This window comes from Kitasatospora albolonga, from assembly GCA_002082585.1.
GTDB classification, from domain to species: domain Bacteria; phylum Actinomycetota; class Actinomycetes; order Streptomycetales; family Streptomycetaceae; genus Streptomyces; species Streptomyces stephensoniae.
In genome coordinates, this window is record CP020563.1 from 3,043,454 (window position 1) to 3,158,796 (window position 115,343).

At 72.1% G+C, this 115,343-nt stretch carries 97 protein-coding genes, 2 tRNA genes and 2 pseudogenes (2 of these 101 running past the window's edge); 46 read left to right on the plus strand and 55 right to left on the minus strand.

The genetic code is table 11. The features are described from left to right. Positions 1-80, plus strand: partial view of a hypothetical protein gene (locus B7C62_13125; protein ID ARF73104.1) — the 3' end only. Its footprint begins 667 nt before the window's first position; 80 of the gene's 747 nt are visible here — the last part of the coding sequence; its start codon lies off the left edge, out of view; it ends in the stop codon at positions 78-80. 605 nt (positions 81-685) lie between these two features. Here B7C62_13125 and B7C62_13130 read toward each other — a convergent pair. The 7 genes from B7C62_13130 to B7C62_13160 form a co-directional block, all read right to left on the minus strand. Beyond that, positions 686-762, minus strand: a tRNA-Ala gene (locus tag B7C62_13130). A gap of 86 nt (positions 763-848) precedes the next feature. Next, positions 849-2,144, minus strand: coding sequence for a hypothetical protein (locus B7C62_13135; protein ARF73105.1), 1,296 nt, complete (start codon positions 2,142-2,144; stop codon positions 849-851). 166 nt (positions 2,145-2,310) lie between these two features. Beyond that, entirely contained in the window at positions 2,311-2,949 is a 639-nt protein-coding gene (locus B7C62_13140; GenBank protein ARF73106.1) for a GNAT family N-acetyltransferase, read from the minus strand. Between the two features lie 17 nt (positions 2,950-2,966). Further along, the gene (locus B7C62_13145) at positions 2,967-3,512 is read right to left on the minus strand and encodes a molybdenum cofactor biosynthesis protein (GenBank protein ARF77139.1); all 546 of its coding nucleotides are present in this window, start codon (positions 3,510-3,512) and stop codon (positions 2,967-2,969) included. Between the two features lie 98 nt (positions 3,513-3,610). Then, positions 3,611-4,135, minus strand: a complete 525-nt coding sequence (locus tag B7C62_13150) for a cyclic pyranopterin monophosphate synthase MoaC (GenBank protein ARF73107.1) — start codon at positions 4,133-4,135, stop codon at positions 3,611-3,613. 95 nt (positions 4,136-4,230) lie between these two features. Next, positions 4,231-5,544: a molybdopterin molybdenumtransferase MoeA gene (locus B7C62_13155; GenBank protein ARF73108.1), complete on the minus strand. Its 1,314-nt coding sequence runs from the start codon at positions 5,542-5,544 to the stop codon at positions 4,231-4,233. 4 nt (positions 5,545-5,548) lie between these two features. After that, positions 5,549-6,451: a UTP--glucose-1-phosphate uridylyltransferase gene (locus tag B7C62_13160; GenBank protein ID ARF73109.1), complete on the minus strand. Its 903-nt coding sequence runs from the start codon at positions 6,449-6,451 to the stop codon at positions 5,549-5,551. A gap of 123 nt (positions 6,452-6,574) precedes the next feature. Here B7C62_13160 and B7C62_13165 point away from each other — a divergent pair, with 123 nt between their 5' ends. Beyond that, complete coding sequence (locus B7C62_13165; GenBank protein ARF73110.1) at positions 6,575-7,162, plus strand: 5-formyltetrahydrofolate cyclo-ligase; 588 nt, start codon at positions 6,575-6,577, stop codon at positions 7,160-7,162. A gap of 51 nt (positions 7,163-7,213) precedes the next feature. Here the strand turns inward: B7C62_13165 and B7C62_13170 are convergent, their stop codons facing one another. Next, a complete protein-coding gene (locus B7C62_13170) occupies positions 7,214-9,970 on the minus strand; it encodes a penicillin acylase family protein (protein ID ARF73111.1) in 2,757 nt (918 codons plus the stop codon). Between the two features lie 237 nt (positions 9,971-10,207). Here B7C62_13170 and B7C62_13175 point away from each other — a divergent pair, with 237 nt between their 5' ends. The 6 genes from B7C62_13175 to B7C62_13200 all read left to right on the plus strand — a co-directional run bounded on the left by B7C62_13175 (position 10,208) and on the right by B7C62_13200 (position 16,866). Further along, a complete protein-coding gene (locus B7C62_13175; GenBank protein ARF73112.1) occupies positions 10,208-11,872 on the plus strand; it encodes a K+/H+ antiporter in 1,665 nt (554 codons plus the stop codon). 312 nt (positions 11,873-12,184) lie between these two features. Further along, complete coding sequence (locus tag B7C62_13180; protein ARF73113.1) at positions 12,185-13,465, plus strand: MFS transporter; 1,281 nt, start codon at positions 12,185-12,187, stop codon at positions 13,463-13,465. 66 nt (positions 13,466-13,531) lie between these two features. Then, positions 13,532-13,879 (plus strand): FmdB family transcriptional regulator, encoded by a 348-nt coding sequence (locus tag B7C62_13185; protein ID ARF73114.1) that lies wholly within the window; start codon positions 13,532-13,534, stop codon positions 13,877-13,879. Between the two features lie 114 nt (positions 13,880-13,993). After that, positions 13,994-14,884, plus strand: coding sequence for a methylthioadenosine phosphorylase (locus tag B7C62_13190; GenBank protein ARF73115.1), 891 nt, complete (start codon positions 13,994-13,996; stop codon positions 14,882-14,884). Positions 14,885-15,589: 705 nt separating this feature from the next. Continuing rightward, positions 15,590-16,201, plus strand: coding sequence for a hypothetical protein (locus B7C62_13195; GenBank protein ID ARF77140.1), 612 nt, complete (start codon positions 15,590-15,592; stop codon positions 16,199-16,201). A gap of 113 nt (positions 16,202-16,314) precedes the next feature. Then, positions 16,315-16,866, plus strand: a complete 552-nt coding sequence (locus B7C62_13200) for a mechanosensitive ion channel protein MscL (GenBank protein ID ARF73116.1) — start codon at positions 16,315-16,317, stop codon at positions 16,864-16,866. Between the two features lie 16 nt (positions 16,867-16,882). On the opposite strand, the gene B7C62_13205 is transcribed toward B7C62_13200, so the two are convergent. From B7C62_13205 to B7C62_13230, 6 genes are all read right to left on the minus strand, one after another. Further along, entirely contained in the window at positions 16,883-17,107 is a 225-nt protein-coding gene (locus tag B7C62_13205) for a hypothetical protein (protein ARF73117.1), read from the minus strand. A gap of 97 nt (positions 17,108-17,204) precedes the next feature. After that, on the minus strand, positions 17,205-17,600 hold the full coding sequence (locus B7C62_13210) for a hypothetical protein (protein ARF73118.1): 396 nt from the start codon (positions 17,598-17,600) through the stop codon (positions 17,205-17,207). Further along, complete coding sequence (locus B7C62_13215; protein ARF73119.1) at positions 17,597-18,481, minus strand: (2Fe-2S)-binding protein; 885 nt, start codon at positions 18,479-18,481, stop codon at positions 17,597-17,599. Before B7C62_13215 ends, B7C62_13210 begins: the two co-directional genes overlap by 4 nt. Further along, positions 18,478-19,080, minus strand: a complete 603-nt coding sequence (locus B7C62_13220) for a 4Fe-4S ferredoxin (protein ID ARF73120.1) — start codon at positions 19,078-19,080, stop codon at positions 18,478-18,480. Before B7C62_13220 ends, B7C62_13215 begins: the two co-directional genes overlap by 4 nt. A 6-nt stretch (positions 19,081-19,086) precedes the next feature. Continuing rightward, positions 19,087-21,414 carry a nitrite reductase gene (locus B7C62_13225; GenBank protein ID ARF73121.1) on the minus strand — a complete coding sequence of 776 codons (2,328 nt, stop codon included), beginning with the start codon at positions 21,412-21,414 and terminating at the stop codon, positions 19,087-19,089. Continuing rightward, a complete protein-coding gene (locus B7C62_13230; protein ARF73122.1) occupies positions 21,411-22,400 on the minus strand; it encodes an MFS transporter in 990 nt (329 codons plus the stop codon). Before B7C62_13230 ends, B7C62_13225 begins: the two co-directional genes overlap by 4 nt. A gap of 295 nt (positions 22,401-22,695) precedes the next feature. Here B7C62_13230 and B7C62_13235 point away from each other — a divergent pair. From B7C62_13235 to B7C62_13245, 3 genes and pseudogenes are all read left to right on the plus strand, one after another. Further along, positions 22,696-22,914 (plus strand): annotated as a pseudogene (locus B7C62_13235) (hypothetical protein). 265 nt (positions 22,915-23,179) lie between these two features. Beyond that, on the plus strand, positions 23,180-24,337 hold the full coding sequence (locus B7C62_13240) for a hydrolase (GenBank protein ARF77141.1): 1,158 nt from the start codon (positions 23,180-23,182) through the stop codon (positions 24,335-24,337). A gap of 241 nt (positions 24,338-24,578) precedes the next feature. After that, a complete protein-coding gene (locus B7C62_13245; protein ID ARF73123.1) occupies positions 24,579-25,325 on the plus strand; it encodes a hypothetical protein in 747 nt (248 codons plus the stop codon). A 101-nt stretch (positions 25,326-25,426) separates the two neighbouring features. Here B7C62_13245 and B7C62_13250 read toward each other — a convergent pair whose 3' ends face one another. After that, the gene (locus tag B7C62_13250) at positions 25,427-26,950 is read right to left on the minus strand and encodes an MFS transporter (protein ID ARF73124.1); all 1,524 of its coding nucleotides are present in this window, start codon (positions 26,948-26,950) and stop codon (positions 25,427-25,429) included. Between the two features lie 62 nt (positions 26,951-27,012). Here B7C62_13250 and B7C62_13255 point away from each other — a divergent pair, with 62 nt between their 5' ends. Continuing rightward, the gene (locus tag B7C62_13255) at positions 27,013-28,029 is read left to right on the plus strand and encodes a transcriptional regulator (protein ARF73125.1); all 1,017 of its coding nucleotides are present in this window, start codon (positions 27,013-27,015) and stop codon (positions 28,027-28,029) included. A 208-nt stretch (positions 28,030-28,237) separates the two neighbouring features. On the opposite strand, the gene B7C62_13260 is transcribed toward B7C62_13255, so the two are convergent. After that, positions 28,238-29,239 (minus strand): RNA polymerase subunit sigma, encoded by a 1,002-nt coding sequence (locus B7C62_13260; protein ARF73126.1) that lies wholly within the window; start codon positions 29,237-29,239, stop codon positions 28,238-28,240. Positions 29,240-29,674: 435 nt separating this feature from the next. Between B7C62_13260 and B7C62_13265 the strand changes: the two genes are divergently transcribed. Further along, positions 29,675-30,748, plus strand: coding sequence for a hypothetical protein (locus tag B7C62_13265; protein ARF73127.1), 1,074 nt, complete (start codon positions 29,675-29,677; stop codon positions 30,746-30,748). Between the two features lie 49 nt (positions 30,749-30,797). Here the strand turns inward: B7C62_13265 and B7C62_13270 are convergent, their stop codons facing one another. Then, a complete protein-coding gene (locus tag B7C62_13270; protein ID ARF73128.1) occupies positions 30,798-31,580 on the minus strand; it encodes a dioxygenase in 783 nt (260 codons plus the stop codon). Positions 31,581-31,785: 205 nt separating this feature from the next. On the opposite strand from B7C62_13270, the gene B7C62_13275 reads away from it, so the two are divergent. After that, entirely contained in the window at positions 31,786-32,289 is a 504-nt protein-coding gene (locus B7C62_13275) for a MarR family transcriptional regulator (GenBank protein ARF73129.1), read from the plus strand. Positions 32,290-32,336: 47 nt separating this feature from the next. Here the strand turns inward: B7C62_13275 and B7C62_13280 are convergent, their stop codons facing one another. Further along, positions 32,337-33,875 carry an MFS transporter gene (locus B7C62_13280; protein ID ARF77142.1) on the minus strand — a complete coding sequence of 513 codons (1,539 nt, stop codon included), beginning with the start codon at positions 33,873-33,875 and terminating at the stop codon, positions 32,337-32,339. A gap of 238 nt (positions 33,876-34,113) precedes the next feature. Then, a complete protein-coding gene (locus B7C62_13285; protein ARF73130.1) occupies positions 34,114-34,779 on the minus strand; it encodes a TetR family transcriptional regulator in 666 nt (221 codons plus the stop codon). Between the two features lie 329 nt (positions 34,780-35,108). On the opposite strand from B7C62_13285, the gene B7C62_13290 reads away from it, so the two are divergent. Then, positions 35,109-36,386 carry a M6 family metalloprotease domain-containing protein gene (locus B7C62_13290; protein ID ARF73131.1) on the plus strand — a complete coding sequence of 426 codons (1,278 nt, stop codon included), beginning with the start codon at positions 35,109-35,111 and terminating at the stop codon, positions 36,384-36,386. A 70-nt stretch (positions 36,387-36,456) separates the two neighbouring features. Here B7C62_13290 and B7C62_13295 read toward each other — a convergent pair whose 3' ends face one another. Then, entirely contained in the window at positions 36,457-38,211 is a 1,755-nt protein-coding gene (locus tag B7C62_13295; GenBank protein ID ARF73132.1) for an acyl-CoA synthetase, read from the minus strand. A 229-nt stretch (positions 38,212-38,440) separates the two neighbouring features. Between B7C62_13295 and B7C62_13300 the strand changes: the two genes are divergently transcribed. Further along, positions 38,441-39,346, plus strand: a complete 906-nt coding sequence (locus B7C62_13300) for a luciferase (protein ID ARF73133.1) — start codon at positions 38,441-38,443, stop codon at positions 39,344-39,346. Positions 39,347-39,367: 21 nt separating this feature from the next. Here B7C62_13300 and B7C62_13305 read toward each other — a convergent pair whose 3' ends face one another. Then, complete coding sequence (locus B7C62_13305) at positions 39,368-43,018, minus strand: oxidoreductase (GenBank protein ID ARF73134.1); 3,651 nt, start codon at positions 43,016-43,018, stop codon at positions 39,368-39,370. 59 nt (positions 43,019-43,077) lie between these two features. Beyond that, on the minus strand, positions 43,078-44,487 hold the full coding sequence (locus tag B7C62_13310; protein ID ARF73135.1) for a hypothetical protein: 1,410 nt from the start codon (positions 44,485-44,487) through the stop codon (positions 43,078-43,080). A gap of 343 nt (positions 44,488-44,830) precedes the next feature. Here B7C62_13310 and B7C62_13315 point away from each other — a divergent pair, with 343 nt between their 5' ends. From B7C62_13315 to B7C62_13370, 12 genes are all read left to right on the plus strand, one after another. After that, positions 44,831-46,456, plus strand: coding sequence for a 2-isopropylmalate synthase (locus B7C62_13315; GenBank protein ARF73136.1), 1,626 nt, complete (start codon positions 44,831-44,833; stop codon positions 46,454-46,456). Then, positions 46,453-46,956 carry a dehydratase gene (locus B7C62_13320; GenBank protein ID ARF73137.1) on the plus strand — a complete coding sequence of 168 codons (504 nt, stop codon included), beginning with the start codon at positions 46,453-46,455 and terminating at the stop codon, positions 46,954-46,956. Before B7C62_13315 ends, B7C62_13320 begins: the two co-directional genes overlap by 4 nt. Continuing rightward, positions 46,953-47,900, plus strand: coding sequence for an isopenicillin synthase (locus tag B7C62_13325; protein ARF73138.1), 948 nt, complete (start codon positions 46,953-46,955; stop codon positions 47,898-47,900). The genes B7C62_13320 and B7C62_13325 overlap by 4 nt, the downstream gene beginning before the upstream one ends. Beyond that, a complete protein-coding gene (locus tag B7C62_13330) occupies positions 47,897-48,808 on the plus strand; it encodes an aldolase (GenBank protein ID ARF73139.1) in 912 nt (303 codons plus the stop codon). Before B7C62_13325 ends, B7C62_13330 begins: the two co-directional genes overlap by 4 nt. Positions 48,809-48,822: 14 nt before the next feature. After that, positions 48,823-49,713 (plus strand): hypothetical protein, encoded by an 891-nt coding sequence (locus B7C62_13335; protein ARF73140.1) that lies wholly within the window; start codon positions 48,823-48,825, stop codon positions 49,711-49,713. Continuing rightward, positions 49,710-50,672 (plus strand): hypothetical protein, encoded by a 963-nt coding sequence (locus B7C62_13340; GenBank protein ID ARF73141.1) that lies wholly within the window; start codon positions 49,710-49,712, stop codon positions 50,670-50,672. Before B7C62_13335 ends, B7C62_13340 begins: the two co-directional genes overlap by 4 nt. Then, on the plus strand, positions 50,669-51,895 hold the full coding sequence (locus B7C62_13345; GenBank protein ARF73142.1) for a 2-amino-3-ketobutyrate CoA ligase: 1,227 nt from the start codon (positions 50,669-50,671) through the stop codon (positions 51,893-51,895). The genes B7C62_13340 and B7C62_13345 overlap by 4 nt, the downstream gene beginning before the upstream one ends. Continuing rightward, the gene (locus B7C62_13350) at positions 51,892-52,812 is read left to right on the plus strand and encodes an ornithine cyclodeaminase (protein ID ARF73143.1); all 921 of its coding nucleotides are present in this window, start codon (positions 51,892-51,894) and stop codon (positions 52,810-52,812) included. Before B7C62_13345 ends, B7C62_13350 begins: the two co-directional genes overlap by 4 nt. Positions 52,813-52,842: 30 nt before the next feature. Beyond that, a complete protein-coding gene (locus B7C62_13355) occupies positions 52,843-53,049 on the plus strand; it encodes a hypothetical protein (protein ID ARF73144.1) in 207 nt (68 codons plus the stop codon). Between the two features lie 7 nt (positions 53,050-53,056). After that, positions 53,057-54,481 carry a hypothetical protein gene (locus B7C62_13360; GenBank protein ID ARF73145.1) on the plus strand — a complete coding sequence of 475 codons (1,425 nt, stop codon included), beginning with the start codon at positions 53,057-53,059 and terminating at the stop codon, positions 54,479-54,481. 11 nt (positions 54,482-54,492) lie between these two features. Beyond that, the gene (locus B7C62_13365; GenBank protein ID ARF73146.1) at positions 54,493-55,785 is read left to right on the plus strand and encodes an MFS transporter; all 1,293 of its coding nucleotides are present in this window, start codon (positions 54,493-54,495) and stop codon (positions 55,783-55,785) included. Positions 55,786-56,029: 244 nt separating this feature from the next. Continuing rightward, positions 56,030-57,154 carry a hypothetical protein gene (locus tag B7C62_13370; GenBank protein ID ARF73147.1) on the plus strand — a complete coding sequence of 375 codons (1,125 nt, stop codon included), beginning with the start codon at positions 56,030-56,032 and terminating at the stop codon, positions 57,152-57,154. Positions 57,155-57,388: 234 nt separating this feature from the next. On the opposite strand, the gene B7C62_13375 is transcribed toward B7C62_13370, so the two are convergent. The 4 genes from B7C62_13375 to B7C62_13390 form a co-directional block, all read right to left on the minus strand. Next, positions 57,389-60,070 carry a hypothetical protein gene (locus B7C62_13375; protein ID ARF73148.1) on the minus strand — a complete coding sequence of 894 codons (2,682 nt, stop codon included), beginning with the start codon at positions 60,068-60,070 and terminating at the stop codon, positions 57,389-57,391. Beyond that, entirely contained in the window at positions 60,067-61,512 is a 1,446-nt protein-coding gene (locus B7C62_13380) for a Xaa-Pro aminopeptidase (protein ID ARF73149.1), read from the minus strand. The genes B7C62_13375 and B7C62_13380 overlap by 4 nt, the downstream gene beginning before the upstream one ends. Before the next feature lie 116 nt (positions 61,513-61,628). Beyond that, on the minus strand, positions 61,629-63,104 hold the full coding sequence (locus B7C62_13385; GenBank protein ARF73150.1) for a Xaa-Pro aminopeptidase: 1,476 nt from the start codon (positions 63,102-63,104) through the stop codon (positions 61,629-61,631). Between the two features lie 445 nt (positions 63,105-63,549). Further along, complete coding sequence (locus tag B7C62_13390; GenBank protein ID ARF73151.1) at positions 63,550-64,368, minus strand: CoA ester lyase; 819 nt, start codon at positions 64,366-64,368, stop codon at positions 63,550-63,552. Between the two features lie 146 nt (positions 64,369-64,514). Between B7C62_13390 and B7C62_13395 the strand changes: the two genes are divergently transcribed. Continuing rightward, positions 64,515-64,587, plus strand: a tRNA-Arg gene (locus B7C62_13395). Between the two features lie 62 nt (positions 64,588-64,649). Here B7C62_13395 and B7C62_13400 read toward each other — a convergent pair. The 4 genes from B7C62_13400 to B7C62_13415 form a co-directional block, all read right to left on the minus strand. After that, positions 64,650-65,834 (minus strand): acyltransferase, encoded by a 1,185-nt coding sequence (locus B7C62_13400; GenBank protein ID ARF73152.1) that lies wholly within the window; start codon positions 65,832-65,834, stop codon positions 64,650-64,652. Positions 65,835-65,997: 163 nt separating this feature from the next. Beyond that, a complete protein-coding gene (locus B7C62_13405; protein ID ARF73153.1) occupies positions 65,998-66,465 on the minus strand; it encodes a hypothetical protein in 468 nt (155 codons plus the stop codon). Further along, entirely contained in the window at positions 66,462-67,961 is a 1,500-nt protein-coding gene (locus B7C62_13410; GenBank protein ID ARF73154.1) for a hypothetical protein, read from the minus strand. The genes B7C62_13405 and B7C62_13410 overlap by 4 nt, the downstream gene beginning before the upstream one ends. A 59-nt stretch (positions 67,962-68,020) precedes the next feature. Then, positions 68,021-69,208, minus strand: a complete 1,188-nt coding sequence (locus B7C62_13415; GenBank protein ID ARF73155.1) for a hypothetical protein — start codon at positions 69,206-69,208, stop codon at positions 68,021-68,023. Between the two features lie 378 nt (positions 69,209-69,586). Here B7C62_13415 and B7C62_13420 point away from each other — a divergent pair, with 378 nt between their 5' ends. Continuing rightward, on the plus strand, positions 69,587-69,901 hold the full coding sequence (locus tag B7C62_13420; GenBank protein ID ARF73156.1) for a hypothetical protein: 315 nt from the start codon (positions 69,587-69,589) through the stop codon (positions 69,899-69,901). 60 nt (positions 69,902-69,961) lie between these two features. Here the strand turns inward: B7C62_13420 and B7C62_13425 are convergent, their stop codons facing one another. From B7C62_13425 to B7C62_13445, 5 genes are all read right to left on the minus strand, one after another. Next, complete coding sequence (locus tag B7C62_13425) at positions 69,962-70,276, minus strand: hypothetical protein (protein ID ARF73157.1); 315 nt, start codon at positions 70,274-70,276, stop codon at positions 69,962-69,964. Positions 70,277-70,323: 47 nt separating this feature from the next. Further along, positions 70,324-72,603, minus strand: coding sequence for a hypothetical protein (locus tag B7C62_13430; GenBank protein ID ARF73158.1), 2,280 nt, complete (start codon positions 72,601-72,603; stop codon positions 70,324-70,326). Further along, complete coding sequence (locus B7C62_13435) at positions 72,600-73,328, minus strand: hypothetical protein (protein ARF73159.1); 729 nt, start codon at positions 73,326-73,328, stop codon at positions 72,600-72,602. Before B7C62_13435 ends, B7C62_13430 begins: the two co-directional genes overlap by 4 nt. Positions 73,329-73,659: 331 nt before the next feature. Beyond that, positions 73,660-75,045, minus strand: a complete 1,386-nt coding sequence (locus B7C62_13440) for a hypothetical protein (GenBank protein ARF73160.1) — start codon at positions 75,043-75,045, stop codon at positions 73,660-73,662. A gap of 117 nt (positions 75,046-75,162) precedes the next feature. After that, complete coding sequence (locus tag B7C62_13445) at positions 75,163-75,501, minus strand: HIT family protein (GenBank protein ID ARF73161.1); 339 nt, start codon at positions 75,499-75,501, stop codon at positions 75,163-75,165. 352 nt (positions 75,502-75,853) lie between these two features. Here B7C62_13445 and B7C62_13450 point away from each other — a divergent pair, with 352 nt between their 5' ends. Both B7C62_13450 and B7C62_13455 read left to right on the plus strand, forming a co-directional pair. Continuing rightward, positions 75,854-77,845: a restriction endonuclease gene (locus tag B7C62_13450; GenBank protein ID ARF73162.1), complete on the plus strand. Its 1,992-nt coding sequence runs from the start codon at positions 75,854-75,856 to the stop codon at positions 77,843-77,845. A gap of 82 nt (positions 77,846-77,927) precedes the next feature. After that, positions 77,928-78,752: a hypothetical protein gene (locus B7C62_13455; GenBank protein ARF73163.1), complete on the plus strand. Its 825-nt coding sequence runs from the start codon at positions 77,928-77,930 to the stop codon at positions 78,750-78,752. Positions 78,753-78,870: 118 nt separating this feature from the next. Here B7C62_13455 and B7C62_13460 read toward each other — a convergent pair whose 3' ends face one another. The 3 genes from B7C62_13460 to B7C62_13470 form a co-directional block, all read right to left on the minus strand. Then, positions 78,871-79,728 (minus strand): adhesin, encoded by an 858-nt coding sequence (locus tag B7C62_13460; GenBank protein ARF73164.1) that lies wholly within the window; start codon positions 79,726-79,728, stop codon positions 78,871-78,873. A 149-nt stretch (positions 79,729-79,877) separates the two neighbouring features. After that, complete coding sequence (locus tag B7C62_13465; GenBank protein ARF73165.1) at positions 79,878-81,908, minus strand: hypothetical protein; 2,031 nt, start codon at positions 81,906-81,908, stop codon at positions 79,878-79,880. Between the two features lie 182 nt (positions 81,909-82,090). Next, positions 82,091-84,676 carry a D-alanyl-D-alanine carboxypeptidase gene (locus B7C62_13470; protein ARF73166.1) on the minus strand — a complete coding sequence of 862 codons (2,586 nt, stop codon included), beginning with the start codon at positions 84,674-84,676 and terminating at the stop codon, positions 82,091-82,093. A 193-nt stretch (positions 84,677-84,869) separates the two neighbouring features. Here B7C62_13470 and B7C62_13475 point away from each other — a divergent pair, with 193 nt between their 5' ends. The 3 genes from B7C62_13475 (at position 84,870) to B7C62_13485 (ending at position 87,326) form a co-directional block, all read left to right on the plus strand. Beyond that, positions 84,870-85,589, plus strand: coding sequence for a hypothetical protein (locus B7C62_13475; GenBank protein ARF73167.1), 720 nt, complete (start codon positions 84,870-84,872; stop codon positions 85,587-85,589). 330 nt (positions 85,590-85,919) lie between these two features. Then, positions 85,920-86,777, plus strand: coding sequence for a transcriptional regulator (locus B7C62_13480; GenBank protein ID ARF73168.1), 858 nt, complete (start codon positions 85,920-85,922; stop codon positions 86,775-86,777). 342 nt (positions 86,778-87,119) lie between these two features. Continuing rightward, complete coding sequence (locus B7C62_13485) at positions 87,120-87,326, plus strand: DUF397 domain-containing protein (GenBank protein ID ARF73169.1); 207 nt, start codon at positions 87,120-87,122, stop codon at positions 87,324-87,326. A gap of 194 nt (positions 87,327-87,520) precedes the next feature. Here B7C62_13485 and B7C62_13490 read toward each other — a convergent pair whose 3' ends face one another. Continuing rightward, entirely contained in the window at positions 87,521-88,369 is an 849-nt protein-coding gene (locus tag B7C62_13490; protein ARF73170.1) for a hypothetical protein, read from the minus strand. Positions 88,370-88,459: 90 nt separating this feature from the next. On the opposite strand from B7C62_13490, the gene B7C62_13495 reads away from it, so the two are divergent. Further along, positions 88,460-89,242, plus strand: a complete 783-nt coding sequence (locus tag B7C62_13495; protein ID ARF73171.1) for a short-chain dehydrogenase — start codon at positions 88,460-88,462, stop codon at positions 89,240-89,242. A 93-nt stretch (positions 89,243-89,335) separates the two neighbouring features. On the opposite strand, the gene B7C62_13500 is transcribed toward B7C62_13495, so the two are convergent. The 3 genes from B7C62_13500 to B7C62_13510 all read right to left on the minus strand — a co-directional run bounded on the left by B7C62_13500 (position 89,336) and on the right by B7C62_13510 (position 91,609). After that, on the minus strand, positions 89,336-90,454 hold the full coding sequence (locus tag B7C62_13500; protein ID ARF73172.1) for an ADP-ribosylglycohydrolase: 1,119 nt from the start codon (positions 90,452-90,454) through the stop codon (positions 89,336-89,338). Positions 90,455-90,610: 156 nt separating this feature from the next. Next, positions 90,611-91,288, minus strand: a complete 678-nt coding sequence (locus B7C62_13505; protein ARF77143.1) for a hypothetical protein — start codon at positions 91,286-91,288, stop codon at positions 90,611-90,613. Positions 91,289-91,312: 24 nt separating this feature from the next. Next, positions 91,313-91,609 (minus strand): sulfatase, encoded by a 297-nt coding sequence (locus B7C62_13510; protein ARF73173.1) that lies wholly within the window; start codon positions 91,607-91,609, stop codon positions 91,313-91,315. 141 nt (positions 91,610-91,750) lie between these two features. Here B7C62_13510 and B7C62_13515 point away from each other — a divergent pair, with 141 nt between their 5' ends. The 5 genes from B7C62_13515 (at position 91,751) to B7C62_13535 (ending at position 94,393) form a co-directional block, all read left to right on the plus strand. Next, positions 91,751-92,584 (plus strand): transcriptional regulator, encoded by an 834-nt coding sequence (locus B7C62_13515; GenBank protein ID ARF73174.1) that lies wholly within the window; start codon positions 91,751-91,753, stop codon positions 92,582-92,584. Then, positions 92,581-92,781, plus strand: a complete 201-nt coding sequence (locus tag B7C62_13520) for a DUF397 domain-containing protein (GenBank protein ID ARF73175.1) — start codon at positions 92,581-92,583, stop codon at positions 92,779-92,781. Before B7C62_13515 ends, B7C62_13520 begins: the two co-directional genes overlap by 4 nt. Before the next feature lie 5 nt (positions 92,782-92,786). Next, the gene (locus tag B7C62_13525) at positions 92,787-92,984 is read left to right on the plus strand and encodes a DUF397 domain-containing protein (protein ARF73176.1); all 198 of its coding nucleotides are present in this window, start codon (positions 92,787-92,789) and stop codon (positions 92,982-92,984) included. A gap of 126 nt (positions 92,985-93,110) precedes the next feature. After that, a complete protein-coding gene (locus B7C62_13530; GenBank protein ID ARF73177.1) occupies positions 93,111-93,701 on the plus strand; it encodes a hypothetical protein in 591 nt (196 codons plus the stop codon). Between the two features lie 98 nt (positions 93,702-93,799). After that, complete coding sequence (locus B7C62_13535; GenBank protein ID ARF77144.1) at positions 93,800-94,393, plus strand: hypothetical protein; 594 nt, start codon at positions 93,800-93,802, stop codon at positions 94,391-94,393. 21 nt (positions 94,394-94,414) lie between these two features. Here B7C62_13535 and B7C62_13540 read toward each other — a convergent pair whose 3' ends face one another. The 4 genes from B7C62_13540 to B7C62_13555 form a co-directional block, all read right to left on the minus strand. Beyond that, on the minus strand, positions 94,415-94,624 hold the full coding sequence (locus B7C62_13540; GenBank protein ID ARF73178.1) for a transcriptional regulator: 210 nt from the start codon (positions 94,622-94,624) through the stop codon (positions 94,415-94,417). After that, on the minus strand, positions 94,624-95,121 hold the full coding sequence (locus B7C62_13545) for a hypothetical protein (protein ID ARF73179.1): 498 nt from the start codon (positions 95,119-95,121) through the stop codon (positions 94,624-94,626). Before B7C62_13545 ends, B7C62_13540 begins: the two co-directional genes overlap by 1 nt. Positions 95,122-95,280: 159 nt before the next feature. After that, complete coding sequence (locus B7C62_13550; protein ID ARF73180.1) at positions 95,281-96,630, minus strand: MFS transporter; 1,350 nt, start codon at positions 96,628-96,630, stop codon at positions 95,281-95,283. A 49-nt stretch (positions 96,631-96,679) separates the two neighbouring features. After that, positions 96,680-98,056, minus strand: a complete 1,377-nt coding sequence (locus tag B7C62_13555) for an FAD-dependent oxygenase (GenBank protein ID ARF73181.1) — start codon at positions 98,054-98,056, stop codon at positions 96,680-96,682. A 256-nt stretch (positions 98,057-98,312) separates the two neighbouring features. Here B7C62_13555 and B7C62_13560 point away from each other — a divergent pair, with 256 nt between their 5' ends. Beyond that, the gene (locus B7C62_13560; GenBank protein ID ARF73182.1) at positions 98,313-99,473 is read left to right on the plus strand and encodes a helix-turn-helix transcriptional regulator; all 1,161 of its coding nucleotides are present in this window, start codon (positions 98,313-98,315) and stop codon (positions 99,471-99,473) included. 17 nt (positions 99,474-99,490) lie between these two features. Here the strand turns inward: B7C62_13560 and B7C62_13565 are convergent, their stop codons facing one another. The 3 genes from B7C62_13565 to fbiC form a co-directional block, all read right to left on the minus strand. Beyond that, on the minus strand, positions 99,491-100,327 hold the full coding sequence (locus B7C62_13565; protein ARF77145.1) for a hypothetical protein: 837 nt from the start codon (positions 100,325-100,327) through the stop codon (positions 99,491-99,493). Between the two features lie 310 nt (positions 100,328-100,637). After that, positions 100,638-101,246 carry a hypothetical protein gene (locus tag B7C62_13570; protein ARF73183.1) on the minus strand — a complete coding sequence of 203 codons (609 nt, stop codon included), beginning with the start codon at positions 101,244-101,246 and terminating at the stop codon, positions 100,638-100,640. A gap of 217 nt (positions 101,247-101,463) precedes the next feature. After that, positions 101,464-104,058 carry a 7,8-didemethyl-8-hydroxy-5-deazariboflavin synthase gene (fbiC, locus tag B7C62_13575; protein ARF73184.1) on the minus strand — a complete coding sequence of 865 codons (2,595 nt, stop codon included), beginning with the start codon at positions 104,056-104,058 and terminating at the stop codon, positions 101,464-101,466. A gap of 167 nt (positions 104,059-104,225) precedes the next feature. Here fbiC and B7C62_13580 point away from each other — a divergent pair, with 167 nt between their 5' ends. Beyond that, positions 104,226-104,933, plus strand: coding sequence for a hydrolase (locus B7C62_13580; protein ARF73185.1), 708 nt, complete (start codon positions 104,226-104,228; stop codon positions 104,931-104,933). 355 nt (positions 104,934-105,288) lie between these two features. Here B7C62_13580 and B7C62_13585 read toward each other — a convergent pair whose 3' ends face one another. After that, positions 105,289-106,440 carry a sugar dehydrogenase gene (locus B7C62_13585; GenBank protein ID ARF73186.1) on the minus strand — a complete coding sequence of 384 codons (1,152 nt, stop codon included), beginning with the start codon at positions 106,438-106,440 and terminating at the stop codon, positions 105,289-105,291. A gap of 325 nt (positions 106,441-106,765) precedes the next feature. Then, positions 106,766-108,250, minus strand: coding sequence for a penicillin-binding protein (locus B7C62_13590; GenBank protein ARF73187.1), 1,485 nt, complete (start codon positions 108,248-108,250; stop codon positions 106,766-106,768). Between the two features lie 222 nt (positions 108,251-108,472). Here B7C62_13590 and B7C62_13595 point away from each other — a divergent pair. After that, positions 108,473-109,620 (plus strand): annotated as a pseudogene (locus B7C62_13595) (IS630 family transposase). A gap of 25 nt (positions 109,621-109,645) precedes the next feature. Here B7C62_13595 and B7C62_13600 read toward each other — a convergent pair. After that, entirely contained in the window at positions 109,646-110,218 is a 573-nt protein-coding gene (locus B7C62_13600) for a transferase (protein ID ARF73188.1), read from the minus strand. 98 nt (positions 110,219-110,316) lie between these two features. Continuing rightward, positions 110,317-111,162 (minus strand): LLM class F420-dependent oxidoreductase, encoded by an 846-nt coding sequence (locus tag B7C62_13605; protein ID ARF77146.1) that lies wholly within the window; start codon positions 111,160-111,162, stop codon positions 110,317-110,319. 141 nt (positions 111,163-111,303) lie between these two features. Here B7C62_13605 and B7C62_13610 point away from each other — a divergent pair, with 141 nt between their 5' ends. Next, complete coding sequence (locus tag B7C62_13610) at positions 111,304-111,759, plus strand: hypothetical protein (GenBank protein ARF73189.1); 456 nt, start codon at positions 111,304-111,306, stop codon at positions 111,757-111,759. A 42-nt stretch (positions 111,760-111,801) separates the two neighbouring features. Here B7C62_13610 and B7C62_13615 read toward each other — a convergent pair whose 3' ends face one another. Beyond that, the gene (locus B7C62_13615; GenBank protein ARF73190.1) at positions 111,802-112,089 is read right to left on the minus strand and encodes a hypothetical protein; all 288 of its coding nucleotides are present in this window, start codon (positions 112,087-112,089) and stop codon (positions 111,802-111,804) included. 181 nt (positions 112,090-112,270) lie between these two features. Beyond that, the gene (locus B7C62_13620; protein ARF73191.1) at positions 112,271-115,147 is read right to left on the minus strand and encodes a penicillin amidase; all 2,877 of its coding nucleotides are present in this window, start codon (positions 115,145-115,147) and stop codon (positions 112,271-112,273) included. Positions 115,148-115,274: 127 nt separating this feature from the next. On the opposite strand from B7C62_13620, the gene B7C62_13625 reads away from it, so the two are divergent. After that, positions 115,275-115,343, plus strand: partial view of an NADPH-dependent ferric siderophore reductase gene (locus tag B7C62_13625; GenBank protein ID ARF73192.1) — the 5' portion only. It continues 660 nt past the right edge of the window; 69 of the gene's 729 nt are visible here — the first part of the coding sequence; it begins with the start codon at positions 115,275-115,277; the stop codon falls past the right edge of the window.

A 115,343-nucleotide genomic window follows, 5' to 3' on the forward strand; every position in this document is an offset into this window, starting at 1 on the left:
GCATCGAACCTCTCCAGGAGGAGCCATGGGACTGTGGGCCACACAGCGATGGCCGCGGCGATCTCGAACCTCCCTTCTGAGGTAGGCATGTTCCGGCCCTACGGCGTGGACGAGTGCTGTCGTCTGCTGGAGGGGTGCGGGCGCACGGCGATCACCTGCGGCCGGTTGGGAGCATCCGCGTTCGAGCGTCTGGATCAGGAGGAGGCGTTCGTTCGTGGCGAGTCGGCGGCACTGCGCGAGAAGACTGCGCTGGCCAAGGAGCGGCCGGCTTCACCTGACGATCACGCGGGAGACGTTGTTGTCGCCGGCCGTCGAGGAGTACGCCGACCAGGGCGACGGCGTCACGCAAGAGCCGCCACAGACCCCCGCGGACGAACCGGTGGCGCATGGCCCTGCCGACGCGGCCGGCCCGCCTCCGCCCAAGGGTCCGGAAATCCGCACGCCCACCTGAGACCTCAGCACCACAAGCGGGGATCACACGCGCCCGCCGACGGCCCCAGAACGCCAGACGCACCGGAATCACCCCGAAACCTCAGGCCGACGACCGCAGAACACCCGTCCCCAGCATCGACCTCGTTCGGACAGACCTCGAATCAGACCCCGGAAACGCCGAGATCCCGTCCGATCAATCAGATCGGACGGGATCTCGTGAACTCTTCCTGAGTGAAATCAAGAACAGTTGTTGTTGTGGACCTGTGGGGATTTGAACCCCAGACCCCCTCGATGCGAACGAGGTGCGCTACCAGACTGCGCCACAGGCCCTTGCAACGAGTGAAACTCTAGCACCCTCACCGGGCTCCTCGGAAATCCGCTCCTCCGCTGGTCAGCGGTGTCCCGGTTCCGGGGTCTCACTCGTTGGCCGCACGGGGCCGGTCTTCGTCGTCGTACTGGTCGAAGAGGGGGGTCCGGCCCCGGTCGCGGGTGCGGCGGGACTGGTTGGTGCGCTGGCGCGGCGCCGGGTCCACCGTGGGGGCCGTCGGGTGCGACGTGCCGGTCTGGGTGGGCTCGGCGGCGCTGGAACGGGCCGCGCTCCAGGTCTCCGGGTCGCCGACCTCGACGCCGCCGGTGGCCCGGGGGGCGACGGGGGCGGTGACATAGGTGGGGAGCGGTACGGGGACGGGCTCCCAGCTGTCGCCCTGGACCCGGCCGCGTTCGCGCTGCTGGTCCACCCACTCCGCGTGGTCCGTCTGCTCGACGAGGGCGCGGCGGCCGGCCTCCTGCGGGGAGACCGTGGGGGTGGGTTCGGGCTCCGGGTGGTGGGCCTCGGAGTCGTCGTCGGGCTCGGCGGGGGCGGAGGCGGCGGGCTGGTGCCTGCGGGGGCGGTTCTCGCGCAGCCGCTGCGCCGCGACCTCGGCCCGTCGGCGGTCCATGGTGAACGCGAACCGGCGGCGCTCCTGGGCGCGCAGATGCACGATGTACGTGCTCAGCAGCACGGCCGGAACGGCCGGTGCCCAGAGGAAGCCGAGTCCGCCGACCGCCGCCACGATCGCGCCGAGGGTGAAGGCCAGGAAGAGGACGACCGTGGTCCGCCTGCGCCGGGCCAGGACCTGCGAGCGCTGGGCGCGCCGGGCCCGCTCGGCATCGGCGGCGCCGGTACGGGAGCGGGGGCGGCGCTGGGCCGGGGGGCCATCGGCTGCCGCCGGGCGCTCGCCGGAGCGCCGGTCGTGCGTCTGACGGTCCGGGAGCTGATGCCCGGTCCGGTCCGGGGACTGATGCCCGATCCGATCCGGGGACTGGTGACCGGTCCGGTCCGGGGACTGGTGCCCCGGGCGGCGGTCGTGCGCCTGACGGTCGGAAACCTGGTGGCCCGGGGCTCCGCGCTCGGGAGCGTGCGCCGGGTCGTGCACCCTGGCTTCGGTATGCGCCGGAGGCGCGGCAAAGGCCCGGACGTCCACGGAATCCATACGGTCCGTCTCGGCGTCCGGGTCGACGTCGGGCCCCGCCTCCTCGGCGGTGCGCTCCCGCAGCTCCCTGGCGTACCGGCGCTCCATCGCCGCCCGTCCGGACAGCAGCCGGATGGCGGTGCTGAAGCGTTCCGTCGGACGTGCTTCGTTGAGCTCGTCCTGCCTGCGGAGCCACATCGGCACCAAGTAGGCGGCCCAGGCCCCGACGATGACTGCGTAGATGAGGCCGCTGCTGCTCACGCTCACACCGTAGAGGGGTTTACGCCAAGGCATCCGCCAATTGGCCCGGTGTGTCGCACGATCCGGCTGATATCACGGACTTTTTTTGTGACTGATCGGATCAACAGTCACCGATAGTGCGACCCATTGCAGCCATCCGTCGATCAAATTCGAACATTTATTTTATTCAGCCGGACAAGCCCGGCCCGCCGGGCTCTCCCGGGCCCTGTGGCGTCACCGGCCGCGTACGGCGCCAGCGCCGGAGCATCCCCTCGGGGACCTCCTCGGCCGTGAGCGCGAAGATCAGGTGGTCGCGCCAGGCCCCGTCGATGTGCAGATAGCGCGGGCGCACGCCCTCGGAGCGGAACCCGAGCTTCTCCACCACCCGGCGGCTCGGCGCGTTCTCCGGGCGGATGCAGACCTCGATGCGGTGCAGCCCGACCGAGCGGAAGCAGTGGTCGACCGCGAGCGCCACGGCCGTCGGCATCACCCCGCGCCCGGCGACGCCCTGGTCGACCCAGTAGCCGATGTGGCCCGAGCACATCGAGCCCCAGGTGATCCCCGCGACCGTGAGCTGGCCGACGAGCCGACCCTCGTACTCGATGGCGAACGGCAGCATCCGCCCGGCGTGCGCCTCGGCGCGCAGATGACGGACCATCTGCCGGTACGTGGGCCGCTGTGCGACCGGGCCGCCGGGCGCGGGCGGCGGGACGGTGGCCTCCCAGGGGCGCAGCCAGTCGCGGTTGCGCCGGTTGACCTCACGCCATACCCGCTGGTCGCGCATCTTTATCGGGCGCAGGACGATCTCGCCGTCGGTCAGCGTCACCGGCCAGGTCGCGATGTTCAGCTCGGGCTCCCCGGTCGGGGGTGGTCGCCGCCGCGGAGCTGGTCGACGGCGTGCACCAGGAGCCGCCCGAGGACCGCGAGGCCGTCGCGCACTCCGCCGGTGGAGCCGGGCAGGTTGACGATCAGGGTGCGGGAGGCGACGCCCGCGAGCCCCCGGGAGAGCGCGGCGGTGGGGACCTTGGCGAGCCCCTCGGCCCGGATCGCCTCGGGGATGCCGGGGATCTCGTGGTCCAGGACGCGGCGGGTCGCCTCGGGCGTGGCGTCGGTGGGTGAGATGCCCGTACCGCCGGTGGTGACGATGACGTCGTACCCGGCGGCCACCCCGGCCCGCAGGGCCGCCTCGACCGGGTCGCCGTCGGGGACGACCTGCGGCCCGTCGACCGTGAAGCCGAGGGCGGTGAGCGCTTCGGCGATGAGGGGGCCGCCCTTGTCCGCGTAGATCCCGGCGGAGGCCCGGTTGGAGGCGGTGACGACGAGGGCGCGGTACGGGGCGGAGGTCGGGGTTCCGGTGGGTTCGGGTGCGCGGTCGGCGGCGTGGCCCAGCGCGTGCTCCGGCGTGCGCCCCGGCTCTCCGTGGCCCGGCGCCTGCGCGGACTCCCCCGGCTGGTCATGGCCCGGCGACCCCGGCCCGTGCGGCGGCGTCATGCGGCAGGCCCCGCTGCCGGTCCTGTCGTCCGGCCCTCCGGCGCGGTGCGGCGGTAGTCGCCGGACTTGCCGCCCGACTTCGCCTCGACCCGTACGTCGGTGATGACCGCGCTCTTGTCGACCGCCTTCACCATGTCGATCACCGTCAGGGCCGCCACCGAGACCGCCGTCAGGGCCTCCATCTCGACGCCCGTGCGGTCCGTCGTCTTCACGGTGGCCGTGATCTCCACCGCGTCGTCGGCCACGCCCAGGTCGACCTTCACACCGGAGACGGCCAGCGGATGGCAGAGCGGGATCAGGTCCGGGGTGCGCTTGGCGCCCATGATCCCGGCGATCCTCGCGGTGGCGAGGGCATCGCCCTTGGGGACCCCCTCGCCCCGGAGCAGCTCGATGACGCGCGGCGAGACGAGGACCCGGCCGCTGGCGCGGGCGACGCGCGTGGTGACGTCCTTCTCCGACACGTCGACCATGCGGGCCGCGCCCGCTTCGTCGATGTGCGTCAGCCTGTTCTGCGTACTCAACTCACTCCGCCTAGCGGTAGGGGCGCCGATCGGCCCGGGCCGGAGAGGGTCCTCCGGAAGGCACGGCGGCAGATAGTACCGCCCCCGGGCTGCGGTCAGCGGAGCAGGATCACGTCCGTCTCCGTGCCGGGCTCGGCGGAGGTGGTCTCCTCGGGCAGCACGATCAGCGCGTCCGCCTGGGCGAGCGCGGCGATCAGGTGGGAGCCGGAGCCGCCGACGGGGGTGACCGTGCCCGCCTCCTCGTCGTATGTGCCGCGCAGGAACTGGCGGCGGCCGGCGGGCGAGGTCAGCGCCTTGCCGGTGTTCAGCCGGGCCCGGACCGTGGGGCGGTGGAGGTCGTCCGTCAGGCCCATCAGGGCGCGGATGGCGGGGCGGACGAAGAGCTCGAAGGAGACGTAGCTGGAGACCGGGTTGCCCGGCAGGGCCAGCAGCGGGGTGTGGTCGGGGCCGATGGAGCCGAAGCCCTGCGGTTTGCCCGGCTGCATGGCGAGCTTGCGGAAGTCGATGCCGCTGCCCGGCTCGTCCTCGTCGCCGACGGAGGAGAGCGCCTCCTTGACGACGTCGTACGCGCCGACGCTGACGCCGCCCGTGGTGACGATGATGTCCGCGCGGATCAGCTGGTCCTCGATCGTGGCGCGCAGGGTCTCGGCGTCGTCGGTGACCGCGCCGACCCGGTAGGCGATGGCTCCGGCGTCCCGGGCGGCGGCCGTGAGCGCGAAGCTGTTGGAGTCGTAGATCTGGCCCGCTGTCAGCTCCTCGCCGGGCTGGACCAGTTCGCTGCCGGTGGAGAGGACGACGACGCGCGGGCGGGGCCGTACGACGACGGTCGAGCAGCCGATCGCGGCGAGCAGGCCGATCTGCGGCGGGCCGACGATCGATCCCGCGCGCAGGGCCAGATCGCCGGGCCTGACGTCGCTCCCGCGCTCACGGACATGGGCGCCGGCCGCGACGGACCGGTGGACGCGGACCTCTCCGGTGGCGCCCTCCGGCGCGTCGGAGTGGGCGCGCATGGCGGCGGCCGGGCCCTCGCCCGTACCGCCGTCCGTCCACTCGACCGGGACGACGGCCTCCGCACCGGCGGGCAGCGGGGCGCCCGTCATGATGCGGGCGGCCTGTCCCGGCCCCACGACCTGGCCGTCGGCGAGCCCGGCGCTGCCCGCGGCGACGTCGCCGATGACCGTGAGGACGGCGGGGAACTCCTCGCTCGCCCCCTCGACATCGGCGACCCGTACCGCGTAGCCGTCCATCGAGCTGTTGTCGAAGGGCGGCAGGGCCACCTCCACGACGACGTCCTTCACCAGGACGCAGCCCTGCGCGTCGGGCAGTTGCAGCTCGATGGGTTCGAGCGGCCCCACCGTGGCGAGGATGTCGTCCAGGTGCTCGTCCACCGACCAGATCGTGCTGCTCAAGGGGTTACATCTCCTCGGTGACGTACTTGCGGAGCCAGGTCCGGAAGTCCGGTCCCAGGTCTTCACGTTCGCACGCCAGTCTGACAATGGCACGCAGATAGTCGCTCCGGTCACCGGTGTCATAGCGGCGGCCCTTGAAGACGACGCCGTGCACGGGGCCGCCGATCTTCTCGTCCTCGGCGAGCAGCTGGAGGGCGTCGGTGAGCTGGATCTCGCCGCCCCGGCCCGGCTCGGTGTGTCGCAGTATGTCGAAGACAGCGGGGTCCAGGACGTACCGGCCGATGACCGCGAGGTTGCTGGGCGCGTCGGCCGGGTCCGGCTTCTCCACCAGGCCGGTGACCCGGACGACGTCACTGTCCACGGTGGCGTCCGCGGCGGCGCAGCCGTACAGGTGCACCTGGGCCGGGTCGACCTCCATCAGCGCGACGACGCTGCCGCCCTCGCGCTCCTGGACCTCCACCATGCGGGCCAGCAGGGGGTCGCGCGGGTCGATCAGGTCGTCGCCGAGCAGCACCGCGAAGGGCTGGTCGCCCACGTGCGGGGCCGCGCACAGCACGGCGTGGCCGAGGCCGCGCGGGTCGCCCTGGCGGACGTAGTGCATGGTGGCCAGGTCGCTGGACTCCTGGACCCTGGCCAGGCGTTCGGCGTCTCCCTTGCGGGTGAGCGCGGACTCCAGCTCGTAGTTGCGGTCGAAGTGGTCCTCGAGGGGACGCTTGTTCCGACCGGTGATCATCAGAACATCGGAGAGGCCCGCGGCCACGGCCTCCTCGACGACGTACTGGATGGCCGGCTTGTCGACGACAGGCAGCATCTCTTTGGGAGTGGCCTTCGTGGCGGGCAGGAAACGGGTTCCGAGACCTGCTGCCGGGATGACGGCCTTGCTGATCCTGGAGGGCGACTGATTCATGCACAGAACCTTAACGGGCGCACACAGCCGGAAGGCGAGGTTCCGGTTAACTTTGCCCTTAAATATGTCCATACGAGAACATGTGAGGCTCTCTTGTACACCGACAAGTCCGGAAAGGGGCCTGTGAAGGTGCCCGCAAAAGCCTCTCTGCGGAGCGAACTGCTCGCCGCACGGGCGCTCCTGACCAAGGAGGACGTCGCGGAAGCCTCCGCGGTTCTCGTCACCAACGCCCTGCTTCTGCCCGAACTGGCCGACGCCCGGACGGTGGCCGCGTATGTCTCCGTGGGGCGTGAACCGGGGACCCGGGCGCTGCTGGACGCGCTGCGCGAGCGGGGTGTACGGGTGCTGCTGCCGGTGCTCCTGGCCGACAACGACCTGGACTGGGCGGTGTACGGGGGCGCGGAGCATCTGCTGCCCGCCGGGCGCGGGCTCCTCGAACCGGACGGCCCCCGGCTCGGCCCCGACGCCGTCGTGGCGGCCGACGCGGTCCTGCTGCCCGGACTGGCCGTGGACGGCGCGGGGATGCGGCTGGGGCGGGGCGGCGGCAGCTACGACCGGGTGCTGGCCCGGCTCTCGGCGGCCGGCGCGGACCCGGCGCTCATCGTGCTCCTGTACGAGAACGAGGTGGTCGCGCGGGTCCCTGTGGAACCGCACGACCACCCCGTGGACGCCGTGGTCACCCCGGCCGGAGCCCGGCGCTTCACCACCTGACCACCGCACCCCGCGCCGGGGCCGAGGGCTGCCGGGCTTTCGGGCAGGGCCTCAGGGCTGCCGGGGCTTCAGCGTCAGCGTGTCGACGGTGGACGCGCCGACCGCGTCCGTACCGAAGGACCAGTCGAGCAGCTCGCCCTTGGCCCACTTGTCGGTCTGGTCGGTGTAGTGCGCGTTGAACGCGTGCCCGGAGGCGCCGGAGAGGTTGATCCAGCGGGACTTGTCCCAGTCCCCCACGTTGACGACCATCCGCATCGACGGCACCCAGATCACCTCGTAGCCGCTCGCCGCGTTCCAGCCGGTGGCGTTGACCGCCGCCTCACCGCCGCCGAGGTTCCAGGGGCCCCGGTTGAGCGCCCGCTGGAGCAGATCGGGCCCTTCGGTACCGAGGGTCTGGTTCTTCAGCATCAGCCGGTGCAGCCGGCCCCAGCTCCAGGTGGAGATGTCCTTGCCGAGCTTGGAGGTCAGCTCCCAGCGCGCGTCCTCCATCGCCCGGGCGAAGAGCTCGTCCCGGTTCTCCAGGGCGTCCTCACGGCCCCTGGCGGGCGCCTTCCACCACTCGTTGTCCTGGTCCTTGACGATGTCGCGGACCACCTGGAACCAGCGGTCCCCGCCGTCCGGCTGCGCGGAGTCGCCGTCGCGCTGGCCGCACTCGCGCACGAGCTTGCGCTGCGCGTCGACCGGGCCGCTGTTCTTGGCCGGCGGCACGTTGATGCAGTCGCCCTTGACCCGCAGCTCCTTGGGGAGCTTGTTGCCGAAGGCGAGCTTGAGGATGTTGCGCCAGACGCCGTTGAAGTACGCGGCGGCGGCCGAGTCGGGCTCCTGGGTGTAGTCCCAGCCCTCCAGCAGCTTCTGGGCCTCGCGCACGCTCGGGTCGGAGACGTTGATCTTCAGCAGCTCGGGCACCAGGAGCGCGGCGATCTCGCTGGTGTTGTCCATCTGCATCTTCTGCATGTCATCGGTCGAGACCTTCTCGCCGCCCTTGATCTTCTGGGCGATGAGGTCGTTGATCCGCTGGCTGCGGGTGCCGTAGCCCCAGTCCTTGGTGAGGAGGTGGGGGTACTCGCTCTCGTCGATCACGGCCTGGTTGGCGGTGACGATGTACCCGCGCTTCGGGTTGTACTCGTAGGGCAGCTCGTCGAAGGGAACCGGCTCCTTCGCCCAGCCGTACGCCGGGTCCCAGCCGGGGCTGGGCAGCGTGCCGTCGCCCTTGAGGCGGACCGGGATCTTCCCCGGCGCCTGGTAGCCGATGTTGCCCTCGGTGTCGGCGTAGATGAGGTTCTGCGAGGGGACCTCGAAGTTCTTGGCGGCGGCCCGGAAGGTGGTGAAGTCCTTGGCCCGGTTGATCGCGAAGACCGCGTCCATGGACTTGCCCGGCTCCAGGGCGGTCCACTTCAGGGCGACCGCGTAGCCGTCGGCGCGGTCGGGGGCGGAGTTGCCGACGGGGGCCTTCTGGCCGACCTTGTCCAGTTCCTTGCTGCGGTCGGAGACGAGAGGCCCGTTGTCCGTCTCGCGGACGGTGATCTTCCGGTCCCTGCCGCCCGCGACCTTGATGGTCTCCTCACGGGTGGTGAACGGCTTCACCTTGTCGCCGTACAGGTAGCCGTCGTCGGAGACCTTCTCCAGGAAGAGGTCGGTGACGTCCGCGCCGAGGTTCGTCAGGCCCCAGGCGATGTCCTGGTTGTGACCGATGATCACACCGGGCATCCCGGAGAAGGTGTAGCCCGCGGTGTCGTACTGGCAGGTCTTGGAGAGCTTCCGGCAGTGCAGGCCCATCTGGTACCAGAGGGAGGGCAGCATCGGCGCCAGGTGCGGGTCGTTGGCGAGCAGCGCCTTGCCGGTCGTCGTGTGGTCGCCGTTGACGACCCAGGAGTTGGACCCGATGCCGTTGCCGTTCGGGCCGAGCAGGGCGGGGATCTCGTCGAGGGTGTCGGAGAGCGCGGAGAGCTGGGTGTTGAGGCCCTCGGCGGCGCCCTGCGGGATCTCGGCCCCGGTGCCGCCGGACGGGGTGGCGTCGAGTTCGAACTTCCCGGTGACCGGGGAGACCGCCCCCCGGTCGACGATCGGCTTGTGCGTCTTGTAGGGGTACTCCGGGTACAGGTCCTCGATCTGGCCCTTGTCGAGGCGGCTGGTCAGCAGCGAACGGTCGATCTCGTCCTGCATGTTGCCGCGCAGGTCCCAGGCCATCGCCTTGAGCCAGGCCACCGAGTCGACCGGGGTCCACTGGGTGGGCTTGTAGTTGTTGGTCAGCCCCAGCGCCGCGTACTCGACCGAGATGTCCCGGCCTTCCTTGTCCTTCAGGTACGCGTTGACGCCCTCCGCGTACGCCTGGAGGTTCCGCTTGGTGCTCTCGTCCAGGACCTTGTCGTACTCCTCCTGAGCGACCTTCCGCCAGCCGAGCGTGCGCAGGAAGGCGTCGGTCTCCACCTGGCCGGAGCCGAACATCTCGGAGAGCCGGCCCGCCGTCATGTGCCGCCGGACGTCCATCTCCCAGAAGCGGTCCTGGGCCTGGACGAAGCCCTGGGCGCGGAAGAGGTCGGCGTCGGAATTCGCGTAGATCTGCGGGATGCCGTAGGAGTCGCGCTTGACCTCGACCTCGCCGGAGAGGCCGTCGAGGGTGACCGTTCCGGTGGTCTGGGGGTACGAGGCCCGCACCGTGGACACGGACCAGTAGGCGCCGAACCCGACACCCGCGACGAGCGCCAGCACCAGGACGAGCAGAAGGAGGCGGACGCGGCGCCCCTTCTTCTTCTTGCCGGGCTTCTTCGCGTCGGAAGGGCCGGAAGCGTCGGTTGTATTGGCGGGCATCGCTGTCCTTCGAGGGGCAGGGTGGTCCTGGGAGTGCAGGAGCAACCATAGGCGCAGCCGGTAAGCCACTCGGACGCGGTATAGGGATGCATCCATTTGCGTATCCCTCGTACGAACGCGCGAAAGCCTTATGGAGAACGCGGAAGCCGTCAAGGAAGCGTTAAAGATTAGGTAAGGTAACGAAGTACTGGCCGCCGGAGGTCGATCCGGCAGGCGCACGCAGGGAAGGAACGGCTCCTGACTGTCCACGCGCTCAACGAACTCCTGCTCGTCTGCTCGCTCGTCCTTCTCGTCGCCGTGGCGGCGGTACGGATCTCCTCGCGCAGCGGGCTCCCCAGCCTCCTCCTGTATCTCGGCATCGGGATCGCTCTGGGGCAGGACGGCATCTTCGACGTCAAGTTCGACAACGCCGAGCTGACGCAGGTGATCGGTTACGCCGCCCTGGTCGTCATCCTGGCCGAGGGCGGACTCGGGGCGAAGTGGAAAGAGGTCCGTCCCGTCCTGCCCGCCGCCGCGGTGGTCTCGACCGTCGGCGTCGGCATCAGCGTGGGCATCACCGCGGCAGCCGCTCATTACCTCGTCGGGCTGGACTGGCGCCAGGCCCTCATCATCGGCGCGGTCGTCTCCTCCACCGACGCCGCCGCCGTCTTCTCCGTTCTGCGCAGAGTGCCGCTGCCGTCCCGGATCACCGGTGTGCTGGAGGCCGAGTCCGGCTTCAACGACGCCCCCGTGGTCATCCTCGTCGTCGCGTTCTCCGCCGTCGGCCCGGTCGAGCACTGGTACGTCCTGATCGGCGAGATCGCCCTGGAGCTGGCCATCGGCGCCGCCATCGGCATCACGGTGGGCTGGCTGGGCTCCCTGGGGCTGCGGCACGTCGCCCTGCCCGCCTCCGGCCTCTACCCGATCGCCGTCATGGCCATCGCCGTGATGGCGTACGCGGCGGGCGCCATGGCCCACGGCAGCGGGTTCCTCGCCGTCTACCTGGCCGCGATGATCCTCGGCAACTCCAAGCTGCCGCACTGGCCCGCCACCCGGGGCTTCGCGGACGGGCTGGGCTGGCTGGCCCAGATCGGCATGTTCGTGCTGCTCGGCCTGCTGGTCACCCCGCACGACCTGGTCCAGGACTTCTGGCCCGCCGTCGTGGTGGGCCTGGTGCTGACCATGGTGGCCCGGCCGCTGTCGGTCTTCCTGAGCCTGGCGCCGTTCCGGCTGCCCGCGCGCGAGAAGGCCCTGATGTCGTGGGCGGGGCTGCGCGGGGCGGTGCCCATCATCCTGGCGACCATCCCGATGGTCTCCGGGGTGGAGGGCAGCACCAGGATCTTCAACATCGTCTTCGTGCTCGTCATCGTCTACACGCTGATCCAGGGCCCGACCCTGCCCTGGGTCGCGGCCAGGCTGAAGATCGCCGAGGACCGGGCCGAGGCCGACGACCTGGGCGTCGAATCCGCTCCCCTGGAGCGGCTGCGCGGCCACCTGCTGTCGGTGGACATCCCGGAGAAGTCCCGGATGCACGGCGTCGAGGTCGGCGAGCTGCGGCTCCCGGCCGGGGCGGCGGTCACGCTGGTGGTCCGCGAGGAGGAGAGCTTCGTGCCCTCCCCCACCACGGTCCTGCGGCGCGGCGACGAGCTGCTGGTGGTGGCGACCGATCCGGTGCGCGACAAGGCGGAGGCCCGGCTCCGGGCGGTCGGCGAGGGCGGCAAACTGGCGGGCTGGCTGGGCACGGGCGGCGGGACGGGGCCGTCCGGCACACCGGGCAACCCGGGACCGCCGGCGCTCGCGAAGGCCCCGGCGACGGGCGGACGGACGGGACCGGTCGGTCCGGTCGGTCCGGCCAGGCCGGTCAAGAGGCTCGGGGCTGCCGACGGCGCCTCCGGTACGGACACGCGTCATCAGAGAGGTTGACAGGAAGTCGACAGGAATAGGACGCGGATCACAGGCCCACCAGGAGACCCTGTGCGCATTCACAGGCGCACAGGGTTTTCTGCCTGTACGATAAAGGCACACTGATCGACCAACTCTGTCTGATGCAGAGCTGGCGCGACCGTATGGCGGTCGTGGTGTCTCTTCGCCCGGCGTTTCTCCGCCGATGGCAGCGAGTCGCCCGGCATCTACCGCAGTTCCGCGCGAAGAGGACAGCTCTCGGCCGCTTCCGTCCGGCCCGCCCCACAAAGGCGCCGGGAAGCAGCGCCACCAGGCGGCAGAAAGGCAAGGACCGTGGCGACCACGGTCACCGACCGCCCGGGTTACGGGCAGTTGCTCCGCACCCCCGGTGCGTGGACCTTCCTCCTTCCGGGCTTCGCCGCACGGCAGCCCTTCGCGATGCTGACCATCGGCATCGTGCTGCTCGTCCAGCACACCACCGGCTCGTACGGCAGCGCGGGCGCCGTCGCGGCCGTCGCCGGTGTCTCCATGGCGCTGGTGGCCCCGCAGGGCGGCAAACTCGCCGACCGGTTCGGCCAGCGGGCCGTCCTGCTGCCCGGCGTGCTGCTGCACACCGCCTCCGTGAGCACCCTGACCGCGCTCGCGCTGGCGGGCGCGCCCCTGTGGGCGCTGTTCGCCGCCGCCGTGCCCACCGGCGCCTCCGTCCCGCAGATCGGCCCGATGGTGCGGGCCCGCTGGGCGGCGCTGCTGGGGGCCACCCCGGACCGGCCCGCCTCCCCGCTGATGTCCACGGCCGCCGCCTTCGAGTCGGTGACCGACGAGTTCACCTTCGTCCTCGGACCCGTCATCGCGACCGCGCTGTGCACCGGCGTGCACCCGGCGGCCGGGCTGATCGCCGAAGCGGCGCTCACCCTGGTCGGCGGTCTGCTCTTCGCCGCGCAGCGCGCCACCCAGCCCGCTCCCCGCCCCGCCGCAACGGCGGACCGGCCGCACGCCTCGGCGCTCTCCGTACCGGGTGTCCGCGTGCTCATCGTCGCCTTCCTGGGCATCGGCGCGGTCTTCGGCGGGATGCAGGTCTCCCTGACGGCGTTCACCCAGGAGATCGGCCACCCCGGCATGAACGGTCTGCTGTACGGGATCTTCGCCGCGGGCAACATGCTGGCGGGCATCGTCTGCGGCGCCATCGCCTGGAAGATCAGCCCGCAGCGCCGGCTCGTCGTCGGCTATGTGGCCCTGACCCTCATGGCCTCCGGCCTCTGGGCCGTGCACTCCGTACCGCTGCTGGCCGGACTCGGCCTGCTCGTCGGCCTCTGCATCGCCCCGGCGCTGATCAGCGGCTACACGCTGGTCGAGTCGCTGGTCCCGGCCACCGCCCGCACCGAGGCGTTCACCTGGCTGACGGGCGCCGTGGCACTGGGCCAGGCCGCCGCCGTGACCGTGGCGGGGCAACTCGCCGACGCCCATGGCGCGAGCACCGGATTCCTGGTCCCGCTGGCCGGTACCGTACTGGCGCTGGCGACCCTGCTGGCCCTGCGCTCGCGGCTGGCACCGAAGTCCGCGGGCCGGACCGTCGCACGTGGGATCGGTCACCGCGAGCCGGTCACGGTGGACTGATCCCGCGGAATACGTCAGTATGGAGCGTCGTTAGCACTCATTGAGTGAGAGTGCCAGGAGGAGCAAGTGCCGACCTATCAGTACCAGTGCACCGAGTGCGGCGAGGGCCTCGAGGCGGTGCAGAAGTTCACCGATGATGCCCTGACCGTGTGCCCGAGCTGCGACGGACGCCTGAAGAAGGTGTTCTCTGCGGTCGGCATCGTCTTCAAGGGTTCCGGTTTCTACCGGAACGACAGCCGGGGTTCCTCGTCGAGCAGCACGCCTGCCTCGGCGACCTCGAAGTCGTCCGACTCCGGTTCGTCCTCGTCGACGTCGACGGGCTCGGACACGAAGTCCAGCGCCTCGTCCTCGTCCTCCGCCTCGTCGTCGGCCCCCGCGCCGGCTTCGTCGTCGAGCGGTACGTCGGCCGCCTGAGCCGCGTACGCCCCACAACGTCTCACCGCTTCACCGGACCCCGCCGAGCCACTCGGCGGGGTCCGTGCGTTCACCCCGGGCAGCGCCACGTGTTCCCCCGGATACGGTGACCGCATGGCGAACGCACATACGGACACGAGCTCCGGCACAGACAGCGCGGGTACGGCGGCGGGGGCAGGGGCGGAGATCGGGGTCATCGGCGGCTCGGGCTTCTACTCCTTCCTGGAGGACGTCACCGAGGTCTCCGTGGACACCCCTTACGGGAAGCCCAGCGACTCGGTCTTCCTCGGCGAGATCGGCGGCCGCCGGGTGGCCTTCCTGCCCCGCCACGGCCGGGGCCACCATCTGCCGCCCCACCGCATCAACTACCGGGCCAACCTCTGGGCCCTGCGCTCCGTCGGGGTCCGCCAGGTGCTGGGCCCGTGCGCCGTCGGCGGGCTGCGCCCGGAGTTCGGGCCGGGCACCCTGCTCGTCCCGGACCAGCTGGTGGACCGCACCAAGACGCGCGTGCAGACCTATTACGACGGTGAGACGCGGGCCGACGGGACCGTACCCAACGTCGTCCATCTGGGCTTCGCCGATCCGTACTGCCCCGAGGGCCGCCGGGCGGCGCTCGCCGCGGCGCGCGGGCGCGGCTGGGAGCCGGTGGACGGCGGCACCCTGGTGGTGGTCGAGGGGCCGCGCTTCTCCACCCGCGCGGAATCCCGCTGGCACGCGGCCATGGGCTGGTCCGTGGTCGGGATGACCGGCCACCCGGAAGCCGTGCTGGCCCGGGAACTGGGGCTCTGCTACACGACGCTGACCCTCGTGACCGACCTGGACGCGGGCGCCGAGGCCGGTGAGGGCGTCTCGCACGAGGAGGTCCTCCAGGTGTTCGCGGCCAACGTGGACCGGCTCCGGTCGGTGCTGTTCGACGCGGTGGGCGGGCTGCCCGCGACGGAGACCCGCAACTGCGCCTGCGCCCACGCGCTGGACGGGATCGACACGGGGATCGCGCTGCCGTAGGGGCGGGGGGCGGGGGCCTCTCGGCGGCTGCCGCGGGGCGCTTCCCGGCGGGGGGCGGGAGGCGCGGGCTGGGCGCCGGGAAGGTACGGGCTGGGCGCCGGGAGGTGCGGGCTGGGGACGCGGGGCGGGGGCGCGGGGCCGGGGCGCCGGGAGGTGCGAGCCGGGGACGCGGGGCGGGAGCGCGGGGGGCGCCTCCCGGCGGCGAGGTACCGGGTCCGGGGCGGCGGTCCACCACCGGATCGGGTGACGGAGTTGTCCACAATCCCGGGGTTGTCCACAGGCCCCGGCGGGATCTGCGCGGACGGTGGATCGTGAGGGGAGTTCGGCCGGGACCTCCGGCCGGGCTCCCCTCGTCCGACGTCAGGTGGCGCCATGTCCCCGTCCCCCTTCTCCGACCTCTCCCCGTCCCGGTCTTCCGGCTCCGACTCCTCTCCGTCCCGGCTCCCCGGCCCCGGCTCCTCCGTGTCCCGGTCCGCCGGTTTCTCCCCGCCCCGGGCCTCCGACTCCGACTCCTCCGCGTCCCGGTCAGCCGATTTCTCCGCGCCCCGGCCCTCCGGCTTCTCCTCTTCCCGGGCCTCCGACTTCTCCCCGCCCCGGGCCGTCGGCTCCTCTCCGTCCCGAGCCTCCGGCCGTTCCGCGCCCCCGCCCGTTCGCCGCGACCCCGCGTGTCACACGCCTGCCGCTCCCCCGCGCGCCGCCGACCGTGTGAAGCCGCCGCCCAGGCCCCCGGCGCCGCCGCCCGCTCCGTACGGGGTGGGGCCGTTCGCGCCGCTGCGGGTGCGGGGCGGCGGGGCGTACCGGCTGCGGCGGATGCTGCGCAGGCAACGGCGTGCCCTGGCGGCGGCGCTCGCCCTGGCGGGTGCGGCCCTGGCCACCACGGGCCTGGGCGCTACGGGCCCGGGCACCACGGCTCTGGGCGCGGCGGGCCCGGGCAGCGCCGAGGGCGGGGCCGCCGCCTCGGACACGGCGGAGCCCGGCCGGCCGTCGGCGCGGCTCGTCTCCGCGCCCGTACGGATCGCGGACGCGGCGACGGTACGGCTGCTGCGCCCGGGAGACCGCGTCGATGTGATCGCGGTCGGCGGCCCGGGTGAGGACGCCCGCCTGGTGGCGCGCGGGGTGCGCGTGGCCCAGGTGCCGGTCCAGGGCCCGGTCTCCGGCGACGGTGGCCACCTGAGCGGCGGTGCGGCGGCGATCGGCGCGGGCGGGGCGCCGGAGGGTGCTCTGGTGATGCTGTCCGTGGAGCGGGCCACCGCCACGGCACTGCTGGGCGCGGGCGCTTCGGGGCGGCTGGCGGTGGCGGTGTCCGATGCGAACTGACGCTCTCTCAAGTCACCCGTGTGCATTACCGGATTGGACAGTGCCGCCTTCTCCCGCCTTGAGTGGCGGAGCAGTTTGCTCCCCTCACCGCACATGCGAAAGAAGGCTCACCTGTGAGCGAGAAGAAGGTCAGTCTCCTGGAGGGCTTCAAAGCCTTCCTGACGCGCGGCAATGTGATCGATCTGGCGGTGGCCGTCGTCATCGGCGCCGCGTTCACGAACATCGTGAACGCGTTCGTCAAGGGCATCATCAATCCGCTGGTCGGTGCGTTCGGCACGCAGGACCTGGACAACTACAGCTCCTGCCTCCGGGGCCCGTGCACGACGGACCCGGCCACCGGCGAGATGGACGGGATCGAGATCCTGTGGGGGTCCGTGCTCAGCGCCGCCCTCAGCTTCCTGATCACCGCCGCCGTCGTGTACTTCCTGCTGGTGCTGCCGATGGCCAAGTACCTGGCCAGGCGGGCGGCGATGCAGGCCGCGAAGGATGGCGTGCAGGAGACGCTGGAGGTCAGCGAGCTGGAGGTGCTCAAGGAGATCCGCGACGCGCTGGTCGCGCAGCGCGGTGGTGGCACGGCCGGTGCCGGTGGGTTCGGTACGGGCTCCGCCGGTGGGCCGGGCGAGGGCGGCGGCGGGGAGCTGCCGGGCCGGGACGGGGAGCGGTAGCAGGCCGGTCACCGGCTCAGATGTGGTGGGGCGGCTTCTCGTCGAGGAAGCGCGCGAGGTCGGCGGCGCCGGAGCCGCCGGAGGGCCGCTCACCCCATCCCCGGTCCGTATCGTCCGCGGACTGCTGGTCCAGCGGATCGTCGAAGACCAGAACCGGCTTGGGCTTCGGTTCCCGCGGCGGCTGCTGTGCCTGCGGCTGCTGCTTCGCATCGCGCGGACCGGGGGCGGGGGCGGCACTCATGGTTCCAGGGTACGGCGGCCGGCGGCAGGATACGGGCCGCCGCCGGGCCGGGCGGCTCGCGCGAAGGGGTTCGGGCGGACTCGGGTGCGGGCTGCCGTCAGCGGTCCTTCGGGTCGAGGAGCCAGAGGCCGAGCACGACGAGGAACGACAGGCAGAGGAAGCCTGCGCCCCACCAGGCCGTGCCGGTGTTGCCCTCCATCCACTCGTCGATCAGGACCGTCAGCCCCCAGAGCTGGCCGACGACCACGGTCATCGCCAGAGCGAGGCGGGCTGTCAGCTTCGAGGAGCGCTCCGGCTCCTGGTCGGTGCCCGCGCCGGGGCCGGGCCCGGTGTGGCGGACGCGCGGGTCTCCGTAACCGCTGGTGGGGCGGATCTGGGGGTACCGCTCGTGGACGGGCCGGTTCAGGGCGGGGTCGGCGCTGCCCGGGTGATAGGTGGGGTAGTGGCTGCCCGGGGGCGGCAGCGGCTGCTCGGGGTGCGGGGAGTCGGTCATGCCCGCCTGCCGGGGGTCTCGGCGCGGTCGGCGGAGGATGCCCACGCCCCGGTGCGGCCCGGAGCGGTACCGGTGGCGGGGGAAGGTGCCGGGCGGCGGCTCGTGGCGGGCCCGGTGGCGGGGGATGTTCCGGGGCGGCCGGGAGCGGTCCTGGCGGCCGGGGACACCCCCGTACGGCCCGGAGCGGCGACCGGGTCGCGGCCTCGGGGCCTGGGGCCGGGGCCCGCGCCCCGGGGTGGTGCTTCGGCGCCGCCGTCGATGTCGGGGCAGCCGATACGGGCGGCGAGGTCGGGGCGCTCGCCGCCGAGCTGGCGGCAGAGGCCCGCCTCGACGCTCTCGCCGGAGCGGGTGGTCCCGACGGCCCAGATACTGCCGTCGGCCTCCTCGACGACGATCACCTTCGGCAGTCCGCGCGGGGGCGGGCCCGCGGTGACCTCACCGGAGCGGGCGTCGAAGACGCCCTCGTGGCAGGGGCAGTACAGCTCGCCCTCCCGGCCCCGGTCCTTGCGCCAGAGGACGGCGCAGGCGAGGTGGGTGCAGACGGCGGAGTAGCCGACGAGGGTGCCGTCGTCGAGCCGGACGGCGACGGCCCGGTCCTCCTCGCCCGGGTAGCGGAAGGCGATGGACTCGCCGGGCGGGAGCCGCTCGGCGATGCGTTTCGCCTCGGGGGCCTTGCCCTCCTCGCCGTCGCCGTGGCGGTGCAGGATGCCCGCCGCCACACCGATGCCGCCGACGGCGAGACCGCCGGAGACGGTGGTGACGATCCGGAGGTAGTCGCGCCGGGTGGTGAGGGAGTCGGCGGCGATCCGGTCCTGGAGCGCCTCGCGCGGGTCTCCTCCGGAGGAGTGGTCGCCGCCCTGCTGCTGTTCGGTGACGCTCATCGGCGGACGTCCTTCCCGTTGATCTCGACGACGGGCAGACCGCCGGGGACCGGCCACTGCACCTTCTCGGCGGGGACGACCATGGCCACGCCGGTGCGGACCTCGGTCTCGCCGAAGACGAAGGTGTCGGCGACCTGGACGCCGGGGCGCTCGGCCTGGAGCTCCTCGACGGTGCCGTAGAAGAGGGCGCCGGTCGGGCAGACGGTGGCGCACATGGGGGCGAGGCCGTAGGCGGTGCGGTCGTAGCAGAGGTTGCACTTCAGCTGGAGCTTGGCGCCGAGGTCGATCTTCGGTACGCCGAAAGGGCAGGCGTTGACGCAGTTGGCGCAGCCGATGCAGCGGGTGGTGTCGGCCTGCTGCACCACACCGTCGGCGGTCACCAGGATCGCGTCGGCGGGACAGACCTCGGCACAGGGGGCGACCGGGTCCTCGCAGTGCATACAGACCGTGGGAAGGGAGGCGACGGAGTGGCCCTCGTCGGTGTAGTCGAGATGGATCATCGACTTGCCCCGGTGCGAGTCGCATTCGCGGCAGGCGGAGACACATGCCTGGCAGCCGATGCAGCGCCCCGGGTCGATGAAGATCGTTCTGCCCATCATGGGGAATCAGCTCCTCTCCGAGGTGCCACGGCCCTGGGGGGACGTGGGAGGCAGCGGGTCGGTACGGGAGACCTGGGTCTCCGGATAGGCGACATGGCCGGGGGCGACCGGCGGGGCGGGGACCTCGTCGATCCGCCCGGCGTGCTCGATACGGCAGGCGCACACCTTGTACTCGGGGATCTTGGAGCGGGGGTCGAGGGCGTCGATGGTGAGGGCGTTGGCCGCGGTGGGGACGGGCCAGTGGTAGGGCACGAAGACGGTGTCGGGGCGGATGGCCTCGGTGACCAGGGCGGGGAAGACCTCGCTGCCGCGCCGGGTGACGATCCGTACGGGCTCGCCGTTGCGGAAGCCGTGGGAGGGGTGGATCTCGGCCCAGGGGCGCGGGGTCTGTTCGACGAGGGCGCCGAGCCTGCGGGTCTGGTTGCCGGAGAGGAAGTGGGCCACGGTCCGGCCGGTGGTGAGCGACATGGGGTGCTCGTCGTCGTACGGGTCCATCGGCGGGTGCCACTCGACGACCTGGAGGTGGATCTTGCCGTCGGGGTGGTAGGTCTTCCCGTCCTCGAAGAGGCGCGGGGTGCCGGGGTGGTCGGTGGAGGGGCAGGGCCAGGCGATGCCGCCGGTCTCCTCCAGCCGTTCGTAGGTGATGCCGTAGTAGTCGTTGACGGTGCCGGCGGAGGCGATGCGCAGTTCCTCGAAGACCGCCCGGGAGTCGGGGAAGTCGAACTTGTCGCCTGCGCCGAGGCGGCGGGCGAGTTCGCACATGACCCAGGTGTCGGTGCGGACGCCGGGGGGCGGGTCCTGGGCCTTGTTGTGCTTGACGACCCGGGCCTCGGCGTTGGCCATCACCCCTTCGTCCTCGGCCCAGGTGGTGACGGGGAAGACGACATGCGCGTTGGCGGCGGTCTCGGAGAGGAAGAAGTCGAACTGGGCGTGGAACTCGGTGGCGTCGTACCCCTCCTTGACCACCCCGTAGTTGGGGAGGGAGACGAAGGGGTTGTTGCAGATGCCGATCAGGCCGCGGATCTCGCGGCGCTGCATCTGCCAGACCATTTCCATCATGGAGGTCCCGGCGGGCGGGAGTTCGGACTCCTCGATGCCCCAGATCTCGCAGATCTGACGGCGGTGCTCCTCATTCATGATGGAGCGTCCGCCCGGAAGGAGGTCGGACTTCTGGCCGTGCTCACGGCCGCCCTGCCCGTTGCCCTGACCGGTGATGGTGCCGTATCCGGCGCCGGGCTTGCCGATGTGGCCGGTGGCGGCGCAGAGGCTGATCACGGAGAGGCAGTTCTCGACGCCCTGCGAGTGGTGCTCGATGCCCCGGGCGTGCCAGGCCATGGCCTTGGGGGCGCGGGCGAAGGCGCGGGCGACCTGGACGATCTGCTCGGCGGGGATGCCGCAGATGGCGGCGGCGCGGGACGGCGGGTACTCGGCGGCCTTGGCCCTGACCTCCTCCCAGCCGGTGGCGTGGGCGGCGAGGAAGTTCTCGTCGGTGAGCCCTTCGGCGATGACGACGTTCAGTACGGAGGTGAAGAAGGCCGAGTCGGTGCCGGGTTTCAGGGCGACGTGGATGTCGGCGGTCCGGGCGATGGCCGTCTCGCGCGGGTCGATGACGATGAGGCTCGCCCCGCGGTCCCGGGCCCCCCAGACGTACTGGGTCATCACGGGGAAGCACTCGCCCACATTGGACCCGGCGATGAGCAGGCAGTCGGTGAGGAGGATGTCGGAGAAGGGGTTGCCTGCCCGGTCGATGCCGAAGGCGAGCTTGTTGGCGCCCGCCGCGCTGACCATGCAGAGGCGGCCGTTGTAGTCGACGTGCCGGGACTTGAGTGCGACCCGGGCGAACTTGCCCACCAGATACGTCTTCTCGGAGAAGAGGCTGGCGCCGCCGAGGAGCCCGAAGGCGTCGTTGCCGTAGGTCTGCTGGATGCGCTTGATCTCGGAGACGGTGAAGTCGAGCGCCTCCTCCCAGGAGACCTCGCGGAACTCCTCGTCGCGGGAGCGGCGCATGAGGGGGGCGGTGAGCCGGTCGGGGTGGTTGACCTGCTGATAGGCGTTGATGCCCTTGGGGCAGAGCCGCATCCGGTTGATGTCGTGGTTGCGGGGTTCGACGCCGAAGACCTTGCCGCCCCGGTCCACGCGCAGATACATCCCGCACTGGACACCGCAGAAGCAGCAGTGGGTGGGGACGAGCGTCTCGCCGTTCTGGTCGGCGTGCCACTGGTCGGCCGGGATGCCGCCCGCGTCCCGGAAGGCGCGGGTGCCGGGCGGGGCGAGGGAGGGGTCGAGCGGGATGAAGGTGCGGCGGTCGGCGGCGGCTCGCGGTTCCGCGGTCACTTGAAGCCCTTCTTCACATGGGAGAGGTAGGCACTGCCGCGCAGCACCCGCTTGCAGCGCGGGCAGTACTCGGCCCAGGCGTCGAAGTCGAGCCGGAGGTCCCGCATGGTGCCCCGCAGGTTCTCGACGTACGGGCCGGTGTCGATGGGTTCCTCGCAGCGGCGGCAGGCGAAGACCTGGTCGTCCTGGCGGCCGGTGTACTTGAACAGCTGCATACCGACGGCGGCCGGGCGCTGGACGATGTGGAAGAACTTGCCGAACGGGATGTAGATGAGCGTGAAGACCACCGAGGCCATGTGGAGGATCGCCAGGAACTGGTAGCCGCCGCCGTGCAGGAAGATCGAGGAGAAGGTGAGCAGCAGCCCGGTCACGGAGATGACGATCAGCGCGATCAGCGGCACCAGGTCGTAGGCGAAGCGCTGGCCGGTGGAGGCGCCCCGGTCCTTCATCCGGCGCCACAGGAAGTACGAGGCACCGGGGATGACGAGGACGGCGGCGATGTCGAGGCCGTGGAACATCAGCCAGCCGAGGACGGAGAGCGAGTCGAAGCCGAGGATCTTGAATCCCCAGATCCGCATCTCGTAGCCGGGTCCCGAACCGCTGCCGGAGGTGAAGGTGAACCAGCCCCAGGTGAGCGGGAAGGTGATCAGGGCGGCGAGGACGCATCCCCAGAAGATCAGCTGGTGAGCGGCCCAGCGGGCGTGGGACCGGGCGCCGAGGAACTTCTGGAAGCCGAGGTAGGTGGCGATCATCTTCGGCAGGGCGGTGGGGGCCTTGCGGAGGTTCTCGTACGAGAAGAGGCTGCGCCAGCCCTGTTTGAAGAGGCGTCGGGCACCGGGGGCGGAGATCCAGACGGTGTAGCGGTAGGCGACGCCGAAGGCGAGAAAAACCGTGGCGACGGCGTACGGGAGGAGGGCCGAGTCGAAGTTCCGCAGCATGCGGCTGCCGAGCACGATCGCGACGATCAGCAGGGCGGAGACCACCACTCCGGCCAGGGTCGCCCGGGCGGTGACCGACCGGGGGCCGGTGGCGGCGGGGGACGCGCCCGTGGAGTCGGCGGGGGGGATGCGGCTCGGCCGCGGCGGAGGCCGCGGAGGGTGCGGGGGCTTCTGGCGGCTCGGTCACTCGGCCACCGTAGGGCCGTTTACGGCAATTGGACCTGTTTTGGGCGATAAGGGGGTGAGTGCGTCGCCCGGACAGGCGCAGGGGGTGGGGGCGGGAGGGGAGGGGGGAGGGGCCCCTGCGCCTTGGTCGATCTGGTCGGGTGGTCTTCGGGGTGCCTGGAACGAGGAGTCCTGGGAGGACGACGAGCCCGGTGCCGCCGGATGCCCGTGCGGGAGCGAGGAGTTCGAGGCCGCTGTCGCCTTTTCGCTCGGCGACGACGCATCGGTCCGCTGGGTGACCGTGGGCCTGCGATGCGCCAAGGACGGGTTCTGCGGGGTCTATGCCGACTGGAAGATCGACTATGGCCCCGCGGATCACCTCCTGACCATGGTCTAGGTCCTGTCGTCACACCGCCGTCGTTGCCCGAAGGGCGGCCGGGTACTGCGACCTCGGCCCCGGCACGCGCTCCAGCGACCGGGGGATCTGGGTCGGCAGGGGGAAGTCATGCCCGACCCGAAGGCCGGAGGGCCCGGGAGGGGAGGTTGGGGCGGGGGTGGCGGTACGTTCGGGGGGTACGTGTGAGGCTGCGCCTGTTCACCGGCGCCGGACCGAGGAGCGCGCCATGGTCGCCGAGGGCCCTCAGCCACCGCCGCAGTCAGCGCTGCCGGATGCCTCACAGCCCCCGCAGCCCCCGTTGCTGGACGCGCTGACCGATGTGGCCGGGGTCCGGGTCGGGCATGCTCAGGTGGCCGGGGCCGGGGCGTTGAGCGGGACGACCGTGGTGCTGGCGCCGGAGGGCGGGGCGGTGGCCGCCGTCGACGTACGGGGTGGCGGGCCGGGGACCCGGGAGACGGATGCGCTGGACCCGCGCAACCTGGTGCAGCGGGTCGACGCGATCGTCCTCACGGGCGGCAGCGCGTTCGGGCTGGATGCCGCGTCCGGTGTGGTGGCCTGGCTGGAGGAGCAGGGCCGGGGCGTCAGGGTCGGCGCGGGGCCCACCCAGGTCGTCCCCGTCGTCCCGGCCGCCGCCCTCTTCGACCTGGGCCGGGGCGGCGACTGGCGGGCCCGCCCCGATGCCTCGACCGGCCGCGCGGCGGTGGAGGCGGCGGCCGCTTCCGAACCGGGGACGCCGGTCGCCGAGGGGAGCGTGGGCGCGGGTACGGGGGCGGTGGCCGGGCAGCTCAAGGGCGGCATCGGCACGGCGAGCGTGCGGCTCGGTTCCGGGGTCACCGTGGCCGCCCTGGTCGCGGTGAACGCGGCGGGCTCGGTGCTCGATCCCCGTACGGGAGTGCTGTTCGGGGAGTACGGGGCCGGGGAGCCGCCCGCGTACCCGGCGGCCGGGACGCACGCGGCGGCGCTGCGGCGGCTGGCCCGGGAGCAGGAGGCGATGGCGGCGGCCGGGGGCGGGGTGCCGCCGTTCAACACCACGATCGCGGTCGTCGCGACGGACGCGGACCTCGTCCGGGCCCAGGCGCAGAAGCTGGCGGGCACCGCGCACGACGGCATGGCCCGCGCGGTGCGCCCGGTGCACCTGCTGACCGACGGGGACACCGTGTTCGCGCTCGCCACGGGCCGGGTGCGGGTGGACTCGGAAAACCCGGTCGCGGTCAACGAGATCCTCGCGGCGGGCGCCGACGTCCTGGCCCGCGCCATCGTGAAGGCGGTGCGCGCGGCCCGGAGCACCGAGGGGCCGGGCGGTGCGTTCCTCGCGTACACGGATCTGTACGGCGACCGGGCGGACGACAGGGACCCGCACGGGGACCGGACGGACGGCAAGGACCCGCACAAGGAGCGGCCGGACGGCGGCGGCGAGGCGTAGGGGCCTGCTGGAGGGGCGGGGGCGCGTGGTGCCCGTGCGGGGGCGTGCGGGGGCGTGCGGGGCCTCGACTCGCAACGGCGGCACGGCAGTTCACCCCCAGGTGCCCGAAATGCACCGGGAGCGGCCGGGGAACTTTCTGCGTGCGCCCTACGTTTTTACGAACCCCGGTCACGATGTCAGACCCAGGGACTACGTTAAGCACGCATCAAGTAACACGCGGCGACGGCCTGGAGACAGCACCTTGAGCGATCCGTACGAGACAACCGAGCAGCACCTCGACCGACTCCTGCGACGCGCCCTCAACTCGTTCGATCTTCCCGACAGCACCGTCGATCTGCTCGGTTCGGCGCTGGCGCACAGCAGCACACTGCACTCCTCGCACCACAGTCCCGCCCTGCACCGGGAGACCTACCGCCACACCTACCTCCTCGCCGACGGTTCCGACCTGACCCTGTGGGAGCTGGTGCACAGCGGGGGCCGGGACGAGCAGGCCCCCCGCCGCCACGAGCTGTACGACGACGAGGGCGACGTCCATGTCGCCGCCGCCCGCCTCGCCGGGAGCCTCTCGGACGCACCGGCCTTCGGTGACGAGGGAGGGCAGGGGGAGCTGGAGATCCTGACGCTCCTGATGGCCGCTCCCCCGGCCCCGGTGCCCAGGACGTACGCCCCCGACAACTCCGCGGACCACGCCCGGCGGGTCCTGCGCCGTGCGGAGAACCGCGACCGGCCGGGCGAGGAGAAGGCGCGGCTGCTGCGGTCCGCCTTCGCCCACCACATCACCCAGGTCTTCGGGCGCCAGTGCCAAGTGGGCGACCAGGAGGCCGGGTTCACGCTCTACGAGCACGCCTTCCTGCTGCTGGACGGCAGCGAGACGAGCCTCTGGGAGGTCGAGCACACGGCGACCCCGGACGGCCGCCACATGTGCGAGGTGTACGAGGACGAGCGCGCGGCCCGGGCGGCGATGGAGAGCCGGACGAGGATCTGCTGAGCCCGGCCGGGCGCCCGCGCCCTGGGGGCGGGGGCCCGGCCGGACGACCGCGCCCCAGCGGCGGCGGGCCTGCCCTCGGCCGCCGCCGCCCGGCCCGCCGCTCAGCCCTTGAGTGCCGGTTGCTCGGCGAGGAGGTCGTCACCCGCCGCCTCGCCCTCCACGTGCGCCCGCGGGCGGGCCGGCAGCGCGAACATCAGCAGGAAGATCGCCCCGAGCACTCCGGCCACCCACCACAGCGACTGCTGGAACGCGTCCACGAAGGCCGGGCCGAGCTCCTGCGGGGCCAGCCGGTCGCCGATCGCGCCGAAGAAGACCACCGACACCAGCCCGAGGCCGAGCGCGGTGCCCATCTGCTGCACGGTGTTGATCAGCCCGGACGCCGAGCCCGCGTGCTCCTTGGGCACCTCGGAGAGGATCGCGTCGGTCAGCGGGGCCACGATCAGGCCCATGCCGACGCCCATGACGATCAGCGGGACGGCCATCTGCCAGGAGGTGATGGCCATGCCGTAGTGCTCGGCCTCCCAGAGGTAGATCAGCAGCCCGGCGATCATCAGGAGCGCGCCCGCCTGGAGGACCTTGCGGCCGAAGCGGGGCACCAGCTTCTGTACGGAGATCCCGGCGGCCACCGAGACGGCGACGGAGAACGGGATGCCCGTCGTACCGGCCCGCAGGACGCTCCAGCCGAGGCCCATCTGCATGTAGAGGGTCCAGACCAGGAAGAAGATGCCGAGGCCGATGCCGAAGGTGAGCTGTACGGCGATGCCTGCGGCGAAGCTCTTGACCCGGAACAGGGACAGCTCGATCAGCGGTGAGCCGTCGATGATCGCCTTCTGCCGCTGGTGCAGGACGAGGAGGCCGAAGACGAACAGGCTGCCCACCATGGAGATATGGCCCCAGAGCGGCCAGTCCAGCTCGTGCCCCCGGGTGAGCGGGTAGATGAGCATCAGCATGGCGAGGGTGACCAGGGCGACGCCCAGCAGGTCGAGCCGCATGGCCCGGGGGGCCTTGGACTCGGTGATGTACTTGGCGCCGAGGAGCAGGCCCGCGATGCCGACGGGCAGGTTGATCAGGAAGATCGGCCGCCAGCCGAGGCCGAAGAGGTCCCACTCGGTGAGCAGCGCGCCCAGCAGGGGTCCGGAGACGGCGCCGAGGCCGACGACCGCGCCGAAGAGGCCGAAGACCTTGCCGCGTTCGTGCGCGGGGAAGGTGGCGTGCACGATCGAGAGCACCTGGGGCACCATCAGCGCCGCCGTCGCGCCCTGGAGGATGCGGGCGGCGACGAGTATGTCGGAGTTGGGCGCGAGGCCGCAGAGGGCCGAGGCGACCGTGAATCCGGCGATGCCGATGAGGAAGAGCCGCTTGCGCCCGTAGATGTCGCCGAGCCGTCCGCCCGTGATCAGTCCGGCGGCGAACGCGAGGGCGTAGCCGGCGGTGATCCACTGGATCGCGGAGACGGAGGCGTTCATGTCGCCGGTGATGCTCGGGATCGCGATGTTGACGATCGTGACGTCGACCAGGTCCATGAAGGCCGCGGTCATCACGATGGCGAGGGCGAACCAGCGGCGCCGGTCGGCGGGGGCGGGCGGAGGCGGTGCCGTGTCCGGCAGCGGTGCGGAAGAAGACATGGGAAGAAACTACGTTCTCATTAGGTCGGAACGTGACCTGTTTTGAGCGCATCCTGTTGTCCATGACCGACACACCGGCACGACTGCTGAAGCTGTTGTCGCTCCTCCAGACCCCGCGCGAGTGGCCGGGCGGAGAACTGGCCGAACGGCTCGATGTCAGCCCGCGCACGATCCGCCGCGACATCGACCGGCTGCGCGAACTGGGCTACCCGGTCGAGGCGTCCCGCGGTTCCGTGGGCGGCTACCGCCTGGTGGCGGGGGCCGCCATGCCACCGCTCGTCCTGGACGACGAGGAGGCGGTCGCCATCGCGGTGGGGCTGCGGGCGGGGGCCGGGCACGCGATCGAGGGCGTCGAGGAAGCCGCCGTACGGGCGCTGGCGAAGCTGGAGCAGGTGCTGCCGTCACGGTTGCGGCACCGGGTCTCCGCGCTGCAGAACGCCACGGTGGCGCTGACCCGGGGCGACGGGGCCACCATCGACCCGGAGACCCTGACGACGCTCGCCTCGGCGGCCACCGGGCGGGAGCGGCTGCGGTTCTCGTACCGCAGCGGTGACGGTACGGAGACCAAGCGGCAGGTCGAGCCGTACCGGCTGGTGAGCACGGGGCAGCGGTGGTACCTGATGGCGTACGACCTGCTGCGGGAGGACTGGCGCACGTTCCGGGTGGACCGGGTGACCGAGCCGTTCGCGACCGGGGCCCGTTTCGCTCCCCGGCCGCTCCCCGCGGAGGAGGACGGGTCCGGGGAGCCGGGTGACGCGGCGCGCTACTTCGCCCGGTCGATGGCGGGCCGGCAGCCGGAGCTCCGGCTCGATGTGCGGTTCGGGGCGCCCGCGGGGTTCGTGGCGGCGCGGCTGCCGCCGACGCTCGGTGTGCCGGAGCCGGACGGGGAGGACGCCTGCCGGTTGCGGTCCTCGTCCCTGGACTCGCTGGAGTGGGTGGCGCTGCGGCTGGCGCTGGTGGACTGCGAGTTCACCGTGCAGGGGCCGCCACAGCTGGTGGCGTACGTGGAGAGCCTGGGCGCCCGGCTGACCCGCGCGGCGGGACCGGGGACGGGGGCGGGGGCGGGGCGGCAGGACTGAGACCCGGGCTGCGGGAAGGGGCGGGGCTGCCGCTGCGGGGGCCGGGCAGCGGAGGGCCCGGACATGGATGAGCCCCGGCGCCGGGGGGGGTGGGCGCCGGGGCTCAGTTCCGGGGACCGGGGGAAAAACCGGTCGGGTAACCGGCATGCGCCGGTCGGTGGGCCGGTGCGAACGAACCGGCTTGATGGGGAGATTACGGGTTATTGGCTCACGCCGCAGCGTCAAAGCCCGTGTCGTGAGCCATTCGCTTCAATTCGAGCAGTGCGTGCTTCTCGATCTGGCGGATGCGCTCCCGCGTGAGGCCGTGCTGCTTGCCCACTTCGGTCAGGGTCCGCTCCCGGCCGTCCTCGATCCCGTACCTCATCTTGATGATGGAGGCCGTCCTGTTGTCGAGCTTGCCGATCAGGTCCTCCAGCTCCTCGCTGCGCAGGAGGGTCATCACCGACTGCTCGGGCGAGACGGCGGAGGTGTCCTCCAGCAGGTCGCCGAACTGGGTGTCGCCGTTGTCGTCCACGGACATGTTGAGGCTGACCGGGTCACGGGCCCAGTCCAGGACGTTGCCCACGCGCTCGGCGTTGGAGTCGAGCTCGGCGGCGATCTCCGCGTGCTCGGGATCGCGCCCGTTCTCCCGGTTGAACTCGCGCTGGACCCTGCGGATCCGGCCGAGCTCCTCCACCAGGTGGACGGGGAGCCGGATCGTGCGGGACTGGTCCGCTATGGACCGGGTGATGGCCTGCCGAATCCACCACGTCGCATACGTGGAGAACTTGAAGCCCTTCGCGTAGTCGAACTTCTCGACCGCGCGCACCAGGCCCGCGTTGCCCTCCTGGATCAGGTCGAGCAGAGGGAGCCCCGCGCGCGGGTAGCGGCGGGCCACGGCGACGACGAGGCGGAGGTTGGAACGGATGAATATGTCCTTGGCGCGCTCGCCCTCGGCGACCAGCGCCTCCAGCTCCTCACGCGTCGCGCCCCCGGCGTCGCTCTCCACCTCGCCATCGAGGACCTGCTGGGCGTAGACGCCCGCCTCGATGGACTGGGAGAGGTCGACTTCCTTGGCGGCGTCGAGCAGCGGTGTACGAGCGATCTCGTCCAGGTACATGCCGACCAGGTCGCGATCGGCGATTTCCCCGCCCACGGCGCGAACACTGCTTGCCCGGTCGGTCTCACCGGAAGTGGCGGACGAACGACGGGCGACGGCACGGGTTGCCATGCGTGCTCCCTTGCTGAGTAGGTCGCGACACCTTTTCGGGTGCCCTGCATCCGATGGAAACAACGACTGGAATCCGGACAGAATTCCCATGCCGCCCATTCATTTTCGCGATCATGCAGTACCCTGTCCGGCGCCGACCGTCGAAAACCTGCGCTCGATACCCACGTATGCGCAGGTCAGAGCGGGTGTCGTAAGGGCTCCGGCGGCCCTTCCACAAAGCCGCCGACGCCGTTCGGCTCCGGCCGATCCGATGCGCCTTCCGCCCGAACGGCCCGACCTCGCGTCTACCCCGGAAGACGGCCCGTACCGCCTCGGGGTTGCTCGTGGTGTCCGCGCGTACCCGGGTCCTAGGTCCGGAGGCGGAGGCCCGGCCCGTCGGTGTCCGGGGCCTCCGCCCGATCCGCCCCGGCCGCCCGCGCCCCTAGCGTGAGCCGCATGACGGACCACACCGCGCACCACCACCCCACGGACACCACTGGCACCACACACATCACAGACACCACCGGCACCCTCGACGAAGCCCTGGAGCGCATCCATCTGTCGGGCCCGGAGCGGAACGGCTGGCTCAGCAACCACGCGCCGATGGCGGCCGAGGCCCTGGTGCGGCACGGACAGGCGGCGGCCGTGCACCGCTGGCTCGACCAGTACCGCCCCAAGCTGGAGGACATGCCCGACCCCAGGGAACCGGTGACCGACCGGAACTGGCCCGAGGCGCTCGGCGATCCCCGGCGGATCGCCGACTGGACCCGGTACTTCGAGCGGGAGACCGCCGAGCGCCCCTGGCGTACCGTCCTCGCCGCATGGTGGCCCCGGCTGCTGCCCGGGATCGCGGCGGGCGCCACACATGCGGTGATCCGGGTCGGCCACTCCGTACGCACACTGCTGGAGGGCGAGGAGACCGCACCGCGGGTACGGGAGCTGGCCCACGCCCTCGGCTACTGGGCCGCCCGGCACCAGCCGCTGCCCGCCCTGGAGCGCCTCGCCCCGGCCCCGGACGCGATGGCCGCGCTGGACCGGGTGCCCCCCGTCGCCGAGCAGGACGGCGGCATCGTGAGCCGGTTCGACCAGCTCACGGGCTTCCCCGACTGGCCGGGGCAGGAGCCCGGGGGGCCGGAGGCGGCCCGTACCGCGCTCCGGGAGCTCGTCCGGGCCGCCACCCACCGGTACGCGACCCACGGGTACGGCCAACCGGTCATGCTGGTCCACGCGGCGACCGCGCCCAACGCGGTCCTGCGCACCCTGCCCGCGCTCCCCGGCGCGCTGTGGGTGCCGAGCCTGCACGCGGCCTGGGCGGCGAGCGCCGCCGTGACCGCCGCCTACGCGCCCCGCGGGGCAGCCCCGCTCGCGGAACCTCTGACGGCGCGGGAGGCTCAGGACGTGTTCGCGCGGGCCGCCGCGCACGGCGACGACCACACGATCAAGTTCACCGACACCGCGCTGGACGTCGGCGACGCGACCGCGCTCATCGCCGCCGGGCGCGCGATCGCCCTGAACCCGCCGGTCTGGTGACCCGTACCCGGACGGCCCCTCGGACCTCCTCTTCCGGGCTCCCCCGGCCTCAGCCGTACTGCACCGAGCGTTTGGCGAGCCCCATCCAGAACCCGTCGATGACGCTCCGCCCCCGGTCCAGCTCGTCCTCGGCGGCGCCCAGCGTCACGAAGAGCGGGGCGAAGTGCTCGGTGCGCGGGTGGGCCAGCTTTCCGGCGGGGGACGTGCGCTCGAAGTCGAGCAGGGCGTCGATGTCCTGGGCCCGCAGCGCGCGGTCGCCCCAGTCGTCGAACTCCGCCGACCAGCCGGGGACCCCGCCACCCTGGTGCCGCAGGGCGGCCAGGTTGTGGGTGAAGAAGCCGCTGCCGACGATGAGCACGCCCTCGTCGCGCAGCGGGGCGAGCCTGCGCCCGATGGCCATCAGCTTCTGCGGGTCGAGGGTCGGCATGGAGATCTGGAGTACGGGGATGTCGGCGTCCGGGAACATCTCGACGAGCGGGACGTAGGCCCCGTGGTCGAGTCCCCGGTCCGGGACGTCCTGGACCGGGGTACCGGCGCCGCGCAGCAGCTTGCGGACGCTGTCGGCGAGCCGCGGGGCGCCCGGGGCGTCGTACCGCACGGTGTAGTAGTGCTCGGGGAAGCCCCAGAAGTCGTACACCAGCGGGACCGGTTCGACGGCGCCGAGCGCGAGCGGTGCCTCCTCCCAGTGGGCGGAGACCATCAGGATCGCGCGGGGGCGGGGCAGCCCGGCGGACCAGGCGGCGAGCTGGCCGGGCCAGACGGGGTCGTCGGCGAGCGGCGGGGCGCCGTGCGAGAGGTAGAGGGCGGGCATGCGCTCCGCGGTGGCTGTCATGGCACTCCCCATCCACTGGGATCGTTCTACAGGGGTCCTGCGAAATCACCGGTCGAAGGAACAAAGGAACAGACGAAGGAACAAAGGAACCAGGAGCAGCGCAAGGAACAAGAAGACCACGGTCCTTGAACCTTCAAGTTCCTACCTCCGGAGACCTTAGCCCTATCTAGTTAAACTTTCAAGAAAAGGTCGTACAGTGGAGTCCATGACCACGGCATCCACCGGCGCGCCGCGCTGGCTCACCGACGAGGAGCAGCGCGTCTGGCGCGCCTATCTGCATGCCACCACGCTGCTGGAGGATCACCTCGACCGCCAGTTGCAGCGGGACGCGGGCATGCCGCACATCTACTACGGGCTGCTCGTCCAGCTCTCCCAGGCCCCCCGGCGCCGGATGCGGATGACCGAGCTCGCCAGGAACGTGAAGATCACCCGTTCCCGGCTCTCGCATGCCATCGCCCGGCTGGAGAAGAACGGCTGGGTGCGGCGCGAGGAGTGCCCGTCCGACAAGCGCGGGCAGAACGCGGTACTCACCGACGCGGGGTACGCGATGCTCGGCCGCTCGGCACCGGGCCATGTCGACGCCGTACGGCAGGCGATGTTCGACCGGCTCACCCCCGAGCAGGTGCGCAGCCTCGGCGACATCATGCGGGTGCTCGCCAGCGGGCTCGAACCGGAGGGTACGGACGCGGATCTGCCCTGGCTCCGCTGAGCGGCGGAACCAGGGCAGCTCGACTCCCTCAGGGGGCCTCGGTGGCGTCAGTGGGCGACGACCGGAATCCGGAACTCGTCCTCGGCGCCCTCGGCGCCCTCGATCCCTTCGGCGTTTCCGCCCCCGCCGGACGCGCCCGTTCCCGGGCGGCCGGTGTTGATCAGTACGGTCGCGATCACGGCGGCGGCGACGAGGATGCCGACCGCCCACCAGATCGCACTGGCGAAGCCGCTGACCATGGCCTGGAGCTCCAGGAGCTCCGGGTCCGTGGCGCGGGCCGCGTGGTCGGCGACGTACGCCGTGGTGGCACCCGCCGCGATGGTGTTCAGCAGGGCGGTACCGATGGCGCCGCCGACCTGCTGCGAGGTGTTGACCATCGCGGAGGCGACCCCCGCGTCACGCGGTTCGATGCCGTGCGTGGCCAGGGACATGGCCGGCATGAACGCCGTACCCATACCGAGGCCGAGCAGCAGCATGCCGGGCAGGATGACGGCCACGTAGCCGGTGTTCAGGTCCAGCTGGGTGAGGAGCAGCATGCCGACGGCGGCGACCAGGAAGCCGGGGCCCATGAGCAGGCGCGGCGGGACCCGGGTCATCAGGCGGGTGCCGATCTGGGTGGAGCCGGTGATCATGCCCGCGATCATCGGGAGGAAGGCGAAGCCGGTCGTGACCGGGGAGTACCCCTTCACGATCTGGAGGTAGTACGTCAGGAAGAGGAACAGCCCGAACATCGCGATGATGGCGAGCCCCAGCGAGAGGTAGACCCCGCCCCGGTTGCGCTCGGTCAGGACGCGCAGCGGCAGCAGCGGCGACTTCACCAGCGCCTCGGTCACGACGAAGGCGGCCAGCAGCACGGCGGCGGCGATGAACATGGCGACCGTCAGCCCGTCCGACCAGCCTGCCGACTCGGCGCGGGTGAAGCCGTAGACGAGGGCGACCAGGCCGAGCGTGGAGAGCACGACGCCGGGGATGTCGAGCGGCGAGCGGTTGCGGGCGCCGGACGGCTCACGGATGACGAAGTACGCACCGGCGGCGGCGATCACGGCGAACGGGATGTTGACGAAGAACGTCCAGCGCCAGTTCAGGTACTCGGTGAGGACGCCGCCGAGGATCAGCCCGACCGCGCCGCCGCCACCGGCGATGGCCCCGTAGATGCCGAATGCCTTGGCGCGCTCCTTGGCGTCGGTGAACATCACGGCGAGCAGGGAGAGGGCCGCCGGGGCGAGCAGGGCCCCGAAGACACCTTGCAGGGCCCGGGAGCCGAACATCATCGCCTCGTTCTGGGCGGCCCCGCCGAGCGCGGAGGCCAGCGCGAAGCCGATCAGCCCGACGACGAAGGTGCGCTTGCGGCCCCAGAGGTCGGCGATCCGGCCGCCGAAGAGGAGGAGCCCGCCGAAGGCGAGGGCGTAGGCGGTGATGACCCACTGCTTGTTGCCCTCGGAGATGCCGAGGTCGGTCTGGGCGGAGGGCAGGGCGATGTTCACGATGGTCGCGTCGAGGACGACCATCAGCTGGGCGAGCGCGACGAAGGCCAGCGCCTTCCAGCGGCTGGGATCGGGAAGCCCGGTACCGGCCGTTCTCGACAGCGGGACGTCAGCGGTTTTTGACATGGGAGTAGCCACCTAAGGACTGAGGAGGGCGCCGAGGGCATGGCGAGGAGAGTCGCCGGCATGCGTCGGTCGGCGTACGCGTGATGGGGTAGGGGAGGAGTTGGAGTACGTGAACGTGTGGACTTAAGAAGGCGTCGGACTTACGGGGTTCGCGTCGGACTTACGGAGTTCTCAGAAGGCTTCGGGCTTACGGGGTTACGGAGCCGGGCGGGCGTCAGTCGCGGCGCCTCAGGGTCTCCAGGGTCGCCGCCGATCCGGGCAGTACGGAGCGGGCCGGGGCCTCCAGCCCGTCCAGGAACAGCTGGAGGTGGCGGTGGGTGAAGCGGTCGATGTCCAGGCAGGCGGTGCCGGGCAGCGGCCGGGTGAGCTGGGAGAGGGCGACGAACACGTCACCGGCGGCGATGTCGGTACGGAGCCGCCCCGCGGACATGGCGCGCGACACGAGCCCCTGGACGGCCTCTTCGAGGCGCCCGCGCGCGGCGAGCAGTTCGGGGTGGTCCCGGTCGAAGACGCCGGAGAGCATCGGGCACAGGGCGCCGACCCGCTCGTCGGCGGCGGCGTGCACGAAACGGCTGAGCGCCGCGAACGGGTCGGCCTCCTCGGCGGCGGCCTCCTCGGCCCTCAGGGTCGTACGTGAGGTGACCGCGAGGACGACCTCATGGGTCAGGGCGGCCCGGTCGGGGAAGTTCCGGTAGAGCGTGGCGTTGCCGACGCCCGCCCGCCGGGCGACGTCGTCCAGCGCCACGTCCGGCCCGAACTCGACGAACAGCTCACGGGCCGCCGAGACGATCCGCTCACGGTTGCGCAGCGCGTCGGCCCTCGGCCGGGACGTACGGCGCGGGGCTGCCGGTGCGGTGGTGATGTCGTCGGCGGTTTCCACGGCTGCGGACCCTTCCCTCTCTCGTGATGCACGGAATGCGCGGATGTGCGGATGTGCGGGTGTGCGAATGCTCGGGTGTGCGGCTGGACGGCTGGGCGGCCCCCATCCGTAACCGGGGACCATCCCCCCGTTTCAGGGGGACACCTCTGCAAACGGGGAGAGGCTCCCCGCTTATTTCCCCTTCGGCCAGTGACCTGGGTCACACCACCCGACGGCGGAAATCCTCCGATCGGCGCACCCAGCGAGCGCCCCCCGGTCCCCCGGCACAGGCTGATCGCCAGAGCGCAGCCAGGGGTCGGCCGGCTGCCGCGGACCCCGAAGGCGCCTCTATGCAGCAGCCCCGCCACCGGATACGCAGACACCGCCGCCCGATAGCCCTGACCGGCGCGACCGCCCTGGTCATAGCGGCCATGGCATCGGCGAGCACCACCCTCCCCGGGACCGGCCGGGCCACGGCGGGCCCGGCGGCCACCGCCCAGGACTCCGCGGTCGCCCCCTGCCGGATCGCCGCGGCCATGGGCGTCCAGATGTCGCTGGGGATGCCGACCCCGCCCGGTTACGCCCGCTCCACGGGCGAGGTCCGGGCGCTCAACCTGATGATCGACTTCCCGGACGCGGAGGCCACGGACCCGGCGGAGGACCGGTTCGCGGAGTTCTTCCCGCAGACCTCCGACTGGTTCACGACCAGCTCCTACGGCCGGCTCGACTACCGCCCCGAGGCCCCCGTCAAGGAGTGGCTGCGGATGCCGATGCCGTTCGCGGAGTACGGGATAGAGCGCGGCTCACCGTTCGAGCCGGGCTACCGGCAGCTGGTCGAGGACCTGGTGGAGGCCGCCGACCCGGACGTCGACTTCTCGGCGTACGACCTGGTCAACGTGCTGGTCACCCCCAACGCGGGGCCCTCCGCCCTGGACACCGTGCTGTCGGTGACCTTCTCCGGCAACGACGACGCCCCGCAGGCGGACGGCGTACCGCTGGCCAACATGTCCTTCGTCTACAGCCGCCAGGACGACGGCTCGGGGTCGTACGCGCAGACGGGCTACCGCGTCCTTCCGCACGAGAACGGCCATGTCTTCGGCCTGCCCGACCTCTACACCATGGAGGGCGGCGGCTCGGTGGGGCACTGGGACATCATGTCCGAGGACTGGGGCGCCAACAACGACTTCCTGGGCTGGCACAAGTGGAAGCTCGGCTGGCTCGACAACGAGCAGATCAGCTGCGCCGCCCGGCCCGGCACCAGCGAACACACCCTCGGCCCGCTGGCCGTCGAGGGCGGCACCAAGCTCGCCTTCGTCCCACTGAGCGCCCAGTCCGGCTATGCCGTGGAGGTCCGTACGGAGGCGGGCAACGACGAGGCGGTCTGCCGCCCCGGGGTGCTGATCTACAAGGTCAGCTCCGACGTGGACACCGGCCAGGGCCCGGTCTCCGTCGCCGACGCCACCCAGGACAGCGGCGGCTGCACCCGGCGGCCCAACGTGCACGCGGAACTGTCGGACGCGCCGTTCCGGCCCGGCCAGACGTTCACCGACCGGGCCAACGGCGTACGGATCTCCGTGCTCGACGAGGACGGCAACGGCAACTACCGGGTGCGGATCACCCGGCCGTGACGTCGTCCGGCGGGCGCGGTCGCCCCGGCCGTGAGGCGGTCCGGCGTGAGGCGGGCAGTGGCCGTACGGATCATCCGGACGTACGGCCGTCCGGCGGCTGCGGGGTGCGGGCGAGCGCGGCGGTCCGGAGTTCGCGCTTGAGGAGTTTCCCGGCCGCGTTGCGCCGAAGCGGCTCCCCGGTGAACAGCACCCGGGCCGGGACCTTGAACCCGGCGAGGGACCGGCCCACGTGCTCGCGCAGGGCGTCGGCGGTGGTCCCCGCGCCGGGACGCAGCCGGACGACGGCCGCGACCTCCTCCCCCAGCACCGGGTGCGGGAGGCCGAGGACGGCGGCGTCGAGCACGTCGGGGTGGTCGTGCAGGACGCCCTCGACCTCGACGCAGTACACGTTCTCGCCGCCCCGGATCACCATGTCCGTGAGCCGGTCGACGACCGCGATGCGCCCCTCGCGCCGTACGGCGAGGTCCCCCGTACGGAACCAGCCGTCCCGGAACGCCTCCCCGGTCGCGGCCGGGTCGCGCCAGTAGCCGCGGAACAGCGACTGCCCGCGCAGCCACAGCTCCCCCACCTCCCCCTCCGGCAGCTCCTGACCCGCCGCCCCGGCGATCCGGGCCTCGGTCACGGGGGTCGGGCGGCCGACGGCACCGGGGTCGGCGCGGTACTCGGCGCCGATGTTCGCGAGGACGCCACCGCTGGTCTCGGTGAGGCCGTACCCGTTGCGGGGCTCGACGCGTTCGCCGTACCGGGCGGTGAGGCGGGCGACCAGGGCGGGCGGGGCCGGGGCGCCGCCGGTGCTGAACAGGGTCAGGCCGCCCGGCTCGTCGCCCGTGCGCTCGGCGGCGTCCAGGAGCTGGAGGGCGGTCGTCGGCACCCCCGCGAAGTGGGTGACGCCGTGGGTACGGATGAGCCGGAGGGCCTCGTCCGCGTCCCACTTGTCCATCAGGACGAGGGTGCCGCCCGCCGCCATCACCCCGTAGAAGCTGGTGAACGCGGCCACGTGGAAGAAGGGGAACGTCATCAGCGAGACGGGGGCGGGTGCCGTGCCGGGGACGGCGTCCCTTCCGAGCGCGGAGTAGGCCGCCTGGTAGCGGGGGTTGAGCGCGGCCCCGGCCTGGGCGAGATGGGTGGCCACGGCGCCCTTGGGGCGGCCGGTGGTGCCGGAGGTGTAGAGGATCGTGGCGTCGTCCTCCGGCCGGGGCTCCACGTCCGGCGGCGCGGCCAGCGGATCGGGCGCGGGGAGGTCCTCGTACCGCTCGACGCGTACACCGTCGGGAAGCCCGTACTGCTCGACGCTTGCGGCGCCCGGGAGTTGGTGCTCCCCGGGAAGGCCCCGGAACAGCACCACGCGCGTCCCGCTCCGCCGCGCCCACCCCGCGACCCGCTCCAGCCGCTCCCCGTCCACGAGCAGCACCCCGGGCTCGCAGTCGTCGAGGGCGTGACGGAACTCGGCCTCGGTCCACCAGGAGTTGAGCGGTACGGCGACGAGTCCGGCCAACTGGGCGGCCCAGAAGGCGATCTGCCACTCGGGGTGGTTCCGCATCGCGATAACGGCCCGGTCGCCGGGGCGCAGCCCGTACTCCTGGCTCAGCCGGACGGCCAGCGCGGACGCGGCGGCGAAGAACTCCCCGTACGAGTAACGCCGTTCGCCCGCGATCAGGAAGGCGGTGTCACCGTACGCCCAGGTCGTCTCGATGAACTCCCGGAGCGTGCGCGGCCCGTCGGCGTACTCCAGCGTCCCCCGCTCGCCCCGCACCACGGCGAAGGGGGCGCCGGGGGCGGTGAGGAGGGCGTGAATGTGGTGGGCACGCTCGTCGGTGTGCGGCACGGGGGGCCTTTCTCGCGCTGGCTCGGTACGCGTGACGTTATGCGGGCGGGGGCGGGGAGCCAAGGCGAGGAGGGCGGGTGGGGCCGCGAGGCATCCCGGGGTGGCTGGATTGAGCGCATTGGCCGGATTCAAGGGTACGGTCCAGTGCTTTCCTGGCTCCGCGCCGGGGCGGGGGGTCAGTACTGTCGGGAGCGCCCGGGGAGCGGAAGCAAGGAATCTGGAGTCCGTCGTGCGCATCAGCGTCTGTATCCTGCCCGACCGTCCGTTCCGGGAGGCGTCCGCGAGCTGGCGGCACGCCGAGGAGCTGGGCTTCCACGCCGCCTACAGCTACGACCACATCACCTGGGCCGGACTGCCGGACAGTGCCTGGTACGGGGCGCTGCCCACGCTGACGGCCGCCGCCGGGGTCACCTCGCGGATCAGGCTCGGCACGCTGGTGACCTCGCCGAACTACCGCCACCCGGTCCCCCTCGCCCATGACGTCATCACGCTGGACTCCATCAGCGAGGGCCGCTTCGTCCTCGGCTTCGGCGCGGGGTCGCCGGACGCCGACGCCTTCGTGCTCGGCCAGGGCGAGCGCGGCAAGGGCTGGTCGGTGCAGGAACGCGGCGGCCGGTTCCGCGAGTCCGTGGAGCTCCTGGACCGGCTGCTGACCCGAACCCCCGACGGTGGCATGCGGACCACCTTCCTCGGCCGGTACTACGAGGCGATCGACGCCCGGCTGGAGCCGGGCTGCGTACAGCGGCCCAGGGTCCCCTTCGTCCTGGCGGCGAACGGTCCGCTGGGGATGGCGGCCGTCGCGCGGTACGGCGACTCGTGGGTCGTCACCGACCAGGGGGACGTGCCGAGGCCCGAACGGACCGCGTCCTGGACCTGGTCCGTGCTCGCGCGGCGCAGGGAACAGCTGGACGCGGCGTGCGAGCGGGAGGGCCGGGACCCGAAGTCCCTGGGCCGTACGCTGCTGACCGGGTTCTCCCTGCTGCCCACGATGGAGTCCGCGCAGGCGTTCGCGGAGGTGGCGGGGCGGTGCGCGGAGCTGGGCTTCACCGAGATCGTGGTCCACTACCCGCGGGAGTCCGGGTTCTTCTCCGCGCCCCCGCGCGTCCTCGAGGAGATCGCGGCCGCGCACTGCTGAGCACTCCTCGAACATCCTGTGTCAGAGCAGGCCGTGCCGTCTCAGGTCGGCCACGCACTTGGCGATGAACGCGGGGGTGAGGGACGGTACGCCGCCCTCGGCCCCGCCCGCGCCGGACGTGCCCACCGCCGTGCTGAACCGTGCGGCCGGTACGGCGGAGCCCGGCCTCGGTGCGCCCGGCCGGGCGTACGCGCGCATCAGCGGCAGCAGCGACAGCCTGCGCTGGTGGTCGGGCAGGCCGCGCAGGGCCGCCTCGGTGCGCATGTGCCACTGCCGGTGGTCGTCGAACCGGGTGATGGGGTGGCCCGCGTCGATCAGCCAGTCCACGAACGCGTCCCAGGAGATGCCGTCGTCGTGGGCGTTGACCGTGTTGTAGGTGACGTACCCGTCGTCGCCGCTCCCGTCCTCCGCGCTGAGCGCGGTGATCGCCGCCGCGGTGAAGTCGACCGGGAGGCCGCTGTAGTGGGCCCGTTGACGGCCGCCGTCCCGGTCGAGCTCGTAGAAGGAGCGCGGGGCCATGCCGGTGGTGAGGACGGTCAGGAGCAGTCGGCTGAACCGGTCGGTCAGGTTCAGCTCGCCGGGCAGGGTGCGGTGGGCCAGGACCATGTCCGGCCGGAACACGGTGACCGGCAGGCCCGTCCGCTCGTGCGCCTCGCGCAGCAGGACCTCACCGGCCCATTTGCTCGTGGCGTAGCCGTTCGCGTCGGACCCGTCCAGGCTCCGCACCGGGTACGCCGTGCGGATGTCGGCGCTCTCGTCGAGGAACGAGCCGTCGGGCAGCAGCGCCGCCGCCACCGTCGACACCTGGGCGAACCGCTTCGCCCGGCCGGTGAGCGCCAGCTCGATCAGCTCCGCCGTCGCGACGACGTTCGGCGCGAACAGCCGCTGGTACGGCAGGACATGGTTGACCAGCGCCGCCGCGTGCACGATCTGGTCGGTCTGCTCGGCGAGCTCCTCCCAGACCGCCTCCGCCAGACCCAGCCGGGGCGCCGACAGGTCGGCGGCCAGGACCGTCAGGTGCTTCTCCGCGACGGTGTCGAACCAGTCGGTGCCATGGGTGCGGTCGGTGCGGTCGGTGCGGTCGGTGCCGGACGCCTCGGCGCGTACGACGGGGTCGGTTCCGTCGGTACGGTCCGTGCCGTCGGCCGACGCGGCGCGCAGGCACTCCCGTACGCGCTGCCGTGCGGCCCCGTCGTCGGCGGCCCGGACGAGACAGGTCAGCCGGCCGCCCGTCTCCTCGGCGCGCCGCAGCCACTCCACCGCCAGGAACCGCCCGAGGTACCCGGTCGCCCCGGTGAGCAGGACGTTCCGGACGTCGGCCGGGTCCTTGCGCGCTCCGCGCCCGGCGGTCAGGAGCCGGGGGGCGACGAAGCGGTCGAGGGTCAGGTCGGCGGCCCGTACCTCGTGCGCTCCGGCTCCGTGCACGGAGGCGAAGGTGGGGCGCGGTTCCCGAGCGGCGCGCGCGGCGGCCAGGCGGTCGGCTATGTGGGCCAGGGTCGAGGAGGGCTGAAGGATGACCTGGATGGGCACCTCCTCGTCGAGGATCTGCTCCAGGACGGTCGAGAAGGTGTGCGCCGACAGGGAGTCGCCGCCCAGATCCGTGAAGGCGGCCTCGTCCCGCACCAGCGACGCGGGGCAGCCGAGGGTGATCTGCGCGGCGGTACGGACCGCCTCCAGCGGGGTGACCTCCCGGCCCGCCGCCCGCAGGGCCGCGATCCGGCCCGCCCGGCCGCTCGCGATGTCCGCGTACAGCCGCTCCAGCCGCGGTCCGTACCGCTCCTTCAGCACCGGCCGCAGGAGCTTGCCGACCCCCGACAGCAGCCCGTTCGTGAGGGTGAACGGCTGCCGCTCCACGAGGACGTCGTGCGGGATCTCGTACGCGTTCAGGCCCGCGCCGTGGGCGAGTTCGCGCAGGGAGTCCAGGACCGCGGCCCGTACGGTGTCGTCGTCGGCCTCCCCCAGGCGCTCGGCGTCGGGGACCACCACCGCCAGCGGGAACGCCTGCTCGCTGCTGCCGTACACATAGATCTGCGCGATGTACGGACTCGTCGTGTACAGCGCCTCCAGACCGGACACGGCGATGAACTCGCCCTGGGACAGCTTCACCACGTTGTTCGTGCGGTCGACGTAGACCAGGCGGCCGGGCGCGGTCTCGGCGAAGACGTCGCCGGTCCGGTAGTAGCCGTCCTCGTCAAAAGCGCGGGCGGTGGTCTCGGGCTGCCGGTAGTAGCCGGGGAACAGTCCGACCGACTTCACCCGCAACTCGCCCCGGGGGTAGGGCTTGTCGGTGCTGAAGTAGCCGAGTTCGGGGACGTCCGCCAGCCGGTAGTCGGTCACCGGCGGGCGGCGTATCTGCTGGTCGACAACGATGGCCCGGGTCGTCTCCGTCGACCCGTAGCAGTCGATGATCGGGGTGCCGAGGAGCGCGGCCGTGAAGGTGTGCATCGCCTCCGACAGGGGCGCGCTGCCGCAGAGGGCGAAGACGATCCGGCCGCCGAGCAGGGAGTCCCGGACCAGGGCGGAGGCGGCTGCCTCGGCCTCGGGGCGGGGGGTGCCGGTGCGGCCGATGCGGTCGGCCTCCAGCTGGTGGCGCTGGTACACCATGTCGCAGATCCTCGGCACGAGGCTGAGCACCGTGGGGCGCGCCAGGCGGATGTCCTCGAACAGCGTCGACATGTCGCCGCGGGCCGCGAAGTAGCCGGTGCCGCCCGCGGCCAGGCCGTTGACCAGCCAGGCGCGGCCGTTGACGTGGCTCATCGGCATGAAGTGCAGCACGAACACCGGAGTGCCGCTGCCGCCCCCGGCGTTGAGCCCGCCCCGGGCGTTCTGCCACATCCTCGTGAGCATGGCGGCGGTGAAGATGGCGCCCTTGGGGGTGCCCGTGCTCCCTGAGGTATAGATCAGCCCGGCCAGCCGGTCGGGGTCGCCGTCCTCGTACGGGTCCACGCCCGGCAGCCGGGCCCCCCGGTCCACCTCGTCCGCCAGCGGGACCACCTCGGCCCGTCCCGCCAGTGCGGCGACGGCCGCCTCGAACGCCTCGCGTTCTTCGTCCACTTGGGGGTCGTAGTCGAAGACCACCAGGCGCTCGATGGAGTCGGAGGCCAGGACGGCGCCGACCGCCGCGTCGAGCGAGCCGGTGTCGGCCGCGAGAATCCTCGGCCCCGTCTCGGCGACGACCGGGGCCAGTCGCGCGGCGGACGAACCGGTGGGCAGCGGCACCGACACCGCGCCCAGATACATGCAGGCCAGGTCGATGACGGCGTAGTCGACCCCGGTGAACCCCAGGGTCGCGACGAACTCCTCGGCGCGCAGGCCGCTCGCGCCGTGGGCCCCCTCGGCGCGCGGGCCTCCCCCGCCGTGGGCCCAGGCCGCCGCCAGTCGGCCGACCCGTTGCCAGAGCTCGGCGTAGGTCAACGTCTCGAATACAGGGAGGAGTTCGCGGGTACGGCGGCCGGTGGCGGGGTCGCGGACGAGGCGGTAGGACCGGCGGGCGAGGGCCGGGCGGTCGGCGTACCCGTGCATGGCGGCGGCGATGGCCCCCGTGAGGCCGTCCTGGCGGCCGATGGCGTCGGCGACGTCGGGGGACGGGACGGCCCGGGCGAACTCGGGGTCGCCCGCGTGGAGCGCCGCGATCCTGGACGCGATGTCGTGGGGTGCCTGATGCTCCGTCATGAATGCTCCGGTGGGTGGGAGTACGAGGGAACGGACGCGGGATCGGCCGGTGGGGGCGGTCAGCCCTTCCGGTGGCCGGTGGCGGCGGGCCGGGCCCGGGCCCGGCCGCCGAGCCAGGCGGCCAGGCCCATCAGGGCGTAGACAGCGATGAGGGCGAACGCCGGTGCGGCGATGCCGCCTCCGGACTGGAGACCGGCGAGCAGGGCGACCCCGATCAGGGAGCCGGTCGACCGGCCCGCCGACATCAGCCCGGAGGCGATGGCCGAGCGGTGTTCCGGCGCTGCGGCCAGGGTCAGGGTGATCTGCGGCACGGTCACCAGGCCGAAGCCGAACCCGATCAGCGCCAGCCCGGCGCAGGTGCCGACCGGGGTGTCGCCGCCGAATCCGGCCAGCACCACCGCGCCGAGCAGGGACAGCAGGATGCCCGCGGCCAGCACCGCCCGGTCCCCGTACTTGGTGGCGAAGCGCCCCGCCGCCAGCGGCATGAAGGTGATCGGCAGGGCGGAGGACAGGAAGAACAGGCCGACGGTGACGGGGTCGTAGCCGCGCACCTGCTGGAGGAACACGCTGAGCGTGAACATCAGCCCGTTGTAGCCGACGAAGAGCAGCAGGCCGACCGTGACGTAACCGCGGAACCCGGGGGCCCGGAACAGGTCCCCCGGAATCATCGGGTACGCGTAGGCGCGCTGCCGGACCACGAAGGCGGCGAACGCGACCACGGCCACCGCCGCCGCCACCAGCGGCAGGGGCCGGGTCCACCCGGCCTCCTGGCCCTCGGCGAGCGCCAGCGCGAGGCCGCCGAGGAAGACGACGGACAGCAACTGGCCCGGCACGTCCTGCGGTTCCCGGGTGCCCGACCGCTCGCCCCGGGGCATGTGCCGGGCCGAGAGCCACAGCACGACCAGGACGATGGGCACGTTGATCCAGAAGATGCTGCGCCAGCCCACCGTCTCGACCAGGGCGCCGCCGAGCGTGGGGCCGAAGGCGACCGGACTCCCGGCGACCATCGACCAGATGGAGATGGCCTTGGCGCGTTTTCCGGGCTCCCGGTAGGTGTCGGTGAGCATCACCAGGGTGGCGGGCATGACCAGCACCGCCCCCAGCCCCTGGGCCGCCCGCATGGCGACGAGCACGGGGCCGTTGGGGGCGAGGCCGCAGAGCGCGGAGGTCACCCCGAACAGCACGACCCCGAGCCGGAACATCCGCACCGCGCCGTAGTGCCCCACCGCCGCGGCCCCGGCCAGCATCAGGCCGGCGATGACGACCACGTACGAGGTGACGACGGACTGCATCGTCGGGAGGCTCGCGTCGAGGCTCTCGCGGATCGCCGGGATCGCCACATGGACGATGCTGGTGTCGACGACGATCATCCCGTGCGCCATGCAGGCCACCGCCAGGACACGGCCGGGCCGCAGGACCGCGCCGCCGCTGTCCGACGTGCGGTTGTCGCAACTGGTGGATTCGGCCATGGCCTGCCATTTCGCATGAGTGCGCGGAAGTACGCGTGCGTACGCGGGAGTGCGTACGGCTTCGCGTGAGTGCGCCCGGGCGGTGAATTGGTGCCGCAATACATGCGAAACCCTAGTGACAAAACATGCGGCGTCAACCACGCGGTCCACCGGAATCGCCCCGATGTCCGAATAGTCTGATTCCAGGGTCAGGTATAGAGGACGGTCCACTTCCCCACGAGGCCCGGCGCTCCCTAGCCTCGGAGCGCCGAGAAAGACAGGAAAGCTCAGCCTGGAAGCACAGGGGGGAACACCATTGTCTTTTTCCCGAGAGTTCCGGGGAATTCCGCAACGCCCGTCGTCCATGCCGTTCCACCGCTATGCGCGGGACGCCGTCTCTCCCACTTCGGGCTGGTCACGGCAGTGGCCGGACGGCAGGCTCGACCGCGCCCCGATCTGGGCGTCGGTCGATCTGCGGGACGGGAACCAGGCGCTGGCCGACCCCATGGACATGCACCGGAAGCAGCAGATGTTCGACCTGCTCGTGGCGACCGGTTTCAAGGACATAGAAATCGGATATCCGGCGGCCAGTGCGCACGATTTCGATTTCGTCCGCGAGCTGGTCACCAAGGACGGAATTCCGGACGACGTCACCGTCTCGGTTTTCACACCGGCCCGCCCGGAACTCATCGAGCGGACCTTCGACTCGATTCGCGGAGCGGAACGGGCCGTGGTGCATTTGTGCCATGCGACGGCCTGCCTGTGGCGCGAGGTCGTGTTCGGCATGTCGGAGCGCGAGGTCGTCCGCATGGCCGTCGAGGGCGCACAGCACCTGGTGCGCCTGGCGGAGCGCGAGCCCGGGTCCGACATCCGGTTCGAGTACTCGCCGGAGACCTTCAACCTGACCGAGCCGGAACTCGCCCTGGAGATCGCGAACCGGGTCGCGGAGGTCGTCGACGCCACGGCCGGCCGGCCGCTGGTGCTGAACCTCCCGACCACCGTGGAGACCCACTCGCCCCATGTCTTCGCCGACCAGGTGGAGTGGATGCACCGCAATCTCGACCGGCGGGACGGGATCATCCTCTCGGTCCACCCGCACAACGACCGGGGCACCGCCGTCGCCTCGGCGGAACTGGCCCTGCTCGCCGGGGCCGACCGGGTCGAGGGCACCCTGTTCGGCAACGGGGAACGCACCGGCAACGTCTGCCTGGTGACCCTCGCGCTCAACCTGTTCAGCAGCGGGGTCGACCCGCAGCTGGAGATCTCCGACATCGACGCCGTCCGCAAGACCGTCGAGCAGTGCAACCGGCTGCCCGTGCACCCCCGCCACCCCTACGTCGGCGAGCTGGTCTACACCGCCTTCTCCGGCACCCACCAGGACGCCATCGCCAAGGGGCTGGCCGCGCTGGCCGACCGGGCCGAACGGGAGGGCAGGGACGTCGGCGAGCTGCCCTGGCAGGTCCCCTATCTGCCCATCGACCCGAAGGACGTCGGCCGCGACTACCAGGCGATCATCCGGGTGAACGGCCAGTCGGGCAAGGGCGGTATCGCCTACGTGCTCAAGGCAGGCTGGGGGGTCGATCTGCCGGTGGACCTGCGGCGGGACTTCGCAGCGGTGGTCCAGTCCGCCGCCGACGCCCTGGGGCGCGAACTGGAACCGGCGGAGATCTGGCGGCTGCTCCGGGAGACGTACTGCCTGGACGATTCGCCCGCACCGCCCGCCGGGGAGGAGGGCACCGGCGGCAGCGGTACCGACGACGGCTCCGAGGCCCTCACCCGGCTCGCCGCCGAGCACGGCGTCGGGTTCACCCCGCCCCGCTTCACCGGCACGGCGGCGGCGACCGGCGCACCGGTCACCTGCCTGGTGGCCCTGGACAAGGGCGGCCGCACCGTCTGGGGACTCGGCCAGGCCGCCACCGCCGCCGACGCGGCCCACAGATCCGCCCGTTCCGCGCTGCTCCGGGCGGGCCTGCACGGAGGAGACCAGTGAAGAACCACTCTTTCCGCACGGTCGGCCCCGGTATCTACCGGGAGGACAGCGGGATGCTCTACGAGGACTACGTACCCGGCGAAGTGATCGAGCACCGGCCCGGCCGGACCATCACCATGACCGACAACGTGTGGAGCTCCCTGCTCTGTCTCAACCAGCACCCGCTGCACATCGACGCCGTCTACGCCGAGCAGACCCAGTTCGGCAAGATCGTCGTCTCGAGCCTGGTCACCTTCGGGATCGTCAACGGGATGACCGTCTCCACCATCAGCGCCAAGTGCGTCGCCAACCTCGGCTGGGACAAGGTGCGGCTGACCGCCCCGGTGTTCGTGGGCGACACGCTCTACGCCCAGACCCGCATCGTCTCCCGCCGCGAGTCCGGCACCCGCCCCGACCAGGGGATCGTGACCGTCCACACCGTGGGCCGGAACCAGGACGGCGTGTCGGTGATCGAGTTCGAGCGGACGATCCTCGTCCCCACACAGGAGGCAGAGCAATGATTCCGGTCATCGACCTGGACCCGGAGCGTCCCGGCCACGAGCAGAAGACCGCCGAGGAGATATCCGACGCCTGCAGGCAGACCGGGTTCTTCGTCGTCCGCGGACACGGCATCGCCCGCGAGGTCTTCGACGACGCCTACGAGACCTCGCTGCGCTTCTTCGGCCTCCCGCTGGAGACCAAGCACGCGTTCCCGATGCAGACCTCCACCGCGCGCGGCGACAACGACTACAGCCCGTACGGGTACAGCGCCCTGCTCTCCGAGAACGCGTACGCCTACACCGGTAAGCCGGGGATGCCCTCGGACTACGTCGAGAAGTTCAGCACCGGACGGCTGATCCTGGACGACGACGAGGAACTCCCCTTCCCCAAGGACGAGTTGGGCGAGCAGCTGCGGGCCTCCCTGAAGCGGTACTTCGCCGCCTGCGAGACCGTGGCGGGCCGGATCGCCGAGCTGCTGGCGCTCGCCCTGGACCTGCCCCGGGACTTCTTCGCCACCCGGACGAACACCTCCAACGACTCCCTCCGCTCGCACCTGTACCCCGGGGTCGACCCCGAGTTCCTGAACGACCAGGGCATGGGGCAGCACACCGACGGCACGCTGATCACCCTGCTCACCCAGGACGGGCCGGGCCTCCAGCTCCAGGACCGCTCCGGCCGCTGGCTGGACATCGACGTCCGGGAACGGGACAGCTTCATCGTCAACATCGGCGACCTGATGGCCCGTTGGTCGAACGACGAGTACGTGTCGACACCGCACCGGGTCCGGCTCGCCGACCGGCGGCGGCAGTCCATCGTCTTCTTCAAGCTGGCCAACGACGACACCGTCATCGAGTGCTTCCCCAAGTTCGCGGCGGACCGCCCCGCGAAGTACGAGCCCATCCGCTACGAGGACTACTCCCTCCAGAAGATGAACCTCCTGTTCGGAAGGGAAGACGCGCAGTGAAGTCGTACGCGAGCCTGCTCTACACCCCGGCGCTGCTGCTGGCGTCGGTCGCCCGGCCCGGCCGGGTCCGTGCCGACATCCTGGTCCTGGACCTGGAGGACTCCATCCACCCGGCCAGGAAGGCCGAGGCCCGCGCCCTGCTGGCGCAGAAGGACCTCGATCTCACCGGGGCCGGGCTGCCCGCGCTCGGCCTGCGGGTGACCACCATCGCGACCCCCGACGGTCTGGCGGACCTGCAGGCGCTGATCGAGATGGACGCCACCATCGGCGGCGTACCGGTCGACGTGGTCTTCATCCCGAAGATCTCCGGCCCCGGCGATGTGGCCGTCTACCGGTCGCTGCTGTCGCACACCACGAACCCGCCGCAGATCTGCAGCTTCATCGAGACCGTCGACGCCGTCGACAACGCCGTCGGGATCGCCGCCGTCAGTGACGGACTGTGCTTCGGCCAGGCGGACCTGACGGCCGACCTCTACGCCGAGAACGCCTTCTACCTCGACCACGCGCGGGCCCAGCTCTGCGCCGCCGCGGCCAAGTACCGCATCCCCGCCATCGACACCAACTCCTTCGAGCTGCACGACCTCGACGTCGTCGCGGAGCAGTGCCGGGCGGCCCGGGACGCCGGGTTCACCGGCAAGGCGGCCATCCACCCCCGGCAGGTCGACACCATCGCCGAGACGTTCACCGTCTCCCCGGAGAAGATCGCCGAGTACCGCAGCGTGGTCGAGGACTACAACTCCACGCCCTACGGCTTCGCCGTCGAGGAGGACCGGGTGCTCGCCCCGCCGTTCGTGCTGCGGGCCCAGCGCATGCTCCAGCTCCACGCGCCCGCCACCGGGACCGGGATCGGGACCGCCGGAAACGCCGGAATCACCCGCGCCAACACCCGTACCAGCAACGCCAAGTAGCCAGGGAGATCACCGTGAAGAAGCTTCCGCAGCACGCCGTCATCGACGTCTCCGCCCACCGCACCGAGCTGACCGACGGCCGGCTCCGGGCCGTCGGGGACGGGCTCGTAGGGGAACTGGTGCGGCTGGTCGCCGAGGGCGAGGGCGTCGCCGTCTGCCACGGCGTCGCCAAGACCCTGGCGCAGCACGGGCTGGACGTCCACAAGGAGCAGGATGCCGCGATCGGCCGCGACTACCTGGAGTCGCTGTTCCGCGGCTTCGGCGAGCACGTCGAGGTCTCCCGGTTCAGCCCCGTCTCGATGGACTACGACCGCATCGCCGGGATGGACGTCGACGGGTACAACAAGAACACCCACTTCACGCCCAACGGCGACCACACCACCGAGCGCGAGTTCCTGACGACCAAGTGCGTGCACTTCGACGCCGCCACCCCGTTCATCGGGAACATCTACGGCCCCAACACCAACATCACCGACGGCACCCCGATGGTCTGCGACACCCGCGCCTACTGCCGGGACAACGGCGTCGCCCCCGCCGACCTGCTGGAGCTGATGCCGCACAGCTACAACGTGGCGGTCAAGGAGGAGCACGCCGAGCCGATCCTCGCCCGGTACGCGTCCGCCGTGGACGCCGACCTCTCCGCCGACCTGGTCATGGTCGTCCTGCTCAACGAGGTGGAGGGCGGCCTCGCGCACGCCGGTTCCGAGCCCCGCCCCGCCGACCCGACCCGGCCCGCGCGGCGACCGATCCGGCACCTGGAGTACCAGTTCGCGGAGGGCGTCGAGCTGGCGAAGTGGTACCGGCACTACCGGCTGGAGATCCCGCAGCCCAGCCTCCAGGTGCCGGACGAGGCCGCGCGCGAGCGCTACCACCGCGGTGTCGCCCCGGTCGGGACGGACCAGTGACGACGTCGGCCGGACGGGTGGAGGACACGGGGCACACGGAGGACACCGGGCACGCGGAGTTCACCGTGCCGGTCATGTCCGACGGCGACCGCGAGGAGCTCGGCACACTCCTCACGGTCCTCGGGGCGGACGAGTGGCCGGCGGACATCGACGACGCCCGGGCGTTCTACGACACGTGGGGCGCACCGATCGCCGACGACATCCAGGTCGAACAGCGCGACGGCGGCCACCTGTTGACCCCGCCGAACGCGGAAGGCGCCCTGACCGGGCTCTATCTGCACGGCGGCGGATATGTGTACGGCTCGCTGCGCAGCCACGGCCACATGGTCGGGGAGCTCGCCCGCGCGGCCCGCTGCCGGATGTTCTTCGTCGACTACCGGCGGGCCCCCGAGCACCCCCACCCGGCGGCGCTCGACGACACCGTGGCCGCGTACCGGAGCGTGCTCGCCGACGGGCTCGACGCCTCCGACGTGGTCCTCGCGGGCGACTCGGCGGGCGGCGGTCTGGTGCTCGCGACGCTGCTGAGGCTGCGGGACGCGGGGCTGCCGCTGCCCGCAGCGGCGGCCTGTGTCTCACCGTGGACCGACCTCACGGGCAGCGGGGAGAGCTACCGCGCCCTGGAGGACGAGGACCCCATGCTCAGCAAGCCCGTCGTGGACCTGGTGTCCACGTCGTACCGGGCGGGCACCGCCCCCACCGACCCGTATGTCTCCCCGCTCTTCGGGGACCTCGCGGGCCTGCCCCCGGTGCTCCTCCAGGTGGGCAGCCGCGAGATCCTGCTCAGCGACGCCGAGCGGTTCGCGGAGGGCCTGCGGCGCGCGGGAGGGACCGGGGTGCTGGAGGTCTGGCCCGGCATGGTGCACGTCTGGCACCTCCACCACGCGCGCCTCGCCAAGGCCCGCGAGGCCGTGTCCCGGCTCGGCGGCTGGCTCCGCGCCCGAGCGGCGGAGGCGCGATGAGCGAGGACATCACCGGGCCCCACCGGTACCGCAACAACCGCAAGATGGTGCCCGCCAGCGAGGCCGCGTGGGGGCTGTCCCGCGAGCACGGGATGCTCGGCCTCGTGGTCGAGGCGGTCGACGGGCAGAACCGGCTGCGCGACACCCGTACGGGGCACGAGTTCGCCAACCTGTCCTCCTGCTCGTACCTGGGGCTCAACAGCCACCCCACGGTGGTCGAGGCCGGGCGCGCCGCCCTGGCGGAGGAGGCGATCACCGGGCTGTCCATGGGCGAGTTCCGGATTCGGCTCGGCATCATGGAAAGGCTGGAGGAGGAGCTCTCCGCGCACTTCGGCGCCCATGTGCTGCCGTCGGTCTCCTGCGGGGTGCTCAGCTCGGCGATCCTGCCGCTGCTCGCCTCCGGCCATCTGACCGACGGTGAGCCTCTCGTCGTGGTCTTCGACCGGTTCGCGCACTTCTCGCTGAACTTCCTCAAGCCCGTCCTCGCCGACGAGACCCTGGTGCTGACCTGTCCGCACAACGACATGCAGTTCCTGGAGGACGTCTGCAAGCGGTACCCCCGGGTGGCGTATGTCGCCGAAGGTGTCTACTCCACCGGAGGCCAGGCGGACCTGAAGGGCATCAAGGAACTCCAGGACAGATACGGCCTGTTCGTCTACCTTGACGACTCCCACGCGCTGTCGGCCGTGGGCGGGCGCGGGGAGGGGTACGCGCGGACCGTGTTCGACACCCTCGGTCCCCGTACGGTGATCGTCGCCTCGATCGCCAAGGCGTTCGGCAGCACCGGCGGCATCGCCATGCTCGGCGACCGCGAGGTGTTCGACTTCCTCTACCGGTCGGGGCCGCTGGCCTGGTCCCAGGGGCTGCGGACCGCCGCCGTCGGCACCGCCCTGGGGGCCCTGGAGGTCCACCGCAGCCCGGAGCTCGGCCTGCGGCAGCGGCAACTCGCCGACAATATCGCCCTGTTCGACGAGCGGCTGCGCGACCACGGGCTGCGGGGCGCCGGATCGCACATCAAGTTCGTCACCGTCGGCGACAACGACCGGGCGGTACGGCTGTCGACCGAGCTCTACCGGCGCGGCTACTACTGCTCCGCGATGTTCTTCCCGATCGTGGCGCAGGGACAGGCGGGCGTGCGGATGATGCTGCGCGGCGACATGCCGACGGAGCTGACCGAACGGTTCGCCGCGGACCTCCTCGACGTACTGGCGGAGCTCACATGACGATCACCGGCACCGGCTTCCTGACGGGCGCCGCCGCCCCGGAGCACGGGGTGGCCGACGTGGTGGCGGTGGCCGCGCTGATGCGGGAGAGCCTGCGCGGCGGCGCGGTGCGGCGGATGGCCGTACCGCTGCGGCAGGTCGTCGACGACGGCCGCGGCGCCCGGTTCCTGTCGATGCCCGCCGTCAGCGCCGACCACGGGCTGTGCGTCAACAAGACCGCCACCATCACCGACGGCCCGGGCCCGACCGTGACGTCCGTGGTCCCGGTGTTCTCCACCACGACCGGGGAGCTCCTCGGGGTGCTGGACGGCGCGGCCGTCACCAACCTCAAGTGCGCGGCCGTGACGGCGCTGGTCACCGACCGCTGCGCGGCCCCGGGCAGCACCGTCCTCGGGATCGTCGGATCGGGGGTGCAGGCGTGGCAGCAGTACCTCGGGGTAACGGCGGTACGCCCGGTCACCGAGGTACGGGTCCACTCCCGCACCCCCGGGCACGCCGAGATCCTGTGCGAGCGCATCCGGCGCGCCGACCCGGGCGTACGGGCCGTGGTCAGCGCGTCGGCCGAGGCGGCGACCTCGGGGGCGGACGTCATCTCGACGGCGACGACCTCCGTACAGCCGCTGCCGATCGCCGACGAGCTCCCCGCGCACGTGCACGTCAACTGCATGGGCGCGCACACCACGGAGTCACGGGAGCTGTCCCGTCCGCTCCTGGAAGCCGCCACGCTCGTCGTCGAGAACCTGGAGATCGCCGTCGCCGAGGCCGGGGAGATCCACCGTACGGCGATCGACCTGGAGTCCCTGGAGACCGGCCCGCACCCCGGAATCGACGCCCGCCCGACCGTCTTCAGCTCCACCGGGCACGCGTCGCTGGACCTCATCACCTGTGCCCACCTGGTGGCACAGCCGCACCACTGACCGAACAGCCGCAGGAAGGGAAGACCGTACGTGGCACACGCCGGCACGGAAGAGACCACGGGGCCGCCCGACGGCGGGGAGCCGGAAACGGCCGCCGTCGACCGGGAGTTCGTCGCGGCCCTCGCCCGCCGCGGCATCGAGATGCCGCCGGACCTGGCGCCCGGGGTGCTGGCCGGGAACCGTTCGCTGCGCGCGATGAACCGCCTGCTGCGGGAAGCGGAGACCACCGATGTCTGACACACCGATGTCCGGCACACCGCTGTCCGGCACCCTGTCCGGGCTCTCCGTCGCGGAGGCCGGGGCGCGGCTGCGCGCCGGGACGCTCACCTCGGTGGAGCTGGTGGAACACTCCCTGGGCCTCATCGACGCGTACGACGGTGAGCTGCACACGTTCGTCCTGGTCACCCGGGACCTCGCGCTGCGGCGCGCGGAGCGGGCGGACCGGGAGCTGCGCGAGGGCACCGACCGGGGGCCGCTGCACGGCATCCCGTACGCGCTGAAGGACATCCTCGCCGCCGAGGGCCTGCCCACCACCAACCACTCGCGGCTCACCCTCGACGACATCGCCGCCGAGGACAGCACGGTGGAGGCCCGGCTGCGGGCCGGGGGCGCGGTGCTGCTGGGCAAGCTGGCGACGTACGAGTTCGCGTTCGGCGGGCCGAGCACGGACCTGCCCTTCCCTCCGGCGGGCAACCCCTGGCACCGCGAGCACATCCCCAGCGGCTCGTCGTCGGGGGCGGGCGCGGCGGTGGCGGCCGGTTTCCTGCGGGTCGCCTTCGGGTCCGACACGGCCGGTTCGCTGCGCGGTCCGGCGTTCCACTGCGGGGCCGTCGGCCTCAAACCCACGTACGGCAGTGTCTCCGGCCACGGGGCCACCCCGCTGGCGCCCTCCATGGACCACTTCGGGCCGCTCGCCTGGACGGTGGCCGACACCGCCGCCGCCCTCCAGGCGGTCGCGGGCCCCGACCCCCGGGACCCCCGCACCCGCAAGGCCCCGGCGCCCGACTTCCTCACCCCGCTGACCGGGGACGTACGCGGGCTGCGCGTGGCGTACTCCAGGGCCTGGTACGGCTCCGACCCCAGCACCCTCCCGGAGATCACCGAGAGCATCGACCGGGCCCTGGTCCACCTGGAGAAGCTCGGCGCGGTCGTCGAGGAGTGCGCACTGCCCCCGTACGAACTCTTCGACGCCTGCGGGCGGGTCATCCTGATGGCGGAGGGGTTCGCCACGCACGAGGAGAACCTGCGCCGCGCGCCCCGGTCGTTCGGCCGCTTCACGTACCAGAAGCTGATGCCCGGCGCCGGGGTCACCCCGGACGAGCTCCAGCGGGCCCACCACATGGCCGACCGGCTCAGGGCGGCGCTCGACCGGCGGGTCTTCGCCTCCCACGACCTGCTGATCACGGCGTGCGGCCAGACCACGGCGGCCCGGACCGACGCCTTCGGCACCGACTGGCCGCCGCCGAAGCTGGCCAACGACATGCAGACCATCCCGTTCGGCGTCACCGGCCACCCGGCCATGTCCCTGCCCCTCGGGTTCGCGGGCAACGGCCTGCCGATCGGGGCGCAGCTCGTGGGGCCCGCGTTCGGCGAGGCGGACCTGTTCCGGGCCGGGCTCGCGCTGGAGGCGGAGTTCGGCCGACGGGACGTCCGGCCCGTCCTCGCATGAGTCGTGCCCGTATGAAGCATCCCCGTACGAGACGCCATCCTCCGCTCCCCACCGGCTTCTGGTGGCTGTGGGCCGCCACCCTGGTGAACCGGTTCGGCCTCTTCGTGATGCCGTTCCTCTCCCTCTACCTCGCCGTGGAGCGCGGGTACTCCGCCACGTTCGCGGGCCTGGTGATCTCGCTGTACGGGCTCGGCGGGATGGCGGGTTCACTGATCGGCGGTTCGCTCAGCGACCGGTGGGGGCGGCGGCCCACGCTCCTCACCGGGCAGCTGGGCGCCGCCGTCTTCACCCTGGCCCTGGGGTTCGCCCAGCAGCCCGTGGCGATCGCGGTGTGCGTCACCGTGCTGGGCACCGCGCTGAAGGTGTCGCAGCCCGCGATCGGGGCGATGCTCGCCGACCTGGTCCCCGCGGAGTCCCGGCCCCGGGCCTACTCGCTCAACTACTGGGCGCTCAACCTGGGGTTCTCGGTCTCCGCCCTGTCGGCGGGCACCCTGGCCGCCTTCGGCTATCTGACGCTGTTCGTGGTGGACGCGGCGACCACGCTGCTGTGCGCGGTGCTGGTCTTCTGGAAGATCCCCGAGACCCGGCCCCGGCCTCAGCCCCGGCCCACGAAGCACCGCACGGAAGTGCCCGCCGAGTGCCGTACGGAGGAGGCATCCACGAAGGCAGCCGCCGTCCCGCGCGTGTCCCCGGCCGCTGTGCTCCGCGACCGCCGGTTCATGTGCCTGGTCGGGCTGAACCTGCTGGTGGTCACCGTGTTCACGCAGCGGCACATGGCACTGCCGCTGTCCATCGCCGAATCCGGCCTCTCCACCGCGCAGTACGGCATCGTGGCCGGGGTCAACGGCGTCATGATCGTCACCCTCCAGCTCGCCGTCACCCGCCTCACCCAGCACCGGCCCGCCGCCCGGGTGCTCGCCGCCGGGGCGCTGCTGGTGGCGCTCAGCTCGGTGCTCAACGCCCAGGCCGAGACGGTGCTGCTGTACTGCTGCGCCGCCGTCGTCTACACCCTCGGCGAGATCGTCTACGTCCCCACCAGCGAGGCGCAGGTGCCCGCCATGGCCCCGGAGCACGCACGCGGCCGGTACGAGGGCGTGATGGTCCTGACCTGGGCCCTCGGCGGCTTCGTCGCACCGCTGACGAGCGGGCTGGTCATCGACACCTACGGCACGGACGCCCTGTGGGCGGGCTGCGCGGTGATCGGCGCGATCGCGGCCGCCGGGTACGTCGTGCTGCGCCCGCGCCACGGGAAGGACGGCGCCCCGCCGCCCGCCCCCGCCCTCCGGTCCGCACAGGCCCCCTAACAGGAGTGGAAAACATGGAAGACGCCACCTCGACGTCAACGACCACACGGACAACGGCTGTACGGGGGCCGCATGTGACGGACCCCCCGGCTGCTCCTCAACGCGTTCGACCACCAGTTCCGGGGGGTTCAGGACCTTCTGGTTCGACCGGATCGCCCCGGCCGGCCCCGTCGTCCTGCCCGCCGCCCAGGGCGCCGAACTGGAGGGCGCGATCGCGTATCTGGCCGGTCTGCTGCGGCGGGCGGTGCACCACCTGGGCGACGACTGCCTGTCCCGGCACCGGGCCCTCGGGCTCGACGAGCGGCTGACGGAGTTCTACGCGGACGAGGAGTTCGAGAACGCCTACGCGACGGTCATGGGCCGGCCGGACGTGATCCTCACCGACTCCGGCTGGAAGTTCATCGAGTTCAACTTCTGCTCGTCCACCGGCGGTCAGGTCTACGTCCACCTCCTCAACGAGCTGTGGCGGCAGCTGCTGCCCGCCGGCACCCTGAGCGCCCTCACCCTCGCCGACCCCCTCAAGACGCGCGGCGACCTGCTGCGCACGGTCCTCGACGATCTCGGCCTGGACCCGTACGTGGCGCTCGTCGGCTACCTCCCGGACGTCTTCCTCTCCGACTCCGGGGGAAACCGGAGGTACTACGAGATCGAGGTGGACGCCCTGCGGAAGTCGGGCATCCGGGCGGAGTACTTCGAGACGGACGAGTTCATCGAGGCCCTCGGCTCCCGCCGGGGCGAGTTCCCCCTGGTCCTGGAGCGGACCGTGCCGCAGGAGTGGATCGACGCGGGCCGGGAGCTCGGCCCGCTGCTGGCGATCAGGAAGTGCGGCTCCGCCGTGCTGACCCCGCAGAGCTCCTACCAGGCGGCGAACAAACAGCTCTTCGCCGTGCTGTCCCAGGGGCAGGAGTGGATGAGCGAGGAGGACCGGGAGTTCGTCCGGCGGTACATCCCCTGGTCGCGCTCGGTCCGGGAGGAGACCGTCGAGTACGGGGGCACGACCTGGAAACTCGCGGAGCTGCTGCGCGAACGGCGGACGGACTTCGTCCTGAAGCGCTCCGACGGCGACCAGAACTTCGACGTCCACATCGGCTCCCTGACCGACGCGTCCGCCTGGGAGGACGTCATCGCCAAGGCCCACGAGGCCGGTACGTGGATAGCGCAGGAGACCGTGCACAGTACGGAGATCCACGCGGACGTCCTCGACTGCGACCGGGGCGCCTACCTCGGCGTCTCGACGCGCGCGGTGTTCGGCCCCCTGTTCATGGGCGGGCGGATGACGGGATGCGGGGTGCGCTACGACGTACCCGCCCCGGGCGGCGGCGCGGCGGGGTCGAGCATCCTGGGCTCGGTCGGCTGGCAGACGGACTGAACCGGGCGGCGGTCAGGTGTGGGCCGTACGGGCGGGGCGCCGTGCGGTCCGGGGCCGTACAGCCTGAGGTCGTACGGTCCGGGCTCCGGGCGGATCGCGCGGTCGGGGATCGTACGGCCCCGCCCCTGACCCCGGCTCCGGCCCGGGCCGTACGGGCGGGGCGGAGCCGCGTACGGGCCACGTCCGGGGCGCCTACGGGCCGCTCCCGGCTCGTGTCCGGACCGTACGGCCCCCTCACCGCCCCGCCGGATGGGCGCTCTTCTGGACGAGCGCCGTCAGCTGGACCCGGGACCGTACCCCCAGCTTGCGGTAGATCCGGGTGAGGGCCGCCTCCACGGTCTTGACGCTGACGTACAGGGCGGCGGCGATCTCGCGGTTGCCGCGCCCCTCGGTGACCAGCTCGACGATCCGCCGCTCCGCGTCCGTCAGCCCGGCCGGCCAGCCCCGTACCTCGGTCCGCTCCGGCCGGGCCGGTTCCCACAGCGGCGCGCCCGCCCGGCGGAACACCGCGTCGGCCTCCGCCTGGAGCTCCCGGGCCCGGGCCGGGCGTCTGCGCCGCCGCTCGACGGTGGAGTACGCCAGGAGCACCCGGCCGCGCTGCAAGGGGTACCCGAGCCGGTCGAAGGTGCGCAGGGCCCGGTCGAGCAGTCCCTCGGCCGCCTCGTACGCGCCTGCCGCCGTATGGCACAGCGCCTCGGCCCGGTCGAGCGAGGCCAGCACCCCGCGCCGTACCGGCTCCTCGGCCCGGCGGCGGGCGTCGGCGACCGTCCGCAGGGCGGCGGGCAGGTCCCCGGCGGCGACCAGCGCCTCGGCGAGGTCGGCGTCGTAACGGACCTCTGCCGGGTCCACGATCCCCAGGTCCTGCACCAGGTCGCGGACCCGGAGCAGATCCGCCAGGGCGCCGCCGACGTCCCGGAGCAGCAGCCGGGTCATCCCGGACAGGTGCAGGCAGTGCGTGGCCAGGACGGTGTCGCCGTCCTCCTGCGAGGCCGTCAGGCCGAGGTCCGCGTAGGCGAGCGCCTGTTCGAGGGTGCCGCCCGCGAGTTCGGCGAGCGCGGCGGCGTGCCACGGCGGTCCGGGTGACGCGCCCAGCTCGCGGGTGAGCGCCAGCAGCCGGTGGGCCTCCTCGCGGGCGACCGGGCCCTCGCCGCGCAGGGCGTGGATACGGACGGAGCTGCTGAGCAGCCAGAGCCGGTCGGCGGGGCGGGCCGGGGGGTGCAGGGCGTCCAGCAGCCGCCCGGCCTCGTCCAGCCGGTCGTCGAGCAGGGCGAATCCGACGCCGATCCGGCGGGGCTCCCCGGGGGTGCGGCCCGCTCCGGCCGCCGTGCCCGCCGCCAGGGCGCGGCGGAGCAGCTCGGCGTGGCCCGGCGAGCCGCGTGCCTGCTCGATGCGGGCGGTCAGGGCCAGGGCGGAGGAGTGGGTCGTGGCGTCACCGGCCCGCCCGGCCAGTTCGGCGGCCGAGCGGGCGTGCGTCAGCGCCTCGGTGTGGCAGCCCCGGTTGACCCACAGGCTCCGGGCGAGCCGCAGGTGCGCCGCCGAGGCGAGCGCCGGTTCGTCGGCGGCCACGGCCTCGGCCAGGGCCCGTTCCGCCATGTGCTCCACCAGGGCGGCGCCCCGGCCCGCCGCGTCGACGACGGCGAGCCGGGCCTGGGCGCGGACCGCCGGGACGGCCCGTCTGCGGTCCAGCTGCTCCAGCGCCGTACGGGCCAGATCGAACCGCCCGGCCGCCTCGGCGTCCCAGGCGGCGGCGACCAGCAGATCGTGCCGGGCGCCGCCCGCGAGCAGGCCGAACTCGGCGGCCCGGGTGTGGTCGCCGCTCTCCCGTGCGGCGGTGGCGGCGTCGGCCAGCGCGGGGACCAGCCGCGCGGGGAGTTCGGCGGGGGTCAGGGCGGACGCCTCGTGCCAGACCCGGTCGTCGTCCTCGGACGCGGCGGCGGCCAGGGCCAGATGCGCCTGGCGCACCGCCTCGCCGCTGGCCTCGGCGAGGAGGCACTCCCGGACGACCGGGGCCGGGAAGCAGACGGTCCCGGAGACCCGGATCAACCCGGCGGCCTCGGCCTCCGCGAGGGCCACGTCGGCGGAGGGCCCGGCGGCCCGGCGTACGGCGTCGGGCGAGGGGTCGGCCGCCAGCGAGGCGAGGAGCAGCACCCAGTGCACCGGGGCCGCCAGCCCCGCGAGCCACGCCCGCAGCGCCTTGCGGGCGTGCGGGGCGAGCGGCTGGGTGTCCAGGACCGCCGGTGCTCCGGCCCGGGCGAGTCCGGCGGCGAGGTCCGAGACCAGCCGGGGGTTGCCGCCGGTCGCGGTGTGGATGCGCGCGGCGGTCCGCAGCGGGATGCCGAAGGACCGTACGACGGCCGCCGACTCCTCGGGGCTGAGCGCGGGGACGGCGATCTCCACCGCGTCACCGCCGAGGACGTCCTGCGGCAGCGGGCCGTCGGGCCGCAGCGCGGCCAGCAGCGAGACACTGCCCCGGCTGCGGCGGGCCGCGAAGCCGAAGACGTCGAGGCTGTCCGGGCCCCACCAGTGCATGTCGTCGGCGGCGAGCAGCAGACGGGCCCGGCGCCCCCACGCCTGGAGGCAGGAGAGGACCGTGACACGCAGGATCGCGGGATCGGGCTCGGGCCCGGTGACCCGGCGCAGCACCCAGTCGATCGTCGACCGCTGGATGTCGGGGAGTTCGCCGCTCACGTCCGCCGGGCAGACGGTGAAGAGGTCGACCAGGGGGACGTACGGGAGGTGGGCGTCGGCGGGCGCCGAGCTGAGCCTGACGACGGGGTCCCCGGAGGACTGCCACACCGTGCACACCGCGTCCAGCACGGCGGACTTGCCGAACCCGGTGGGCCCGACCACCGCCACCGCACCGGCCTGCCGCAGCTCTCCGGAGACCTGGTCGACCAGAGGGCGGCGCGCCCTCACCGCAACGCGTCCATCCACGCCTCGACCTCGTCCGCCCCGCGTGGCAGACCGGAGGAGAGGCAGAGCGAGCCGTCGGCCGTGATGACGAAGTCGTCCTCGATGCGTACGCCGATGCCGCGCAGTTCCTCGGGGACCGTCAGGTCGTCGGGCTGGAAGTAGAGGCCGGGCTCGACGGTGAGCACATGGCCCTCCGCCAGCACACCGCCCACGTAGGTCTCGCTGCGGGCGGCGGCGCAGTCGTGGCAGTCCAGGCCGAGCATGTGGCCCGTGCCGCAGACGGTGTACCTGCGGTACAGGGCGTCCTCGTGCGGGAGGGCCGTGCCGCCGGGCCGCAGCCCCCAGGCGTCGAGCCCCTCGGTGATGACGCGGGTCGCGGCGTCGTGGAAGGCGCTGTACGGCGCGCCGGGCCGCAGGGCGGCGATGCCCGCCGACTGGGCGGCGAACACCAGGTCGTAGACGCGGCGCTGGGCGTCCGTGAAGCGTCCGCCGACCGGCAGCGTACGGGTGACGTCCCCGGTGTAGAACGAGTCGGCCTCGACGCCCGCGTCCAGCAGGAGCAGCTCGCCCTCCCGCACCGGGCCGTCGTTGCGCATCCAGTGCAGGACGCAGGCGTGCGCCCCGGCGGCCGCGATGGTGTCGAACCCGAGGCCGTAGCCCTCGAGCCGGGCGCGGCGGTTGAAGGTGCCCTCGACCCAGCGTTCGCCCCGGGCGAGGCGGGTGGCGTGGGGCAGTTCGCCGACGACGTCGTGGAAGCCCGCGACGGTGTGCCCCACGGCGGCGCGCAGCTGCTCGATCTCCCACTCGTCCTTGACCAGCCGCAACTCGGAGAGGAAGGCGAGCAGTTCGGCATCGGCGTCCGGTGCGGACGGCGGTACGAGCGCGTCGACGCGTGCGTCCTCGCCGCGCACCACCCGGGTCGGGACACCGCCGCCGAGCGCCTGCTCCAGAGCGTCCCGGTGGGCCGCCTCGATGCCGAGAACGTCGGCGGTCTCCGGGAGCGTACGGCGTCGGCCGACCCAGAACTCGCCGTGCTGCCGGTCGCTGTAGAACTCCGCCCCGTACGGACCGGCGTCGCGCGGTGACCTCGGCCGGGTGAACAGGGTGACCTCGTGCCCGGTGCCGGTGGGCTCGAAGACGAGCACGCTGTCGGGCACCGCCTGGGTGCCCTGCTCGGCGGTGAGGTGGATGAACGCGGAGTGCGGCCGGAAGGCGTAGTCGAAGTCGTTGCTGCGGACCTTGAACCCGCCCGACGGGACGACGATCCGTTCCCCGGGGAACCGCTCGGAGAGCGCCGCGCGCCGCTTGGCCGCGTACACGGCCCCGGGGGCGGGCGGCAGTCCCGGGTCCGGGTCCGCCCACCCATGCCGAAAGACCTCGGCCACCGCGGCCGGTACTCGACGGTCGTGACTCCGCGTCCCGCGCAAGCCGTCCTGCCGTTCCATCGCACGCCTCCGTCATGGGGTGGTCGTCATATGCCTGTGGTGGTCGCCCTGCGCCTGTGGGGTCATGTGCGCGACGGTTCGGGGCCGCGGCCCGGGGCGGGCCGCGGCGGTCGCCGTCACCCCCGCAGCCGGGCCATCCATGCCTCCACCTCGTCGGCGGCCCGGGGCAGGCCGGCGGAGAGGTTCTCGTTGCCGTCCTCGGTGACCAGGAAGTCGTCCTCGATCCGGACGCCGATGCCGCGGAACTCCTCGGGCACGGTCAGGTCGTCCGCCTGGAAGTACAGGCCGGGTTCGACGGTGAGCACCATGCCCGCCGCCAGCGTGCCTTCGACGTACAGCTCGGTGCGGGCCTTGGCGCAGTCGTGGACGTCCAGGCCGATCATGTGGCCGGTACCGGCCAGCGTCCAGCGGCGGAACAGCCCGAGCTCGTACGCCTCGTCCACCGACCGGTCACCGAACAGGCCCCAGGCGGCGAGGTGTTCGGTGAGCACGCGCTGGGCGGCGTGGTGGAAGTCCCGGTACTTGGCGCCGGGCTTGACGGCGGCGATCCCGGCCGACTGGGCCTCGTACACCGCGTCGTACACCTTGCGCTGGACGGGCGTGAAGCGGCCGTCGACCGGCAGGGTGCGGGTGACGTCGGCGGTGTAGAGGTTGCGGCTCTCCACCCCGGCGTCGAGCAGCAGCAGGTCGCCCGGCCGGGTCTCGCCGTCGTTGCGGACCCAGTGCAGGGTCGTGGCGTGCGGCCCGGCGGCGCAGACCGACGCGTAACCGACATCGTTGCCCTCGATCCGCGCCCGGGTCCAGAACGTGCCCTCGATGGCCCGCTCCAGGGTCGGCGTCTCCGTACCGAGGAGCCGCACCACGTCCTCGAAGCCGCGGACGGTGGCCTCGCACGCGTGGCGCAGGTCGGCGATCTCGAACTCGTCCTTGATCAGCCGCATTTCGGAGAGGAAGACGCGGAACTCGGTGTCGCGCTCGGCGGTCACCTTGTCGTGCAGGGCCGCGTCGACCCCGGCGTCGTAGCCGCGCAGCAGCCGGATCGGCCCGGTGGCCCCGGCGAGCCGCTCGGTCAGCGTACGGACGTCCTCGCAGGGCAGCCCGAGGAGCCGCTCGTTCTCGGTGAGGCTGTTGCGGCGGCCGTCCCAGAGCTCACCGTGGTAGTCGAGCCAGAACTCGCCGGACTCGCGGTCGGACCGGGGAAGCAGATAGGCGGTCGCCCGGTGCCCGCCGTCCTGAGCGGGCTCCAGCACCAGTACGGCGTCCTGCGACTGATCACCCGTCAGGTAGACGTAGTCGGAGGAGGGCCGGAAGGGGTAGTCCGTGTCGTTGGAGCGGACCTTCGGGTTGCCCGCGGGCACCACCAGCAGCTCACTGGGGAACCGGGCGGAGAGCGCCGCCCGGCGGCGCGCGGTGAACTCCGCCTGCGCGATGGGCTCCAGGCCGCGGCGCTCGGTGTCCGCCCAGCCCTGCTTCATGTTCTCGGCGAGTTCGGTGCTCACGTCCCCGTACAGACCGTTCTTCCGCGTCCTGTTCTCGTCCGTCTCGTCAGTCACCACGGCCTCGGCCTCCTGAAGCGAATCCGTCACGCACATTCCTCCTCAATCGCAGAAGTCGGCGTCCCTGCGGGGCGACCGACCGGACATCTCAACCGGACATCTTCGAGGGGAGCACACCAGCCCACGCAGCAATAGCCGTACCGGATAAGCGACTTGGACCGGAACGAGGAACGACACACGGCAAGTCCGGCCATCCACACCGCTTCCGCGCGGACCGGCACGATCCGCACAGCACGCGCGCCTGCCCCGGACCCCCCTCAACTCCCCGGGCAGCACGGCTTCTTGCCGCAAACGGCACTCTCGCAGCCCCCTCGCACCCCCACTTCATACATCTGTATGAAATCTCGCGAATGCTCTTGCGTCATTTGTCGATGGGCCGACGGCGGACGCCCCCATAGGTTTCCCCGGTAGCTTCCCGCACCGGCCCGGAGGGTTTCCCCGCAGGTCAGCCCTCCGGAACTCCCACGGATCACCCCTCAGCTCACCCTTCGTCCCGCCCTTCGGCAAGAATCCGGCGGGCGCGTTCCAGCAGGGGCTTGTCGACCATGTGTCCGTCCACCACGGTAACGGAGTCCCCCGCGGCAAGCACGGTCCTCGCCCACTCCCGTTCGCTCGCGGTCGGCGCGAACCGCTCCGCCACGACGGCGACCTGCGCGGGGTGGATGCACAGCTTCCCGGTGAAGCCGAGCCGACGCCCGTGGGCGATGTCCGCGGCGAGCACGTCGAGATCCCGCACGCTGGTGGTGACCCCGTCGACCGGAGCGCACCGCCCCGTCGCCGCCGACGCCGAGACCAGCCGGGAACGGGCGTACGCGAGCGCCAGGTGGTCGTCGTGGGCGACCCCGAGCTGCCCGGCCAGATCCGCGTTGCCGAGCGCGACCCGCACCACCCCCGGGGCGGCGCACACCTCCACGGCCCGCTCGATCCCGGCCGCCGTCTCGACCAGCGGCACCAGGGGCGAAGCCCCACCCGCCCGGGCGCCCAGCTCCGCGAGGACCACGGGGTCCTCGGCCTTGGGCACCATCACGGGCACCCCGAACCCGGCCGCCATCGCGAGATCCTCGTCGCACCAGGGGGTACCGGTCGCGTTGATCCGGACCATGGCGTGACGCCCCGCCCCGAGCCACGCGGCGACATGACCCCGCGCCCGCCCCTTGTCCGGCACCGCGACCGCGTCCTCCAGGTCGAGGATGACCACATCCGCCCCGGTGGCGACGGCCTTGTCGAACCGGTCGGGCCGGTCCCCGGGCACGAACAACAGACTGCGGGCCGTTTCCAGCCGGCTCACGGACATGCTCATACGGACGGGCCCCTCCTCGACGACTGGCTCAGGAGCGCCATCATGTGCGGCGAGGGGCGGCGGGGTCGAGCGACCGGCGGGGCGGGCACACCACCCGCTACACTGGCGGCGGCGAGCAAACCGTCACGGATCGCTCGCACATCCTCGCCTTCGTAGCTCAGGGGATAGAGCACCGCTCTCCTAAAGCGGGTGTCGCAGGTTCGAATCCTGCCGGGGGCACACGACAAAGGGCCGGTCCAGAGGAGTGATCCTCTGGACCGGCCCTTTGCGATCACCAACGGCTACGGCGTACGCACCGACTCCGGCTCCGTGACCGATGGGGCCGGTGGGGCCGGTGGTGTCGTTGGTGGCGGTGGTACGTCGGCAGATGGCCGCTCCCGCTCCTTCTGCCGCTGCGGCCCGGGGGCGGCCGGGGCGAAGAGCCACCCCACGGAGGGCCGGGTCAGGGGGCGGACCAGGCGGCGTACGGGTGGGGAGCCGAGCAGCATCGTCAGCAGGATCGCGCACAGCACCAGGCCGACGATCTCCAGCGGGGTGTTCACCCGTGCTATCCAGCCCAGCTCCCGGGCGGGCAGGATGACCAGCGGGTGCAGCAGGTAGATCGTGAACCCGCCCGCGCCCAGCGCGCTGATCAGCGGCAGCCGCCGCCGGGGCATCAGCCGCAGCATGCAGAGCACCAGGGCCGCGGCCGAGGCCAGCACCAGCAGCCGGACGATCCAGGCCCACTCCAGGCCCAGCGGGTCGGCGTCGGAGTAGGGGTGGCGCATCGAGAGCCAGTTGCCCTTGATCTCCCTGTGCCACTGCCACCCCACGACACAGGAGGCGACGATCCCGGCGACCGCCGCGTACAGGCTCCAGCGGCTGGTGAACCAGGTGTCCAGGCCACCCTGGCCGATCCGCCAGCCGAGGTAGAACAGCGGCAGGTAGACCAGTGTGCGGCTCGCCGAGAAGGGCAGCCCGAACTCGTCGACGTACCCCACGGCGAGGGCCACGCCCGTGGTGACGAGCAGGGGGTGGCGCAGTTGGACCACCAGGGGCAGGAGCAGCCGCCAGAAGAAGAGCGACATCAGGAACCACAGCGTCCACGGCAGCTGGACGATATGCACGGTGAACCCGTCGCCCAGCCAGTACTTCTCCAGCGAGTAGAGCAGGCTGAACGCGAGGGCGGGCAGCACGATGCTCTGGAGCAGGGTGCGCAGGGAACGGGGGCCGAGGGGCCCCGCGCTGCTGAACACTCCGGCCAGCATGACGAAGGCGGGCACCCGGAAGGCCCAGCCGGCGATGTGGAAGGAGTGCAGCACGTCTTCCCGCGCCATGATGCTGCCGCCGGTGTGCAGGATCACGATCAGCGTGGCGGAGAGGAACCGGGCGTTGTCCCACCACGGGTTCCTGGACCGGCCGGGAGGGGGAGGGGGTCCCGGGGCGGCAGTCGTGGACTGTCCGCGGACGGGGAGGGGCTTGTCCATCGGGCGGCGGGCTCCTGGCAGCGGCTCGGCAGCGGAAGGTGGCCGGCGCACTGGTGTTCTCCTCGACGGGCCAGGACACACCGTGCCGATCTCCATGAAGGGCCGGGTGGCCGGATCGGGTTCGTACGGTGAACTCCGCATGCACACCAGGGGGCCGACGCGCCTACCGGTCCCCCACCAGTGAGGCGGCCACCAGCAGGTCGATCAGGGCCAGAAGCCCGTGGAACAGCAGCATCGTCCGGGACAGCGCCACCGCTCGCCAGGCCACCGGGGTCCCGTAGCGCTCGGCGTCCATGGTGAACAGGGGCACAGGTGCGGGGGCGGGGGTGGCTGGGTCGGGGACCCCCACCGAGGTCAGGTTCTCGGTGGGGGCGGACGCGCGTTCATAGAGGGAACGGAAGAGCCGCTCCTGTCCCAGGTAGAAGCTGTCCAGCAGCCAGAAGCCCGTGGTCATCATCAGCGCGGCCACCACGACCGTCCAGGTCGGCCGACTGCTCGAAACGGCCACTAACGCACCGCTCAGCGTCATGCTCCAGCCTTTGATCAGGAAGGAGTTGGTCCCGAGCCGGGCGATGGTGTGCTGGAGGAACTCCAGGTGCTTGACCCGCTCATCACCGAGGACCGGACTCATGCGGAGTGCCCGGTTCCAGGGCCGGGGACGTGCGGCCCTTCGGCCGGCTCCTCCTTGTCACCCGGGCCGGTCGGCTGCTCGGGGAGACGCTCGTCCGCTTCGTCCCGTACGGCAGGCCCCTGGACGCCGGATTCCCGTACGGCAGTGTCGTCATCGTCCTCCCCCCACTGACTGTTCAGCCGCTCGGCCACCCGCTCGAGGCGGTCGTGCAGCTTCGACGGGGCGTTGGTCTCCAGCACCTCCCGGATCTCGTGGAGCTGTTCCAGCCGGAGGCGCGGCAGGGTGTCGGCCGGGGTGGGGCCCGTCCGCTCGTCGTCCGCCGGGTACGGCCAGACCGTCATGCCGAGCGGGAAGTCGAAATCGCCCGCCGCCCCCGTTCTGGCCCGCTCCTCCACCAGGGCGATACAGGCGTCGTCGAGCGTGTGGTGGGCCCGGTTCTCCGCGAGCACCGTCGCCGACCTCAGCGCGGACCAGGACGTGGCGTGCAGGGCCAGATCCTCCCGGGCGGCCTTCAACAGCTTCACCGCGGAGTCCTCCGTCTTCTTCGTGGCCTTCCGGGCCCTCTCGGCCCGGTCCGCGTACGGGTTGTGGGCCAGGACCTTGGCCAGGACCGCGGAGACGCTGAGCGCCAGCAGGAGCGCCACCACGGCCGGGCGGTACTGCGCCAGGTGGTGGAATTCATCGGCGGCGTGGGCGCTCCGCAGGTAGGCCCACACCGCCACCATCCCCAGGATGCCGACCGTCAGCAGGACCGGAGCCGTCATGTTCGGCCAGGGCAGATCCGTTTCCGCCCGCTTCTCGGTCAGCGGGCCCTCGCGCTTCCCCCGGCCGGTCACGGCGGAGCGGAGGCCGGTACGCCGTCGCTCCGTCCTCCGGTCCGCCCGTGTCCTGAACCGGAACACGGATTCCGCGAGCAGGGTGCCCGCCGCCAGCAGGCACACGGTGATCCCTATGCCCGGCAGATAGGCCAGCCACCACTCCCACGAGTCCTTTCCGACACTGATGACCTGCCGCACGATCGACGCCATGAAAGCGGCCTCGAACACCGCGCCGATCACCAGGCACAAGGGGAGAATCACCTTGCGCCACAGGGTGGACGACCGGCGGAGGTCCTCCGGGCCGTCCGTGGCGTGGGCGAGCTCCAGCCGCCGTGCGCTCCGGCGGGCCCGGGCCGGTGACCGGCCCAGGGTGAGGCGTTCCACCGCCTCGATCCCGCCACGCGCCCGCTCGGCGGAGCGGATCACCTTCGCGGTACCGGCGCCGAGCTCCTCCTGAGCGGCGGCCAGTTGGGTGTTGGCGGTGGTGAACGCCCGCATCAGTAGCGCGCGTTCCCTGCTGTCCGTCCGGTCGGCCGTCCGGCCGGCCGGACCGGCGGACACGGCACCGGCCCCGTTGACCGGGTCACCGTTGTACGGGTCACCGTTTCCCCTGCCGGACAGCGTGAGAAGCTCACGACCGCAGGGCTTCGCCGCCTGATAGCGGGCCCCGTTCGACACTGTCTCCCCATTGACGCCCATGAACCGCCACCGCCTCCCCGTTCATCACCTGTTACTTGTTACTTGGTCACCACGATGTCGACCCGGCGGTCGCACTGAAGTGCCTCGTCCGTGTCGCGGGCACCGCTTCCGGCGGCGACCTGCTTCGGGCAGGCCCCGGCCAGCCCGCGTCCGTACGCCGTCACACCGCGCACCCCGTGGGCCGTCAGCACCTCCGCGACGGCGTCCGCCCGCTGCTGGGAGAGCGACAGGTTGTTCCCGGCCCCGCCGCGTGGATCGACGTAGCCGAGCACCTGCACCTCGGCCCCGGGACTGCTCCGCACCTTCCGCGCGATATCGGTGAGCTCGTGCAGGCCCGGCTCCCGGATCACGGCGGAGTTCGGGTCGAACAGTGCCGCCCCGTGCACCGGGTACGTCTCTGAGCGCCCCGCCCCGAAACGGACCACCGGGTCCACGGGCGGCTTCGACGCGGACGCCCGGCGCAGCGATCCGGGTACGGGGGTGTCGACGGCACGGCAGTCCTCGGCCCCGGCCTGCTTCGGCCGGCTCTCCGCGCACAGGCGCAGCCAGAGCCGGTTCAGCCAGCCCGCCTGGGCCGGGGTGGGGGCGGGCTGGGCGCCTGCCGTCCGGCCCAGGCCCACGAAGGTGACCGGCACGCCCGCCGGTATCTCCTGCGGCAGCTCGGCGGCGTCACGGCAGAGGTCGGCGAAGGTGTCGATCTCCCGGTCGTCGGCGAACGTCGCGGGGCGCAGATCGACGCAGCCCAGGGTGGACAGGCCGTCGGTGAGGACGATCAGCTCGCCGGGCCCCGATCCGTTTCCGGAACCTCCGTTTCCGGAGTCCTCGCGGCCGTCCTCCCGGCCGGGGCTCTCGCCCAGGACGGCGGCGGCCGACCGGACGGCCGCCAGGATGTCGGTACCGCCGCTCGTGGGCACCGTCTCCTGTGCCTGGGCCAGGTTCTTCTCCAGGCAGGCGGTGGCGTCCGTCTCGCGCTCCCCCTGGTTGTCCGGATTGTCGTTCTCCCAGGTCCAGTCGGTCGACAGGCGCAGCGCCGACCACTCGACGTCTCCCGCTCCGGCGAAGGCCCCCACCGAGACGGTGTTCCGTTGCTTCACGGCCTTCTCCAGGTACGGGATGACCGCCTCGGTGTGGTCGCGGCCCCGGTCGGCCCCGGTCGAGCCGCGCAGGGACGCCGACGCGTCCACGAGGACGACCGTATGAGCCCGGCTCTGGGCAGCCTTCTTCATCCAGTCGCACTTTCCGGTGGCAGGCGTCCCGTCGCCGCAGGACGTGATGCCTGCGGACAGGAGTACGACCACAAGAGCGGGCGCCAGTCGTCGGACCACCACGGGGGCCCTCACTCGGACGTCCCCGTGGAACCGGAACCGGTGCCGGAACCGGTGCCGGAACCGGAGGCCGGGCCCGACCCGGACCCGGAACCGTCACGTGGGTCGGCGTCCGCCGCTCCCGTTCCCGCGGTCTCGGAGGTCACCCAGGCGAACGGTGAGACGCCCATCTGCTTGCAGAAGCTGCTGAGGGCCTTGTCATAGGCGTTGGAGAACTCGTAGAGCCCCACCTGGTCGTGGTCCTTGGCCGCCCGGCCGAGGACCTGGGCGAGCGCCTGGGTGCCGTTGCGGCGGGTCTCCCGCAGCGCCTTCATCGTGGCGGCGAAGTCGCGGTCGGCGAGCGGGGCGACGAAGGGGGCCAGGAACTGCCGTTCCACCGCGCCCGGGTTCTCGGTCATCTCCAGCGTGGTGACCACGTCGATCCAGATCTCCGTGAGGGCCGCCGCGTGCTGGGCCTTGAGTTCGCCGAGCCGGTGCTCCTCCCTCATCCGGAGCTCGGTCAGCCGGAACGGCCGTACGTGGTCCCGCAGCGCCGGGTCGCTCCGCACCCGGACGGAGGCCCGGCAGCTGATCATGCCCTTGTCGTCGGTGTAGCACCACACCTCGCCGAGCCTGCGGTTGATGGCCTCCTCCGCCGCGACCGGGTCGGCCGGGTCATGGGCGCGGGCGATGCCCCAGACCCGCCGGACCAGTTCGCGGCGGGCCGTCTCCTCCAGGGCGGCCGCCCGTTCCCGCAGGTCCGCGAACGTCATCTCCGTACTGCGCCAGTGGAAGTGCGGGGTCAGGTGGAACTCGAACACATCGTCCCGGGACGCCACCGTCATCGGTACGTCGCGGAAGGGCAGTTCGGCTGTCGCCTCGGCCCGTACGGGTTCCACGGACGTGCCGGTCAGGCCGCCGGACGCCGACGCCCGCCGTGCCTCGGCCCGGCCGGGGCGCTCGCTCTCCGGGGTGTCGGGGTCCCCCCACAACCAGGCACGGATGCCGGCGAAGAATCCTTTACGTACAGCCATGGGTCACTTCCTCTCTCCGGGCCCGGCGGTGCCGAGCGCGATGGACTGCTGGATGCGTCGCAGTACCGGCGATTCCGGCCGCCGCAGCCGCCAGATCCCCAGGTGGAACAGGGCCCGTCCACGCAGGGGCCCGCAGAGGACACGGGGAACGATCTCCTCGAAGAGGCGCTCGAGGGCGTCGTCACCCTCCGCTCCCGTCAGCCACCGCTCCAGAAGCGTCCACGTGCGGGCCGATGTCTCCTGCGTGGTCAGGGCCCGGCGCAGCAGCCCCACCAGCAGGTGCCTGCGCCGCTCGTCCGCCAGCGCGAGTTCCGCCAGCGCGGGTCTGCCGCGCCGGGATGTACGTACGGTGAACCGGCCCAGCGCCAGCATCGAGCGGACCGCGTGCTGCGGCAGGTGGTCGTCCGGCGAGGTGATCCAGGCGTCCAGCTCGTCGGCGACCGGGTCCACCGGCCCCTCCAGGAAGAGCGAGGCCATGGAGAAGGCGACCGCGTTGCTGGACGCCAGCTGGGGTTTGGTGCCCAGCCTGCGCAGCTCCCGCAGGGCGGTCGGCAGGTCCTGGAGCCCCACGGTGGTGCCGTACGTACGGGCGGCACTGTTGTGCAGCCCCCGGTTGTGGCCCCCCGCCCAGTTCTTCAGGCGCGCGGTCACCCGCCGGGACAGCGCCTCCTGCGCGTACGCCATCTCCAGCGCCAGGGCGGCACACTGCTGGTGCACCGACGAATTGCTCACGGCCCAGGGGTGCACGGTCTCGCGGTAGACGAAGTCGAAGTCGAACCGCATGAGGATGCCGACGATCTCGGCGACGCGGACCTTGATCCGCTCGGGCACACGGGCCTTTCGGGAGCCGCTGCGGGAGGCTCTCCCCTGGACGTCTCCGGAAGCTCTTCCTGGGGCTCCGGAGACGATCGCCTCCAGCCATCGCAGCAACGGCTTCCGCAGATCGCCGTAGCTGTGCCAGGCGACCTCCAGCAGGGCGGGCAGCAGCTCCCGGTCCGCCAGCACGGCACGGCGCGGACCGTCGGCCCGCGCGGTCGTCGCCCAGGTCTCGGGCGCGCGCATCTCGCGCGGAACGAGGCGGTCCAGGTCCCTGGAGAACACGAGGTTCACCGGTGCCGTGTCCCGGCTCTCGAAACGCGGCAGCACCGTGCCGCTCAGCAGATCAGCCGTCTCGATGACGTCCGCCAGCGGGTGGCCGTGGAAACAGGCGTACGCGATCCGGATCGCCTGCCGGTGCGGGTCCAGCAGCAGATCGGCTTCGGGCGCGCCATCCGGACTGAGCAACTTCCTTGCCAGCAGCGGGAGTCGGTCGCGCCACTCCCCGATGGCTCCGGCGATGTCGGCTTCGTCGGAGTGGACGCACTCGGCGAGTTTGCGCGCCAGCCGTACGACCTCCGCCACGGAGGCCGCCATGCCCAGCGCGCGATCGATCCGCTCCTCGCCCGCCAGCCGCGCGATGTACGCCGCCGAGCCGGCCGGGCCGCATTCCCGGCCGACGGCGCAGCGGGCGCGGTGGGTGGCCAGCAGGTCCCGCAGGTGCGCTTCGAGTACGGCGGAGAGATCGGGGCGCCCGTGCTCGAACACCAGGTGCTGGGGCCGGTCGGCCCCGTACGGGGCGGACTCGCCGATGACGACGACGTACACCCCCGCGCGTACGGCGATGCGGGCGAGCGTCTCCAGCGTACGGACGCCGTACGGCTGCGCCCCGATGTCCACCATGTACCCCCGGCCCGCCTCGAACAGAGCCTCCGCCTGCTCGCACACGCCCTGAAGGAGGTCACCGTCGTCGCGGTGCAGCGTGCGCAGCGCGTACCGGGCGCAGACCCCGGCGAGCAGCGTGGCGGCCGTCGCGTACCGGCCGCTGCCCTGCGGCCCCTCGAGGACCACGAGGTGGTGTTCCTTGAGGCTCAGGGCCATGTCGGCATGGCGGGCGACCTTCTCGTGGACGCGTACGAAGGCGTCCGCCTCGAAGGGGAGCGCCCAGACCTCGTCGGAGGAGGACGACGCGGACTCGCCGTGGTAGTTCTCCACGTAGAAGGCGGTGCCGTGCTTGCCGGTGGTGACCGCGCTCCGCCTGGTCCTCAGCAGGCTGTGCTCACGGGCCGCCCGGTGCTCGACGAAGTCGACCTGGCCGCCGTCGGGCGGGCCCTCGGCGTCCTCGTCCGGCTCCCGGCCGTCACCGGCGGTGGTGGCGTCGCCCGCCGGTTCGGGGAGCGGCTCCTGTCCGGGCAGGTCAGCGGAGGGGGGAGGGCCCTCGCCGTCCGGCATCGGTGGTTCGGTCATGATGCGCCTTCCCTCTTTGCGGACTTGGCGGACTTGGCGGGCTTGGCGGATTTCGTGGACCTGGATTTTCCGGACTTGGGCTTCACGGGATTGGCCGGGTCGGCGAACCTCACGCGACCGGCGGACTCTGCCGGGGCCACCGGAGCGTTTTCGTAATAGACGCCGTCCCTTTGCGCGATGACCGATCGCTCAGCCTTCTCGACATACGTTCCGCCACCGCTTTTCCACCCCTTTCCGGCCCCCCGGCTCTTCTTTTTCACCGGAACGTACTGCCGAAGTTCCTTGATCAACGGCTTCACGTCGGTATGCAGATACGGCACCCTCAGCAGCACAGTCTGGCGTTGGCTGAGCTGGGCGATGTCCTTGGGAAGTTCGTCGGCTCCGGGCAGGACGGAACCCAGGCCCAGAAGCACGGGGATGACGAGCTTCTGCTGTTCCAGGGAGGTCCGGATCTCCTCCCGCACATAGTCGCGCGCCAGGTCGATCCGGCGCCTCCCGGTGCTCTCGTCCTTCAGGCGCAGCCACTCGGAGCCGATCAGCACGAGGAGCACCGTGCTCTTCTCCAGCTCCCTGCGGAGCTTCGGCGGGAAGTCCGTGCCTGCGCCCATGGAGCGGCGGTCACGGAAGACGCGGTTCTTCCCGAAAACCTTGAGCAGTTCGCCGTCGAGGGCGACTGCGGCCTCTTCTCCGTCACCGGTCCGGTAGTTGATGAAAATCCCAGCCATGACAAGCCTTCTTTCTCGGAGGGAACTCTCGGCAGCCGGGGAAGGGGCGCGGGAGCCCGCGAGAGTTCAGGGAGGGGGCCATCGTGGGGAATGGCAGTGGCCGGCCGTGCGAACAGCCGGGAAATGTGAGACTCGCAGTGTGTTCAGAAGTGGTCAAGAGTTTCCCGCGCCCCATGCGCGGGGACACGGAACACACGTGGGAAAGTCAACGGCGGTGCGTCACACCGCATATGGACGCACCCGGCAGACATCCGGGTACGACGGAGGGGCGGTCGCCCACGCGGGTACGCGGACGGGGCCGGGGAACGGTTCACCTTCCCCTGGGAAGTGGTCAGTTGAGCGGCGACGGAGCATGTCCCCGCACATACGCCCCCGTATGAAGCGCGGCGGCGATGTGGCGGGACGCCTGCCGGGCGTCGGAGTGGCGGGGCCACCTGTTGAGCGCGTGGCTGAGGCGGCGGAGGTCGGCGCGGATGGTGGCCGAGTCGAGCAGGACCACCGACGAGGTGACGGCTTCGGTCATGGCGCAGGCTTCCGCCAGTTCCCCGGACTCGGCCAGGGCCAGCATGAGGCGGGCACCGTAGCGCGCCCTCGCCCGCCCGGCCTCGGCCGGAATCGCCTCCAGACCGCCCGTGAGCACGTCCACCGCATCGGCCGGCCGGCCCAGGTCGTGCATGCACCAGCCGGAGACGAAGTCCGCCGGGCCGGCCAGATGCGCGCTGCCCGGCACCGGGTCGCCCGCCGCCGCGGTGACGGCCCCGGCCGTCCCACCGGCCCTCTCCTCCGCCATCAGATCCGCTGCTCGGCCCAGCGCGTTCAGACATGCGGCGTCATCGCCCATGAGCGCATGGCCCTGGGCCTCGCGCTGCGCCGCCAGCCCCCGGACACGTACGCCACGGGCCTGGGCGTCGGCGCGGCGCGCCAGTGCGACCACGGCATGCGCGTCCTCGCGGTAGAGCGCCATCTCGGCCCGCCGGATCAGGGTGTAGGCGACGAAGTCGGTGTCGTCGGCGGCATCGGCGAGGGCCGCGGCCCGGCCGTTCCACCCCAGCGCGCCGTTCTCGTCGCCCGCTTCCTGGGCCATCCATCCCGCGTACTCCGCGAACCTGGCCGCGAGCCGCAGTGCGGCGGCCCGGTCAGCCGGGCGTGCCGAGCCTGCGATGCCGCGCAAGGAGTCGATGGAGGAGGTGAGGATCTCCCTGACCGCCAGGGGGCCGAGCGTCTGGCCGAGCGAACGGCATTCGGCGTAGAGGCGCCGGAAGTGCCCCAGTGCGCGTGCCACTTCGGCACTGCCGACCGGCGCGGAGGTCATGCACCAGGTCAACTGGACAGACTGAGAGTCAGGTTGACCCGGCATCACGTGAACTGCCTGAACTGCCTGATCGGCAGCGAGGAGTCCGTACGTTTCACCGGCCGAGTGACACGGGGCCGTCCACGGCACTCCCCCTTCTGCGGGACCACCGGATATCGGAGGCTTCCCGGGTGCCTTCGTACGGACCAGAGCACGGAGGGCACCGCCGGCCGAAAGCTCGTGGTCGCACCTCTGGGCCAGGTCGACGCTGGCGTTCTTCTCCCCCCGCTCCACCTTGCTCAGGTGGCCATAGGAGAAGTTGACCGCATCGGACAGGGCCCGGAGGGACATCCCGGCCGACTCTCTGCGGCGACGTAACTCCACGCCGAACGTCACTGAACCACGCGCCATTGCATGCTCCCTCATCAGGCCGCAGAGGCCGGATTCAGCCTATCTGCGGACTGTCTGATCCACGTCTTATCCCCGGGACGAAGAACCAAACGCGATCTGATCAACAGATGTGAGCTATGTCCCGACAATCTGTCAGGTGACGGCTTCGTGATCTTTCCCCCGGGCCCCCGGCGACCACGGCAGCGCCAGCCCGTCGCCCCCGCGACGCGGCAGAAGGTGCAGGTGGAGATGGAACACCGACTGCGTCGCGGCCCTCCCCCGCGACGTGATGATGTTGCACGGCCCCAGCTCCGCGGCGAGCTCGGCCGCGCGCAGCATCGTCGCGGCCGAGACCTCCGGATCGACGCCGACATCGGCCACATGGGTCTTCGGGATCACCAGCGTGTGCCCGGCCGTCACCCCGTCCGTCGGCGCGATGGCGAGGACGTCCGGCCATTCCCGGACGACCCGGGCCGGTGCCGTACCGGCCACGATGTCGCAGAACGGGCACTCCGTCGTACGGGTGGGGCGGACGGGCCGGACGGGGCGGGTGGTTCGCGGGGACGGCGGGACGGCGGCCGACGGACTGGCCGGAACTTCTGTAGTCACAGCAGGAATACCCTCGTTCTCAGGGGAGTTGGCAGGGCGCGCACAGGCGGCCCGCCCATGTTCCCCCGGACCGCCCCCTCCCGCGTACGGGCATCTGCGGCAAGGGCATGGGCGCGCGCGGGGTTGCCGACTAGAGTCGCTCCATCACTGCTGGTTATGGGGTCAGGGTTCGGTGCGCACACTCCGGGCCGCTGGTGGGGAGGGCCTGGAGAGCATGAGCCGTCGCTCCAATGGGTTGGTCGGTGTCTGGGCCGAAGCACAGCGCCAACAGCAACGTCGACAAGAGGCGCAGGCCAGGTACCAGCGGGATCTGGACAGGCAGCAGCGCGCCCGGCAACGCGAGATCGCGTCCAGCTACCGGGAGCAGCGGAGGGCGTACCGGGAGCAGCGCGAGGCGGAGGCGTGGCGGCGTACGGAGGAACTCGACGCGCAAGTCGCCTCGTTGCAGGGGCTGCTGGCGGCGGGGTGCCGGGCTCCGGCGTTCAGGGCCGACGTCCTGACCCGGGCGGAGAGCGTACCGCCTTGCGCCCCGGGGCAGTCGGCCGCCTACCGGCAGCAGTACCAGCAGTGGGCCGCGGGGCAGTTGGCCGGGATACGGGGGCACAACGCCGCCGTCGCGGAGATGACGGCGGGGCTCCGCGACGGTGATCCCAAGGCGGCGGTGGAGTACTTCTCCGCCGCCCTCTACGCCTCGACCGGATGGCCGGAAGGGCTGCCCCGTCAGGTGGCGGCGGCGTACGACTCCGGGGCTCGGCAGCTGGTGCTGAACTGGGAGCTGCCCAGGTACGACGTCGTCCCGGAGGCGAAGTCGGCGCGCTACATGATCAACGCCGATCAGGTGAAGGACGCGCCCCGGCCGGCCGCGCAGCGCCGCACCCTGTACCGGGACGTCCTCGCGCAGTGCCTCCTGCTGGTGCTGCGCGATCTCTTCGCGGCCGACGAGTTCGGTGCGCTGGAGTCGGTCGCGCTCAACGGGTTCGTGGACGATCACGACCCGACGACCGGCCGACGGGGCCCCATGGTCCTCGGTACGGTCATGGTGTCGCGCTCGACGTTCGCCACGTTGCATCTGGAACAGGTGAACGCCGTCAACTGCCTGGTGGACGGGTTGCGGGGGCAGCTGTCGACGCGCCCCGACCAGTACGCGCCCGTACGGCCCGTACGGCTTCCCGAGAGCGTCGGCAACGGGGTCGTCACCCATGGCGGCGACGAGGAACCGGATCTGTACGAGATGGACCCCATCGCCTTCGAAGCGCTGGTCGCCGAACTCTTCCGGGCCATGGGCATGCAGGCCGTGACCACACAGCGCTCGAACGACGGCGGCGTGGACGTCGACGCCCTGGACCCGGCCCCCATCCGCGGCGGCAAGATCGTCGTCCAGGTCAAGCGCTACCGCAACACCGTGCCGCCGACGGCCGTCCGCGATCTGTACGGCACCGTCCAGGACGCCGGGGCCAACAAGGGCGTACTGGTCACCACCTCCCGGTTCGGCCCCGGCGCCCACACCTTTGCCAACGGAAAGCCCCTGGAGCTGGTCGCGGGCTCCGAGCTGGTCGACCTGCTGCACCGCCACGGGCTGCGCGGACGGCTGGGCGGCGGCGGGACGGGTGGGGGCAGCGGGACCGGTGGGGAAGGTCCGGTGCCCGCCCAACGGACAGCGCCGGACAGCGCCCCCGAGGCCGGGACGGGGACAGGGGCAGGGACCGCAAACAGCACCGGCACCGGGAACGGGGGCAGCGATGACGACCACAACGTGCTGGGCATGTACTGGTCGGGCAGCGTCGCCCTGGATGTCTGCGCGCTCGTGTGCCACGGCAACCGGGTCCTGGACGACGACCACTTCGTCTTCTACAACAACCCCCGGACCCCCGACGGTACGGTCCGCGCGCTCACGCCCCTGGCCCCGGACAAGGCCGCCATCCAGGTCGCCTTCGACGCCCTGCCCGCCCGCGCGGACCGCTTGGTCGTCATCGCCGCGGTCGACCCCGTCGCCAACCCCTCGGCCGACCTCACCGGGTTCACCGGCGCCGGTATCCGGCTGCTCGACGCCGAGGGGACGCCCCTGGAGCAGCTGGACGTCTCCGACGGCCGCGACGACGAGACCGCTCTCGTCCTGGGGTCCTTCCGGCGCCGCGCGAACGGTGACTGGGACTTCGTGACCGGTGGGCGGGGGTACCGGGGCGGGCTGGAAGAGCTGGTCCAGGACTACGGCATCGAGGTGGACTAGCCGGAGACGGCACCTGCCTCCACCCCGGCACCGGAGAAACCCGGTGGTTCCGCTGCCCTCCTCTGCGGAAGGATCGGCGCCCATGACCGACCTGCCGCGCACCCTTGTCCTGCCGCCCCGACTCACCGCCTCCGCAAGGAAGTTGCGCGATGCGGCCGTCCGGCGCGGACTTCGGGTCGTGGAGTCGGGGGCGGCGTCCGTGGGGCTCTCGGTACCGGAGTCGCCGAAGCCGAATCCGAAGCCGAATCCGGCGCACACGCGGCAAGGCGAGGGGGCCGTGCATCTCCATGCCGGGCCCTCCTTCGCCGACGCCGTCGCGCCCGCCCTCGGGATCGCCCTGCTGGAGGCCCCCGCGGACTGGCTCGCGCGGCTCCCGTACACGTTCACGCGGCGGGAGATCCGGGCGATGCCCATCGGTGAGGCCCACCGGCTGCGTCGGCCCGCCTTCATCAAGTCGCCCAACGACAAGAGCATTCCGGCCCTCGTGTACGCGGACGGGTCCCGGCTGCCCGGGCCGGATGCCGTGGACCCGCGGACCGTGGTGCTGGTGAGCGACGTGCTGGCGTTCACCGCCGAGTACCGGCTGCACATCCTCGACGGGGCCGTCCACACCGCGAGCCAGTACGCCTCCGGCGGGCGGCTCCGGCTGGGCCCGGCCGCGCCCGGGGCCCTCGCGTTCGCCCGGGATCTGCTCGCGGCCGCCGCGGCGACCCTGCCCTCCGCGATCGTCGTCGATGTCGGCGTCGACGACGAGGGCCGGTGGGCGGTCGTCGAAGCCAACGCGGCCTGGGGCAGCGGATGTTACGACGCCGATCCGGACCGGTCCCTGGACACCGTACTGCGGTCCGCCGGACCTGTCGGCGAACTGGCCCCGCCCGACCACGACTTCATCCGCCGAAGGCCGTAAAGGGGCTAAGGGGGCGGGGACTCACCGGACGGGAACGCAGAGGAACGGACTGGTCGGGAACGCGCAGGAAGGAGACGCGGAGGGACGCACCGGACGGGAACGCACAGGGAAGGAAGCCTCAGCGGCAGGCCACCCGCATCTGCGCCGCCGCGTGGTGCGCCCCCACCCGGTCCGCCGCGCCCCAGTCCCGCCCCCGGTCGAGGAGGCGTACGGCGAAGGTGTCGCCCTTGACCGGGAAGTCGCCGACGTCGACGGAGCTCCCCCGGTGCTGCGTCTGGCGCACCGCGAACCCGGTGTACGCCGACTCCGCCTCGTCCGGGTCGGAGAGCACCCGGTAGACGCTCGGGTCGCCCGCCGCGTCGCGGGGGCTGCCGTCCTCGGTGAGCGAGGGCACGAACACGGTGAGCGCGCACGTCCGGTAGCCGTCGCCCAGGTGCCAGGACCAGGTGGCGGTGGAGCGCCGGTCCTCCGTGGGACTGCCCGACATCGGGACGGCGCTGAACCGGCCGTCGCAGCCGCCGCCGGTGAAGCCGCCGGAGGCCACCGTGTACCAGCCTGCCTCGCCCCTCTCGAAGCGGCCGTCCTCCCGGTACTCCCCCGCCGTACAGCCCGGCCCCGCCCACCCCGCGAAGCGGTGCCCCTGCTCGTCCCCCGGCGTCCCGGAAGGCGCGTCGGGGGACGGCGGCGATGAGGCGTCCTCCCCCGGGACGATCCGGCTGGGCGCTCCGCCCCCGACCCGGTCCGGCAGCGCGCCCGCCATGCCCGCCGCGTCCGTACGGCTGCCGCCTCCGTCCGACAGGAGCAGCGACGCCACCGTCGCCAGCCCTCCGGCGGCCACCACAACTCCCGCCGCCAGGAAGGCTTTACGTCGACGGGGCAGCGTGGAGACGCGGCCCGTCAGGGTCTCGTGCGCGATCCAGGAACCGTCGCCGGCCGCCGTACGGGAACGGGCCGCCCCGCAGGTGGAGCAGACCATCCCTGGCAGCGCGCCGCGTTGGCCGCCGCCGCAGTGTTGGCACCTCATGCCAGGACACCTTGCCAGGACGGCCCGCGCAGAGGGAGGGGCCGAGAACGGTGGTCCGTACAGTCAACGCGTCCGCCAACACCCCTGCGGAGGCCGCCGGTTCAGCTGAGCTCCTCCGGACACGGCGTCCCCGGCTGCAGCTTGTACGGGGCCGCCAGCCGGTACACCCCCGGCTTCGGCGCGAGGAGTTCGGTCCATTCGTCGCCGTACGGGCCCTCGTCCTCGATCTTGTTGAGGCAGCCGTGGATGTTGTCGAAGGTCCTGGGGGCCGTCTCGTCCTCCTGCGTCCGCAGCTTGGACTCCTCGGTCTCCTGCGGGCGCTCCAGGCTCTTGCCCTGCTCGTCGACGAGGCCGAGCCAGCGCGAGTACGGAATCCGGATCAGCACCCGGCCCGCCGACTCCACCCGGATCGTCAGCTCGTTCGCCCCCGCCTTCTCCACCGTCGCGGGCGGATCGGCGAGCGGGGTCGGCTCCAGGACCCGGTAGAGCTTCCAGTTCTCGTCGGTCCAGATCTCGCGGAGGTAGGGCAGCCCCTCCCCGACGAGCTCCGCCTCCCGCTTGGCCCCCATGTCGGGCCGGCCCGTGGGCAGCACCACGTAGTGCACCGCCCAGCGGTCCAGCCACTGACGGTAGTTGACCGCGTCCAGGGTGTCGTCGTAGAAGAGCGGGTTGCGCTCCATGTCGGCCTGCCGGTTCCAGCCCCGGGCCAGGTTGTACGTGGCCAGCGCCGACGCCTCCCGGTGGCTGCTCGCGGGGACCACCTCGACCCGGCCCCGCTCGGCCCCGACCTGCTGGAGCTGGTTGACCAGGGGGGCCAGCGAGCGGGCCCAGGAGGCGTCGGGGGCGGTGCGGACGATGTCGTCGACGCCCTTGTACCCGATCCAGAAGTTGAGCCCGGCGAAGGCGAGCACCAGCGCGTACCAGCGGCGGCTGCGCGGCACCGTGTACGGCAGGGCGGCGAGCAGCGCGATCCCGGCGAACAGCATCGCCATCCGGGTCACGTTCGACCCGATCTGCGAGTCGACGAAGTAGGTGAGGACCGTGCCGAGGCCGTAGACGGCGGCGGCGGTGCGGACCGTGCTCCAGTCGCGCGGTACGAGGAAGAAGACGAGGACCGAGAAGGCGAACGGCAGCGACACCGTCCCGAGCGACATCGGCTGCGTACCGGAGAACGGGAAGAGGAGGGAGGACAGCGCCACCACGGCGACGGGCGCGAGCCCGATCGCGTACGCGCCGGGGCGCCGCTTGTGGAGGAAGAGCGCGGCGGCGACGACCCCGAGGAAGAGCCCGGCGACCGGGCTGGACGCGGTCGCCAGACCGGCGAGCGGGGCCGCGACGGCCGCCTTGGCCCACCGCTTGTACCGCCAGCGGTGGGGCCAGCAGAAGACCGCGGCGACGGCGCCGACGGCGAACATCATGCCGAGCCCGAACGTCACCCGCCCCGACAGCGCGTTGCAGAGGTAGGCGAAGACCCCGGCGAGCGAGCAGGCCAGCGGGTTGCGCACGGCCCGGACCCGGACCAGGATCAGCGCGGTCAGCCCCGCCGAGACCGTACCGACGATCATCATCGTCGACCGGACGCCGAGCACGGACATCAGATACGGCGAGACCACGCTGTACGAGACGGGGTGCATGCCCCCGTACCAGGCGAGGTTGTACGCGGTGCCCGGGTGGCGGCCCACGAACTCGGCCCAGGCGTCCTGCGCCGCGATGTCGCCGCCGCTGTTGGCGAAGAAGAGGAACCACAGGACGTGGGTGACGGCCGCCGCCGCCGTGGCGATGGTGACGGGGTGGCGCAGCAGCCGCCGGGCCCGGGTGCCGGGCGGTGCGGAGGCGGGGTCCTCGGCCTCGGAGGGCTCCGGGGTGCGCGGGGACGGCAGGAGGACGCGGGGGGAGTCCTTGACGGCACTGTCCTTGACGGCACCGACAGAGCTGCCGCCGCCGACACGCTCACCGGCACCGGCCCCGGAGGCAGCGGCGATGTCACTCTCGGCGACCCCGGACCCGGCCTCGGCCCCGGTCGTCCTCGTGGTCTTCGCCACCTCCGCGGCGCTCACGGCGCTCGTGGTGTTCCCGGTCTTCCCTGTGGTGCTGTCCGCCTCGCGGCCGGGTCTCGGCTCCGCGGTGGTCACTACGGCTCTCCCCGTCATCCGCCGGCCCCGTACACCCGATAAGACGCGTGCCGGCGTCCTTCCGTTGTCCGGGGACGCTAACACGTACCTCCGACACATTCCCCCGACATTCCCCGGGCGCGGGACGGGGTGAGCGGTGCCGCTCACCCCGTCCCGCGCCCGTCCCGTACCGACGAGTACGGTCAGCCGATCCGCTTCAGCTTGTCGCCGATCGCCGGCTCGGTCAGGTCGTCCTGGAGCACCACCGGTGCCGTGACCTTCCCGGTGCCCGTTCCCACGGTCACCATGCCGACCTCGCTGCCTGCCTTCGCACCGTGCGCGATGCCCTTGCCGCTGTCGGTGACCTCGAGCTCGACCTCCAGGCCGGGCCAGCCGACCGCCTTGAGGTTCTTCGTCGCGACCACCGGGGTCCGGGCGCCGAACCCGTTGTCCACGTACCCGACCACGTCGCCCTTCTTCACCACCGTGGCGGAGGTGGGCGCCGCCTGCGCGTCCTTGATCACCTTCAGGCTGTTGGTCAGGGAGAGCGTCAGGCTGTCGTAGAGGCGGCCGGTCCCGGCCTGCTGGCCCATGACCGCTCCGTAGATCCACAGCTTCTTGCCGTCGACGACGGTGTTGGCGGACCAGAGCAGATTGCCGCCCGCCGGAGTGGAGGAGCCCGTCTTGATGCCGCTCACACCGGGCTCCAGCAGGAGGGTGTTGTTGTTGTAGATCTTGCCGTCTATGCCCTTGATCTCGACCTCGGGCATGTCCACGATCTCGCGGAACACGTCGTTGCGCATGACCGCCTGGGCCAGCTTCAGCTGGTCGGTGGCGGTGGAGACGGTGGTCTCCTCCAGGCCGCTCGGGTCCGTGTACGTCGAGTTGGTCATCCCGAGGTCCTTGGCCGCGTCGTTCATCTTGTCGACGAACGCGTCCACGTTGCCCGCGTCCCAGCGGGCGAGCAGCCGCGCCGCGTTGTTGCCCGACGGGATCATCAGCAGCTTGAGCATCTCCCGCTGGCTGAGCTGCTGGCCCTTGGTCAGCGGGGCCGTCGACTCGTCGGGGCGCTTGGACTCGTCCTCCGCCTGCTGGTCGACGGTGATCGTCTCGCCCTCCTCGTTCCCCTTGAGGGGGTGCTCCTTGAGGAGGACGTAGGCGGTCATGACCTTCGCGACACTGGCGATGGGCGCCGACTTCTGCGCCCCCTCGGAACCGAGCGACCCGACGCCGTCCACCATCACGGCGGACTGTCCCTGACCCGGCCAGGAGAGCTTGGTCTCGCCGCCCTCGAAGGTGTACGTCGGCTTCGCCGTGAGCTCCAGGGACGGTTCCGGCAGCGGGCGCATCACCTGCACGATCGCAAAGACGATCAGCAGGAGGAGGACCAGCGGGGTCCAGATCTTGACCCGCCGGACCGCCGTACGGACCGGGGTCTCCGGCGGCGGCGGGGTGTTCGTCAGCTCGGCGAGCAGGTCGAGCGGCGGCTTGGGCGGCAGCGGCTGCTGCCGGGTCCGCTCCGCCGCCGCCCACGAGGGGGTGGCGGGGGCCGGTGCGCCTGCGGGGGTTCCGGTCTCCGACTCCGACTCCGGCTTCGCTTCCGGCTTGCGGGGGGCGGGGGTGGTGGGGGCGGAGGCAGGACGTTCCCGTACGTCGTCGGAGCGCAGGGGTACGAAGGTGCTCGTGCGCTCGACGGGGCTCTCGGGCTTGTCCTGGGCCTTGTCGCCGGAGTCGGCCTTGCCGTCGGAGTCGGCCTTGTCGTCGGAGTCGTCGGCTGCGGCCTTGTCGCCGGCCTTCTTGAGTGCCTGGAGCTCCTGCGGCGAAAGCTTCAGCGCGGTCGTCGGCTGATCGACCTTCTTGGGGGGCGCGACCGCCTTGAAGACGGCCGTGGGCTGATCGATTCCTCGCAGGTCGGAGCCGGTGTCCGTGCCGGTTCCGGTGTCGGCGTCCGTGCCCGTGTCGGCATCAGCGTCAGCGTCGGAGCCGGTGTCGGCGGTGTCGGCGCCCGCTTCGGTCTTGTCGGTGTCCGGTTCGGTCTTGTCGGTGTCCGGCTCATCGGCGTCCGGCTTGTCGACCTCGGTCTTCTGGACCTCGGCCTTGTCGCTCTCGGCCTTCTCTTCCTCGGCCTCGGCTCCCGCCTCGGTCGCGGACTCCGTCTTCGTATCCGTCTCAGCGTCGGTCTCGGCCTCGGGCTCCCCGGCAGCCGCCTCGGCGCGCTTGGGCTCAGTTTCGGCCTTTTCGGCCTCAGCCTCGGCCTCCGCCTCCGTCTCGCCCTTCGCCGTGTCCTCGGCCGCGGCATCGACCCACGCGGCGACGGCGGCACGCAGCCGGACATCGCCGGGCTCCGACTCGGTCCCGGCCTCCGCCCGGTCACCGCCCCGGCCCTCGGCCTCGTCCTCGCCCCTCGCAGCCGCCGCCTCAGGACCGGCTGCGAGCTCCGCCGCGCCCTCAGGGGCCTCTGCGGGCGCGTCAAGAGCCTCGGGGTCCTCGGAGTTCTCCGCGGGCTTCTGAGGCGTTACAGCGCCCTCAGGAGACTTCGCGGGCTCCTCCTTGCCGGAAGCGCCGGAGGAAGCGGAGGAACCGGAAGAACCGGAAGAAGGAGACTCGTCCTCGGGAAGCCGTGGCCGGAAAACAGCCGTAGCCGTGTCCGACGCCGCCCCGTCCACGGCCGCACCCGTACCCGCACCGCCCCCGGGTTCGCGGAACACCGCGAAGCGCGGGTCATGTTCCTCCGCAGCCGTCCCCGACGACTTCCGCTGCTCCGTTTTGTCGGGGGACTCGCCCGCCACCGATGCCTCCTCATGCGCCGCGGGGCAACCCCCGCGCTGTCCGAACCATCTACCAGTGTCCTGTGTGAACCCCTGGCCGAGCTGCTAGACGAGAACGACATACCTACTGGTTCCCGTACAAAGCAGTCAGGCGCTCTCGACAGATGAATGTGAGAGGGGTCACCCTGTCAGACATCCACGCGGGGAGGCATGGATGGGCAGGAGCCGCAGAACAATCCCGGAGGAGCTTCTGTTGCTCGCTCTGGACCCGACCACGGGTACCACAGCGCAGCCGCAGTCGCTCGACCTCGGCCTGGCCGGGGCACAGCTAGTGGAGCTGGCTCTGGCAGGACGGATAGCCCCTGACGGGGATCGTATCGCCGTGGTGATGCCACGGCCGACAGGAGATCCGACACTGGACTCCGCACTGGAGCTGCTGCGCCGTCGTGGCAGCCCGGTCCGGGCGGTCCACTGGATCGGCGGACCCCGGCTGGGGCTCCGCCAGATCTATCTCGCTCATCTGGAGCGGTGCGGCATGGTTCATGCCGTGGCGGGCCAGATGTGCGGGGTGCTGCCGACGACTCGCTACCAGGCGACGGACACGGCGATCAGCCGGGACATCAGGGCCCGGCTGGACAGCGCGATCCGTACCGGCGTACCGCCGGACCCGCGGACCGCGGCGCTCGCCGCACTGGCCCACGCGGTCGGACTCGGCAAGCATCTGTACCCCGGGAACGAGGGGCGTTCATCGCGCTCCCGGCTCCGGGACCTGATCAGGCACGACCCCATGGGCGGCCTCGTGGCGCACGCCGTGATGGACGTCCAGAACGGTGTGGCGGTCCAGCCGCGCCGTACGCAGCAGGCAGCGGGCGTTCCGTTGCAGCCGCAAGCACAGGCACGCCGGGGCAGCATGGCGCACACCGCCGCGAGCTGACCCGGGGCGCCCGAGCGCCTGACCGGAACAGCAGGACCGCAGGGCCCGCGCAGAGGACCGCGCGGACAATCGCACACCGCCGTACCGTCGTCATCGGACCCGGTTCGGGAGCCGCACCACGCGCGGGGCAGCCGGTTTCGACCGGCTGCCCCGCGCGCTTGCACGCCGTAGCGCGCACCGGACCGCGCGCCGGTGCGTGCTCCGGTGCGCGGCCGGGGGCTTATACCGCACGCACCTGCTTGTGGCCGTTTCCCAGCGCGGCCGGGGCAAGGGGTGGCAATCTGCTGAGCAGTAGATACGCACAGCTACATAGCCGGAGGTGCACTTTCCGTGCCGTCCAACGTCAATCCCACAGTCAGGCGACGCAGGTTGGGCCAGGAACTGCGCCGCCTGCGCGAACTCAAAGGCATGACGGCCGAGGAGGTGGCGGAGCGTCTGCTGGTCTCGCAGTCGAAGATCAGCCGCCTGGAGAACGGCCGCCGTTCCATCAGCCAGCGCGATGTGCGTGACCTCTGCGGGGTGTACGAGGTCGAGGACGTCCGCATCGTCGACTCGCTGATGCAGATGGCCAAGGACTCGCGCCAGCAGGGCTGGTGGCACGCCTTCGGTGACATCCCGTACAGCGTCTACATCGGGCTGGAGACGGACGCGGAGTCCCTGCGGGTGTACGAGCCCCAGATGATCCCGGGCCTGCTCCAGACCCGGGCGTACGCCGAGGCGCTGATCAGCGGCGCGCTCCCCGAGGCCCCGCCCGCGGACATCGAGAAGCGCGTCAACGTACGGTCCCGGCGCCAGGACCGGGTCAACGCGCCGGAGAACCCGCTGCGGCTGTGGGCCGTGATCGACGAGTCGGCGCTGCGCCGGCGGGTCGGTGACAACCAGGTGATGATCGACCAGTTGGAACACCTCGTCGAGCAGTCGCACCTGCCGCATGTGACCGTCCAGGTGCTGCCGTTCGACATGGGGGCGCACCCCGGGATCAACGGGCAGTACGCGATCCTGGAGTTCCCGGACGCCGCGGACTCCAGCGTCGTCTACATCGAGGGCGTCACGAGCGATCTCTATCTGGAGAAGGCGAACGACGTACAGCGCTACAGCGTGATGTACGAGCACCTGCGGGCGCAGGCTCTGAACGTGGAGCAGACGCGGGAGTTCATCAGCAAGATCGCCAAGTCGTACACCAGCTGATCCGGTCGAGCAGGTCGATCCGGTCCAACAGGTCCAGCAGATCGGGCTGATCCACATCGGCCACCGATCGGTCACGACCGACCACCGGCTGAATCAGGTCACCTCGGCACCCCTTCCCTCGGGCGCCAAGAGGCACCGAACGAGCCCCCGAGCGTGCGGCGGCGGCACGATACACCGCTGCCGCCGCACGGCATAAGGGTTCCACGCAGAAAGTCACCCGGTCGAGTGAACGGCCATCTCATGGACGGAGCTTGGCGAGTAGCGTCGATCACGCCAATCGGAATTCGGAATCCGGTTGGCGCGACTCACCCGACTCGCTCGACTCTCTGAACCGGAGTGAACATGGCAATTCTTCAGGGTGCTACGGAAATGTGGACGAAGTCGTCGTACTCCGGGGGCAACGGCGCGTGCGTCGAGGTCAAGTCCCCGGTTGCCCTGTCCATCGCCGTGCGCGACTCGAAGGCCCCCGAGGGCCCCTCGCTCACCTTCGTCCCCGGTGCGTGGAACGCGTTCGTGCGCGATGTCGCCACCGGCTCGATCAACGCCTGACCGGACACCCGACGTCAACGCCTGACCGAACACCCGACGTCAACATCTGACCGGACGCCCGACGTCCGGGAATCGCCTGCCCGCAACGCAGGCCGCACCACCTGATGGAGCCCTCTCGACCGGTTCGCCGTCCTGGCCGAGGGGGCTCGGCACGCCACCCCCGCCCCCTCACCCTCCACCCCGCCCGGCGGCGCTCACCTCAACCGGTCGACGTACCGATCGGTCCCCGGCACGGTCGGGATGAACGGCGCGACCAGCTCCACCCGCCCCAGCCCCGTCTCCGCGACCGCCGCGTCGAGCCCCGTGAAGTGCCCTTCCCAGCAGGCGCGCGGGTCCTCCTGGAGGAACCACAGCAGCGTCAGCCGGGTCCCGACCCCCTCGACCTGCTTCACGTACGTCATCCGGTCACCGGGCAGGGGCGTCGGCCGGAAGACGGTCACCATCGCCGCCGGTGACCCCTTCAGCCGCTTCGGCAGATGCCGGGCGCGCAGCCACTCCAGCAGCTCCCCCCGCCGCTCGGGCCCCTCCGCGTCGACGACCTGGAGGACGAGGCCCGCGTACGGGTGGTCGAGCGCGTGGATGTCCCGGGGTCCGGCGGCCCCGTCGCGGTAGACGGTGGCCTCGTGGTCCTGGAACGCCGTGAAGACATGGGTCCGGTCCTGATAGACCCGGCCGTCCCGGTTGAGCCGCTTGTTGATGGCGACGGTCCACTTCATGTGGTCGTCGTAGCGCCCCTCGGTCACCCAGTACGTCGACAGGTAGCACCCCGTCCCCACCGGCCGGGCGACCGCCGACTCCTTCGGGTAGCGCAGCTCCTGGAGGTCCTTGGTGGCCACCCAGCGCCGCCCGGCGGACATCCACGGCATGGCCATGGCGCCCGCGTAGTAGTGGTCGTCCTCGTACCAGCGGTTGTACGCGTACTCGTGGCCCGGATGCGGTTCGACCATGGTGATCAGGGCGTGCCCGGGCCGCACTCCGTACGGCCCCACCGCCGCCAGCTCGGCATAACCGGCACTCCACGTTTCCTCGCGTTCGTCCGCCATCTCCCGTACCTCCTCGCCCTTCCATCGGCCCCTGCGGGCACCTACTCTGACGATCCGTCAGAAAAACGTCCAGGGCCGGGAGGCGCCGAGATGCTGCTAGCGGGGAAGACCGTCGTCGTGTCGGGCGTCGGAGCGGGGCTCGGCCACCGGGTCGCGGAGACCGTCGTACGGGACGGGGGCCGCGCGGTGCTCGGAGCCCGTACGGCGGCGAACCTCGCGAAGAGCGCGGCGGAGATCGACCCCGGCGGCCGGCACACCGCCCACCTCCCGACCGACATCACCGACGAGAGCCAGTGCGAGGCGCTGGCGGCCCTGGCGGTCGAGCGGTTCGGCGGGATCGACGCGGTGGTCCATGTGGCCGCCTGGGACAGCTACTTCGGCGGAGTCGAGGACGCCGACTTCACCACCTGGCAGTCGGTCCTCGACGTGAACCTCCTGGGCACGCTCCGGATGACCCGGGCCTGCCTGCCCGCCCTCAAGGAGCGCGGCGGCTCGGTGGTGGTGATCGGCACGCAGTCGGCGGTGGCGGCGCCCTCCCAGGTGCGGCAGGCGGCGTACGCGGCGTCCAAGGGGGCGCTCACCTCCGCGATGTACTCCCTGGCAAGGGAGTTGGGCCCGCACCGCATCCGGGTCAACACGGTCCTGCCGGGCTGGATGTGGGGCCCGCCGGTCCAGGCGTACGTCCAGTTCACCGCGCACACCGAAGGCGTACCGGAGTCCGAGGTGCTGGCCCGGCTCACCGAGCGGATGGCCCTGCCGGAGCTGGCCACGGACGGGGACGTGGCGGAGGCGGTCGCGTTCCTGGCCTCCGACCGGGCGCGGGCGATCACCGGCCAGTCGCTGCTGGTCAACGCGGGCGAGCTGATGCGGTGAGGCACTGACGCACTGACGGACCGCGTGTGAACATCCCTGCCACAGCCCCCGCTTCACACCCCGCGCGTGAACACCCCCACCACAGCCCCCGCTTCACGCCCCGCGCGGGTAGCGGGCGAGCCAGCCCGGGGCGGCGGCCGTGGGGCTGTGCAGGGCAGGCCCCTGGGTCATCTCCATGGCGAAGTCGTCGGCCAGTTCGAGGAGGGTGGGCCGCCCCTCCAGCTCCGCGAGCCAGGCGGGCGGCAGCGCGGTCTCCCCGTGCAGCGCGCCCAGCAGCGCCCCGCAGACGGACCCGGTGGCCCGGGACGGCCCCCCGTGGTTCACGGCGAGCCGCAGCCCGTGCCGTACGTCCTCGCTGACCAGCGCGGCGTACACGGCACCGGCGAGCACCTCCTCGGCGGCGTCGCTCGCGCCCAGCGCCTCGATGAGGGCGGGGCCGGGGATGCCCTGCCGTACCGACCCGAGGGCCTGTTGCAGGGCCTCGGCCACCGGCTCGTGGCCGGGGCGCTCGGCGAGCAGGGCCAGGACGTGCTGGACGGAACCGTCCAGGGTCTCCCCGCGCGCCAGCCCGTGCACGAGTACGGCGAAGGCTCCGGCGGCCAGCTGGGCGACGGGGTGGCCGTGGGTCTGGGCCGCGCACTCGACGGCGAGCTGGAGCACGAGTTGCGGCTCCCACCCCACGAGCAGCCCGAACGGCGCGGACCGGGTCAGCGCGCCCGCGTCCCGGGCGGCGGGGTTCTTGGGCCGCTCCAGGGTCCCCATGACACTGTCGCCGAAGCCGCCCAGGCACTCCCGGGTGGGCTCGCGGCGGGCGTAGAGCCACTCCTCGGCGGCCAGCCACCCGTTGTCCTTGCGTCGCTCGTCGGGCCCCCAGTCGTGCTGGGTGGCGGCCCAGCGCAGATGGGCCCGGTGGACGTCGGTGGGCGGGTGCCAGGCGCCGGTGTCGCGGCGGACCTGGGCGCGGATCAGCCCGTCCACGGTGAACAGGGTGAGCTGGGTGAGCGCGGTGACGGCCCCGCGTCTGCCGTGCGCGGGAACGTAGTCGGTGACCCCTTCGGGCCCGTGCGCCGCCCGGATCTCCTCCAGCGCGAGCCCGCTGACCCCGGCCCCGAGCGCGTCCCCGATGGCCCCGCCGAGCAGGGCCCCGCGGACCCGGCTGCGGAAGTCCTGCTGCTCGGCCCGGCCCCAGACCGCCGTGGTCCCTGTACTCACCCCGCCCCCTCCCCGACACCGCGTACGCATGTGCGGGCCTCTGCGGGCGACCGCGCAAGCACTGTAATGGAACGGGAACGGGCGGCCGAGGGGGTGACCGGGGTACGTACGGGTATGTCGACGGACGTCCCGCAGGTCGTTTTTGACCGGGGAATGTCAGCCCGGGGCCCCGTTCCGGCCCGGCCGGAACGTCTCCCCTTCCGTGCCGAACGGCCGGTCCCTGTCCCCCGGCGGCCGACCGGGGCGCACCTGGCCCGCCACGGCGGTGAGCACGGCGTCGGCCAGCTCCTCCGGCGTCCGCCCGCCACCGGCATAGACCCGGGCCAGGCCGAGCGCCTCGACGGCCTCCAGCATCAGTTCCTGGTAGCGGCCGGTGCGGGCCAGGAACCGGTCCATGAGCAGCCGCTCCCCCTCCGTGGCCTGGGCATAGCGCCCCGCTGTCCGCACCCGGTCGCGTACGACCACGGCATCGGCGGTCAGCCACACGGCGGCCGTACGGGGCACGGCGAGCCGGGCCACCCGCTCGGGCCGGAGCGCCGAACCCTCCAGGACCAGGCCCGGGCCGGCGCCCCGGACGCGGGCGGTGATCAGCTCCTCGATGCGCGGCCAGAGCCGTTCGTAGTGGGCGAGGACGGAGGCGAGGAGTTCGTCGGTGGTCAAGGTCGCGTAGTGCTCGGCGACATGGGGCGGCACCTCGTGGTCCGGGGTGCGCCAGGGCCGGCCCGGATGCCGGGCCAGCCCGTCCGTGGAGCGGTGCTCGAACCCGAGCCGATCCGCGACCGCCGCAGCGACGGTCGACTTCCCGGTGTTCGACGTCCCGCCGATCAGCACCACCCGCACATCACGCATGTCCCGACCCTACGACTCCCCCACCGCCCCCAGCCGCCGCCCCCGGCTGTGCGCGACGAGCAGCACGTCCCGCAGGGACAGCACGGCCTGCGTCAGCGCGAACCGTAGGGCGACCTCCCCGGCCACCTGGTCCGCCAGTACCTCCTGCGCCCCCTCCAGCACGACGTTGCCGCACTCGATCTGCTCCTCCTCCACCTTGTCGGCGAGGCGGGAGACCCGGCTGTCGGGGTCGCTGGTGCTCAGATAGCAGGGCTTGCCTTCGGGGGACCTCCAGGGGAGGAGGCGGAGCTGCGAGGTCTCGATCATGTCGGCGTCCTTGGCGTGTGGGGGTCGCGTGACCCTGACGGGTGGCGATTACCGTTCGTGCCCCCATCGTCACGGCCGCCGCCCTACGCTCGACAGAGGCACGCGATTGCCTGTGCACAGGACAACGGCAAGGGGTCGGGGATGACCGAAGTCGCGGAAGTGGAAGTCGAAGCGGAGTCCGGGCGGGCGGCGTTGGGGCGCGCGCTGAAGTTCTTACGGGAGCAGGCGGGGCTGTCGCTCGGCCAGCTCGCGGAGAAGACCCGCTACGACAAGAGCTACTTGTACCGCCTGGAGACAGGCAAACGGCTCTCGAAGCTCGCAGTGATGGAGGACCTGGACCGGTTCTACAAGACGGGCGGGCTGCTGGTCGAGCTGTGGAAGGTGGCGCGGAGGGAGGTCTTCAAGGACAAGTACAAGGAGTTCATGCGGCTGGAGTTCGGGGCCCGCATCATGCACAAGTACGCTCTCGGGATTCCTGGGTTGCTCCAGACCGAGGACGTGGCTCGCGCCCTGTTGTCCGGCGACCAGGAAACAGAGAGCGAGGCCGAGTCGGTCGAAGAGCAGGTGATAGCGCGCCTGGGCCGTCAGCAGTTGCTCTACCGCAACCCGGCTCCGACCGTCCGGATCATCATGGACGAGTACGGGCTGCGGCGTCAGGTGGGCAGCGCGAAGGTGTGGGAAGCGCAGCTGGAGCACTTGATCGCGGTTGCGGAGTTGCCGATGGTCACGCTTCAGGTGCTGCCGTTCTCGGCCGGGGCGCATCACCTGATGAACGGCTCCCTTACCCTCCTGTGGCAGGAGGACGGGAGCGCCGTTGCCTATGTGGAAGGCAATCAGTGCTCCGAGTTGCTGGAAGATCCGGAAGACGTCACGCGTGCCCGGCTGTCCTACGATCGGGCACGGGATCGGTCGCTGCCCCCGCCCGACTCCATCGCGTTCATCAGGGGCGTCCTGAAGGAGTTCAGAGGATCATGAAGCGCACGCCCGACCTCTCGACCGCAACCTGGCGCAAGTCCAGCTACAGCGACGGGGGCGACAACAACTGCGTCGAGATCGCGGACGGCTACCCCGGCCTGGTCCCCGTGCGCGACAGCAAGGTCCCCGCTGGACCCGCGCTCGTGATCGCCGCGCCCGCCTGGACCACCTTCATCGACAACGTACGGAAGGGATAGCGCTTGTGACCGCACCCGACCTCTCCACCGCGACCTGGCGCAAGTCCAGCTACAGCGACGGGGGCGACAACAACTGCATCGAGGTGGCCGACGGCTACCCCGGCCTCGTCCCCGTACGCGACAGCAAGACCCCCACCGGCCCCGCCCTCCTCATCACCGCCCCCGCCTGGGCGGCGTTCGTGGAGTTCGCGGCCGGGGCCTGAACCCGTCGGCGTACGCCCCAGGGCCCGCGTCCCCGTCCTCACCGGGCAGGGCGCGGGCCCTCACGCGCGCACGGCTGCGCGCAATTCGGGTGGCGGGCGGGCATGAGGCGGTGTGAGAGTGCGGGCATGGGCAACTCCGTGGCGTACCCCGTTCTCCGTACCACCGACACGGCCGAGGCGTACGCGCAGGCTGTGCGCCTCTGCGGGCTGCTGGAGGAGCGCGACGACGAAGTCGTACTCCATGCCGAGCTGTTCACCGTCGAGGACGTGCGCAGGATGGCCGCCGTGCTGCCGGAGGGGCCGTTCGACTATCTGGAGAGCCGCCGCGACCCGGCTACGGGCGACTTCGCGGATTTCGACCTCGACGTGAGCACGGCGGGCGATGCCGCGCTGGAGGCAGAGCTGCCGCTGTCGGTGATGGCTGAAGCGCCGCTCGGGACGGTGGAGGAACGCTTCGTGCGGGCGCTCGGCCGAGGCGTGGCGGGCATCGACTGGGAGGGCCGGTGGCCGGACGAGCCGGAGTTCGACTCGTACGGCCACGCGACGTACGACGGTGTGAGCATCGCGTTCAACGGGGACACGGCCGCGTGGGGCGAACGGGCGGACCACCACACGGTGTTCGTGCATGTGGACAAGTACGGCGACCTCTCTCGCGCCGAACGCCTCGCCGCGTCCATCGGCAGTGCGGTGCTGGGAGCGGCGCAGCGCGGCTGGTGAGAAGGTTGCCCCCTCCCGCGAGCCCCCCGCCTCTACTCAACCGCTCCTGAGTACGCGCGCTCATGATCGCGCGGCGTCCGCTTCCTACCGTGGACGTCATGGACACGGAAGAAGCGACCACCGCAGCAAAGACGCCACCCGCCGCCGACGGCTCGCGGTGGTTCTACGGCTGCTCGATCGCGGTGGTCGCCCTCTTCGCGCTGTTCGCGCTCGCGGCGCACGCGGTGACGGAGTTCGAGAAGAGCCTCGACGGCGACGGGCAGATGGAGCAGCCCGGCCGGTCGGGCAGCGCGTACGAACCGCTCGGGCCCGGTGCGACGGCCCGGTACGAGGACGGGCTGCGGGTCACCGTCAGCGTCCCCGAGGCCCACGACGACGGCACCTACAGCCTCACCGTGACCTACGAGAACGGCACCGACGAGGAGCTGGCCCTCGACGGAGACCCGTACTCCACGCCCCTCGCCGTCCGGGCCGGTGAGGCCCACGACGAGTACGCCACCGGCTACACCGTGCGGCAGTTGGACGGCGACGAGGCCGCCGCCGCCCTCGCACCGCCCCTCGGCGAGGACGACGAACGCACCGTCCCCCTCCGTCTCAAGCCGTCCCGGAAGGGCATTCCGGTCACGGTGGAGGTCACGCCCCCGGACACCGGCTACCGGGAAACAGCCCACTTCCAGCTCACCCTGGGCTGACCGCCGGGGCCGGTACGGCCGTCACTCGTCGGGGACGTACCGCAGTACGTCACCGGGCTGGCACTCCAGTACGCGGCAGATCGCCTCCAGCGTCGCGAACCGCACCGCCTTCGCCCGGCCGTTCTTCAGGACGGCGACATTGGCCGGAGTGATACCGACCGCCACCGCGAACTCGCCCACCGACATGTGCCGTTCGGCCAGCAGAACGTCGATGTCGACCACGATCGCCATCAGATGACCTCGGCAAGTTCCGTCTGCATCTCCGTCGCCTTGCCGAGCAACGTCCGCATGATGACGACGAGCATCGAGAACGCCGCCCCCACCGCCACGCACGCCAGGGCGGCGAGCAGCGCGCCCTCCGCGTCCATGCCGTCGTCGGGCGACGGGATGGTGGCGAAGGTCAGGTGCACCGCCGCCCCCAGGGCGATCACGGTGGCCACCGTGGCCGCACCGATGATCATGTCGACCCAACGGAAGGCGGAGCGCGTGAAGATGGCGTTCCGCTCGACCATCGAGAGCAGCATCCAGGTCGCGCCCAGGGCGACCTGGACACAGGCGACGCCGAGGATCGACGCGATGACGTAGGGCAGGGCGTAGGGCTCGTACGGAGGGAAGAGGTCCACCTCGTCGGCCGCCACCGTCGGGATGATGACGGCCTGGGCAAAGAGGCCGAAGAGGACCGCTGCCGCGATACCGATACGGAGGATGCCCACCAGAAGACTATGCATCTATCGATTTTCGATCGATAGCTATCGAAAGTCAATAGATTCCGTGACCGTACGGTGCCGTCCCACGGCCAGTCCGTTCTGCGCGGCAGCGCGGGGGTGCGGATCGGGGTGTCCCCGCGCGACTACCGGCGGGCCTTCCCTCTGGCGTAACGGGCTTCGTCAGCGCGGCACTTGGGGCCGGGGCAGGGTGAAGGCGGTCAGGGCGGCGACCAGCGGGAACAGCGCCACGGCGGCCAGGGCCGTGGACAGGGGCAGGGACCTCGCCAGGGCCCCCACCGCCGCGCTGCCGATGCCGCCGCCGACGAAGAACGTGAGGTTGAGCAGGCCCATCGCACCGCCGCGCCGGGCCGGTTCGATGTGTGCCGCCATCAGCGCGGTGGTGAAGACCTGGGTCACGGAGAACGCGGCGAACCCGAGGGAGGCCCCGAGAACCGGCAGAAGGACTCCCGGGGCCGCGGGCCCGGCGGCGAGGGCCGCCGCGAAGGCGAGGGAGACCGCGCCGAGGAGCCGGTTCCCGTGGTCGCCCGCCGTGAGCCGGCCGGCCAGCCGGGAGAGTACGGCCCCGGCGACCGCGCCGGGCAGCAGCCAGACCCCGACGGACAGCACGCTCCAGCCGTGGTCGCGCACAAGGAGCTGGGGCACGGCGTACATCGCGGCGAACAGACCTCCGTACACCCCGATACCGATGGCGGCGGCCCGCAGGAAGACCCGGTCCGTGACGAGCGCGCGGGGGACGAAGGACGGCTCGTGGGTACGGACGCGCCAGGTCAGACCGGCCGCCGAGAGGAGCAGCACGAGGGCGGCGGCGGTCACGAGCGGGGGGCTCAGCGCGAGCGCCGTGGACTGGATCAGGACGAGGAACGCCGAGACGGCCAGCGTCAGCAGCCCGGCTCCCGGCAGATCCAGGGGCCTGCCCCGGTTGCCGGGCTTCGGTGCGGCGGGCAGGCAGAACGGGACGGCCAGGAGGGAGAGTACGGGCAGGACCAGGGCGAGCCGCCAGCTCAGCCACGCGGTGAGGACGCCGCCCGCGAGGGTCGCCCCGGCCGAGAAGACCGCCATCGTCGCGCCGAACCCCGCGAGCACCCGGGGCCGTACGGCCGGTGGGGCGGAAGCGGTCAGCGCCATGGCACCGGCCGCCATCGCGCCGGAGCCCGCGGCCTGGACGAAGCGGCCCGCGACCAGGACGCCGAGGCCGGGCGCGAGGAGGCACACGAGTGCGCCGACGCCCAGCGTCAGGGAGCCGATGAGGAGGGTGGCGCGTACGCCGCGGGTGTCGGCGAGACGTCCGGCCAGCGCGGTGCCGACGCCCAGGGCGAGGGCGTGCGCGGTCAGCACCCAGGCGGTGGCGGCGGGCGGGGAGCCGAGGGCGGACGCCACGGCCGGGAGGGCGACCCCGGCGGCGGTGACACCGAAGACGACCGGGCCGAACAGGGCACCGTAACGCAGCCCGGCGGAACGGGATTCCGCGTCGGTGCCCGGCGCGCTCGGGGCAGCTTCACAGGAGGTCATGTCGATCCGATCAAAAGGAGAAAGGAGGAAGGGAAGAGGAGAGGGAGAGCTATGCGCGCGGGGCGATGTTGTGGTTGAGCCGGAAGACGTTCCCGGGGTCGAACTCGGCCTTCACCCGGGCCAGTCGGGCTACCGTCCCCGGGTCGAAGCACTCCTCCGCCGCCCCCGCCGTGTCCTCGCCCGCGAGGAAGTTCAGATAGCGGCGGCCCGTGCCCCACGGCTCCATCGCCCGCAGCACCGCATCGGGCGTGCCGGGGGGCGAGAGCGTGGTGAGGGTGTACGAACCGTCCCTGGAACCAACCGCGTTGGGCACTTCGGCGGGCCTCAGGAGCGCACCGCCCAGGTGGCGCAGCTCGACCATCAGGTCGCCGCAGGACGAACCGGCACCGGCCGCCCGCAGGAGTGTGTCCAGCGCGTCGGCACTCAACTCCCGCAGCACGATGTTGCGTTCGTGGTACGGCAACGGGTGCGTGGGGTCCTGGTGGATGTCGGCGACCTCCGCGTACGGCATCTCGGCGACCGTGTCCGCCAGGGCCGTACCGCTCGCGCGCAGCGGACGGACGAGCCGCTCCCCCTCCTCGGTCCCGCCCGTGAAGGCGATCCGCACATGCGCGGTGAGCCTGCCCCGGAGGAGCTCCGGCACGTCCGGGGCGTCCGGCAGCCGCAGCAGCGCCACGGAAGAGGTCATCTCCTCCGGGACGGTCGCCGTCCACCGCCGCCAGGCGTCCAGGACCCGGCCCGCCTGCTCCCCGGGGAAGCGGAGCCCGCCGCCGTAGAGCCTCCGGACCGGCACCAGGCCGAACCGGAGGCGGGTGACGATGCCGAAGTTCCCCTTGCCGCCGCGCAACGCCCAGAACAGGTCCGGGTGGCGGTCGCGGGTGACCTGGCGGAGGGCACCGTCGGCCGTGACGATCTCGATGCGCGTCACGAGGTCCGCCGCGTATCCGTACCGCCGTCCCAGCGGGCCGAGGCCGCCGCCCAGGGTGTAGCCGACCACCCCGACGAGGGGGGACGAGCCGTTGAGCGGGGCGAGTCCGTGGGCCGCCGCACGGGCGATGACCTGGTGCCACCGGGCTCCGGCCTCGACCTGGGCGGTACGGGTGAGAGGGTCGACGGTGACGGCGTTCATCCGGCGCGTGGAGACGAGAACCCCGCCGCGCGCGGGGGCGGCGGTCCCGTGGCCGGTCGCCTGGACGCCCACGGGGAGGCCCAGCTGCGCGGCGAAGGAGACGGCGGCGCGTACGTCGGCGGTAGCGCGGGCGGCGACGACCACGTGGGGGCGGTGGTCGGCGAGCCCGATCCGGTTGAACCCCGCGAGCTCCTCCTCGTACCCCGCGTCCTCGGGGGCGAGGACCTCGCCCCGGACCTGGGCGACGAGGCGGCTGAGAGCCCGGTCGAGGGCGCTGTGCCGCTGCACCGGGCCCACCGGGTCGACTGGGTCCACCGGGTCTATTGGGTGCACCGGCCCCACCGCTCGTCCCACCGCTCGTCCTGCCGTCCGTTCCGTCACGATCGCGTCCTTCCTCGGTTCCGTACGGCGGCCCGGGGACGCGCCGTCGCGGTGAGAAGCACTGTTCTCCCGCGAAGGGCGCTCTCCCATCCCCCGGCCGGGGGGCGGGGCCACGCCCCACCCCCTCGGATGAGGGGTTGGCCGGAGGCACGGGCCCTGGGAGAGTCGTCGGATGACCCGTTCGACACTCCCCCGGACCGGCACCGGCCGCGCGGAACTGCTCTCCCGGGCGGCGAAGGCCACGGACGCGCTCGGCCTGTTCGCCGGGGCTTCGGACCGGCTGCGGCGGCTCGTTCCGTACGACGCGGCCGTGTGGCGCGTCACCGATCCCGTGACCGGCCTGATGACCGCGCCGATCCGGGCGGAGAACCTGGACGAGGGCGGCTGTGCCGTGTACTGGGAAGCCGAACTGTTCACCGACAACGTCAACTTGTTCCGCGATCTGGCCCGGGCCCCGGTGCCGGTGGCCGGGTTGCGGCGGGCCACCGGCGATCTGCCCGCCCGCAGCACGCTCTACGAGTCCTTCATGCGCCCGCGCGGGCTCGGGGACGAACTCCGGGCGGTCCTGCGCGTCGGAGGGCGACCGCAGGGGCACATCAGCCTGTTCCGGGCCGAGGGGCGGGCGGCCTTCGGCGACGCGGAGGTGGCGCTGATCGCGTCCCTGGTCACGCCGCTCGCCGGGCGGCTGCGGTCGTTCGCGGAGCCCCCGGCGCCGCCGCCGGACGGCGCGCCCTCAGCGGCCTCCTCCGGCTCTCCGTACGGCCCCGGTCCCGGCCTGCTTCTGTTCGGGCCCGGAGGGGCGCTGCTGTCGGTCAACGACGACGCCCTGGCCTACCTGGACGCCCTGCCGGAAGGGCCTGCCGTGCCCTCGCCCCAGGGGGTGCGTGTACCGGCGTGGGTGCGGGCGAGCGCGATGAAGGCCCGGGCGGTCGCCGAGGGCCGGGACCGGGGGCCGGTACGGGCGCGGGTGCGTGACCGGGCGGGCCGCTGGCTGGTCTGCCACGCCTCCTGCCTGCGCGAGGCGGACGGCGGTCCGGGCGCTTCGGCGGTGGTGATCGAGCCCGCGAAGAGCTCGGAGATCGTTCCGCTCATCGTGGACGCGTACGGGCTCACCGACCGGGAGACGGAGGTGACCCAGTACATCGCGCGCGGCCTGCCCACCGGGGAGATCGCCGCGCTGCTGCACCTGTCGCCGCACACGGTCCGGGACCACATCAAGGCGGTCTTCGAGAAGGTCGGCGTCTCCAGCAGGGGCGCGCTGGTGGGCCGGCTGTTCACCGAGTACTACGCGCCCCCGGCCGAGCGGAACATCACCCGCGTCCGCCACGACTGACCACCCGGCCCCGGCCCTCAGCCCCAGGGGTCGAAGGGGATTCCGGCGGGCTTGGAGCTGTTGAGGAGGTTGCGGAAGCGGTTGTCCTTGTCGGTGACCTTGATGGTGGCGGCTCCGAAGTCGGCGTTCATGAGCCGGTCGCGCAGGGCGGTGCTGGGGAAGCCGTTCCAGTCGACGATCGGGGGGTAGCGCCAGGTGCCGTAGTGGTTCTCGGGCGGCTCGTCGTTGTTGTTGGCGAGGCGGAAGAAGTGCGTGCTCGCCCCGTCCTTGTGGTAGACGACCTTGGGGTGCGACCCGTCGAACCGCACCTGGGAGCGCGGGTAGGTCTTGACCGTGCGGTGCTGGGTGGTCGAGACGTAATCCACCTGGTTCGCCGCCTGGTTGACCCAGGAGACGACATGCTCGAAGTCATGCCGGTGACCGCCGAGACCGCTGCCGTGGACGGCCTGGTCCTTCTCGAAGTAGCTCGCGTAGACGATGCCGCACCACCCGTTGTTGCACAGGGAGCGGGCGTACGTCTGGGAGTTGTCCAGGTCCCACTTGTCCCGGCAGCTCCCGTTGATGGCACCGGTCGTCTTCAGCCCGAGGGCGAGCGTGCCGTCGGGACCGATGGCGGGGGTGGCGTAGCAGCCGTCACGGTCGTAGTCGAAGGCGGGCGAGAAGGACTGCTCGTACCCACCGGCGTTCTGGGGCAGGTGCTGCGGCGGGTCGGCGTGGGCGGCGGACGCGGTCCCGAGCACGAGGAGCGCGGCGGCGGCGAGGACGGTGGCGGTACGGGTGGCCGTGCGGCGGGCGGGGCGGATTGAGGCGGCGGCGGGCGCCGCCTCCGATGACTCTTCCGGCTCTTCGGGCAGGGGCGGGTTCTTCGGCACGGTCTCGTCTCCTCCTCACGGGACCCGTCCCCGCTCCGGCGCACCCGGGGCGTCCGGAGAGGGGGCGGATCACAGGGATGGCCGGGGCGGCTGCCCGTCCCGGCGTGTGTCACCTACCGCAGTCTGGAGGAAACCCCCGAAGTTTGTCCGTACACGGTCACCAATTTTCCCTGGCATCGGAGCGGCGTCGGGGCGGCGTCGGGGCGGCGTCGGGGCGGCGTCGGGGCGACAACGCGACGGCGACAGCAGGGCCCCGGCCGGGCCGGAGGCCGAGGAACCGGAGGCCAGGTACCTAGCGGCCGTCCACCTCGTACTGACCGGTCTCCACGAAGTAGCGCCGGTCCGCGTCCGTTCCTTCGAGCGCCTGGACTGCCGCCGCGCGCAGGGCGGGGCTGATGTCGGGCTTGGCCAGGAGCGTGAAGATGGCTACGCGGTCGTCCACGGCCTGGGCGGCCCAGCGGCCCGTCTCCAGGAAGTGGCGCCGGTCCGCGTCCGTCCCGTCGAGCGCCTTCCCGGCCGCCTCCTTCACCGTCCTGCCCGTCTTGGGGTCGGCCAGGATCGTGAGGATGGCGACACGGTCGTCCTCGGCCTGCGCGACCCAGCGACCGGTCTTCAGGAAGTCGAGCAGGTGCTGGACCGTTCCGCCTTCGAGCGCCTTCACGGCCTCCTGGCGGACGGCCCGGCCCGTGCTCTCGGCCTCCAGGATGCGGAAGACCTCGATCCGGAGTTCGTGCTCATCCATGTCGTCGTACGGGGAGTCCGCCGCCACGCCCGCGGACTGCGTCGTTGCGACGGTAACCGGTGAAGGCGCCGCAGAGGCGGCGGAGGCCGGGCCGGACAGGAGCAGTACCGGGGCCAGGGCGCCTGCGGTCACGGCCAGCGCCACTCGGGTCGATCTCACGTGGGAACCTACCTTGCTGTGAGGAATGGTCGGGTGGGTGCTGCACCGGCGGAACGGCTTACGGGCCACGGGATACCAGTTCCCCTTGCGCGTAAGGCGTTTGCCGGTGCGATCATCCTGTCAACCGGGGGCGCACCGCTTCATTGCCTGCATCAGGCAGTCTTCAGTGGCGGCTGACTGCCGGTCCGCCCCCGACCCCGCTCCCCCGCCCCGCCCCTCAGCTGGGCAACACCGGCAGCAGTTCCGGAAGTTGGCCGTCCGAGGCCGTCGCCGTCGCGATGCGTTCGGCCGGGACCTCGCCGTACAGGGTCGTACGGGGGCGGGACGGGCGGCCCGCGAGTTCGGCGATGGCCTGCAGGTCCTGGATGGAGCGGTACGAGCCGTAACTCGAGCCCGCCATCCGGGAGATGGTCTCCTCCATCAGCGTGCCGCCCAGGTCGTTGGCGCCCGAGCGGAGCATCTCCGCCGCACCCTCCGTCCCCAGCTTCACCCAGCTCGTCTGGATGTTGGTGATGTGCGGGTGGAGGAGGAGCCTCGCCATCGCCGTCACCGCGCGGTTGTCGCGGTCCGTCGGGCCGGGGCGGGCGATGCCGGCCAGGTAGACCGGGGCGTTGGTGTGGATGAAGGGGAGGGTGACGAACTCCGTCAAGCCGCCTGTCTCCTGCTGGAGTTGAGCCAGCGTACGGAAGTGGCCCAGCCAGTGGCGGGGCTGGTCGACATGCCCGTACATCATCGTCGAGGACGAGCGCAGGCCCACCTCGTGCGCCGTTTTGATGACCTCCAGCCAGGTGGCCGTGGGCAGTTTGCCCTTCGTGAGGACCCAGCGGACCTCGTCGTCCAGGATCTCCGCCGCCGTACCGGGGATCGAGTCGAGTCCCGCTTCCTTGGCGGCCGTCAGCCAGTCGCGGATCGACATCCCGGTACGGGTCGCGCCGTTGACGACCTCCATGGGCGAGAAGGCGTGGACGTGCATGCCGGGGACGCGCTCCTTCACCGCCCGCGCGATGTCGAAGTACGCCGTGCCCGGCAGGTCCGGGTGGATGCCACCCTGCATGCAGACCTCGACCGCGCCCACGTCCCACGCCTGCGCCGCCCGGTCCGCGACCTGGTCCAGGGAGAGCGTGTACGCGTCGGCGTCCGTGCGGCGCTGGGCGAAGGCGCAGAAACGGCAGCCGGTGTAGCAGACGTTGGTGAAGTTGATGTTCCGCGTGACGATGTACGTGACGTCGTCGCCGACCACGTCCCGGCGCAGCGCGTCCGCGATCCGGCACAGCTCGTCCAGCGCCGGGCCGTCCGCGTGGAGCAGGGCGAGGGCCTGGTCGTCGGTGAGCTTCGTCGGGTCGTCGGCCGCCTGGCTCAGCGCCTGGCGTACGTCGGCGTCGATGCGGGACGGGACCATGCCGGGCGCCGCCGCCTCGCGGAGCGCCTCCCAGTCCCCGTACACCTCGTCGAAGTCGTCACGGCGGTCCCCGGTGCGGCCCTCGGTGTCGATGGTGACGTGCAGGTCGGTGCGGCCGGAGGAGGTGAAACCCTCGTCCGGCTCCTGCCAGGGCAGACCGACCGGGAGCACGTCCTCGCGGGCGAGGCCCGTCTCCGGGTCGGCCAGGGCGCGGACGTGCGGGAGGAGGCGCGGGTCGAGCCACGGCTCGCCGCGCTGGATGAACTCCGGGTAGATGGTGAGGCGTTCGCGGAGCTGGAAGCCCGACTCGGCGGTGCGCGAAGCCAGTTCGTCGATGTGCGGCCAGGGGCGTTCCGGGTTCACATGGTCGGGGGTCAGGGGCGAGACCCCGCCCCAGTCGTCGATACCCGCACCGATGAGGAGCGCGTACTCGGCGTCCACCAGGTTCGGCGGGGCCTGGATGCGGGCCGAGGGGCCGAGGATGTGCCGGGCCACGGCAATCGCGGCGGCCAGCTCCTCCAGCTCCGCGTCCGGCATCCCGCGCATCGCCGTGTCCGGCTTGGCCCGGAAGTTCTGCACGATGACTTCCTGGATGCCGTGGTAGGCGCGAGCCGTCCTGCGCAGCTCGAAGAGGGAGTCGGCGCGCTCCTCGTACGACTCCCCGATCCCGATCAGAATGCCGGTGGTGAAGGGGACGTTGGAGCGTCCGGCGTCTTCGAGTACGCGCAGCCGTACGGCCGGTTCCTTGTCCGGGGAGCCGTGGTGCGGGCCGCCCGGCTCGGACCAGAGCCGGGTCGCCGTCGTCTCCAGCATCATCCCCATGGACGGCGCCACCGGCTTCAGCCGCTGGAGGTCGGTCCAGGTCATCACGCCCGGGTTGAGGTGGGGCAGCAGACCCGTCTCCTCCAGGACCCGGATCGCCATGGCGCGTACGTACGCCAACGTGTCGTCGTATCCCTCCGCCTCCAGCCACTCCCGCGCCTCGGGCCAACGGTCCTCCGGGCGGTCGCCGAGGGTGAACAGCGCCTCCTTGCACCCCATCGCCGCACCCTCGCGGGCGATCTTCAGCACCTCGTCGGGGGACAGGAACATCCCGTGGCCCGCCCGTCGGAGCTTGCCGGGGACGGTGACGAAGGTGCAGTAGTGGCACCGGTCACGGCAGAGGCGGGTGAGGGGGATGAAGACCTTGCGCGAGTACGTGATCACCCCCGGCCGCCCCGCCGCCTCCAGGCCCGCATTCCGCACCCGGGCTGCGGACGCGGCCAGATCCTTCAGGTCGTCGCCGCGCGCCTGGAGCAGGACGGCGGCCTCGGTGACATCGAGGGCGACACCGTCACGGGCACGTTTGAGCGCGCGCCGCATGGCGTTGGAGGTGGGGCGTCCGCTCTGAGGATCGGGCTCGGGATCGGTCATGGATCGAGCATACGAGCGGCGGTCGCGGGCCGGACCAGGGCCTCGGGGTCGGAGCGGCCGACGCCCCTGGTGGGAGCGGTGAGCGCCGGGCCTCCTCACTCGTGCGGGGCCGACTCGCCGGACGGTCCGCCCCCGGCGGCGGTCGCGCCCGTAGGGTCGGGACGGTGATGGAAACGATCGTCCTCGACATCGGCGAAACACTCGTACGCGACGACCGCCGCTGGGCGTCCTGGGCCGACTGGCTCGGGGTGCCCGCGCACACGCTCAGCGCCCTGGTGGGTGCGGCCGTCGCCCGGGGCGGTGACGCCACGGACGCGCTGCGGGTCCTGCGGCCCGGCATGGACGTCGACGAGGCGTACTCCGCCCGGGCCGCCGCCGGGCGCGGGGAGCACCTCGACGAGACGGACCTCTACCCGGACGTGCGGCCGGCGCTCGCGGAGCTGCGGGCGACGGGGATGCGGGTGGTCGTGGCGGGCAACGGGACGGCCCGGGCCGGGGATTTGCTGCGGGCGCTGGACCTGCCCGCCGATCTGGTGGTGACCTCGGACGAGTGGGGCGTACGGAAGCCCGACCCGGCCTTCTTCGCACGGGTGGTGGAGGCGGCGGAGGCGGCACCGGAAGCGACGCTGTACGTGGGCGACCACCCGGCGGACGACCTGTTCCCCGCCTCGGCGGCGGGGCTGCGGACGGCGCACCTGCGGCGCGGACCGTACGGGCACTGGTGGGCGGAGCATCCGGACGTGGTGGAGACGGCGGACTTCCGCGTCGGCGCGTTGACGGAGCTCGCGGGGGTGGTGGTGAGGGCGGTGGATGTGGCGGAGGACGCCGGGGTGGAGAAGGGGGCGCGGAGGGCGACCCTCAGAGCGGTGCGGTGAGGGCGACGAACAGGGCCGTGCGGTGAGGGATCAGCCGCTTTCCGTCGGCTGCGGGACTCTCCGGAATCGCGCGGGCCCCCTTCCATGACCGGTGCGGGACTGCTCCGGGGCCGCTCCGAGACTGCTCCGGTCCGGGGCCGCTGCGGGACTTTCCGGGATCGCGCGGAACCTCTCCAGGACCGCTGCGGAATCGCTCGCTCCCCCTCCGGGCCCGCCCCGGTTCCGCCCTCCCCCCTCCGCACGGCCCGGAACGCGGAAGCCCGCCCGGCCGACGTGCGACCGGGCGGGCCGGGGTGGGGCGGCGAAGCGGCCCCGAGTGAGTCGGGGAGGCCCGGAGGGGCCGGAAGTCAGCGCCTCACGCCGGGTCGATGCGGGCGATCGTGCCGCCGATCGCGAGCACGTACAGCTCCCCGTCGCCGTCCTCCACGAACGAGATCACCTCGCCGCCCTCGACGCCGAGGTCGCCCTCGCCCGTCACCTCGCCGTCCTCGATCCGGAGCGTGCGGATCGTGCCGTCGCAGTAGTCGCTGAACACGTACTGCCCCACCAGGTCCGCGACGGCCCCGCCCCGGTAGACGTACCCGCCCGTCACCGAGCAGCCCAGCCCGCTGCGGTCGTACTCGTGGACCGGCGGTACGTGGTCCGCGGGCTCCGTGCCGCCCCGGAAGGGGTGGTTGCCCTCCATCGAGGACCAGCCGTAGTTCTCGCCGCCCGGGCTGTCCGCCGGGGCCCAGTCGATCTCCTCCCACTCGCTCTGGCCGACGTCCCCGATGAGCAGGTCCCCGGTGCCCGCGTCGAAGGAGAACCGCCACGGGTTGCGCAGCCCGTACGCCCAGATCTCGTCCTTCGCGTTCGCGTCGGCCACGAACGGGTTGTCCGCCGGGACGGCGTAGGGCTCCCCGCCCCTCGGGTCGATCCGGAGCAGCTTGCCGAGCAGGGTGCCGAGGTTCTGGCCGTTGCCGTGCGGGTCGCCGCCCGAACCGCCGTCGCCGAACGCGATGTAGAGGTAACCGTCGGGGCCGAACCTGATGTCACCGCCGTTGTGGTTCGCGTACGGCTGCTCCTGGGTGAGGACCGTACGCCGTGTCTCCGGCCGGAGCTGTCCGTCCCGTACCGCGAACTCGTCGATCGTGCTGGTGCCTTCGAGGTCCGTGTACGAGATGTAGAAGTGCGCGAACTCCGGATCGAACGCCACGCCCAGCAGGCCGCGTTCGCCGTCGATCGTGGTCTCGGCGGAGATGTCGAGGACGGGTTCACCGAGGCCGTCGTCGCCCAATACCCGTACGGTTCCCGCGCGTTCGGCGATCCAGACCGTGCCGTCCGGTCCGGCCGCGCCCGCCGAGGGGGCCTGCGCCCGGGCAACTTCCGTGAGGACGACCTCGGCCGGGGGTGCGCCGGCCGTGGATACGTCGGCCGGGAGTTCCTGGGCCGACGCCGTGGTCAGCGTAAGAGATGCTGCGAGAACAAGAGCGCCGATGATCGCCGAGCTTCTGGTGCGAACTTTCACCGTGGCCTCCTGGAGGCGGCGAGTGGGGGAGTTCACCCTGGCTGCTCGGGGCAGAGTTCGATGGGGGGCGCCCGCGCCAGTACGCAACCGGGGTGGGGGCGTGTGCCACTGGCTACGGATGAGGGTACGAGGACGGGAGCGGCTTGGCCCAGACCAATGCGCGGTCCGATTCCGTGAAGGCCCGGGCCTGTTCCGGTGAAGGGCGGGGCCGGTTCCGATGAGAGCCCGGTCGGCCCCGGCCGTCGAGCCGGGGCCCGCTGTACCCCCGCCACCGGCCCCCGGCGCCCCTCGTCCCCGTCCCCGGCCTCGGCCCCGGTCGAAACCCCTACTCCCCCAGCACCGCCTCCATCACCTTCTTCGCGATCGGGGCGCCGAGGCGGCCACCGGAGATGTCCGAGCGGGAGATGTCCATGTCCGTCGGGTCGATGAAGACGGCGACGGCGACCGAGCGGCCGTCGTCCTTCTTGCCGTAGCTGACGAACCAGCCGTACGGGACCTGGTCGCGCACGTTCACCCCGCGCTGGGCGGTGCCCGTCTTGCCGCCGACCGTCACACCGTTGATCTGGGCGCGCTGCGCGCTGCCCTCCTTCGCGGTGTGCTCCATCATCTCCTGGATCTTCTTCGCCGTCTCGGGGGAGACGGCCTGGCTCATCTCGGCCGGTTCGTTCTTCTCCAGCGTGGAGAGGTCCGGGCCGCGCAGCTGGTCCACGATGTGCGGCTGCATCAGCTTGCCGTCGTTGGCGAGGGCGGCGGTCACCATCGCCATCTGCATCGGGGTGCTGGTCAGGCTGCCCTGGCCCATGCCGGTGAGGGCCGTGCCGGGCTTGTCGAGCTTCTCCGGGTAGAGGCTCTTCGTGGCGAGCATGTCGCCGAACTCCTCCGCGTACACGTCCTTGTTGAAGCCGAACTTCTCCGCCGTCTCCCGCATCTTGTCCTCGCCCATCTCGGCGGCGACATCGAGGAAGACGTTGTTGCAGGAGTACTGCATGGCGGTCTTCAGCGACGCCTTGCCGCAGACCGCGTCCCCCGCCTCGCTGCCGACCTTGTTCGTGGAGAGCGGGAGCGGATACGGGGAGACCGCCTTCGTCGGGGCGTCCACGTCCGTGATCACCCCGTGCTCCAGCGCCGCCGCGGCCGTGAGGATCTTGAAGGTCGAGCCGGGCGGGAACGTCTCGCGCAGCGCGCGGTTGGCCAGCGGCTTGTTCTTGTCCTCGAGGAGGGCCTTGAAGCGGTCGCTCTCCTTGAACGAGATCCCGGCGAAGACCTCGGGGTCGTACGAGGGCGTCGAGACCAGGGCCAGCACCCGGCCCGTACGCGGGTCCAGGGCGACGACCGAGCCCCGGGCGCCCAGGTCGGTCAGTCCCTTGTATCCGGCCTTCTGCGCCTTGGCGTCGATCGTGGTGACCACGCTGCCGCCGCGCCGGGGCTGTCCGGTCAGGACGTCCTTGGCGTGGCGGAAGGCGAAGCGGTCGTCCTGGCCGCTGAGGACGCTGTCGTACGTGCGCTCCAGCAGCGAGGTGCCCTGGGCCTGGGAGGCGTACCCGGTGACGGGTGCGTACATCGGGCCGTCCTTCCAGGTGCGCCGGAAGGTGTAGTCCCTGCTGTCCGTCTCCTTCGAGCCGGTGATCGCCTTGCCGCCGACGATGATGTCACCGCGCGGGGAGGCGAACCGCTCGAACCGGACCCGGACGTTCCTCTCGTGCTGGGACAGCTCCACACGGTCGACCTGCTGAAGCCAGTTCGCCCGCAGCAGCAGCGCGAGCATGAGCAGCCCGCAGAAGATGGCTATATGCCTTAAGGGCCTGTTCATCCCACTCCCCACCAGGGCGGGCCCCGGCCCGCACGTACGAAAAAAAGGGCGTGCGGGCGTGCCCGCGTATGCGATCTCCCGGGAGTAAGGATGCCCTACCGGGGTCCCCGGTTGCACAGAGCGGTGGGCGGGCCGGGGCCCCGGGCACCCGTAGCACCTGTCGCCTAGTGCTCTGACCGGGAAGGTTCGCCGGGTTGGCGATTGGAGCGGTTGGATGGGCGGGTGACGTCCGTTCCGACCGCTGGAGGTGTGGTGGCTGAGCCTGTGCGGGTGCGCAGACTGACCGACCAGGAAGGGCAGAAGCTGCAGCAGATCGTGCGCCGGGGAAGTACCAGCTCCGTGCGTTACCGGCGTGCGATGATGCTGCTGGCCTCGGCGGGCGGGAACCGTGTTCCGGTGATCGCCCAGTTGGTCCAGGCCGATGAGGACACGGTGCGGGATGTGATCCACCGGTTCAACGAGATGGGCCTGGCCTGCCTGGACCCTCAGTGGGCGGGAGGCCGTCCCCGCCTGCTCAGCACTGACGACGAGGACTTCGTCGTCCAGACGGCCGCCACCCGCCCCGCGAAGCTCGGCCAGCCCTTCACCCGCTGGTCGATCCGCAAACTCGCCGCCTACCTGCGGAAAGTGCACGGACGTGTCATCCGCATAGGCCGTGAAGCCTTACGGTGCCTGCTCCGGCGCCGCGGCATCACCTTCCAGCGCACCAAGACATGGAAGGAGTCGCCCGACCCGAGCGCGACGCCAAGCTCGACCGCATCGAGCACGTCCTGGAGCACTTCCCGGACCGGGTCTTCGCCTTCGACGAGTTCGGGCCGCTGGGGATCCGGCCCACCGGAGGCTCCTGCTGGGCGAAGCAGGGCAAGCCCGACCGTCTGCCGGCGACCTACCGCCGCACGCACGGCGTGACCTACTTCCACGGCTGCTACTCCGTCGGGGACGACCGGTTGTGGGGCGTCAACCGCCGCCGCAAAGGCACCGCCAACACGCTGGCCGCGCTGAAGTCGATCCGCGCCGCCCGGTCTGACGGCGCCCCGATCTACATCATTCTGGACAACCTCTCCGCCCACACCGGTGCGGACATCCGCCGCTGGGCGAAGAAGAACAAGGTCGAGCTGTGCTTCACCCCGACCTATGCGTCCTGGGCCAACCCGATCGAGGCGCACTTCGGCCCGCTGCGGCAGTTCACCCTGGCGAATTCCAACCACCGCAGCCATCCCGCGCAGACCCAGTCACTGCACCGCTACCTGCGCTGGCGCAACGCCAACGCCCGCCACCCCGACGTCCTCGCCGCACAGCGCAAGGAACGCGCCCGCATTCGCAGCGAGAAGGGCATCCGCTGGGGCGGCAGACCAGCCCTCGCGGCGTGATCAAGAACGGTCCACGCCTTCCTCGCTAGAGGCGGCGTGCCGCAACAACCGCTGAGCTGGCGGGCGTTGTGAGAACTTCAGTGGCGTCCAGGGCCGGATGAGTGAGGTAGAACAGGCGGAGCTCATCGACTTCGCCGCCGAAACGAGGCGGCCAATGGGGCGATGGGGTGAAGTCGTCCAGGATGAGAAGGCCACCGGGAGCCAGCAGCTCGACGACCTGCTCGGGGTCGTCACGCTTGCCTCCGCCGTCGCAGAAGAAGACATCGAAGGGAGCGTGCTGCTCAAGCAGCCGCCAGTCCCCGGTGAGGACGCTGACGCGGTCGTCGTCCGCGAAGACACCAGCCGCTCGACGCGCAAGCTCCTCGTCCCGTTCCACGGTGACCAAGCGGGCACCGGCGCCAAGCCCGCTGTGCAGCCAGGCGGTACCCACGCCCGAGCCGGTGCCGCTCTCCGCAATGACTCCGTGGGGTTTCGCAGCAGCGGCCAGCCTGAGCAACCTGCCCACCTCGGGGATGCAGCTCTTCTTGAAACCCGCCTCGGAGGCGACACGCTCCGCGGCCACCACGCGAGACGGAACCGCACGCTCTGCCATGATCACGAATCCCCCTTCACCCTGGACATGACGCTATCCGCCGGCAGAGGCGTCCGTACGGAGTTTCGCCTGCCCACACCCGGCAAACCTTCCCGGTCAGAGCACTAGAGGTACGCCGCGTACCCGTCCAGGGCCCGCAGCACCTCCCGCTCACCGGCCGGGGGCAGCTGGAGCACGACCTCCTCGACGCCCAGGTCCGCGTAGTGGGCGAGCTTCCCGGGGTCGGGGAGAACGGCGTACGGCACCACCTGGAGGTCCTTCGGGTCGCGTCCCGCCTCCTCCCAGGCCGCCCGCAGCTTCGGTACGGACTCCGTCAGGCCCCGGCCGCCGATGGGCAGCCAGCCGTCCGCGTGCTCCGCGATGGCCGCGAACAGCTTCGGGCCCGCCGCGCCGCCGATCAGGGTGCGGGGGCCGACGACCGGACCGCGCGGCCCCTGGACCGGCTTCGGGAACGCGAAGCTCGCCCGCACCGACCCGTACTCGCCCTCGTACGGAGTCGGTCCGGCCGACCACAGTGCCCGCATCAGCGCCAGCCGGTCGCGCGTGAGCTCCCGGCGCGTGGACCACTCGACCCCGTGGTCGGCGGCCTCCTCGACGTTCCAGCCGTAGCCGACCCCCAGCGTGAACCGGCCACCGGAGAGGTGGTCCAGGGTCGCCACCTGCTTGGCCAGGCCGATCGGATCGTGCTGGGCGACCAGCGTGATCCCGGTGCCGAGCGTGATCCGTTCAGTGACGGCCGCCGCCTGGCCGAGCGCCACGAAGGGGTCGAGGGTGCGGCCGTACTCGCGGGGCAGGTCACCGCCCGCCGGGTACGGGGTGCGGCGGCTCACCGGGATGTGGGTGTGCTCGGGCAGATAGAGCCCGGCGAACCCGCGCTGTTCCAGCTCGCGCGCCAGTCGCACGGGCGTCACCGTCTCGTCGGTGAGGAAGATCGTTGTGGCGATCCGCATCGAGAGCACCTCCGTCGTCGTCGGCCGGTCCGCCGGTACGGCATCCGGCGGCATCCGGCAGTACGTGGAACGTCGTCCGTCGAAGCGCCAAGGTAAGCCGTACACCCGTAAAATCCGACAGGGCCGCCGAAAGGACATGGGATGGGACTGGGGTTCTTCCTGCTGCCCGCAGGGGGTGTGCTGAGTCTGACCGGCGTGTACCTGGGCAGCGGCACGCTCATCGGGGTGAGCTGGATCATGTGGCTGGCCGGTGTCCTGCTGCTGATCGCCCGGCGCAACCGCCGCCCTCCGGACCCGGATCAGCTGGCCGCCGCCGCTGCCGCCGGAGACGCCCGCGCGGTACGGGGACTGCGGATGCTCGCCCTGGACGCGCGGAGCCAGGGGCGGCCGGACGCGGCGCGGCGGATGCTGCGGCAGGCGGTGAAGGCCGGTGACGTGGAGTCGATGTGGGAGCTGGGCCGCCTGGTCCAGGAGCGCGAGGGGCTGGCGGCGGCGGAGCCGTGGTTCCGGATGGCCGCCGGGCGCGGTCACCCGGTCGCCCGGCGGCTCTTCCGGACGGGCGGCGAGCTCAACCCGGACGGGACGAGCCCGCTGTAGCCGGTGCTCCCGGGGCCGGGTCCGGAGGCGGGCGTGGGGCTGTCAGGAACCGCTGGAGTAGAGGAAGAGGAAGGTGAACGGGGCGAGCGCGCCGAAGGCACCGAGGACGAAGCCGATGGCGCACAGGGTCCGGTTGCCCCTGTCCTTGTCTGCCAGGCCGAGGAGGCCGAAGGTGACCGCGAGTATCCCGGCCAGGATGGCGAGGATGCTGTAGAAGTACATGACGAGCAGCGCGATGACGCCCAGGCCGATCGAGACGGGCCCGTAGAGGGTCGCGGGGCTCTCGCTGGTTCCGCTCGTTCCGGTGTCTCCGGTCGTTCCGGTTGCCATGTCGCGTCCCCTGTCGTGAGGTGTCGGCCTCGTCCGGGGTACGGGAACACCGTCCCGCCCCCCTCCCATCATGGCATTCACCGACGCCCCGCCCCGATCCGCCCCCGCCCCCATCACCCCGGCGCGCACGGCCCCTTGCGGGAGCGGACCGCCCCTCTCCCTCTCTCCCTCAGGCTCTTCCTCAGGCCAGGCCCAGCGCCGCCGCCCGGGTCAGAAACGCCAGCCGGGCCGTCTTCTCCGGCTTCTGGATCTCCGGGCCCAGCTCGAACCCGACCCGGACCATCCGGGCGATGGCCTTCTCGTTGCGGGCGTCGGGCTCGACGACGACCCGCAGGTGGGCCGGGTCGCTGAAGACGTACCCGATGAACGCGGTGAGAAGGGATTCCGTGTACCCCTTCACCGCCCCCTCGCCCTCGGCGGGCGCGATCAGCAGGTGGATGCCGAAGTCGCCGGGCCGGACGTCGTAGCACTCGCCCACCGGGTCGGCGTCCGGTTCGTACGTCTGGAAGAGCGCGGCCGGGACACCGTCGCGCAGCACCAGGTAGGCGTGGTGGGTGGGGAGCGAGCCGACGAACTCGTATATCTCCTGGACCTGTTCGCGGGTGTGGTCGGCCATGCCCCAGAAGCGGGCGCGCTCCTCGGTGACCCAGCCGTGCAGCAGGCCGGCGTCAGCCGCCGGGTCGACCGGGACCAGGCGGACGGTTCCGAAGCCCTCGACCTTCTGCTCGTACACGGCGGGGCGCAGGGCGGGGACGGTGGTCGTCGTCATGCTCGTGGTCTCCTCGGTGCGGTGCAGCAGGTTCCAGTCCGTGGTCACGGGGGCCAGACGGCCGCTCGCCCATAGTTCCGTCTGGTCGCGGTGGTGGGCGGAGCCCGGCACTCCGGACGCGCCGAACGGCACCACCCAGAGGCTGTCCTCACGGCGGGCCAGGTCCCAGACGTACCGGGCGGCCGGGCCGCGCGCGAAGAGGTTGGTGATCCCGGGGACGCTGGAGGTGGAGAGCACGCAGTCGTGGTCCCCGGCGAGCCCCGGCCAGACCTCCTCGGGGGTCGCGCCGGGCAGCGCCTGCCAGGGGGAGACCCGGTGGACCTCGCCCCAGGGGCTTTCCGCTCGCGTGGCGGCGACCGCCTCGGCCGATGCGGCGACGATCGCCAGCCGCTCCTCGTACGGGAGGAGTCCGACGGTGAGCAGGGTCTCCAGGGCGTAGCCGATCCGGGGTACGGCGGCGAGCCAGGGCCGGAAGAGGGGCGGGTACGCGGCGGAGCGCCAGGGGTCGGCGTCCCCCGTGACGGGCCGCAGGGCGGGGTGGTCCGCCAGCCGGTGGACGACGTCCGCGCGGAGCCGGGCGTAGAGGGTCGCGTCGGTGCTGTCCGCGTCCATGTGGCGGTCCCAGCGCAGCAGCCGGTCCCTCAGGCGTTCGGCGTCGGGCCCGAGGCCGGGGGCCCAGGCGAGCAGGGAGAGGAGCTGCCGGGAGGAGGCGAGGCGGGTGTCGGTGTGCACGACGGCCATGTCGGCGGCCGACCAGGGCGGCCCGGTGACCTCACGCGCTCCCGTGCCCGGAGGCGCGCCCAGCAACTCCCGTATCCGGTCGGCCCGGTGCGGGGGTGCGAACTCGATGCCGAGGGGGGCGGCGAGGCCGCGCTCGTTGGCCATCACGGCGGTGCCGGTGGCGGCATCGACCTCGGTACGGGGCATGGGCTCGGCGCCCTCGCGCCAGGCGTACGCCGGGTCGTGCGCGGGGACGACCCGCAGCCGGTTCTCGTACGGGCGCACGGGAACGTGCCCGGCGACCCGGTGCAGGGTGGCCCCGGTGGTGTCGGCGGCCAGGACCACGTTGACGGGTTCGACCCAGCCGTCGAGCGCGGCGTCGAGGTCGGCGACCGTACGGGCCCGGAGCAGGGCGGGCAGCACGTGGAAGCCCAGGTCGCCGGTGACGCGGGGCGGGTAGCGGAGGCTGATGCGGGGGGCGTCCGGGCCGTCGTGGGCGTCGGAGGTGCCGGGGCTGTCCAGGGCGCCGGGACTCTCCGGCGCATCGGGAGCCGCAGCGGCGTTCGGCTCCTCCTGTACCTCGCGTACGGCGTTCAGCTCCTCCCGTACCTCCGGCACCTCCCCGATGATCACCGGCCCCCGGTCCGTCTCCACGACCTCGACCCGCTCCGGCTCGCCCCCAGCCACCTCGATGGTCTCCGTATGGGCATGGGCCCGGTACCAGCCGTCCGGTCCGAGCGCCTCCACCCCGCCGTCCGCCGTGCGGCGCAGCTGTTCCCGGTAGAGGTCCTGGTAGTCGGCCATCGCGTTGGTGATCGCCCAGGCGACGCCCCCCGTGTGCCCGAAGTGGGCGATGCCCGGGACGCCGGGGACGGCGAGGCCCACCACGTCGAACTCGGGGCAGGCGAGCCGGATCTGCTGGTAGACGCCCGGGTCCTCGATGAAGCGGTGCGGGTCGCCCGCGATGACCGGGGACCCGGTGGTGGTGCGGGCGCCGGTGAGGAGCCAGCCGTTGGAGCCGGAGGTGCCGGGGCCGTCGGTGGCGAAGAGGGTCATACGGTCGTCGCCGAGCCTGCGGGCGACCTCTTCGCGCCAGAGTTTGGTGGGGAACCCGGCGAACAGGATGTGCGTGGAGAGCCAGACGCCGAGCGGGGTCCAGGGTTCCCAGCGTCCCGGGGCGAGCCCGGCGGCGGCGAACTCCGGGGTACGGGCGGCGCCTTCGGCCAGTCCCGCGTTGACCCCGTCGACGTACGCACGCACCCAGGCGGCGGTCTCGGGCGCGAGGCGGTCGTAGCAGCGGCGGGCGGTGTCGGCCAGCCGGGCGCGGCGGGCGAACCGGTCCCAGTCGACGGCCTCCGCCCCCAGGTACGCGGCGGTCGTGCCGAGCACCCGGTGGCGCTCGGTCTCCAGCTGCCAGGCGCGGTCCAGGGCGGCGTTGTGGCCCTGCGCCCGGGCCAGCGCGAGCGCGTCGGCGGCCCGCAGGTGGGGTATCCCCCGGTCGTCCCGGAAGACCTCGAAGCCGTCGTGGGCGCTCGTGCCCGGTCTCTCGCTGTCGGCGCCGGCCGTCATCTCTCTGCCCATCCCCTGCTCCCGTTGGTTTTCAGCCATTCCCCAGCCCCCGGGATTTAGGTTAGCCTAACCTAAAGTGACCCTTTGGGCAGTGGGCCGGGGCACCAGGGGAAGGCGGGGAGACACCGTGGGTCATGGCTGGGAAGGCGTCGTTCTCAAACTGTTCCGGGGACGGGACTTCACGTTCACCGTGACC

What these genes read in the sequence shown, in the direction of transcription:
- B7C62_13210 (ARF73118.1), bottom strand. Translation starts at nt 17,600, where the DNA reads ATGACCGACTCCCCGCACCCCGAGCAGCCGCTGCCGCCCCCGGGCAGC.
- B7C62_13315 (ARF73136.1), top strand. Translation starts at nt 44,831, where the DNA reads ATGCCGTTCCACCGCTATGCGCGGGACGCCGTCTCTCCCACTTCGGGC.
- B7C62_13255 (ARF73125.1), top strand. Translation starts at nt 27,013, where the DNA reads ATGACCGACACACCGGCACGACTGCTGAAGCTGTTGTCGCTCCTCCAG.
- B7C62_13475 (ARF73167.1), top strand. Translation starts at nt 84,870, where the DNA reads ATGGGCAGGAGCCGCAGAACAATCCCGGAGGAGCTTCTGTTGCTCGCT.
- B7C62_13550 (ARF73180.1), bottom strand. Translation starts at nt 96,630, where the DNA reads ATGACCTCCTGTGAAGCTGCCCCGAGCGCGCCGGGCACCGACGCGGAA.
- B7C62_13590 (ARF73187.1), bottom strand. Translation starts at nt 108,250, where the DNA reads ATGAACAGGCCCTTAAGGCATATAGCCATCTTCTGCGGGCTGCTCATG.
- B7C62_13545 (ARF73179.1), bottom strand. Translation starts at nt 95,121, where the DNA reads ATGCATAGTCTTCTGGTGGGCATCCTCCGTATCGGTATCGCGGCAGCG.
- B7C62_13265 (ARF73127.1), top strand. Translation starts at nt 29,675, where the DNA reads ATGACGGACCACACCGCGCACCACCACCCCACGGACACCACTGGCACC.
- B7C62_13455 (ARF73163.1), top strand. Translation starts at nt 77,928, where the DNA reads ATGACCGACCTGCCGCGCACCCTTGTCCTGCCGCCCCGACTCACCGCC.
- B7C62_13605 (ARF77146.1), bottom strand. Translation starts at nt 111,162, where the DNA reads ATGCGGATCGCCACAACGATCTTCCTCACCGACGAGACGGTGACGCCC.
- B7C62_13390 (ARF73151.1), bottom strand. Translation starts at nt 64,368, where the DNA reads ATGAGCATGTCCGTGAGCCGGCTGGAAACGGCCCGCAGTCTGTTGTTC.
- B7C62_13215 (ARF73119.1), bottom strand. Translation starts at nt 18,481, where the DNA reads ATGAGCGTCACCGAACAGCAGCAGGGCGGCGACCACTCCTCCGGAGGA.
- B7C62_13615 (ARF73190.1), bottom strand. Translation starts at nt 112,089, where the DNA reads ATGGCAACCGGAACGACCGGAGACACCGGAACGAGCGGAACCAGCGAG.
- B7C62_13515 (ARF73174.1), top strand. Translation starts at nt 91,751, where the DNA reads ATGACCGAAGTCGCGGAAGTGGAAGTCGAAGCGGAGTCCGGGCGGGCG.
- B7C62_13220 (ARF73120.1), bottom strand. Translation starts at nt 19,080, where the DNA reads ATGATGGGCAGAACGATCTTCATCGACCCGGGGCGCTGCATCGGCTGC.
- B7C62_13560 (ARF73182.1), top strand. Translation starts at nt 98,313, where the DNA reads ATGACCCGTTCGACACTCCCCCGGACCGGCACCGGCCGCGCGGAACTG.
- B7C62_13540 (ARF73178.1), bottom strand. Translation starts at nt 94,624, where the DNA reads ATGGCGATCGTGGTCGACATCGACGTTCTGCTGGCCGAACGGCACATG.
- B7C62_13490 (ARF73170.1), bottom strand. Translation starts at nt 88,369, where the DNA reads ATGGCGGACGAACGCGAGGAAACGTGGAGTGCCGGTTATGCCGAGCTG.
- B7C62_13485 (ARF73169.1), top strand. Translation starts at nt 87,120, where the DNA reads ATGGCAATTCTTCAGGGTGCTACGGAAATGTGGACGAAGTCGTCGTAC.
- B7C62_13430 (ARF73158.1), bottom strand. Translation starts at nt 72,603, where the DNA reads ATGACCGAACCACCGATGCCGGACGGCGAGGGCCCTCCCCCCTCCGCT.
- B7C62_13520 (ARF73175.1), top strand. Translation starts at nt 92,581, where the DNA reads ATGAAGCGCACGCCCGACCTCTCGACCGCAACCTGGCGCAAGTCCAGC.
- B7C62_13610 (ARF73189.1), top strand. Translation starts at nt 111,304, where the DNA reads ATGGGACTGGGGTTCTTCCTGCTGCCCGCAGGGGGTGTGCTGAGTCTG.
- B7C62_13325 (ARF73138.1), top strand. Translation starts at nt 46,953, where the DNA reads ATGATTCCGGTCATCGACCTGGACCCGGAGCGTCCCGGCCACGAGCAG.
- B7C62_13380 (ARF73149.1), bottom strand. Translation starts at nt 61,512, where the DNA reads ATGGAACGGCAGGACGGCTTGCGCGGGACGCGGAGTCACGACCGTCGA.
- B7C62_13460 (ARF73164.1), bottom strand. Translation starts at nt 79,728, where the DNA reads ATGGTCTGCTCCACCTGCGGGGCGGCCCGTTCCCGTACGGCGGCCGGC.
- B7C62_13530 (ARF73177.1), top strand. Translation starts at nt 93,111, where the DNA reads ATGGGCAACTCCGTGGCGTACCCCGTTCTCCGTACCACCGACACGGCC.
- B7C62_13510 (ARF73173.1), bottom strand. Translation starts at nt 91,609, where the DNA reads ATGATCGAGACCTCGCAGCTCCGCCTCCTCCCCTGGAGGTCCCCCGAA.
- B7C62_13160 (ARF73109.1), bottom strand. Translation starts at nt 6,451, where the DNA reads ATGAATCAGTCGCCCTCCAGGATCAGCAAGGCCGTCATCCCGGCAGCA.
- B7C62_13310 (ARF73135.1), bottom strand. Translation starts at nt 44,487, where the DNA reads ATGGCCGAATCCACCAGTTGCGACAACCGCACGTCGGACAGCGGCGGC.
- B7C62_13495 (ARF73171.1), top strand. Translation starts at nt 88,460, where the DNA reads ATGCTGCTAGCGGGGAAGACCGTCGTCGTGTCGGGCGTCGGAGCGGGG.
- B7C62_13415 (ARF73155.1), bottom strand. Translation starts at nt 69,208, where the DNA reads ATGAAGAAGGCTGCCCAGAGCCGGGCTCATACGGTCGTCCTCGTGGAC.
- B7C62_13250 (ARF73124.1), bottom strand. Translation starts at nt 26,950, where the DNA reads ATGTCTTCTTCCGCACCGCTGCCGGACACGGCACCGCCTCCGCCCGCC.
- fbiC (ARF73184.1), bottom strand. Translation starts at nt 104,058, where the DNA reads ATGACCGATCCCGAGCCCGATCCTCAGAGCGGACGCCCCACCTCCAAC.
- B7C62_13620 (ARF73191.1), bottom strand. Translation starts at nt 115,147, where the DNA reads ATGACGGCCGGCGCCGACAGCGAGAGACCGGGCACGAGCGCCCACGAC.
- B7C62_13405 (ARF73153.1), bottom strand. Translation starts at nt 66,465, where the DNA reads ATGAGTCCGGTCCTCGGTGATGAGCGGGTCAAGCACCTGGAGTTCCTC.
- B7C62_13345 (ARF73142.1), top strand. Translation starts at nt 50,669, where the DNA reads ATGAGCGAGGACATCACCGGGCCCCACCGGTACCGCAACAACCGCAAG.
- B7C62_13305 (ARF73134.1), bottom strand. Translation starts at nt 43,018, where the DNA reads ATGACGGAGCATCAGGCACCCCACGACATCGCGTCCAGGATCGCGGCG.
- B7C62_13400 (ARF73152.1), bottom strand. Translation starts at nt 65,834, where the DNA reads ATGGACAAGCCCCTCCCCGTCCGCGGACAGTCCACGACTGCCGCCCCG.
- B7C62_13290 (ARF73131.1), top strand. Translation starts at nt 35,109, where the DNA reads ATGCAGCAGCCCCGCCACCGGATACGCAGACACCGCCGCCCGATAGCC.
- B7C62_13365 (ARF73146.1), top strand. Translation starts at nt 54,493, where the DNA reads ATGAAGCATCCCCGTACGAGACGCCATCCTCCGCTCCCCACCGGCTTC.
- B7C62_13190 (ARF73115.1), top strand. Translation starts at nt 13,994, where the DNA reads ATGGCGAACGCACATACGGACACGAGCTCCGGCACAGACAGCGCGGGT.
- B7C62_13260 (ARF73126.1), bottom strand. Translation starts at nt 29,239, where the DNA reads ATGGCAACCCGTGCCGTCGCCCGTCGTTCGTCCGCCACTTCCGGTGAG.
- B7C62_13385 (ARF73150.1), bottom strand. Translation starts at nt 63,104, where the DNA reads ATGTGCGTGACGGATTCGCTTCAGGAGGCCGAGGCCGTGGTGACTGAC.
- B7C62_13435 (ARF73159.1), bottom strand. Translation starts at nt 73,328, where the DNA reads ATGGCTGGGATTTTCATCAACTACCGGACCGGTGACGGAGAAGAGGCC.
- B7C62_13350 (ARF73143.1), top strand. Translation starts at nt 51,892, where the DNA reads ATGACGATCACCGGCACCGGCTTCCTGACGGGCGCCGCCGCCCCGGAG.
- B7C62_13440 (ARF73160.1), bottom strand. Translation starts at nt 75,045, where the DNA reads ATGAGGGAGCATGCAATGGCGCGTGGTTCAGTGACGTTCGGCGTGGAG.
- B7C62_13205 (ARF73117.1), bottom strand. Translation starts at nt 17,107, where the DNA reads ATGAGTGCCGCCCCCGCCCCCGGTCCGCGCGATGCGAAGCAGCAGCCG.
- B7C62_13270 (ARF73128.1), bottom strand. Translation starts at nt 31,580, where the DNA reads ATGACAGCCACCGCGGAGCGCATGCCCGCCCTCTACCTCTCGCACGGC.
- B7C62_13275 (ARF73129.1), top strand. Translation starts at nt 31,786, where the DNA reads ATGACCACGGCATCCACCGGCGCGCCGCGCTGGCTCACCGACGAGGAG.
- B7C62_13535 (ARF77144.1), top strand. Translation starts at nt 93,800, where the DNA reads ATGGACACGGAAGAAGCGACCACCGCAGCAAAGACGCCACCCGCCGCC.
- B7C62_13360 (ARF73145.1), top strand. Translation starts at nt 53,057, where the DNA reads ATGTCCGGCACACCGCTGTCCGGCACCCTGTCCGGGCTCTCCGTCGCG.
- B7C62_13580 (ARF73185.1), top strand. Translation starts at nt 104,226, where the DNA reads ATGGAAACGATCGTCCTCGACATCGGCGAAACACTCGTACGCGACGAC.
- B7C62_13170 (ARF73111.1), bottom strand. Translation starts at nt 9,970, where the DNA reads ATGCCCGCCAATACAACCGACGCTTCCGGCCCTTCCGACGCGAAGAAG.